Origin of the sequence: Streptomyces sp. SCPE 10 (genome assembly GCF_051980735.1) — a bacterium.
GTDB classification, from domain to species: domain Bacteria; phylum Actinomycetota; class Actinomycetes; order Streptomycetales; family Streptomycetaceae; genus Streptomyces; species Streptomyces misionensis.
This window is the reverse complement of the sequence record NZ_CP197069.1, coordinates 7,506,900-7,621,679: the sequence shown is the minus strand read 5'-3', so window position 1 is coordinate 7,621,679 and position 114,780 is coordinate 7,506,900. Positions and strand designations below refer to the sequence as shown.

The following is a 114,780-nucleotide window of genomic DNA, read 5'->3' as shown; positions in this document are numbered from 1 at the left end:
GCGGGGCGTCACGGTGGACGCGGGCCCGCCCCCCGAGGCCGTCGTCGAGGCGGTGCTGGCACACATGGCCGAGGCGGACGTCGACGGCTGACCGGCGGGTCCGGGTGCGCCCTGACCCGCCGTCGGGGTACGGGTCAGCAGCCGCCGCAGTTGTAGTAGAGGGCGTCCCAGTGGTTTCCCTCGTCGGCGTAGACGTTGCCGGAGGCCGAGGTCCACATCGGGTAGCCGTCGCCTCTCAGGCCCGAGTAACTGAAGTTGTTCTTGATGTAGTTGGTGACGCAGGTGTTCTTGCCGTAGTCGAGCTTGTAGCCGTTCCAGTGGGAGTACGTGCCGGAGGCGTGGCCGGTCTCGGTGCCGCCGGTGATGTTCAGGGCGCAGCCGCTGGCCCGCTTGAGGGTCTGGGCGCCCTGGGCGGTGGCCAGGTTGAGCTGGTCGAACGACGTACAGGTCGAGTTGTTGCGGTCGGAGCAGTTGCCGGACGAGGACCAGGTGATGCCGACGTCGCGGAACATCTGGGTCGCCGTGGCTTGGCTGATCTTGGTGACGGCGAAGGCGTCGGTGGCGGTGCCGACGACGGCGATGCCGGGGGCGACGACGAGGGCGAGTGCGGTCACTGCGGAGCGGACCTTCATGGGGAGCCTCCTGCGGATGGCCAGGCTTCTTGTGTGTCGGCTGTGCAGGTGGTGCCACGAGATGATGGCAGACAGCCGCGCGGATCGGCCAGCCCCGTCACCGTCATCACTTGTGCTTCATCCGTGAACGCCCCGGTCGGCGAGGACGGTTGCCGCCGCGGTCCGGGGCCCGCACCCCTCGCGGCATGAGCAACGTCAGCGTCGGCGCGGTCGTCGTCGCCCACGCGCTGCCGGACCAACCGCACGCCCTGCCGGTACCGGGCGTCCGGCGACCGCGGCCGGGATGAGCCCCGGGTGAGCAGGCCGGAGGGGGTTGGGGGCGGCCCGTAAGGGTCGACGTCAGGCGTTGGCGGTGCGGACCTTGCCTCTCGGGCAAATACCCGCCCGGGTATTTGACCCTCCCCCTCGCGTCGCTCTAACTTCGGCCTCACCCAAACCCCCCGGGGTATTTGAGCAGGCAACCAAACGGGCCTCAGGGCCGGAAGGGAAGGACCTCCACCATGGTCGCCAGTCCCCTCTCCAGCGACGAGACGATCGCCGGCCGGCACCGCGTCGTCGTCATCGGCGGCGGCAGCGCCGGCATCAGCGTCGCCGCCCGTCTGCGCCGCGCCGGCGTCCGGGACGTCACACTCGTCGAACCCTCCGACAGCCACTGGTACCAACCCCTGTGGACCCTGGTCGGCGGCGGCCAGGCGACCCTGCGCAGCACCCGCCGCGCCGAGGCCGCGGTCATACCGGACGGCGTGCGCTGGATACGCCGGCACGCCCTCGCCGTCGACCCCGACGCGCGCACGGTCACCCTCTCCGGGGGCGCGGAACTCGCCTACGAGTACCTGGTCATGACCCCCGGGCTGCAACTGGACTGGGACGCCGTGCCCGGTCTCGCGGAGGCGGTGGGCCACGACCGGGTGTGCAGCAACTACGCGCCGGAGTACGCCCCGCGCACCTGGGACCTGATCAGGAACATGCGCTCCGGCACGGCCGTCTTCACCCACCCGGCCACCCCGCTGAAGTGCGGCGGGGCGCCACAGAAGATCGCCTACCTGGCGGCCGACCACTGGCGCAGGCGCAAGGTCCTGGGCCGCATCCGGGTCATCCTCGTGATACCGGACGCCACCCTGTTCAAGGTGCCCGAGTGGGGCCGCGTCCTGGAGCAGGTGGCCGACCGGTACGGCATCGAGGTGCGGCTGCGGTCCGAGATGACCGCCGTGCACGGCGACCGGCGCGAGGTCGTGATCACCGACCACGGGAGCGGCCGCGAGGAGATCGTCTCCTACGACCTGCTGCACGCCGTGCCGCCGCAGAGCGCGCCCGACTGGGTCAAGAGCGGCCCGCTCGCCGACCCCGCGAGCCCCCAGGGTTTCGTCGCCGCGGACCGGCACACCCTGCGGCACCCGCGCCATCCCGAGGTGTTCACGCTCGGCGACGTGGCCGATCTGCCGACCTCGAAGACCGGCGCGGCCGTGCGCAAGCAGGCCCCGGTGGTGGCCGCCAACCTGCTCGACGCCATGCGCGGCAGGCGGCCGGAGCACCGGTACGACGGCCACACCTCCTGCCCGCTGGTGACCGCCCGCGACCGGATGCTCCTCGCCGAGTTCGACTACGACCTCGAGCCCTGCCCCACCTTCCCGCTGATCGACACCTTCAAGGAGCGGCGCGACATGTGGGTCTTCAAGCGGTACCTGCTCCCGCAGATCTACTGGCACGGGATGCTGACCGGCCGCCTGTGACCGGCCGCCTGCGACCGCCCGGCCCGATCCGCCGTCGGCCGGGCACGACACGAGGCCGGAATACCCCCCGGGGTACTCGTGTTACATTGGATATACCCCGGGGGGTAATTCGGCAAAGGGAGTGACTCCGTGTTCTTCATCGACACCATCGAGCTGGAGGGCCTCGGCAACCGCAGCTATCTGGCCGGCGGGCGGGAGGCGGCCGTGGCGGTGGACCCGCCGCGCGACGTCGACCAGGTACTCGCCGCGGCGGCGCGGCGCGGGGTCCGGGTCACACACGTGGTGGAGACCCATGTCCACAACGACTACGTCTCCGGCGGTCTGGAGCTGGCCCGGCTGACGGGCGCCGCCTACCTGGTGCCAGCCGGGGCGCGGGTCTCGTTCGTCCGGGTGCCGGTGTCCGACGGCGACACCGTCACCGTCGAGGGCGATCTGGAGTTGAGCGCGGTCGCCACTCCCGGCCACACCCCGCACCACACCTCCTATGTGCTGCGCGAGCAGGGGCGCCCGGTGGCGGCGTTCACGGGCGGCTCCCTGCTGATCGGCACGGTGGGCCGGCCCGATCTGGTCGAGCCCCGGCTGACCGAGCGGCTGGCCCGGGCCCAGCACGCCTCCGCGCACCGGCTCGCCGCGGAGCTGCCGGACGAGACGTCGGTGCTGCCGACGCACGGTTTCGGCAGCTTCTGCTCCTCAGCGCAGGCCGAGGGCGACGCCACCACCATCGGCAAGGAGAAGTCGGTCAACGCGGCGCTCACCACCGACGTGGACTCGTTCGTGGCCCGGCTGCTCGCCGAGCTCGACGACATCCCCGCCTACTACACGCACATGGGTCCGGCCAACGCCGCCGGTCCGGCGCCCGTGGACCTCACCTCGCCGGCGGTCGCCGACGCCCGGGAGATCGCCGCCCGGCTCGCGGCCGGCGAGTGGGTCGTGGACCTGCGCAACCGGGTGGCGTTCGCCGAGGGCCATGTCGCCGGATCCTTCAACTTCGAGGCCGACGGCAAGATCGCCACGTATCTCGCCTGGCTGATCCCGTGGGGCAAGCCGGTGACCCTGCTCGCCGAGTCCCCTGCGCAACTTGCTTCCGTCCAGCGCGAGTTGGTCCGGGTGGGCATCGACCGGCCCGCGGCCGCGGCGACCGGCGCGCCACAGGAGTGGGTGGCCGAGGGGGAAGCCCTCGTCTCCTTCCCGCGCAGCACCTTCGCGGGCCTGGCCGAGCGCGGCACGGACGGCGTCGTCGTCCTGGACGTACGCCGCGACTCGGAGCGGACCACCGGGCACATAGCGGGCTCCGTGCACATCCCGATCCACCAGCTGCACCAGCGGCTGGACGAGGTACCGGCGGGCACCGTGTGGGTGCACTGCGCCGGCGGGATGCGGGCCGCCATCGCCGCCTCCGTGCTGCACGCCGCCGGGCGGGACGTGGTGGCCGTGGACGACGGCTTCGGCTCGGCCGCCGAGGCGGGTCTGACCGTGGTGACCGGCTGAGCCGCTCCCCCGCCGCCGGCAGGTGGCGCCTGCCTTGGCCGGCACGACTGGCCCCGCCCGGCAGACCTGGACGGCTTGCCGGGCGGGGTGTTCTCTGGCGGCTGTTCCCGGTCTACGGCTCGACGCCGCCCGCGAGGGTGCCGCTCACGTACACCGTCACCTTGCTCGCGTCGGCGTACGCGGTGTTGGTCGCGTAGCTGTAGTCGTCACTCTCGTTGAAGTTGGACCAGTCCGTCTTGTTGATCCGGCTCTGGATGTCACCGGTCGACGCACCCGCCGCGAGACTGCCCGCGCCGGAGGTGAACCCGACCTCCAGGTAGTGGTCCGCACCCGACTTCGGCGACGACAGGGCCACCACCTTCTGCGTGACGTTCGAGCAGCCGACCGCGGCGTAGTCACACCACGCGCTGAAGGCGGAGGCACCGCCGTCACCGGTGAAGTAGTAGCGGATCGTCACCTTCGACAGATCCACCGCACTGCTGCCGGTGTTGACGACCTTCAGGCCCGGCTTGATCTGGTTGTCACCCGGCGCCGAGTCGTTGTTCTTGTACTGCACCTTCACCGCACCCGTGCCCGGCGTGCCACCACCGCCGGCCGCCGTCGTCGCCGTCACCGCGCTCGACGCCGCCGAGACATTGCCCGCCGCGTCCCTCGCCTTCACCGTGTACGAGTACGACGTCGACGCCGACAACCCCGAGTCCGTATACGACGTCGACGTGGTGCTCCCCACCTTCGTCGACCCCCGGTACACGTCGTAACCCGTGACCCCCACATTGTCCGTGGCCGCCGTCCACTTCAACGACACACTCGAACTCGTCGTCCCCGACACCGCCAGACCCGTCGGCGCGGACGGCGCCGTCGTGTCCGAACCGCCACCGGGCGGGTTGCCGCCGAGGGCGGTCTGGACGGCGGCGTACGCGGGCTTCTGCTGCAGGTTCTCGTCGTAGAGGCAGGCAGCGCCCTCTCCCTGGAAGGTGCTCGGCACCCAGGAGTACTTGTCGTCGAAGTCCCACACGGTGATGCCGACACACCGGGAAACGGCGAGACAGGCGTTGGTCACCTGACGGTAGTAGTCGGCCTGGGTCGCCAGTTTGGTGCTGTCGGCGGGCATCTGCATACGCACGTCCAGCTCGGTGAACGCGACGTCGAGCCCGAGGTCGGCAAAGCGCTGGAGGTTCTGCCGCATGTTCGACGGGAACGAGTACTGGATCGCGAGGTGCCCCTGGAAGCCGATGCCGTCCAGCGGCACGCCCTGCTTCTTCAGATCGCTGGCCAGTTGGTACATGGCGTCGGCCTTGGCGCCGCTGCCCTCGATGTTGTAGTCGTTGATGTACAGCTTGGCGCCAGGGTCGGCGGCGTGCGCGGTCCGCAGCGCGTCCGCGATGTAGTCCTTGCCCATGGCGTTGTAGAACGGGTCGGTCCGGTAGGTGCCGTCCTCGTTGAACGGCTCGTTGACCACGTCCCAGGCGTAGACCTTGCCCTTGTAGTGGGAGGCTTCCTTGGTGATGTGGTTCTCCATGGCCGCCTGCACCTGGCCGGCCGGAAGGTTGCTCACCCAGCCGGGCAACTGGCTGTGCCAGACCAGGTTGTGGCCGCGCACCTGCTGGTTGTGGGCCTGCGCGAAGGAGACGATCGCGTCGCCGCCGCTGAAGTTGAACTGGCCCTGCGACGGCTCCGTGGTGTCCCACTTCATCGAGTTGCCGGGCGTGATCGAGCCGAACTCGCTGCCCAGGACGGCGGTATAGGACGAGTCGTTGAGTTCCGAGTTGTCGGTGGCGGAGCCGAAGTAGCGGCCCTGCGCCTGCGCCAGCTGGTCCAGGGTGGCGCCCTGGGCGACGGCGGCCGGAGCGGCTCCGACGGCGAGCAGGCCGAGTCCGGCGGTGGCCAGAGTGGCCAGCGCGACCGCCAGCCCCCCGCCACGCACGGGATGCAGAAGGGATCTCACCGCTGTCTCCTCGTCAGTTCGGTTCGGTGCCGCCCGCGAGGGTGCCGCTCACGTACACGGTCACCTTGCTCGCGTCGGCGTACGCGGTGTTGGTGGCGTAGCTGTAGTCGTCGGACTCGCTGAAGTTCGACCAGTCGCTCTTGTTGACCCGGCTCTGGATGTCACCCGTCGACGCACCCGCCGCGAGACTCCCGGCGCCGGAGGTGAACCCGACCTCCAGGTAGTGGTCCGCACCCGACTTCGGCGAGGAGAGGGCCACCACCTTCTGCGTCAGGTTCGAACAGCCGACGGCCGCGTAGTCACACGACGCGGTGAACGAGGACGACCCACTGTCACCGGTGAAGTAGTAGCGGATCGTCACCTTCGACAGATCCACCGCACTGCTGCCGGTGTTGACCACCCGCAGACCCGGCTTGATCTGGTTGTCACCCGGCGCCGAGTCGTTGTTCTTGTACTGCACCTTCACCGCACCCGTACCCGGCGTGCCACCACCGCCGGACGCCGTCGTCGCCGTCACCGCGCTCGACGCCGCCGAGACATTGCCCGCCGCGTCCCTCGCCTTCACCGTGTACGAGTACGACGTCGACGCCGTGAGCCCCGAGTCCGTATACGACGTCGACGTGGTGCTGCCCACCTTCGTCGACCCCCGGTACACGTCATACCCGGTGACCCCCACGTTGTCCGTGGCCGCGGTCCACTTCAACGACACGCTGGAACTGGTCGTCCCCGACACCGCCAGACCCGTCGGCGCGGACGGCGCCGTCGTATCCGCACCGCCACCGGAGCCCTTCTGGCTCGCGGAGAACGAGAAGCTGTTGCTGGCCAGGCCCTGGCCGCCCTGCCAGATCTCGAAGCCGGCCTCGGCGTCGATCAGGTAGTGCGCGGGGTTGATGGAGCCGCGCGCCACCGCGTCGTCGATCAGGGCCTTGACGTCGAGGTTGCTGAACGAGGTCCCGCCGCCCTGGAGGACATAGGAGATGATCTTCCAGGAGGTCTGCTGGCCGGTCCACACGTCCCAGCCGTGGCCCGCGACGTTCGCGGTGGCGGTCTTGCTGCCGAAGGGCTGGACGCCGCCGCGGCTGTTGAGCCAGATCATCACCTCGGTGCCGTCCGGCTGGTCGTCCGTGGTCGGCGTCGAGTTGAACCAGAGGTCGTACGCGACGTCGTAGGCGCCCGACGCCGGCTGCGTGGTCGACCAGGAGGTGGTCGAGCTGCCCAGCTGACTGACCTGGATGGGCAGTCCACTGCCGGTGGTGCAGGCTCCCCAGTGGCAGCCCTTGTAGATCGACGGGTAGGTGGCCGGGGCGCCGTTGGTGGGCACGCTGAGGTTCGCCTGGGTGACGGTCCACGCGCCCGTGGCGTCGTCGACGCTCACGCACTGCGTGTCCGACGAGTTCCATTCGTTCTGCTGGTAGATGTACTCCCCGCCCTTCACGGACGTGGTCCCCCACTGCGTACAGTCCGTCGTCGTACTGGCCGACGCCGGCTGGCCGACGGCCATGAGCGCGCCGAGCAGCAGGACGGCCATGGCGCCCGCCCAGGCGGCCGCGCGCAGCCGTCTCCACGATGACAGCATGTGTGGTCTCCTTCTTTCTCGGCGGATCAGGGCTCGGTGCCCCACGCGAGGGTGCCGTTGACGTACGCGGTCACCTTGGTGGCGTCCGTGTAGGCGGTGTTCGTCCCGTAGCTGTAGTCGTCGCTCTCGCTGAAGTTCGACCAGTCGCTCTTGTTGATCCGGCACTGGATGTCACCGCTCGACGCGCCCGCGGCGAGGCTCCCGGCGCCTGAGGTGAACCCGATCTCCAGGTAGTGGTCCGCACCCGACTTCGGCGAGGAGACGGCCACCACCTTCTGGGTGACGTTGGAGGCGCCGACCGCCGCGTAGTCGCACCAGGTGCTGTAGCCGCTCGCGCCGCTCTCGCCGGTGAACCAGTAGCGCAGGGTGACGGCGGACAGGGACAGCGGGCTCGTGCCGGTGTTGACCACCTTCAGGCCCGGCTTGATCTGGTTGTCGCCCGGCGCGGAGTCGTTGTTCTTGTACTGCACCTTGACCGACCCGGTGGGGTTGCCGCCGGATCCGGCCTTGGTGGTGGCGGTGACCGCGCCGGAGGCCGCCGACACGTTGCCCGCGGCGCCCTTCGCCCGGACCGTGTAGGAGTACGCCGTCGAGGCCTTGAGCCCCGAGTCGGTGAACGAGGTGGTGACCGCGCTGCCGGCCAGGGTCGTGCCCCGGTAGATGTCGTAGCCGGCCACGCCCACGTCGTCCGTGGACGCCGTCCAGGTCAGTGAGACGCTGGTGTCCGTGGTCGCCGCCACCGCGAGGTTCGTCGGAACGGTCGGCGGGGTGGTGTCACCGGTGCCGCCGCCTCCCCCGGTGCCGACGATCAGCTCGGCGTACACGGCGTAGGCCATGGCGATGTCGGCCTGCGCCCAGAAGCGGTGGTAGACGAAGGTGGGCGCCGCCCCGCCGTCCAGGTACGCCTGGACCTTGGACCAGTCCGGGTCCTTCTTGTACCAGGAACGGATGGAGAGGAACGTGGAGTTGGTGTTGATCGGGTCGCCGTTGGGCATCTTGCCCGACCAGCCGGACGGCACGTAGACAGGGTCGCTGAACCGGCTGTAGTCGGTGCGGGTCTCCGGTGTGGTGATGCCCTTGGCGTCGGCGAGGGTCGCCATCGCGTCCAGCAGCTTCTTGGCGAGGGCGGCGGAGGCGGTGTCGCCGGACTTGGCCGCGTAGTACGTGAGCGTCTTGACGTAGGCGGCGGCCACCCCGGTGTCGTTGCCGTGGTCCACGACCGTCACGTGCAGGCTCTTGTTGCCAGACGGGCTGCTCGGGTTCCAGGTGTCCGGCTGCCCGGTCCAGTTCAGGGTGCCCGGGATCTTGAAGTCGGTGGCCGTGACCGTGGTCTCGGAGATGGCCCAGGCCACCCACTTGTCCAGGACGGCCTTCGCGGTGGCGTTGCCGGTCACGTAGTAGTACTCGGCGACACGCTCCAGCGACCAGCACTGGAAGCCGAACCAGTTGTTGCTCGGCGGGTCGTGGTAGACCGGCTGCCAGTCGTAGGCCATGCCGTAGAACGTCGGGGTGCCGGCCGGTGGGGTGCCGTACTGCCCGTTCCAGCTGTTGGTCGCGCCGCCCGCGATGGCGCCCTCGGCGGATTGCAGCCACTGGTAGAACTCCAGTTGGCGCTGGAGGCTGGTGGACCAGTCGCTCTTCGCGGTGGGCGACTTCGGAGTGAGGCTCGGCACGTTGGCCAGCGCCCAGGCGGCAAGCGGGTTCTGGTAGCCCTGGTGGGCGCTGCTGTCGCCGATCCGCCAGGCCCAGCCGCCGCCCGGTTCCGCACCGCCCCAGGCGTAGTACCAGGCCAGCAGGTAGTGCTCGGAGTCCCGCCCCGTGCCGGCGGCGCAGCTCTTCGGGTCGGTGCAGTTGCCGACCTTCTTGAAGTACTTGTCGAACAGGGCGTACCGCAGGTAGTCGCCCATCTTGGCCGCCTTGGCGACGGAGGCGGAGATCGCCGACTGGTTGCTCTGGGCGGTGGCCCACCGGTAGGCCCAGTACGCCGCCTGCACCGCGCGTGCGTCGGCGTCGGGGGCGTTGGTGTACTTCCACTGCTTGGAGTAGGAGCTGTCCTTGACGAACAGGTCGAGGTAGCCGTTCGTCCCGCCGTACTTGAACAGGTCGGTCGTCGGCTGCGGGACGGTCTCCCACACCGACTCCTGGGCGCCGCGCTGATAGCTGTTGATGTACGACGGTCCGGACGCGGTCGGCCCGTTCTCCGCCCCGGTGCCGGGGGTGTTGCCGTAGCCGTAGACGTTGTCGACGTCCAGCAGCCAGTGCATCCCGTAGATGTCCGGGGTGCCGTAGGCGGAGTTCAGCTCGCTCGCGATCGGGTCCTGGCCCGAGGTGACCGAACTGTCCAGCGCGGAGGGGTACTTGTTGACGTCCGGCCACTCGGGGATGTAGGTCGCGGGGCTGGCGGCGTTGTAGGAGCCGTTGCTCGGCTGGTCGTTGTGGGTGGGGATGATGTACTTCTCGGCCGTGGCCCAGGCGTTGTTGAACGGCGTCCAGTCGGCGGTCACCCGGCCGTAGGTGGCCTCCAGCCAGAACCAGTAGCTGAACGCCTCCGAGGTGGTCTGGTGGCCGTGGTCGGGGGCCTCGACGATCAGTGTCTCCACGCAGTGGTAGGGGATGCCGTCGGGGCTGAAGTAGCCGTTCGCCGGGTCCTTGATCTTCTTGTACTGGGTCAGGAAGGCCGTGGTGTACGGGTCGTCGGCGACGGCCGTCGGGGACGTGGCGGCCTTCGCCGAGGGCGTCGCGCTGGCCAGCGTGGGCGAGACGGCCGCCCCGAGCAGGGCTCCGCCGACCGCGGCGGCGAATCGCCTGCGGGATATGCCGGAGGCGGACATGGCTTCTCCTCAAGGGAATGGAGGGGGATCCGCCGGACGCGGGAGTTCGGGGAGCCGGTCCGGCGGGAGCGGAGGGGGCCGGAGCATGGCGCCACCCTGATGGGCGCCATGCTCCGGGACCCGGCCGCGGCCCGGAGCGGGGCGGGCGGGGCGGGGCGGCCGGGTTGCTTCGCGGTCGCCTCGGTTTACGGCTCGACGCCGCCCGCGAGGGTGCCGCTCACGTACACCGTCACCTTGCCGGCGTCGGCGTACGCGGTGTTGGTGGCGTAGCTGTAGTCGTCGGACTCGCTGAAGTTCGACCAGTCGCTCTTGTTGATCCGGCTCTGGATGTCACCGGTCGACGCACCCGCCGCGAGGCTGCCCGCGCCGGAGGTGAACCCGATCTCCACGTAGTGGTCCGCGCCCGACTTCGGCGAGGAGAGGGCGACGACCTTCTGCGTGACGTTCGAGCAGCCGACCGCGGCGTAGTCGCACGACGCGGTGAAGGTGGAGGCGCCGCCGTCACTGGTGAAGTAGTAGCGGATGGTCACCTTGGACAGGTCCACCGCGCTGCTGCCGGTGTTGACGACCTTCAGGCCCGGCTTGATCTGGTTGTCGCCGGGGGCGCTGTCGTTGTTCTTGTACTGCACCTTGACCGCGCCCGTGCCCGGCGTGCCACCACCGCCGGACGCCGTCGTCGCCGTCACCGCGCTCGACGCCGCCGAGACATTGCCCGCCGCGTCCTTCGCCTTCACCGTGTACGAGTACGACGTCGACGCCGTGAGCCCGGAGTCCGTGTACGAGGTGGACGTGGTGCTGCCCACCTTCGTGGAGCCCCGGTACACGTCGTACCCGGTGACCCCCACGTTGTCCGTGGCCGCGGTCCACTTCAGCGAGACGCTGGAACTGGTCGTCGCCGACACCGTCAGACCCGTCGGCGCGGACGGCGCCGTCGTGTCCGAACCGCCACCAGGCGGGGTGCCGCCGCCGGAGATGGGCGGGTAGGCGTTCTGCAGCAGCTGCTGGAACTGGGCGGAGAACCAGTGTCCGGCCAGCGGCGCGTTCGGCAGGGCGCCGGTCGGGTTGTTGCCGTTGCGGGCGTTGCCCCCGTAGGTGGGGTCACACATCTGGTCGAAGCCCTTGCCCTCGCTGTTGTCGACGGGCTGGCTCGAACCGTCGGACTCCCCCGGCGGCTTGACCCACACGTAGGCGTCGATCCCGGCGGCGGGCGCCGCGGTCGGCCGTTCGCCGAGTCCCGCACCGCTCTGGTTGCACCAGTTGCCGGTGTGGATACGGCGGTCGATCCGGCTTCCGTTGACGTAGTTGTCCACGGATGTCGTCGGGCCGGGGCCGGTCGGCCGAGCGGAGCCGCCCCAGCCGTTGCGGGAGGTGTCGATCAGCATTCCGATACCGGAGTCGAAGCCCTTCGCCACCAGGGCGGTGCGCAGCGCCTGGGCGTACGACTGCTCGTCGACGTACTGGTTCCAGTCCACCCACTTGGACTGGCGCACCGTCGTACCGTTGACGTTGTCGCTCACCTTGAAGTACGGCTCGACCGTCGCCGAGTAGTTGGCCGTGTTGGTGATGAAACCCTGCACGTCGTTGACGGTGGCGCCGGCGGTGTTCGCCGCCTTGTAGAACTCGTCCACGGCGGGGCCGAGGTTGGTGTCCCAGCCCAGCCAGCCGTGGTGGCCCGCGTCGATGTAGTTGTACACGTTCGGGATCGCGCCCAGGTGGTTGAGCGCGTAGCCCACGCCGGTCTCGTAGTTGCCGTTCGCCTTCATGGTCTCGCACTGGGTCGTCGACCCGGCGCTGCCACCCGCGTTGGTGACGATGTTCGGCAGCGAGTCGGGCTCGATGACGTTGACGATCCGCAGGTTGGCGTAGGCCGGGTCGGCGAGGATCTTGGCGATCGGGTCGATGTACTCGGTCTCGTACCGGCCGATGTCGGTCGGGCCCAGCTCGCCGTTGGAGGCGAGGGCGGAGCAGTCCCGGCCGGGCAGGTCGTAGATGACCAGCGTGATCAGGTTGGCGCCCTGCGACACCGCCTTGTCCAGGTGGTCGCGCAGACCCATCTTGCCGCTGGTGCCCGCGATGGTCGAGATGCTGTCCAGCCACACCGCGGTCGGCGTGTTGGCGACCGCGCTGCCACCGGGCTCCGCCGCGGCCTCACTGGACCACTCCGGGTTCACGTAACCCTTCGCGCCCACATAGGGGTTGTCCACCCGGGTGGCCGCCGAAGCGGTGGGCGCGTTGAGCGTCATGGCCAGCGCGGAACTCAGCGCGAGCGCCGAGACCACCGCGAGACCGCGGGTGAGCCGCGACCTGGGGGGATGCTTCTTCACCGGTGTTTCCTTCCGTGGGGTGTTCCGGCGCACGGCTGCCCACCGACGCGCCGCCTGCAGGGGGAAGATCAGGGTTCGATGCCGCCCGCGAGGGTGCCGCTCACGTACACGGTCACCTTGCTCGCGTCGGCGTACGCGGTGTTGGTCGCGTAGCTGTAGTCGTCGGACTCGCTGAAGTTCGACCAGTCGCTCTTGTTGACCCGGCTCTGGATGTCACCGGTCGACGCACCCGCCGCGAGACTCCCGGCGCCGGAGGTGAACCCGACCTCCAGGTAGTGGTCCGCACCCGACTTCGGCGAGGAGAGGGCCACCACCTTCTGCGTCAGGTTCGAACAGCCGACGGCCGCGTAGTCACACGACACGGTGAACGAGGACGACCCACTGTCACCGGTGAAGTAGTAGCGGATCGTCACCTTCGACAGATCCACCGCACTGCTGCCGGTGTTGACCACCCGCAGACCCGGCTTGATCTGGTTGTCACCCGGCGCCGAGTCGTTGTTCTTGTACTGCACCTTCACCGCACCCGTACCCGGCGTGCCACCACCGCCGGACGCCGTCGTCGCCGTCACCGCGCTCGACGCCGCCGAGACATTGCCCACCGCGTCCCTCGCCTTCACCGTGTACGAGTACGACGTCGACGCCGACAGCCCCGAGTCCGTATACGACGTCGACGTGGTGCTCCCCACCTTCGTGGAGCCCCGGTACACGTCGTAACCCGTGACCCCCACGTTGTCCGTGGCCGCCGTCCACTTCAGCGAGACGCTGGAACTGGTCGTCGCCAACACCGTCAGACCCGTCGGCGCGGACGGCGCCGTCGTATCGGTGCCGCCACCGGGCGGGTTGCCACCGCCGGAGCCGAAGCCGGGGGCCTTGATGGACGTCAGATAGCCGTCCTTGACGGTGTCCACCGTCGACCAGTCGTCCTTGAGGATGCCGCCGGTGTCACCGGAGTCGGGGTTCAGGCACCAGAACGTCCACTGGAAGCTGTCGGCGCCGTACTGCGAGGTCGGGCGGAGGTAGTCGACCAGCGCCTTCAGCCAGGTCTGGTCGACGGCCGACTGGAGCGTCGTGCCGAACTCGCCCACCCAGACGGGGGCGATGTTGTTCTTGAACAGGTAGCCCCAGTGCTTGTCCCAGATCCCCGGCATGTTGTTCGGGAAGGACGGGTCGCTGAACCAGGGCTGGTTGGCGACGCTGGTGGCGTAGTCGTGGGCCGAGTAGACGACGCGGTTGGCGACGTCGAGCCGGACCGGGTAGGTGCCGGCGCCCTCCAGGTTGCCGCCCCACCAGGTGGAGTCGCCGTTGTAGGTCTGGATGCCCTCGACGAAGATCAGCATGTTGGGATTGGCCGACAGCACGGCGTTGCCGCCGCGTTCGGCCGCCAGCCGCCAGTCGGTGCCGGTGTCACCACAGCCCCAACAGGCCGGGTCGTGCGGCTCGTTGTGCAGGTCGATGCCGACGACCGTGGAATTGCCGGCGTACCGGCTCGCCAGCGTCTTCAGGTCCGCGAGCCAGGTCGACTCCGGGACACTGCTGGTGTACCAGAGGGCGCTCTGGCCGCTGGAGTCCGGCCGGTGCCGGTCGAGGATGACCTTCAGACCGATCCGGCCCGAATAGTCGACGATCTTGTCCAGGACGCCCAGCGAGTCCAGGCCCTGCAGGTCGGCGTTCTTCCCACCGGAGAAGTCGATGCTTTCCGGCATGGTGCCCGACTTGAAGATGTCGTCGGAGTACGGAATGCGCAGCGTGTTGTATCCGAGCGAGGCGATCTGGTCGAGCATGTTCTTGTAGTCCCGTGACCACAGGCCGTGGACCACATGGTTCGATGTCTCGAACCCGAACCAGTTGATCCCGGCGATGCGCACCGGGTTCCCGCTCGCGTCCACGATCTGCCGGCCGCTCGTGTGCCAGTAGCCCGCTCCGGCCGTACCGGCTGCCCGGGCGGGCGCCGTGCTCGTCACCGCGGCCAGCAGGGCGAGCAGGACGGAGGCCACGGCGGCAAGCACCGTGAGCCGCCTCGGTGGGCCCAAGTCCGCAGGTCTCATAGCAGCCAACTCCCCTTCGTGTGGCGTGGCCCCGTGCTGACGGACAGCTCTTCCTCACCGGTCGCCCGAGCGGGCTCCGGTGTGGTGCGTGTGCGGTGGTGCTCGCCGGGACTCGTCGCACCCTCGGAAGGGACCGGAGGCTTCCGCCACTCGATGCCGCGGTGGTCAACTCCGGCGTGATTCCAGGATGTTGAACGTGGGAGCGCTCCCAGCAAGTGAGGAAAGTAACAACTCGAAACACCGCTGTGAAGGGGCCGCGCGAAACGGGAGCGCAATGGCGTGTTCATGTCGCCCTAACCGCCGAAGGGGCGCCGTGCGCCTACTCGAAGGTCATCAGCGCCCGGGAGGCCGGTGAACTCGCCGCATCCGGCGACGATGCACCCGGGGACGGTGCGCCGCGGCCGGGTCCGCGCGCCGGACCGTCAGGGGCTCGACCGGTGTGCGACGGCGACAGGAGGGCGGAAAAACCGCCATCCGGCACTTGCACGCGGCCCCTGCCACCGGTTGCCGGGCGTGCCGGAGGGCGAGGACAGCCCGTCGTCGCCCGCGGGGGACGCCACGCGAGGCCGGGGACGGGGGTGCCGGCGTCCGCCTGGACGTCTCCACCGCGTGAGGGCCAACATGGCCGGTTCCACGCTTGTGTTCATCCCGCCGCACCGAGGCCGTAGCCGGTCGCGGCGGCATGGAAGATCTCCGGCCCAGGCGTCGTGCGGCCCACCGGTCGCCGGTCGACACCCGCGCCGGGGCTCCGAAGCACCGCACCGCGGCGCGCGCCCGAGTCCGCCAGGCCTGGCGCGCGACAGTGGAGCCTCCCGGCCCGCGGTCTCACGCGGACGCGCGGCGCACCAGTTCCGTCGACAGCACCACATGGCGCCGGGGGCCGGTGCGGGACTCGATCTGCTCCAGCAGCACCCGGGCCATGGTGCGGCCCATCTCCTCGGTCGGCTGGCGCACGCTGGTGAGCGGCGGGTCCGCGTGCCGGGCCACCGCCGAGTCGTCGAAGCCGACCAGCGCCACATCCTCGGGCACGCGCCGCCCCGACTGGCGCAGCACGTGCAGGGCGCCACTGGCCATCACGTCGGAGGCGGCGAACACGGCGTCGATGCCGGGTTGCCGCTCCAGCAGGGCGCGCATGGCCGCGCGGCCGCCCTCCTCCGTGAAGTCGCCGTGCGCGACCAGCGAGGGGCCCCGGCCGAGACCGGCGGCCTGCACGGCCTGGGTGTACCCGTCGAGCCGGCACCGGGCGACATACATGTCCAGGGGCCCGGTGATGGTGGCGACGGTCCGCCGGCCGAGGGCCAGCAGGTGTTCCGCCGCCGACCGCGCGCCGCCAACGTTGTCGGCGTCGACGTACGACATCCATTCACGCTCCGAGCGGCGGCCGTTGAGCACAGTGGGCACCTGGAGCTTTTCCAGCAGGCTGGGCAGCGGGTCGTCCTCGTGCACCGACACCAGCAGCACGCCGTCGACCCGGCGGGCCTCCAAGTGCTGGGCCAGGCGTTGCCGTTCGCGGGGCGTGCGGATGAGGGTGAGCAGCAACTGCATGTCCGTGTCCGCCAGTTCGGTGCTCACACCGCGCACGATGTCCAGGAAGTACGGCTCGGCGCCGAGCCGGGTCTCCGACTCGGGGATGACGAGGGCCACCGCGTCCGTGCGGTCGGCGGCCAGCGCCCGGGCCGCGCGGTTGGGCACGTAGCCCAGCTCCGCGATCGCCGCCTCCACCGCCGCCCGCGCCTGGGCGCTCACATGCGGGGAGCCGTTGACCACCCGGGACACCGTGCCCCGTCCGACACCGGCCCGCGCGGCGACCATCTCCAGCGTCGGCCGGCCGCCGCGCCCCCCGCCCGCAGCCATCACGCTTCTGCCCGTCACCATGGATGACAACCCGTCAGTCGCACCAACTCGGAGTGTTCGTTCCCTTGACGCGCCCGCGGGAACAGTGGACCCTCATTATGCCTACCTGGGAGCGCTCCCACGGGAGCGCTCCCAGATTTCCGCCGCCAGGATCGCGCCGAAACAGCGATCTCCTGTGCGGACGGCCCGTTCCGGAGGACCGATGTCCGACGGGGTCCACGGGCGCCGCGGGCGCCCGGCCGAGGCCGGGCGCCGGAGTCAGGATGTCGACGCGAACCTGGACGCGCCGGCCGGTGTCCCACCGAGGCGGCTGTGTGTCGAGCCGGTCACGGCCGCGGCCGGCTGTTCGACGACGACCCCACCCCGCTCGCCCCGCGCCTTGCCGGGGAAGGCCCGGTCAGAACTTCGGGTCGGGCGACTGGGCCCGGACCAGCTCCGCGGCCTCGGCCTCCGATTCCACCGAGGGCGGGGAGCCGGCGAGCGGCTTGTTGGCGGTCTCCCTCATGCACAGGACGGCGATGACGCCCACCGCGGCGGCGACCACCGCGTAGTAGGCCGGCACCAGGTTGGTGTGGAAGACGCCGATCAGCGCGGTGATCACCAGCGGGGTCGTACCGCCGAAGAGCGAGGTGGAGAAGTTGTAGGCGACCGAGAGGGAGCCGTAGCGCACATGCGTGGGGAAGATCGCCGGGAGCGCCGCCGACATGGTGCCCAGCATGGCCACCAGGGACAGGCCCATCAGCAGCAGGCCCAGGGCGATCAGGGCGACGTCACCCTGCCGGACGAGCAGGAAGGACGGCACCGACAGGAAGAGGAAACCGAGCATTCCCGCCATCAGCAGCGGCTTGCGGCCGAAGCGGTCCGAGAGGCGCCCGACCTGGTTGATGACGCACATCTGGAGGACCATCACGATCAGCAGGATCAGCAGGCCGTGGTTGGTGTCGTAGCCGAGTTCGTCGGACAGGTACGTCGGCATGTACGACAGCAGCATGTAGTCGGTGATGTTGTACGCCGCGACGAGCGCGATGCACAGCAGCAGCGGCCGCCAGTAGCGGGTGAAGATCTTTCCGAGGTCTCCCGCGGCCGACGTCTCCACGGCGTCGGCCGCCTCGGTCGCCTTGGCCTGGCCGCCCTCCAGCTTCTGGAAGGCGGGCGTCTCGTCCAGCTTGAGCCGCAGGTAGAGGCCGATGAAGCCGAGCGGCGCCGCGACCAGGAAGGGGACGCGCCAGCCCCAGTGCAGCATCTGGTCGTCGCTGAGGAAGCTGCTGAGGGCGACGACGAGGCCGGAGGCGCCGACGTATCCGGCGAGCGTGCCGAACTCCAGGAAGCTGCCGAAGTAACCGCGCCGCTTGTCCGGCGCGTACTCCGCGATGAACGTGGAGGCGCCGCCGTACTCACCGCCGGTCGAGAAGCCCTGCACCAGGCGGAAGAAGATCAGCAGGGCCGGGGCCCACAGGCCGATGGCGGCGTGCGAGGGGATCAGGCCGATCGCGAAGGTGCCCACCGCCATCATGATCATCGTGAGGGCGAGGATGGACTTGCGGCCGATCTTGTCGCCGAGCGGCCCGAGGACCATGCCGCCGATGGGCCGCACCAGAAAGGCGACGGCGAACGTGGCGAAGGTGCCGAGCAGCTGGGCCGTGTGACTGCCCGAGGGGAAGAAGACCTGCCCGAGGGTGGCGGCCAGATAGCTGTAGATGCCGAAGTCGTACCACTCCATCGCGTTGCCGAGGGCGGCGGCCTTCGTGGCGCGTTTGACCGCCGCCTCGTCGGTCACGGTGATGTCGCTGCGGCGCAGCCTGGGGTGCCGCCGCTTCTCGATCGCCCGGAAGAGCATGCGGTGACGTCTGACCGCGGCGGGGTCCACCGTGCTGTCGTGGTCAGTCGCCTCCATGACGGTTTTCCTTTCGCCGATCACATTGCACACGCCAACGCCTGCACAGATCTCGCGTGCTCAAACTCACCGCTTCGTAGCGCCATCGGAGCGACACGGTAGGTGACGGGGTCGAGGGTTCAGGGGGTGTCGCCGGTCCAGTCGAAGCGGGTGGGGTCGCCCGGGCGCGGGGTGTACACGGCCCGGCCGCCGGTGCCGAACCGGCCCAGTTCGGTGCGCAGCGGGACGCCGGTGGCGGGCGCCTCGCCGGCCTGGTCGGTGATGTCCAGAAGCAGGCCGTCCAGGGGACCGCCGACCAGTTCCGCGTACCTGCGGTCCGGGCGGGGGCCCGGGTCGTCGTGGTCGTGGCCGTAGACCCGGCCGCGCAGCAGCTGCTCGTCGTCGCCGTTCATGTGACCAGCCTGGCAGCCACCACTGACAGTGGGCATCCGCCCGGACACCCCCGTCCAGGGCGCTCGGCCGGATTTTCTCGCCGGTGTTTGCGGTTGCAGGTGATGGGGCCATCTCGGATGGGGGTGTGTCCGTGCCCCGGCAGGGAACCTGGTTCCTTCGAGTGCGGGGGTCCTGACGGAAAGGAGCCCAGGTGACAGCGTCGACGCCGACCACAGGCGGTCGTGGTCAGGCGACTCGGGAAGCCGGTTACGAGCCCGATCCGCGCCGGTGGCGCGCCTTGTGGGTCACGCTCGTGGCCGGCTTCATGAGCCTGCTGGACGTGACGATCGTGGCGGTCGCCCTGCCCACCATGCAGCGCGATCTGCACGCCTCCCCCGCCCAGGTGCAGTGGGTGGTGTCCGGATACGCGCTCACCTTCGCCCTCGCGCTCGTCACCGCCGGACGGCTCGGCGACGCGCTGGACAGGCGCCGCATCTTCCTGCTGGCGCTGAGCGGGTTCGTGCTGTTCAGCGCCGTCTGCGGGGCGGCCCCCGACATCACGCTGCTGGTGGTGGCGCGGCTCGCGCAAGGTCTCGCGGCCGGGTTCATGGCGCCGCAGAACTCGGCGCTGATCCAGCAGATGTTCCGCGGTGCGGAGCGCGGGCGCGCCTTCGGGTTCTTCGGGGCGACCGTCGGCATCTCCTCCGCCGCCGGGCCCATCACGGGCGGCGCCATCCTGGCGCTGGCCTCCGGCGCCGACGGCTGGCGCTGGGTGTTCTACGTCAATGTGCCCATCGGCATCCTGGCGGTGCTGCTCGGCCGCCGGCTGCTGCCCCGGGTACAGGGGTCGGGGCGGGGGCACGTGGACGCGTTCGGTGTGCTGCTCCTCGGGCTCGGTGTGCTGGCGCTGATGTATCCGCTGGTCCAGGCGGACTCCGGCGGGATCGGCCGGGTGTGGTGGCTGTTCCCGATCGGGGCCGCGGTCCTCGCCGGTTTCGTCCAGTGGCAGCGGCGGGTGGTGGCCAAGGGGGCGCAGCCGCTGCTCGACCCGCGGCTGTTCAGCACCGTGCGCGGCTATGCGATCGGCGCGGGTGTCGGCACGCTCTACTTCATCGGGTTCAGCGGGGTGTGGCTGGTGTTCGCCCTGTTCTACCAGCATGGTCTCGGCTTCTCGCCGTTGCGTTCCGGGCTCGCGGTGACCCCCTTCGCGCTGGGCTCGGCGTGCGCGGCCGTGATCGCCGGCCGGCTGGTGGACCGGCTGGGCAGGCTGCTGACCGTGTGCGGGCTCGCGGGTGTGATCGCCGGGCTGGGCGGCACCGCGCTGCTGCTGCACTACGTGGATCTCGGCATCGCGCCCTGGGTCGCCGCCCCGGTGCTGTTCCTCGGCGGTATCGGCGGCGGGTTCGTGGTCTCCCCCAACATCACGATGACGCTGCGGGACGTGCCGGTGAGCATGGCGGGTGCGGCGGGCGGCGCCCTGCAGACCGGGCAGCGGCTCGGGGCGGCGGTGGGCACGGCCGCGCTGCCGGGCCTCTACTACCTGGAGCTCGGCCGGCACAACGACTATCGCGGCGCCGTGGTCGTGGCCCTGGCGGCCGCGCTCATCGGCATGGTGGCGTCCCTGGCCCTCGCGGCGTTCGACTGGCAGCGGGACCGGCTGATCCGGCCGCGGCACCGCAAGTGCCCGCAGGAGGTGGCCAACAGCCCGGTGCACTCGCGTCAGTCGTGAACGCCCCGGTTCAGAAGAAGCCGCCGTCCACGGGCAGGGTACGGCCGGTCATGTACGCGGCGTCGTCGCAGGCGAGGAACGCGTAGCCCGCGGCGATCTCGTCCGGGCGGGCCAGGCGGCCGAGCGCGCCGTGCGCCGACAGCCACTGCCGCGGTGGGACCGTGCCGCGCAGCAGGGGGTGCTGGTAGCCGGCCGAGTTCTCCGCGGCCATGTCGGTGTCGGTGCCGCCGGGGGCGATGGCGTTGATCGTGATGCCGCGCTGCCCCAGCTCTGCGGAGAGGTTCAGGACCATGGCCTCCACGGCGGCCTTGGAGGCGGCGTACAGGGTGTGCTCGAAGACGGCGCGGGAGGCGCTGACCGAGGAGGTGAGCACGATCCTGCCGCCGGCGTCCATCCGGGCGGCGGCGGACTGTGCCGCGAACAGCTGGCCGCGGGTGTTCACGGCGAAGACGCGGTCGAAGTCGGCGGGGGTCAGGCTCTCCAGTGCGCCGAAGTGCTCGATGCCCGCGCAGGAGGCGAGCACGTCCAGTCGGCCGAACTCGGCGACCGCCCGCTCGACCAGCGCCTCGATCTGCCCGGGATCGGTCACGTCGGCGGCGTGCGCCAGTGCCCTGCCGCCGTGCGCCTCGATGGCGGCGACCACGCTGTCGGCCGCCGCGCGGTTGCCGCGGTAACCGACGACGACGTCGGCCCCCTCGGCCGCCAGACGGGTGGCGACCGCCGCCCCGATTCCCCTGCTGCCGCCGGTCACCACCGCGGTCCTGCCCACGAAACGCCGGCTGTCCGTTGCCGTCATGAACGGTCCTTCCCCGTCTTCGATAGGAGGGTCGCCACCATTGTCCAACGTCGCCCGGTCACAGGGGAGTTGCCCTACGAGCCGATAACACGTGCGCATCGGGCCATTACGTGTCCGGCTCCTCGCGGAAGTTGCGAGCCGGGTGGGTCCATATGATCAAATCTGCCGATGCGTACCCCCCACACACCGACGCATCACACCGCTCACTCCGACGGACCCGCACCCGGCGGGGTTCCCCCCGCCCAAAGTCCGTACGACGAGCTGGCCGCCCTCGCGGACGATCCGGCGGAGGAACCGCTGGACGACTTCCTCGCCGAGGACGACCGCGTTCAGCGACGGCCAGGCGACGGCGAGGACCCCTGGGAGCCACCCAATCACAGGCGCCGGGGCCGCCGCCGCAACCGGGCCACCGGCCTGCCCACCCTGTTCAGGCTGGTGGTGTGGCTGCTCACCGTCGCCTGTCTCGTCGCCCTCGCCGACCGCTGGGCGCTGCTGTACGCCGAGCGCCAGGCCGCCGACCGGCTCAAGGACCGGCTGCATCTGACCGCGGCCCCCGAGGTGCGGATCGGTGGCTTCCCGTTCCTGACCCAACTGGCCGCCCGGCGGCTGGACTCGGTCGAGGTCACCGTCCCCGACGTGCCGGCCGAGCGGGTCACCCTGACCCAGGTCACCGCCACCGCCCGCGACATACGCGTCGACGGCGACGGGCCGACCGCCGTACGCGGGGCGCTCGTCCGGCGGGTGCACGGCCAGGTGCTGCTGTCGTTCGCGGACATGAACCGCGAACTGGGCGCCTCCCAGGTGTCGTTCAGCGCCCACGGGCCGGGGCGGATCCGCGCGGTCGGCGCCCTGCGCGTCGCCGGGAACGACGTGCGGGTGCGCGCCGACGCCCGCGTCCGGCGCGAGGGCGAGCGCGGCATCACCACCTCCGTGGACGGGATGCGGCTGGACATCGGCGACCTCGCGACGTACCGGCCCGGCACCGGCCGCGCCGAGGGCCTGCATCTCACCCGGTCCGCGGCGCGCCGGATCTCCCGGGAGGCGGACAAGGTCAGGGCCATGCTGGGCGTGCCGGAGATCGTGCACCGGATGGGCGTACCGCAGCGCACGGTGAACGCCGCTCTGGACGACGAGGACCGGCTCCACCGGCTGACGGGCGCGCCGCGCTTCCTGCACCGGCTGACCCGGGTGAACCTGGTGGACGTGGCGCTCGCCCACCCGGAGGTCCTCAAGCGGCTCGGTCTCGACCCGTCCCTGCTCACGTCCCTGAGCAAGCTGACCCGCCCGCAGATCGCCGACCGCTTCCGCTTCTCCTTCAAGATCCCGAACCCGCCCTCCGGCGAGCTGCGTCTCGATCGCGTGGCGGTGGGCAAGGACGGCATCCACGTCTACGTCGGCGGGACCGGGCTGCTCCTGGGCGAGTGAGCGGCTTCTCGGCCTACTCGGGCTTCCCGGTCGGGAGGCGCACCGGGTAGGGCTCGCCGAAGTCGGCCGAGCGGCTCACCTCCTCCCAGGCGGTCGCCTCGGCGAGCTGCCGCCGGGAATAGTCCAGTGCCATGGTCACGGCGTTCACCCCGAGGAGGAGATGGCCCGGGACGTCGCCGCTGTGCACGGTCCGTACGACGATCTCGGCGGCGCGGTCCGGGTCCCCGGCCGCGCCCGCCGTGTTCTGCCGCATCAGCCGGTTCATCGCGCCCACGGTCGCCTCGTAGGCGTCGGGCACGGCGTGCACGGTCATGGAGGCGCCCGCCCAGTCGGTGGCGAAGCCGCTCGGCTCGACCACCATGACCCGCACGCCAAAGGGCGCGGTCTCCGCCGCCAGTACCCGGCTGAAGCCGTCGACGGCGAACTTGGCCGCCTGGTAGGAGGCGATGCCCGGCGAGCCGCCGACCCGTCCGCCGACCGAGGAGAACTGCACCACGGTGCCCGCCCCCTGGCGGCGCAGGGTGGGCAGCGCGGCCTTGGTGACGTGGTAGACGCCCCAGAAGTTCGTCTCGAACTGGGCGCGGAAGTCGTCGTCGTCCGTTGTCTCGATGGGTGACACGTTCGCGTATCCGGCGTTGTTGACCAGCACGTCGATGCACCCGAAGTGGGCGACGGCGGACTCCACGGCCGCGCGCGCCGCATCCGCGCTGGTGACGTCGAGAGCGAGGGGAAGGACGCGGTCGCCGTACGCGGCGAAGTCCTCCGCGAGGGACTCGGGGCGCCGGGCGGTGGCCACGACGCGGTCTCCGGCCGCGAGGGCGGCGTTGACGAGGGCGCGGCCGAGACCGCGCGAGGAACCGGTGATGAACCAGACCTGGGAATCCTGTTGACTCATGCCGTTAGTACAACACCGTTCTCTTATTAATGCAACGCCGTTGTGTTAACTGGTTCCTATGATGTCCCCCATGAGTGAGCCCGCCTTTCGACGTGCGCGCAGCGCCGAGGCCAAGCAGGCGCGGGAAGCCGCCATCCTGGAAGCGGCCCGGGAACTCGGCCGGGCGCGCGGTGTAAGGGAGGTCACCCTCACCGACATCGCCGCGGCCGTGGGCATGCACAAGTCCGCGCTGCTGCGCTATTTCGAGACGCGGGAGCAGATCTTCCTCGCGCTGACAGCCGAGGGGTGGCGGGAGTGGTCCGCCGAACTGCGCGGCGACCTCGCCCGGCGGGCGCAGGCCACGCCCGCCGAGGTGGCGGCCGTGTTCGCGGGCACGCTGGCGCGGCGTCCCATGTTCTGCGACCTGCTCGCCCAGGCGCCGCTGAACCTGGAGCGGAACGTGTCGATCGAGTCGGTGCGCTCCTTCAAGCTGGTCACGCTGGAAGAGGTCGAGCTGATCGGCGGCGAACTGGGCCGGCTGCTGGGGCTGGACGAGTTGCAGAGCGTCGACACGATCGCCACGGCGACCGGGCTGGCGGGCGCGCTGTGGCAGATGGCCGCGCCCGGCCCGCGCCTGCGCGAGCTGTACACGAGCGACCCCCGGCTCGGCCACGCCATCGTGGAGGTGGAACCGCGGCTGACCCGGGTGCTGACCGCCTGTCTGACGGGGCTCGGCGTACGGTCGGCCGCGGCCGAGTGAGCCGGGCGGTCCTGGCATCGGCCGCTTCGGGCGGCCTGCTTCCCGTGCGGTCGACGCGCACCACCCGGCCCTCCGCCCAGGCCGGGACGGCGGGCAGGCCGGCCGGGCAGCGGCCTCTCAGTCGAGCCAGCGGGCCTCGTCCCCCACGTGGACACGGCCGGGTGTCTCGACCGCCGCGTACACGCCGAAGGTGTTGCCCAGCTCGCGGGCGACCCAGCGCAGCACGGCGCGGTCGTGGGGCACGCTCGGCGTCTCCTTGGTGATCACCACACAGCGGTCGCACCCCTCGGTGAAGCGCAGTACCAGCTCGCCGATGGCCATCCGGCGGCCGATCCAGCCGTGTTCCGGGTACCCGGTCGACCCGTCGTCGGGGAGGTCGTCGAGCACCATGCCGGGCCGGAACCGGCTGACGTCCAGCGCGCTGTCCGGCAGTGCCGAGGCGAGGCTGCGCAGCGCCGTCGAGGTCAGTACGTGGAGCGCGGCGTGCGGCTGGTGCGCGCGGTGTTCGACCAGGGTGACGTCGGCCTGGACAGCGGCACCGAGCCGGGCGGCGGCGTCGGGCGCGTCGGAGCGGAACCGCCGGCCGTCCGGCAGCACCAGCTCGGCCACGCCCGGCCCGACGCGGACCGCCCGCACCCGCATCAGCCCGGGAACGGCACCGGCCCAGGTGACCTCTCCCCGCGCGTCGTGCACCGCGATGCCCCGGTCGCCCTCGATCCCGAGTACCCCGACCTGGGCAGCGGCCAGCCGCTCACCGCCCACGGACTTCACCGGATAGCGCCACAGCTGATCGACCCGCATGCGTCCCCCTCGCTCCGAGCGGTCCCGACTGGCCGGCGACCGCGGCCGACGGGTACCGCGATCAAGCACGGCAGGGCTGATCGTACCGAGACGGAGAAAGCCGCGCCGACGCATCGGATCGGCCACCTGGCGCGAGCCCGTGACCCTAGGATCGCGCCTCGGCCGCCCCCTCGGCCGGCAGCCCGGGGAGCAACCGGTCGAGTGCCGCGAGGACGTGGGCGCAGACGTCGTCCGGGGCGGCGCTCGCCAGCGGCTCCTGACCCACGACGACGCGCATCAGACCGATGCCGAGCAGCCAGGCCATGGCGAGCTGGGCGCGCAGTGTGCCGTCGTCGGCCGGGGAGAGGGCGGCGAGCGCGCGGGCGTACTCCTCACCCAGCACGCGCACGGTCTCCGGGGCGGCGTCGGCGCTGCCGATGGAACGCAGATACACGGCCAGCAGCCGGTCGGCGCCGGCTCCCCCGCCCTCCGCGAGGACCCCGCGCAACGCGGTCTCGAACAGCCGCTCGGGCGGCGTGGTGCTCACCTGCTCCCTGCCGTCCTGCGCCATCACCTCGGCGAGCAGGGCCTTCTTCGAGCCGAAGTAGCGGAATATGAGCGCTTGGTTCACCCCGGCACGTGCGGCGATGTCCCGAACGGTGGCCGCCTCGTACCCCCGCTCGGCGAACACCGCACCGGCCGCGTGGAGAATACGCAGGCGGGTGCCCCGGGCGTCGCGAGTCCGGTGCCCGCGGGCTTCCCCGCTCGAACGGGTCTCCCGAACCTCCGGCGCACCCGCCTCCCGGGCCCGGCGCGGGGCGGTCTCCCGGTCTCCCCGGAGGCGCTGGGGCCGTTGTGTCCCGGGGTCGCCCCCGGCGGATCGGCCCTGGCTCCGTGTGTGCTCGCCGCTGTCCACCCGCTGCTCCTTCTGCCGCCTGCGCCCGTTCGGCCCGCTCGCGTCTGCCGAGGACCCGCCAGGGTAACGGCCGATTAGCGTCGTTGACCGCCCGGCGGGCACCTCCTAGCGTTGTAAGCGTGTGCTTACACAAGGGAGACAGCTGTGACGGCAACGGACCAGGCACCCCTCGCCTACCCCTTCAACTCCGGTCAGGGTCTCGCCCTGTCCGAGGCCTACGAACGAGCCCGTGACACCCCCGGGCTGCTCCGCGTCCAGATGCCCTACGGGGAGCCGGCCTGGCTCGCCACCCGTTACGCGGACGCCCGGCTGGTCCTCGGCGACCAGCGGTTCAGCCGTGCGCTGGGCCTCGAACACGACGAACCGCGCGCCTCGGAGGGCCGCCGGGACAGCGGGATCCTCAGCATGGACCCGCCCGACCACACCCGGCTGCGGTCCCTGGTCGCCAAGGCGTTCACCGTGCGCCAGGTGGAGAAACTCCGGCCGCAGGTACGGGAGTTGACGGCGGATCTGCTGGACGCGATGGAGGCGGCGGGACCGCCCGTCGACCTGGTCGACCACTACGCGCTGCCCATTCCGGTCGCGGTGATCTGCCGGCTGCTCGGGGTGCCGGAGGAGGACCGCCCGCGGTTCCGGGCCTGGAGCGACGCGGCGCTGTCCACCAGCTCCCTCACTGCCGAGGAGTTCGACCGCAACCGCGAGGAACTGCGCGCCTACATGGCCCAGTTGATCGCCGCGCACCGCAAGGAGCCCCGGGACGACCTGATGACGGCGCTGATCGAGGCCCGCGACCACGGCGACCGGCTCTCGGAGCTGGAGCTGGTCGACCTGTGCGTCGGCATCCTCGTCGCCGGGCACGAGACCACCGCCACCCAGATCCCCAACTTCGTGCTCACCCTGCTGGACCACCCCGACGTGCTGGCCCGGCTGCGCGCGGAGCCCGAGCTGATCACGAACGCGATCGAGGAGCTGCTGCGGTTCGTGCCCCTGGGCAGCGGCGCGGGCCAGCCCCGCTACGCCACCGAGGACATCGAGGTCGGCGGCACCCTGGTGCGGGCAGGCGAGCCGGTACTGGTGGCCATCGGCGCGGCCAACCGGGACGCGCTGCGCTTCACCGAGGCGGGGACGCTCGACATCACCCGCGGCGGCAACGCGCACCTGGGCTTCGGTCACGGTGTGCACCACTGCCTGGGCGCTCCGCTCGCCCGTCTCGAACTCCAGGAGGCCATCGGGGCGTTGGTGGCCCGCTTCCCCGGTCTGCATGTGGCCGGCGACATCACCTGGAAGACCGAGATGCTGGTGCGCGGCCCGCGGGTCATGCCGGTGGGCTGGTGAGGCGGCGATGAGCTGGCAGCTGCACGTGGACTCCGGCCGCTGCATCGGCTCCGGCATGTGCGCCGGAACCGCGCCGGACCTGTTCGTCCTGGACGACGACCGCTCGCATCCGGTCAGCGAGCACATCCCGGAGGGCGAGGAACGCGCCCTGGACGCGGCCGACATCTGCCCGATGCTGGCCATCACCGTCCAGGATGCCGACGGGAAGGAGATCGGCCCCCGCGCCTGACCGGGGGCGCCGATCCGGCTGTTACAAGACAGGGACAAACCATCAGTGAACGCCCGTCCTTGAGCTGTCGTCGTTCCAAGTGACCACGCCAACCGGCATGTTCCTCTCCTTTGGCGTGAACAGTTGAACTCACCACAGAAAAGGACGGATCCATGATGGTCACGAAGCGGCGTTCCCTGCGTGCGGCCGTCGTCGGCGCCCTCGGCGCGGCCTCCCTCGCCCTCGCGGGCACCGCCATGGCGGCCACCCCGGCCGCCCACACCACGGCTCCCGCCGCGGCCCGCACGGCCCAGACCGTGAAGGCGAGCATCACGGCGACGCCGTCGGTGTCCTCCGTGCGCGCCTGGACGCTGTTCCGGGTCACCGGCAAGACCACCGGCCTCCCGGCGGGCAGCAAGGTGACCCTCCAGCAGAAGCAGGGCACCAAGTGGGTCACCCTGCCCGCGTCCACACCCGTCGCCCGCAGCGGCTCCTACGCGCTCCGGGTCGAGCTGGGCCTGAAGGGCAAGAACGACCTGCGCATGGTCAGCGGCAGCACGACGTCCCCGGTCTTCAACGTCACGGTCCGCTGAGCGGCCGTACCCCACCGCGGGCCGGTGCCGGGACGGATCCGTCCGTCCCGGCACCGGCCCGCACGCATTGCGCCGAACGAGCGGCGCACCGGTATCCGGCCCTCGGCGCCGGGTAGGTCCGGCCGGTGGCCGCTCCGGGCGGCCCGGCCCCGGAATCCCCGTCGCCCGGCACCCGAAACCCTTACGAAGTTTTTCATAGGGTGCCTATATAAGAGGGTGATACTTAAAGAGTGTGGATCACTCTCACAGAGATGCGGACGTGCAGCGGACCGCACAGTTACTGGCCGATACGACCGCTGCCGTGATCAGGGTCGTGACCGACCACCGTGACCTCAGCCTCACCGCCGCCTCCACCCTGGCCCGACTGGAGCGCGAGGGGCCGCTACGGCTCACCCTCCTGGCGGCGGCGGAGGGCGTGGCCCAGCCCTCGATGTCCCAGTTGGTGCAACGGCTGGAACGCCAGGGACTGATCATGCGGGTCGGTGACGCGGTGGACGGCCGGGTGACGCTGATCGGCATCAGCGACGCCGGCCGGGACGTCCTGGCCGCACGCCGGCGGTCACGCGACGCGCGCCTGGCCGATCTGATGGCCACCCTGCCCGACGACGACCAGCGGGCCCTCGCGGAGGCGATGCGCGTGGTCGCCCCCCTCGTCCAGCGCATGCTCACGGACGACGCGCGATCCGCCCCCCAGCCCCAACGGCGAGACACCGGGAGCAATCGATGACGACCAAGGAGACCGGCCGCATACCCGGCGCCGCCGCGCCCGGGCAGCACCGCAGGCGCGGCTGGATCGGCGCGGACGACCCCGGTTACAAGTGGGTGGCGCTGACCAACACCACGCTGGGCATGCTGATCGCCACGATCAACAGCTCCATCGTGCTGATCTCGCTGCCCGGCATCTTCACCGGCATCCGCCTCGATCCGCTCGAACCCGCCAACGTCAGCTATCTGCTGTGGATGCTGATGGGCTACATGCTGGTCACCGCGGTGCTGGTGGTCGCGCTCGGCAGGCTCGGCGACATGATGGGCCGGGTCCGCATCTACAACGCGGGCTTCCTGATCTTCACGCTCACCTCGGTGATCCTCTCGCTCGACCCCTTCCACGGCGGCGGCGGGGCGCTGTGGCTGATCGGCTGGCGCATCGTGCAGGCCGTCGGCGGTTCGATGCTGATGGCCAACTCGGCGGCGATCCTCACCGACGCGTTCCCGGCCCGGCAGCGCGGCATGGCGCTGGGCGTCAACATGGTGGCGGGCATCGCCGGTTCCTTCCTCGGCCTGGTGCTCGGCGGTGTGCTCGTCACCTGGAACTGGCGCTCCATCTTCTGGGTCAACGTGCCCATCGGCCTGATCGGCACGGTGTGGGCGTACAAGTCGCTGCACGAGACCGGCATCCGCCGGCCGGGGCGGATGGACTGGTGGGGCAACATCACCTTCGCCCTCGGCCTGACCGCGCTGCTCGCCGGGATCACCTACGGCATCCAGCCGTACGGCGGTCACACCATGGGCTGGACCAACCCCTGGGTGCTGGCGGGGCTGATCGGCGGCGCGGCGATGCTCGCGGTCTTCTGCGTGGTGGAGAGCCGGGTCGCCGAACCGATGTTCCCCCTGCGCCTGTTCCGCAACGCGGCCTTCGCCGGCGGCAACGCCGCGACGCTGCTCGGCGCCATCGCCCGCGGCGGGCTCCAGTTCATGCTGATCATCTGGTTGCAGGGCATCTGGCTGCCGCTGCACGGCTACGACTACGCGGACACGCCCCTGTGGGCGGGCATCTACATGCTCCCGCTGACCATCGGCTTCCTGCTCGCCGGGCCGCTGTCGGGCGCGCTGTCCGACAAGTTCGGGGCGCGGCTCTTCGCGGCCTGCGGCTTCCTGGTGATGGCGGTGTCGTTCGCCGGGCTGCTGGTGCTGCCGAGCGACTTCTCGTACTGGGTGTTCGCCGCCCTGATCTTCCTGAACGGGCTGGGCGGCGGTCTGTTCGCCGCCCCCAACACGGCGATCATCATGTCGAGCGTGCCGGCCGACGCCCGCGGCGCGGCCTCCGGGATGCGCGCGACGTTCCAGAACGCGGGCATGGTGCTGTCCATGGGCGTGTTCTTCTCGCTCATGGTCGCGGGGCTCGCCGGGACCCTGCCCGACACCCTCACCACCGGTCTGACGGCCCAGGGCGTCCCGGCGGGCGCCGCGCACACGGTCGCCGCGCTGCCGCCGGTCGGCGTCCTGTTCGCCGCCTTCCTCGGCTACAACCCGATCCAGCATCTGCTCGGCCCGGACATCCTCGGCCATCTGTCGCCGTCCGCCGCGGCGCACCTCACCGGCCGAGAGTTCTTCCCGCACCTGATCTCGCAGCCGTTCCACGACGGCCTGGTCGTGGTGTTCTCCCTGGCCATCGCCATGTCCCTGGCCGCGGCAGGTGCGTCGCTGATCCGCGGCCGGCGGACGGAGGCCGGGGCGGCGGTCGCCGGGTCACCGGCGTCCGGACCCGCGCCCGAACCGCCCGCGACCACACCCGCGTCCGCACCGGCGGTGGCGGCCGCGACGGCGGCGGGCCCGGGTCCGGCGGCCGAGGCGGTCGCCCGGAAGGTCGACCGAGCGCCCGTCGAGGAGAGGTCCGGGGAGTCCCCCGCAGGCCAAGGCGCGGTGGCCCCCAGGGGTGTCCTGCGCGGCCGGGTGTACGACAGCGCGGGGCGGCCCCTCGCCCGGGCGAGCCTCACCCTGGTCGACCAGGCAGGCCGGCAGCGGGCGCGTGCCACCACCGACGAGCACGGCGCCTATGAACTGACGACGACGGCGGAGGCCTCGTCGTACACCCTGGTCGTCTCGGCCACCGGGCACCACCCGCGGGCCGTCCAACTCGGCGCCGACGCCGGACCGGTCGTGCCGGACGTCGGACTGGCGGGCCTGGGCGACGTGCACGGGACGGTACGTCACCAGCACACCGGCCGGCCCGTCCCGGACGCGCGCATCACCCTGATCAGTGCCTCGGGCGAGGTGGTGGCCTCGGCCACCACCGCCGCCGACGGCACATACACCCTCCAGAACCTGGTCCCCGGCTCGTACACCGTGGTCACCTCCGGCTACGCCCCCGTCATGGCGGAGGTGACGCTGGGCGAGGGCACGTCCTGCGAGATGGACCTCGACGTGGGGCACGACGACGTCGGCTGACGAACTCGGCACGGCGGGGGCGCGGTTCGAACGAGCCGCGCCCCCGCCGTGTCCATCCCGGGCCTCAGGAAAAACCCCGCCGCCGGCCGGTGGAGTGGGGTCGCTCGTACGGGTGTAGCCGGGGGGATGTCCGTGGCGCGTAGGGGGTTGCCTCGTTCCGCATCTGTGTGATGTTTGCCATGTGACGTGATGGAACGGGGATGAACGGGCAACGTTCCCCTTCATGCCCTACGCCAACCCTCTGCGGCAGGTGATTCGATGACCACGGCGACGACCCGGGCGCTCCGGACGCCGCCCGCCCTGACCGGCACGACGAACGCCCGGCTTCCACCCGCCGCCAATCCGTCCCTGCCGTCCCTCACGGGGCTGCGGTGGATGGCGGCACTCCTGGTGTTCGGACTGCACGTCAACAACTTCGGTTATTTCGGCGGTACCGGTGCCCATGTCGTCTTCTGGGGATTCGGTGCCGGTGCCACCGGAGTGTCGTTCTTCTTCGTCCTCTCCGGATTCGTCCTGACCTGGTCGGCACGGCCAGGTGACAGAGCGCTCGCGTTCTGGCGGCGCCGTATCGCCCGTGTCTATCCGGTGCACCTGGTCACCCTCGGGGTGGCCGTCCTCATGACACTGACCCTGGCGCACCAGACCAAGCCGGTGCCCAAGCAGGCGCTGGCCACCGTGCTGCTGCTGCATTCCTGGTGGCACCCCTGGTGGCAGACGCTCAACCCGGTCAGCTGGTCCCTGGCGTGCGAAGCCTTCTTCTACGCCACCTTCCCGCTGCTGATCCTGGTGCTGCGCCGGCTCGGCGTGCGCGGATCGGTCGTGCTCGGTGCGCTGTCGGTGGCCGCGGTGGTGGTGCTGGCCTGGTCGGACCTCCACCACTGGTGGACGTACACGCTCTACTCGTTCCCGGCCGCCCGGCTACCCGAGTTCGTGCTCGGCGCGGTCACCGCGCGGCTGGTGCTGCTCGGCCGGTGGCGCGGTCCGGGGCTGGAGGCCTCGCTCGCGCTGGCGATCCTCGGCTACTTCTTCGTGCCCCAGTTCCGGCCCGGCTACCCCGCCACGCTGTGCACCCTCGTCGGGTTCGCGCTGCTCATCCCGGCGGCGGCCGTCGCCGACCTGAACGGGCACCCGTCCCTGTGGCGGCACCGGCGGCTGGTGCGGCTCGGGGAGCTGTCGTTCGCCTTCTACATGATCCATCTGCTGGTGCTGCGCGCCGGCACCAGCCTGTTGGGAACGAAGCCGCACTTCGGCGCCCTCGCGGGACTGGCCGTCACCGCGACCGCGTTCGCGATCTCGCTCGGGCTGTCCTGGGTGCTGTACGAGGCGGTCGAGTGCCCGGCCAGACGGCTGCTGCTGCGTCGCCGCAAGTCTTCGGCGAAGCCCCAGCCCCCCTCCCAGCCGGAAGCGGTACCGGCCCGCCGCGAGGCTCCGGCCGGCACGGCGGACTGAGGAAACCGCCCCAGAACACAAGTGTCCTGCGGTCAGCCGTCAGGCCCCCCTGGGAGGGCCTCGGCGGGACCGTGGGGCGCGGGCGGTGAAACGCCCGCCCCGGCCCACCGTCCGGATTTCCGGCCCTGTGCGGCATCCGCCCGGGGCATTCCGTCTCAGCGTCCACCCCGCCCGGGACCGCCGTCGCGCTCAGCGTCCGCCCGAGAGTGCGCCGGTCCGCTGGGCATCCGCCCCGGGGCCGATCCGCTCGGCCATCCGGTGAGCCGACACGAGCCTCCGCCCGGCCGCCCGACAGCCGCCCGGCGAGCCTCCGCCGCCGAGCCGTACCCGGCGCGCAGCCCCCTGGGCATCCCCTCCCCCGGCCGAGCTCGGCCGGCCCCGCGTACGCCCGTCCGAGTGACATCCGCAACAGTCGGGAGACTCTTGCGCGATCCGGGGTAGACGGCCCACCGGCAGTCGTACCGGGGCCACGCTCCAGCAAGCGCGTCCCGGGTCGGCCGTCGCCGTGAACTGACCGTAGGACAGTGGGAGTTGGCACGTCAGAGCCCTCCTCGGGTTTGGTCGCGCCGAGTGGCGGGGCTAATGTTGCCGGACGGTAAAGATCGGCTCGCCGCCGGCCGGACCGGCGGCGATGCCCGGCTGTGCGAGAGGAGAGTGTGACAGTGCCGGAGCAGGACGCGGCCGCATCGGCACCGCAATGGGTGGGTTCCTTCCTGGAGCGGCGCCAGGAGCAGATCGCCCAACGCTGGGCGGACGCCCCCCTGTTCCGCTCGGTGTTCACCGTCTCCCGGGACGAGGCGGTGGAGGCCTGCAAGGCGGTGGTGGACGCCCTGTCCGACGTGGCCGTCAGCGGATGCCTGGAGGACACCGGCGCGCCCGGGTACGAACCGGTGCGCGACCAGTTGGGGCGGATGACCCAGAACCGTGCGCGGACCGGGGCCACGCCGTCCCAGATCGCCGACGAGGTGGCCGCCCTGCGCGCGCCCGCCGTCGACCTGCTGCGCGAGGAGTTCGCGGACCCGGCCGCCCCGCAGGCCCAGGAGAGCGTGCTGGCGCTGACCCTGCTGCTGGGCACGCTGCGCCTGGTGGTGCTGGAGACGGCCCTGGACGCGGGCGCGGAACTGATCGAGCGGCAGCGTCAGCAACTGCTCGAAGTGGCCACACCGGTCATCAAGCTGTGGGAGGGCACGGTCGCCGTCCCACTGATCGGGACCCTGGACAGCGCGCGCAGCCAGGTGGTGATGGAGTCGCTGCTGGAGGCCATCGTCGACCAGCGCGCCCGGTACGCCATCCTGGACATCACCGGAGTACCCACCGTGGACTCCCTGGTGGCGCAGCATCTGATGAAGACGGTGGCCGCGGCGCGGCTGATGGGGGCCGAGTGCATCGTCTCCGGTATCCGCCCGGCGATCGCGCAGACGATCGTGCAGCTCGGCATCGACCTGGGCTCGGTGCTCACCCGCGCCTCGCTCGCCGACGCACTGGCTTACGCGCTGGGCCGGCAGGGCATCGAGGTCTCCCGCGCGCAGACGGGTACGAGCGCCCGGTGAACGAACCCATGGCGCCCGTCCCGGTGCTCGCCCTGGGCGACGTCCTGCTCGTCTCCCTCCAGGGCGAACTGCACGACGGCATGGCCGAACAACTCCAGCAGGACCTCAGCGAACGCATCGCCACGGCCGGGGTGACCGGTGTGGTGATCGACATCTCCGGAGTGGAGATCGTCGACTCCTTCCTGGGCCGGGTGCTCGCGGAGATCGCCTCCACCGCCCGGCTGCTGGCGGCCCGTACGGTGCTGGCCGGGATGCGTCCCGCGGTGGCGATCACCCTGGTGGAGCTGGGGCTGACGCTGCCCGGTCTGACCACCGCGCTGGACGTGGACCGGGCACTGGAACTGCTGTCCCAGAGGGGGAGATGATGCAGTCGTCCGGCCAGGCGTCCGCGACGAGAGTGCCCATCCGTTCGGACGCGGATCTGGCCTGGGTCCGGCAGCAGGTGCGGCAGTGCGCGGCACGCCTCGGGTTCGGTCTGGTCCAGCAGACGAAGCTGGTCACGGCGGCGAGCGAGCTGGCCCGCAACACCCTGGTGCACGGCGGTGGCGGACGCGCCGAGATCACCCCGCTGGACAACGGGCGGGCCCGGGGACTGAAGATGTCGTTCATCGACGAGGGCCCCGGCATCCGCGACCTGGAGCTGGCCATGACCGACGGTTACACCAGCGGCGGCGGCCTCGGCTTGGGGCTCAGCGGTGCCAGGCGGCTGGTGCAGGAGTTCAGTGTGGACACCGAGCCGGGCCGGGGTACGACCGTCACGGCCGTGGCCTGGGTGACGCAGGTGCCCTCGGCGCGCCCGGGGCTGGGATGACCCGGGTGTGGGAGGTCCCGGTGCACGACTCCACACGGGTCCGGGACGCCCGTACGGCGGTACGGGAGGCGTGCGCGCGGGCGGGGCTGGATCCCGAGCGCACGGCGGCCGGGGAGCTGGTGGCCACGGAGCTGGCGACCAATCTGCTCCGGCACGCGGGCGGCGGCAGCATGGTGGTCAACCTCGTGACACCGCCGTCCGGTGACGGGGCCTCGGTGCAGCTGTGGACGCTGGACCGCGGGCCGGGGATCGCCGATGTCGCGGCGGCGTTGCGCGACGGCTGCACCACCGCCGCCGAGACGTCCCTCGGCGCGGGCCTCGGCAGCTGTCTGCGCAACGCGGACGCCTTCCACCTCTACGGCGCGCCGGGCCGGGGCACGGTGGCGACGGCACGCATCGACCCCGAGCGGGCGGGCGGCGGTCACGCGCCGCCGCCCCCGCCCGGCGGTGCCCTCGCGGGTGGCATCGCCGTGTCCCTCGGGCAGGCCGAGATGTGCGGCGACGCCTGGGGCTGGGCGCGCCACGGCGCCCTGGTGACGCTGCTGCTCGCCGACGGCCTGGGGCACGGTCCGAAGGCCGCGCACGCGTCCACCGCGGCGGTCGCGGAGCTGGCCCGCTGCGGGCATCTGCCGCCGCCGGAGCTGCTGCGGCGGCTGCACCGGGCCCTGCGCCCCACCCGGGGCGCCGCGATCGCCGTCGCCCAGGTGGACACGGACCGTGCGGAACTGGGCTTCGCCGGGGTCGGCAACATAGGCGCCCGGCTGCGCACCGCGGACAGGTGGACGTCCCTGCTGTCGCATCCGGGGATCGTGGGGGCGTACTTCCCCTCCCACGTCCCCTTGCGGCGGGTGCCGTGGCACCGGGACAGTCTGCTCGTGCTCCACAGCGACGGGCTGCCCAGCCGCTGGAGTCCGCCCGAGGACCCCCAGCTGCTCGCCCAGGACCCGTCCGTCCTGGCCGCGGCGATCCTCCGGGACGCGGGCAGCGCAGCCCGCCCCCCGCGTGACGACACCAGCGTGGCCGTACTGGCCCCCGACCGCCGGACCCGCACAGATGACCGCCATCTCTGACACCTGGCCCCTCGCCGGCACCGCCGACGCGGCCCGTGCCCGTGCCCTGCTGACGCGGCTCATGACGGACGCGGGGGTGCCCGCGACGGCACGCGCCCGTCTCCTCGCCGAGGTCACCGCCCGGCTGCGCCCCTGCCTGGACGGGCAGCGGCAGCGGCTGGACGTGACCGCCGACGGGAGCGAGCTCCACATCGACCTGTCCGGGCCGGAGCCCTGGCGGCACACGCTGACCTGCCCCTCTCCCCTGCCGCAGCCCCTGCCCCGGCCGGACGAGATGGACGAGGCGGCACTCGCCGAGGCGCTGCTCGGCGCGGGCGAGGAGACCGCCGCCGTGCTCGCGGGCCTGGACGAGGCCGAGGAACTGGTGCGCTTCCACCGGGAGGAGCTGCACCAGACCAACCAGGGCGTGCTCGCGCTGCACGGCGAGCTGGAGGCCGCCGCGCTGGCGCAGCGCGACCTCCTCGACGCCGAGCGCACGGCACGCGCGGAGGCGGAGAAGGCCCGGCGGCTGCTGACCTTCCTCGCCGACGCCAGCGCCGCCATCAACGCCTCGTTGGAGCACGAGGACATCCTGCGTCGGCTGCCCAAGCTGCTCGTCCCGGAGTACGCCCGGCACGTCGACGTCTGGCTGGTGGACGACGAGCGCACCCAGTCGGCCGGGCGGGCGGCGGCCGCGGTGCTGGCGGCCCGCACCGGGCGCCCGCAGCACGCGGGCCCGAACCCCGGCGGGCTCCCGGGCGTGGACGACCTGCCGGCCTCCGCGCTCTGCCCGGACCGGCCGCTGCTGTGCCTGCCGCTCGGGGCACGCACGGTGCAGGGCGTGCTGACCCTGTCCGCGCCCGGCGAACGGTTCGACCCGGACACCACCGTGATGCTGGTGGAGCTGGCCCGGCGGGCGGGCATCGCGCTGGACAACGCGCGCCAGTACGAGCAGCACCGCGACGTCGCCGAGGCGCTCCAGCGCGCGCAGCTCACCGATCTGCCGGCCACCCGGGGCCTGGATCTCGCGGCGCGCTATCTGCCGGCCACGCACGGGCTGAACATCGGCGGCGACTGGTACGACGCGTTCCCGCAGCCCGACGGGAGCGTGCTGGCGGTGATCGGGGACGTCACCGGGCACGGGCTGCGGGCCGCGGTGATCATGGGCCAGCTGCGTACCGCGCTGCGCGCCTACGCCGTCGAGGGCAACGGGCCCGCCCGGATCCTCACCCTGCTGCACCGGATGCTGTGCCACCAGCAGCCGGAGCTGTACGCGACGTGCGCCATCGCCCGGATCACGCCCGGCGAGCCCGGTGTGGTGTGGGCGGCGGCCGGGCATCCGCCCGCGCTGGTGCGCGACCCCGGGGGCGAGGTGCGGGTGCTGGACGCGAAGCCGGGGGTCATGCTCGGGGTGCCGGTGCCCCACGAATACCGGGAGTACTACGAGGAGTTGCCCGCGGGCGCCACGCTCGCGCTCTACACGGACGGCCTGGTGGAGCGTCGCTCCGCCGGGATCGACGCGGGCATCGAGCGGCTGGGGCGGGCGCTGGCCGGACTCGGCGCGGCGGAGCTGGAGGAGCTGGACTCGGCGGCGGACGCGTTGCTGAGGCCGATGCTGTGCGACTCCGAACACGACGACGACATCTGTCTGTTGCTGTGCCGCACCACCGTGTCCTGACCGGCCCGTGCGCCGGCCCCCGGGGCGGGGAGCCGGCGCACGGGCGCATCGTCACTGGTTGACGCAGGTGTTGCCGAAGGCCGGGTTGAGCAGCCCGATGATGTCGACGGTGTCGCCGCACGCGTTGACGGGGATGTCGATCGGGAGCTGGACGACGTCGCCGGACGCGACCCCCGGGCTGCCGACGGCGGTGCCGGTCGTCGGGTCGGGGTCGGCGGCGAAGGCGGTGGCGGTGCCGCCCAGGGCAAAGACGCCCGCGAGAGCGGCCGTTGCGGCGATGCTGCGGATGCGCATGGTTCTGCCTCACTGGTTGACGTAGGGGACAGCACCATCACATCCGGCCCCGGGACAGTTCGCCTCTCCGGGTACGCCGACGGGGTGGCCCCCTTCGGAGGGAACCACCCCGCGTCGGTGCCTGCCGTCGGCCGCCCGGTTCAGGCGGCGGACGGGAAGCGCTCCCAGACCCGGTGCGCGCCGAGCAGTTGGACCAGTTCCTGGAGGACGGTGGTGGCGCCGTCGCCGGCGATCACCCCGGGGGCGTCGAGCGGGATGCCCGCCGCCTCCAGCGTACTCTCGCCGCCCTTGGCGGCGCCGATGGCCTTGCCGTGCCGGAAGGCCTCCCCCAGCAGCAGCCCGACCCGGGGGTCGGGGGTGGACTGGGGGTGCGGCAGGCCGGCCTTGGCGTCGCGGGCGCCGTAGGCGTCGGCGCCGACACCGGGGGTGCCGGCCACCAGCAGGGCGTCGAACTCCACGGAGCGCGCGGTGGCGTAGGTCCGCTGCACGGTCAGGGCGTCGCCGCCCGAGCCGAGCTTGCCGGCCTTGGGGGCGATGACCAGCGGCACCATACCGCCGTCCAGCACCTCCTGGCGGACCGCGGCCACGCCGTCGAGGTCGCCGTCCTCGCCGGTGATGATGCCGATGACCCGGCCGTCGACGGGCCAGGTGTGCCCGACCTGGGACAGGGCGGGGCTGGGCGCGACGTCGGCGAGCGGCTCGGTGGGCTCGGGGGCGGGCAGGCCGAGGCCGGCGGCGACGCCCGCGCACAGCTCCGGGTCCACGTTGGCCAGCACCTGCAACGCCCGCTCACGGATGGTCTGTTCGTAGCACTTGGCGAGTTCGAAGGTGTAGGCGCCGATGATGTGCTCGCGCTCCACCGGGCTCATGCTGAGCCAGAACCGGCGCGGCTGGCTGAAGTGGTCGGCGAACGACTCCGGGGCCTCGCGGACCTTGGTGGCCTCCGGCACCCGCACGGGGGCCTCGACGTAGGCGCCCATGTCGGCGCCGGCGGTGAACGGGCAGCCGCCGTCGAGGGAGTTGGGGCGGTAGGGGGCCACTCCGCGGTGCACGGCCGTCTGGTGGAAGCTGTCGCGCTGCATGTCGTTGACGGGGGCGTGCGGCCGGTTGATCGGGATCTGCGGGAAGTTGGGGCCGCCGAGCCGGGTGATCTGGGTGTCCAGGTAGGAGAAGAGCCGCCCGGCCAGCAGCGGGTCGTCGGTGATGTCGATGCCGGGGACGAGGTGGCCGACGTGGAAGGCGACCTGCTCGGTCTCGGCGAAGAAGTTGGTGGGGTTGCGGTTGAGGGTGAGCAGTCCGATCGGCTGCACCGGGGCCAGTTCCTCGGGGACGATGTTCGTCGGGTCGAGCAGGTCGATGCCCTCGAAGGTCTGGTCGGGGGTGTCGGGGAAGGTCTGGATGCCGAACTCCCACTCGGGGTAGGCGCCCGCCTCGATCGCGTCGGCGAGGTCCCGGCGGTGGAAGTCGGGGTCGACACCGCCGATGATCTGCGCCTCCTCCCACACCAGGGAGTGCACGCCGAGCTTCGGCTTCCAGTGGAACTTCACCAGGGTGGTCTCGCCGGCCGCGTTGACCAGGCGGAAGGTGTGGACGCCGAAGCCCTCCATGGTGCGGAAGGAGCGCGGGATGCCCCGGTCCGACATGTTCCACATGGTGTGGTGGGTGGCCTCGGTGTGCAGGGTGACGAAGTCCCAGAAGGTGTCGTGGGCGCTCTGCGCCTGCGGGATCTCGCGGTCGGGGTGCGGCTTGCCGGCGTGGATGACGTCCGGGAACTTGATCGCGTCCTGGATGAAGAAGACCGGCATGTTGTTGCCGACCAGGTCGAAGACGCCCTCGCTGGTGTAGAACTTCGTGGCGAAGCCGCGGGTGTCGCGGACGGTGTCGGCGGAGCCGCGGGAACCGAGGACCGTGGAGAAGCGCACGAACACGGGGGTCTCGACGTCCTCGGCGAGGAAGGCGGCCTTGGTGACGTTGGCCGCGGTGCCGTAGCTGCGGAAGACACCGTGGGCGCCGGCGCCACGGGCGTGCACCACGCGCTCGGGGATGCGCTCGTGGTCGAAGTGCATCACCTTCTCGCGCAGATGGTGGTCCTGGAGGAGGACCGGGCCCCGGGGGCCGGCCTTCAGGGAGTGGTCCGTGTCATGGAGCCGGGTGCCCTGGGCCGTGGTGAGGTAGCTGCCGCTCTGGGCCATCCGGGCCTGGTCGGCGCCGGTGGGCTGGCCGGTGGGCGAGACGGTGTCCGGGCCGGTCTGGTCGGGCTTGGGCGGCAGCGGCTCGCGGGCCTCGGTCGGCTCGGCGACCGGCGGCGACTCGACGCCCGGCTTGCCGGGGATGCCCTCTTCCGGCCCCTCGCCTCCGCCCTTGAGGGCGTCCGCCGCTCGCTTCAGGGGGTTCTTCTCGCTCATCACTACCTTTTCCTTCGCTGGTCACGGGGGCGGACCCGGCGCGGCGAGGCGGTCGGCGGCGCGTGGGGCCACGCCCAGGCACACGGCCGGCCCGGTGCGCCGGGTCCGGGTGACGTTCAGGGGACAGCCGGATCGAGGAGGTCGTCCGAGTTCCGTACCGAGGTCCCCGGGCCGGGGCGTCCGAAACCGGGAATCCGGGGATTTCCGGCCGGGGTGAAGTCGGGCCGTCTCCCAATCGAGTTGCCGGGACAGCTGGCCCGCCGGACGCGCTGGTCCGGTCCCGGAGACCGTTCGGGCAGGGCCAAGTCCCCCCTGCCGAGGGCGTGTTCGTCAGGGGCCGGTTTCTTGACCCGAGGAGGCGGCCGGCGCCTGGCCGCCCGCATACGACACCCTAGGGGCTGCCCCGCGTCGGCGCAGTTCGGGACGGCCGGTCAGGCACGGCCGCGGGCCGCCCCGCCGCAGGGTCCGGTGCGGCCGGTCAGGTGCGGGCCACGACCCGCAGGGAGTTCAGCGAGGGGTCCGCCGCGTCCGAGATCAGGAAGCCGTGGGCGACTCCGCTGCGCAGGTAGTCCACCACCGCGTCCGTGATGACCTCGCCGGGGGCCACGACCGGCACGCCCGGCGGATAGGGGCTGATCGTCTCGGCGGCGATCCGCCCGGCGGCGTGTTCGGCGGGCACGTGTTCGACGGGGGCGAAGAAGGCCGCGCGGGGCAGCATCGCCTGTTCCAGTTCGAGCACATGGGGCTCGGGCAGGTGTACCGGGGGCCGCCGTTCGATGGAGTCGGCGCGCTCCACCACGGAGCGCACCGCGTCCACCAGGATCTTCTCGGTGTCGTCGTCGTCCGCGTGGGTGATGGAGGCGGTGATCCGGCACGTGTCGGAGCCGCCCATGTCGACGTGGCGGTGCACGCGCAGCCATTCGGTGGCCTGCATGCCGCTGATGCCGAGGTCGCGCACGTCCACGACGATCTTCAGTGGGTCGAACTCGGCGGCCAGCCCCTCCTCGATGATCTCGTGGCCCATCACCCGCAGTCCCGGCAGCTCGCGCAGCACGGCCCGTACCCGTTCGGCTCGGTGCAGCGCCGCGTCCATCAGCTCATGGCCCCGTTCGGCCATCTGACGGCGCCAGCCGTCCAGCGCGCCGTAGATCAGGGAGGAGGCGCTGGTGGTGCCGAGCAGGTCCTCGCGCTGTTTGAGCACCTCGGGGGCCACCCGGTCGTGCTGGAGGTGGAAGACGGAGCTCTGTTCGATGGCGCCGCCCATCTTGTGCACGCTGGTGACCACCAGGTCGGCGTCCGCGTCCATGCCCCAGGACGGCAGCCCCGGGTGGAAGGGCAGATGGGCGCCCCATGCCTCGTCCACGATGAGCGGCACGTCCGCCGCGTGGCAGACGTCGGCCACGCCGCGGATGTCGGCGCAGGTGCCCCAGTCGGTCGGCGTGATCAGCAGCATGCCCTTGGCGTCGGGGTGCTCGCGCAACCGCCGTCGTACGTCCTCCGGCTCGGGCGGATGGGCCAGATGGCGTTCGGTGTCGAACTTGGGATGGACCCAGACCGGCTCCACCCCGTTGATGATCACCGCCGCGATGACCGCCTTGTGCGCGTTGCGGGACAGCAGCAGCTTCTCCCCCGGGCCCGCGACCGACAGCATGGCGGTCTTCACCGACAGGGAGCTGCCGCAGGTGGAGAAGAAGGCGTGTTCGGCGCCGACGGCGTCCGCCATCAGCTCCTGGGCCTGCTCCAGCACCCCCCGGGACTGGCGCCGGTCGTCGAGACCGTTGAGGCTGAGCACGTCGGAGCGGAAGACGTCGAGGCCGAGGACGTCGGTGACCCGGGGGTCGGCGCCGCGTCCCTGTTTGTGCCCCGGTGGCCCGAACACGACGTCTCCCCGGCGCCGGAACTCCTCAAGGGCTTCCAGTACGGGTGCGCGTGAGTGGTCCATGCAGTCCTCCTGAGCCGTCGGTGCCGCAACCACCGTGTTGCACCGGCCGCGCGCTCCAAACGCCCCGGGTGGTGTCGGGACCCGTACGGGTGGAACCCGGGCGGCGCGGAGGAGTCCACGAGCCCGTTGGAGGAACCCTGTGTCGGGTCGATACGTTGCCGGTCCGCAGGTGGGGCGTGCCGCCCCGGAGGAGGAGGCGCGGCTCGTCCGGGAGGAGGTGGCGCGGCGGGCGGACGCCTTGTGGGCCGTCGCCCGGGCGCTGCACGCCGATCCGGAGACCGCGTTCGCCGAGCACCGGTCGGCGGCGCTGCTCGCGGACGAGCTGGAGCGCGCGGGGTTCGAGGTGCGGCGGGAGGTCGCCGATCTGCCGACCGCGTTCACGGCCCGCTCCGGACGGGGGCGGCCGGTGGTGGCGTTCCTCCTGGAGTACGACGCCCTGCCCGGCCTCGGCCACGCCTGCGGGCACAATCTGATCGCCGCCGCGGGGCTCGGGGCCGCGCTGGTCGCGGACGCGGTGTCGGCGGGCGGGGAGGGGACGGTGCTGGCCGTGGGCACGCCGGGCGAGGAGGGCCGCGGCGGCAAGGCGATCGAGGTGGCGGCCGGGCTCTTCGAGGACGTGGACGCGGCCCTGATGTTCCATCCGGGGGTGTACGACTGGGTGCGTGCGCCGCTGACCGCGCAGGAGCAGTACCGGGTCGCCTTCCGGGGCCGGGCCGCGCATCCGACGGGCAACCCCACCGAGGGGATCGACGCGCTCGCGGCGCTGATCGAGCTGTTCAACGTGATGTCGGCGCTCGGCCGGCGCCTGCCGGAGGGTTCGCACGCGCAGGGCATCGTCACCCACGGCGGTACGGCCACGAACATCGTGCCCGAGTACGCCGAGGGCCGTTTCGGGCTGCGCGCGCTCACCACCGGCGCCCTCGACGACCTCGCGGCACTGCTGCGCACCGCGGCCGAGGGGGTGGCGGCGGCGACCGGTACCACCGTGACGGTGGACCGGGCGAGCGTGCGCTACGAGCACTTCCGGGACAGCGGGGCGCTCTCCGAGCGGTTCGCCGGGCATCTGGAGCACGCGGGGATCACCCTGACCCCGCCGGTTCCGGGGGTCTATCTGGGCTCGTCCGACATCGGGAACGTCAGCGGGCGGGTGCCCGCCATCCATCCCTTCGTCGCGATCATGGACTCGGACGGCTCCGACCACACCCCGGAGTTCGCCGAGGCGGCGGCCTCCGAGCGGGCCCGCCGGGTGCTCCTGGCCGTCGTGGAGGCGCTGGCCCTGACCGGGCTGGACGTGCTGCGGGACGCGGGGCTGCGCGACCGGGCGTGGGAGGACCTGCGCCGCGCCGAGGGGTGAGGGCGGCCCAGGGCCCGTTGCGGCGAACCGCCGCCCGGGACGGAGGAGTTCCGGCCCGGGCGGCGGGGGGAGGTCACGGGAAGGAGGTCACCTTGGACGGGACGGTGCTGGTTCCCGAGGTGGGTGCGCCGGTGTTGTTGACGACGTGGGCGTACTGGCCCATGCCGCCGAGGGAGATCACGAGCAGGTCGTGCATCTTGATGCCGGAGGTGGTGGGCACCTGGAAGCCGTGGGCCTGCACGATCGACGGATCGGACGTGTAGTTGCAGTAGCTGCCCAGGCCCCAGGCCTCATGGCTGGTGACGGAGTCGGCGACCTTGTAGGCCGCGTAGCCGACGATGCCGTCGTGGGTGATGGCGGCGGCGTTCGGGGCGTCGTAGGCCTTCTCGTTCTGGAAGAAGATCGTGCGTCCGCGCTCGCCGTTCCAGTAGACGTCGTACTTGTTGAAGTGTTCGACGAACAGGCCGGTGGCGAGGACGTCGTTGCCGTTCACGCGCAGTCCGTAGTCGGCGCGGTTGGTGTCCCAGCCGACGCCGCTGCCGTGGTCGGCCCGCCACAGCCAGGTGTGGTCGATGATCACGTTGTTGCTGTTGACGACCACGGAGTTGGTGGCCAGGCCGGGTCCGGCGCCGCCGATGCGGACGAACACGTCCTGCATGGTGGTGGGGTTGGCGGAGTGGTCGGCGCCGGCGCCGGGCGGACCGATGCGCAGCAGGGTGTCGGAGTTGACCGGTCCCGCGTCGATGAGGAAGCCGGCCAGCCTGACCCCGTCGACGTCGGCCACGTGCATGGCGTCGATGCCGTTGTCCGGGACCAGGGTGGCGAGGCCCAGACCGAGGACGACGGTGTTGGCCCGGTCGACCTCGATGGTCTGGTCGAGGTGGTAGACGCCGGGCGTGAACAGGAGGTTGAGGCCCTGAGCGAGGGCCGCGTTGATGGTGGCCGCGGTCGCGCCGGGCTTGACGACGTAGAACTGGTCGAGCGGGATGGAGGTGCCCGCGTTCGCCGGCCAGGACACGCCGCGGGCGTTGGTGCGCTTGCCCGGCACGAACACCTTGTAGGCGGAGCCGTCCAGGTAGAGGAAGGGCTTCTCGCGGGAGACGGGCGTGTTGTCCAGGGTGGTGTAGGGGCCGGTGTCGAAGTTGGTGGCGGGGGCGCCCTGGACGCCGGAGAAGGTCATGTTCCACACGCCGTTGGTCCAGCCGCCGATCGAGCTGTCGCGGGTGTACCACTGCTGCTGGGAGTAGGGGCCGACGGTGCCGTCGATCTTCGAGTCGGCGATGTAGCCGCCGGATGCCCAGCCGTAGCCGTTGGGGGCGAGGTTGAGCCCGCCCTTGACGTGGATGCGGCGGAACGGCGCGGCCTGGGCGACGGCCCAGCGGTCGTCGCCGTGGGACGGTGTGATGGCGAGGTTCTCCGCCGAACGCCAGAAGTTCTGGGTGGCGTTGCCGTTGAACCAGCCGGCGTCGACGGTGACGTCACCGTTGATCTGGGTGTCGTCGGGGTTCAGGCCGAGTCCGGAGATCGACGTGTAGAAGCCGATCTGGGCGTTGATGCCGTTGTAGGTGCCGGGCTTGAGCAGGAACTGGTAGCGGCCGGTGCCGAACTGGTTCGACTCCTGCTGCGCGAAGACCTGGTCGAACTTCTGCTGGAGGTTGGGGGTGGAGGGGTCCACGACGATGACGTTCGGGCCGAGGTCGCCGCCGCCCACGACCGGCGGGGTGCCGGTGCTCGTGGTGTGCACGGCGACCTCCCACAGGGAGTAGCCGTAGGCGGTGCCGCGCGCGGTGCCGTAGATCCGCAGGTAGCGGCCGGAGCCGCTGACGTCGTACGACGCGGTGCCGCCGGTGGCGCCGGTGACGCTCTTCAGGGTGCTCCAGCTCTGCCCGTCGGTCGACGCCTGGATCTGGAAGTCCTTGCCGTACGCGGCCTCCCAGTTGAGCGCGACCTGGCAGATGCTCTTCACCGAGCCGAGGTCGACCTGCACCCACTGCGGGTCACTGGCCTGGCTGGACCAGCGGGTGCCGGTGTCGCCGTCGAAGGCGGCGGAGGCGGGGGTGCCGGCGTTCTCGGTGGAGGAGGCCGAAGCGGGCCTGCCCTGGGCGTCGTTGCCGCTGCCGCAGCCGGCCTGGGTGCCGGACGCCGAGCCGAACACCTGGAACTCCCAGAGGGAGTAGCCCCATTGGGTCGCCCGGTGCACGCCCTGGAGGCGTACGTAGCGGCCCTGTCCGGACACGTCGAGGGTGTCGGTGCCGCCGTCGGAACCGGTGACGGACTTCAGATCGGTCCAGGTTCCGGCGTCCTGCGATATCTGGATCTTGTAGTCCTTGCCGTAGGCGGCCTCCCAGTTCAGGACCACCCGGGTGACGGACGTGGTGGCGCCGAGGTCCACCTGGAGCCACTGGTCGTCGGTGGCGGCCGAGGACCAGCGGGTGCCGGTGTCGCCGTCCACGGCGGCGGAGGCGGGGGTGCCGGCGTTCTCGGTGGAGGAGGCGGTGGCCGTCTTCCCCTGGGACAACGGGGTCTCGGCGGCGGCGGCCGGGGTGTGGGTGAGGGGTAGGGCGACGAGCGCGGCCATGGCGGCCATCGCGACCCCCAGGGCTCTCCAGCGGGTGGGGCGTGTTCTCATGGGGCGGCTCCAAGCGGCTGCGGGGTCGACGGCTCGACCCCTCTCCTTAGTTCAAGTTTTGATTTAAGTGGTGAGTCAAGCCGCCGACAAGTCTTCGGGAGCCAAATAATTCGACGAGGTGTCAGTCCCGCTGCCCGCCGCACCAGTTCGAGCGGCGCGGCATGCCTCCGCGGGTCGGCCGCCGCCACCGGCCCGCCCGCGCCGGTGTGCAGGGGCTCGCCGTACAGACCGGTCACCGTGCAGCCGGCCGCCCGGCACAGGGCGACGCCGGCCGCGAGGTGCACGCTGTCGGCGAGGTGGCCGGGCGGGCGGTGCGCAGCACGTCCAGGATGGCCTTCTCGGCGGCCGGTTCGGCGCCGGTCGCGAAGTCGCCCGCGGATCGGCATGGCGACAACTTATGCAGACTCGGCGCGCCGCTGCCCCGTTGTCCCCTACTTCTCGACTGTCTCCTACTTCTCGACCGGGGCGAGCGTGAGGGTCTGCTCGGCGGCGGTGCGGCCCCGGCCGACGGCGCTGCCGCTGGTGTCGGTCCAGGTGCGCGCCGGGGTGGTCTCGGCGAGCCGGCCGGAGTCGGCGGACAGGCCGAGGACCAGGCCGCTGTAGCGGTTGACGAGGCGGTAGGTGCCGGCCGGGGAGGTGTCCGGGAGGAGGAACCACTGCTGTCCGACGGCCGGTTCGCCCCCGTGCCGGGCGGTGACCACCGGCTTGGTGCCCCAGGCGCGGGAGGCGGTGGTGCGGGAGTCGACGCCGAGCAGCCCGCCGGTCGCCGCGTTGGCCACCGTGTAGGCGCCGTCACCGGTCGGCTCGAAGGTCCAGGACGCGCGGGCGGTCGGGGTGGGCGGGGCGGCGGTGGTGGCGGAACCGCCGGGGCGCTGCACCAGGATCCGGCCGGCGCCGGAGGCGATGCGGTAGCGGCGGCCGGCGTCCACCGGCGGCGTGGCGGGCGCGGTGGAGTCGAGGGTGAGGTCGACGTACTCGCCGTCCGCGTCGTGCGAGCAGCCGTAGGCGCAGTACGAGCGGACGGTCCTGCCGACGATCGAGGAACCGGTGCGGTTCACGCCGTCGAGGAACCAGCGGTACCAGGAGGCGTTCGTGTAGCCGCCCGTGTCACCGAGCAGGTGCCACTTCTGGGTGGCGAGGTCGTCGGTGGCGTAGAGGTACTGCGGTGACGTGCCGCTCTGGTCGACGGCCTGCGGTTCGCCGATGTACAGCCCGAGGTAGGCGTCGTAGGCGATGTTCATGACGAACAGCGGTGAGGTCGGGGGCGTCTTGCCGGCCGCGATCTGCTCGCTGGTGGTGCCGGTGGTGGCGGGGTCGTACTCGGCGGCGGCGGGGGTGTAGCCGGTGGGGTGGCCGGTGTCGACCGGGACGATGTTGCTCTCCTTGCCGCCGGCGCCGGGCTGGGACCAGGCGCCGTCGTACCACTTGCGCCAGGAGCCGGGGGCCATCTTCGCGGAGATCGGGGCGCGGGCCACGTGCTCGTGGAAGGCCTTCCAGCCGCCCTTCTTGTCGACGATCCGCGAGCCGTAATAGACGTAGAAGTAGCCGGAGGCGGTGTCCACGAAGAGCCGCTGGTCGCCGTCGCCGTAGTCGTACGTCTCGTGGGGGAAGGCGGCCGTGTCCCCGCGCACGGTGCTGTACGGGGACGTGATGGCGTGGTCCTCGATGGTCCAGGTGTGACCCTGGTCGGTGGAGACGGCGTAGTCGATGGCGTCGAAGTGCAGTCCGTCCCCGAAGGGCTGCGGGGTGAACTCGTTGTGCACCAGGCCGTACCAGTCGCCGGTGTCCGGGTCGACCCACACCCCGACGAGGTCGCAGTAGTTCTTCTGGGCGTAGCCCGAGCCGGCCGGGGCGTAGTCGGCCTCGCGGCCGGTGGGGCTGTTGTTGCACCGCCAGGTGGTGTCGTCGTTGCGGTCGTTCGGGTTGGCCGGGTTCACCGCGTCGCTCAGCGAGTGGTCGAAGGTGGCGGTGTCGAAGTCGGTGCCGGTGTAGAAGTCCCAGCTGCGCGGGTCGGCGGCCCCGTAGAGCGCGGCGGCCTGCTGGTAGTGGAAGGTGCCGTCCTTGTCGAGGAAGGGGCTCGCGGGGGTGTCCGTGGGGTTGGCGAACGGCACCGGGCTGCCGACGGTCACGCGGTAGGCGGCGGGGGCGGCGGGCGCCGGGGTGGCGGTGGCGCCGCCCAGGACGAGGGCGGCGGCCGCGGCCACGGCGCCGCCCGTTCTGCTCAGCAGTCGCACGGGGACTCCTGGTGAGGTGGTTGAGGAGGACCGGTCCCACGGAACGATCACCCCCCGGCGGTTTCCCGGCAATGGACTCCCGTGCGCCGCCTCTTGCACTTTCGCGTGGCCGGCGATCAGTTCCGCTCGGTCAGCGGTGTGTCCCAGGCGAGTTGGCGGGCCAGTTCCTCGTCCTGGTGGTCGGGCCGGTGGTTCGGGTCGGCGGGGCGGGCCGGGGCGTGGGTGCCGCGCGAGATGCCGCCGCTCACGGTGATGTTGTGTTCGACGCGCGGGCGCCGCAGCCGCTCGTACGCGGCGAACGCCCGCGGCAGGTCAGGCAGATCGCGCAGCGCCTTGGCGAGGACGACCGCGTCCTCCAGCCCCGTCGAGGCGCCCTGCCCGGTGGCCGGGGAGGCCGCGTGGGCCGCGTCGCCGATCAGCAGGACGCGGCCGGTGTGCCAGGTGGCGCCGAGCGGCATCTCGGTGGCGTTGGTGACCATGAGGGGGCCCGGGGCGGCGGCGACGAGCGCGGCGGCGGGCGTGGCGTCCTCGCCCAGCACGGACAGCAGGTGCTCGCGCGGTACGGCGGTCCGGGCGGCCGGGGTGCGGCCGGGCAGCGGGTCCTCGCCGACGCGGGCGAACCAGTACGCCTCCCCCGCCGGCGAGACGGCGTATCCGAAGGCGCTCGCGCTGCCGCGCACCATGGTGATCACGCCGCTGCCCGTGGTGTTGGGGGCGCCGGGCGTGTAGCCGTAGTAGACGCGCTGGCCGGCATAGCCGGGGCGGACGCCGGGGGTGAGGACGCGGCGGACGGCCGAATGCAGGCCGTCGGCGCCGATCAGCAGGTCGCCGGTCGCGGTGGTGCCGTCGGCGAAGCGTGCGGTGACGCCGTACGGGCCGTCCGTCACGGACGTCAGCCGGGCGCCGTGGGTGAGTTGGATGCCGCGCCGGGCCGCCTCGCCCTGGAGGGCGGCGTTCAGCTCGCCGCGCCGCAGACAGCGGTAGCGCAGATCGGGTTCGGCGACCTCGCCGAGCGGTACATGGGCCAGTTCGGCGCCCTCCGCGTCGATCAGGCGCAGCGAAGTCAGCGGAAAACCGACGGCGGTCACGGCGCTCGTGGCGTCGAGCTGGGCCAGTGCGCGCATGCCGGTGCTGGCCAGGGTGAGGAACGCGCCGATGTCCTCGGCCGAGCCGGGGTGCGCCTCGTACACGCGGACGTGGCAGCCCGCCTTGTGCAGGCCCAGCGCTGCGGCGGTGCCCGCGATGCCGCCGCCGATCACCAGTGCCCTGATCGCTGCCGTACCGGTCATGTGCCGCTCCCCGTGCCGACGGTGGTGGTCGACCATCCAAGTACAGCGGCGCCCCTGGGGTGCCGGGCGGGGCCCGGATCCGGACAGGGGCGGGCGGTTCGGCGGCGCGCGCCGGTATGTGTCGTATGTGCCCCCGGTAGCCATCCGTGCGGGCGGGCCGTGCCCGAGTCCGCCCCTCGTGTGCGGGCGTTCCGGCCGGTGGATTGGGTACGCACCCGGCCATGCGGCTGAGCTTGGTGGATGCGGGGTCGAACACGGTGCGACTGGTGATCGCGGATGTGGAGGGGGGTGTTCCGCTGCCGGTGCACACCGTCAAGTGGAAGCTGCGTCTGTCCGAACAGGTGAGTGCGGACGGCACCATCGCCGAGGAGGCGGTGGAGCGGCTGGTCGAGGCGGTGGCCGAGGCGGGTGACACGGCACTGCGGTGGCGGGCCTCGGGCCCCCTGGCGTTCGCGACCGCGGTGGTGCGGGAGGCGCCGAACCACCACGAGGTCCTGGAGCGGGTGGCGTACGGGACCGGGATCCGGATGTGCACGCTGCCGGGCGAGACGGAGGCCGAGCTGACGTTCCTGGCGGCCCGCCGCTGGCTCGGCTGGAAGGCGGGCCCGCTCGCGCTGCTCGACATCGGCGGCGGTTCGCTGGACGTGGCCTTCGGGCGGGGCCGGCTGCCGGACTTCGCCGCGTCGCTGCCGCTGGGCGCGACCCGGCTGACCCGTGAGTACCTCGCCGTCCAGGACCCGCCCGGGGCGGCCGAGTTGAAGGAGCTGCGCCGCCGGATCCGGCATGAGCTGCGGGACGTGGCGGCGCGGATACGGTGGGAGAGTCCGCGCACGGCGGCCGTCAGCTCCCGTACGTTCCAGCAGCTGGCCCGGCTGTGCGGGGCCGCGCCCGGGCGGTTCGGCCCGTTCGAGCCGCGCCGGCTGCTGCGCCGGGACCTGCGGGAGGCCGTGCGCACCCTGTCCGCCCTGCCCGCCGCCGAACGCGCCCAGCTGCCGGGCGTCTCCGCGCCGCGTGCCGCGCAGAGCCTGGCCGGTGCCGTCGTCGGGCACACGGCGCTGAAGCTGATGGGGCTGCGCCGGGCCGTGGTCAGCCCCTGGGCGATCCGCGAGGGCGTGCTGCTGCGCTATGTCGAGGACGGGGCCGACTGGTGGGCCGAGGCCGGCGGGGCCCGGGTCACGGTGGCCCCGGCCTCGGCGGTGTCGCTGCGGAGCATCCCGGGGCCGCCCGCGTGACACGGAAGAGGGGCGGCCGCACGGCCGCCCCTCCCCTCCCCCGTTCCTACGACCGGTCAGTGCAGCTTGCGCACCTCGATGGTGTAGATGCCCCGGCCGTGGGTGGCGGCGTAGAGCGTGCCGCCGTCGGGGCTGGTCTTGAGCTGGAGGACGGCGACGGCGGGCAGGTTGCCGACGCGCTTCCAGGTGGTGCTGCCGGGCGCCCGGTGGACGACGCCGAGGTCGGTGGCGACGGCGAGGCCGCCGTCCGCCGTCACCAGCGCGGAGTTGGCGGGCACGTCGGGCAGGTTGCCGGAGATGTCCTTCCAGGTGGTGCCGCCGTCGGTGGATTCGAAGACGTGGCCGTCACCGGCGCCGGGGCCCTCGGTCCAGTGCCGGGAGAAGCCGTTGACCGTGAGGTAGACGTGGTCGGCGTCGTGCGGGTCGATGGCGAAGCCGCTGAGGTAGCGGTTGGGCACCGTGCCGTCCACGGGCAGGTTGATGTCGTGCCAGCCGGTGCCGTCCGCGTTGCCGACGGCGATGCCGCGGGCGAAGCCCACGCTGTCGCACGGTCCGCACCAGGCGGCGTAGACCTTGCCGCCGGAGGCGGCGACGGCGGTGGCGGTGCGGCCCTTGCCGAGGTCGTGGGCGCTGGTCCACTCGGAGCCGCTGCGGATGGCGTACCCGTGGTGCTGCACCCAGATGTGCCGACCGCCCGCGACCCAGGTGCCGCTGTCCGACAGGTCGGCGGAGAGCGGGGCGATGAAGCGGGCCTCGCCGGTGGCGTTGTCGGGCGGGGCGACGGAGTACGACGTCACCTTGCTCGGGTCGGTCTCCCAGCTGCCGTCGTTCACGGCGCAGTTCTGGGTGACCTGGACGGCGAGGTAGACGTACTCCTGGGCGATGTTGCAGCCGTTGGCGGGGTCGGTGAGGGTGTCGCCGCCGTCGCCACCGAAGTTGGAGCCCATCACCTTGTCGTTGCCGCGCAGGATGGACTGCCCGTTGTCCTGGAGACCGCCGGTGACGGAGACGCCCCCGTTGTCGAGGTCCTTGCCGATGCCGACGGAGTAGTACTCCAGGGTGTCGATGGTGCCGTCGTTCAGGGACGTCCAGTCGGTGGCGTGGCCGGAGGCGTCCTGGGAGCCGTTGAGCGGGCGCTTGTAGATGCCGCCGTCGTTGCCGACGTACACGAACGACTTGCCGTGGTAGCTGCCGATGGCGACGCCGTGCTGGTCGGAGTGGGTGGTCTGGTTGCAGTCGCCGGTCTGCTTGGCCGGGTCGATGCTCCAGCAGGGGAAGGTGAAGTTCCAGTAGGGGCCCACCGTGGACCAGTTGCCGCCGCCGTCCTTGGTCTCGTAGACCTCTTCGAGACCGGCGTACACGTGCTGCGGGTCGCCGGGGTCGACGGCGAGGAACTGGTTGTACCAGGCCTGTACGCCCGGCATGTAGCCCTCGGAGTCGAGCGCCGAGTTGTCGGCGGCCAGCCCCTTGTAGTCGGCGATCTTCGTCCAGGGTCCGGTCGGCGAGCCGGACTTGGAGACGAAGATGCCCTCCAGGCCGCTGTCCGGGTTGGTGTTGAGCTGCTCCGGGGACTGGTCGATGGCGTAGTAGCGGGAGCCGTCGGCGGACCGGGCGAAGGTCACATTGCCGACGTCGTCCGGATCGGCCGGGAGGTCGCCGAGGCCGCTGGTGATCCGCGTCCAGACGCCGTCGACCTTGGTGTAGAAGCCGTTGTAGTCGTCGCCGCTGCGCCAGCCGACCGCGAGGACCACCTTGCCCGGGTCCTTGGGGTCGATGGCGATGTCGTTGGCGATGTTCTTGTACGCCGCCGACGGGTCGCCGGCCTTCGGACCGTTCGGCAGGTAGTCCGGGTTGGGCGCGAACTCCAGCTTCCAGGGGCCGTCGAGGTTCCTGGTGGAGTGGCTCCACACGCCCTCGCTGGTGGCCGCCCACACCTTGCCGCCGCCGAAGCGCAGCTCGTGGATGGTGGTGCTCTCCAGCTCGTCGCCGCCGACGCGGGTACGCCGGGAGAAGCTCTGGTGGTGCGGGTGGGCGAGCACGTAGACACCGCTGCCGAGGTAGGCGTCGGAGTTGGTGGTGGCCTCGCCGGTGCCCAGCCAGAGCCGGCCGCCGTCGTCGACGGCGAGGGCGCCGGTGGACTGGGAGGGCAGGTCGTCGCTGATGGGCTGCCAGTTGCCGCCCCCGGTGTGCGAGCGCCACACGCCGCCGCCCGCGCTGCCGGCGTAGACATAGCCGTCGTCGTCGGCGGCGACGGCGGCCATGCGCCCGGTGACGTTGCCGGAGCCGCCGCTGGAGTTGGAGTCGTAGTCGCGGTAGCGCGGGTCGTCCGAGTTGTACGGCAGGTCGGTGATGTTGCGCCAGTTGCCGCCGGTGCTCTTCAGCTTGGCGAGGTCACCCCAGGCGGCACCGTACGCGCCCGGTGCGACGATGCCGGGCGAAGTACGGGCCTCGGCGTACTGGTCCGCGCCCTCGGCGATCTCGTCCGCCTCGTTGCCGCCGTCGTCGTCCCCGGACAGGTGCGGCGACATGGCGCCCACCGACTGCGTCCGCTCCTTGGCGAGTTGGTCGAGGGCGCGGACGCCGAAGGGACTCGCCGAGCGGCCGGCGGCGGACGAGGGTATCGCCACCAGCGCGGCCGACGCGGTGATCGCGCAGACGGTGAACCACCGTCTTCTGCGGGGTGTTTGGGACACCAGGCCTCCCTGAACAGGCATGCGGTTCTGCCGACGCAGGAGACCTGATCACAGGAGCGGGCGATATTCCACCACCCTGGTGAACTTTTGACACGTACGCGCCAGTAATAGACTCGTCGCTCGTCACCGCGCCCGCCGGGGCGGTGAGTTGCCCGGCCGGATGTCCGCCCTTCGGTCGGGCCGACGGGCGCGAGCCCGCACGGTCCGCGGCCTGGCGACGACCCTTTCGCGCCCGTGCCTTCAGCACGGGTTCCCTCAGGTCAGGCCCTCCAGGAACCGGTCGAGGCGGCCGTCGAGGTCCAGCGCGTCGGCCTTGCGCGGGGCCGGCACCAGTTTGTAGGTGCGCCAGAGCCAGTGCGCCAGAGCCGGCAGCGGGGCGACGAGGTGGGCGGAACCGTCCGGCGGGGCCGGCAGGATGTGCAGGAGGGCGCGCGGGCCGGTTCCGGTCGGCCACACCCGTATGTCGCCCTCTCCGCTGGGCGCCGGCATCCCCCGGGCGAGCAGTTCGCGGGAGACGACCCAGGGGATCGGGCCGTACACGGGGTCATGGAAGAGGAGTTCCACCAGGAGCGGGTCCTGCGCCCGGTAGAGCAGGTGGGTCGGCACCGGGACCCGTCCGCCCAGGGGCGACAGGAGTTCCATGCCGAGCATGTGGTCCACGCAAGTGATCATGACTGTGTCCACGTTCGGCGGCGGGTTCACGGAGGTGGGCGCGGGGGCGGCGGCCGGTGTGACGGCCGCTGCTGTCCCTTGGAGCGGCCGGGACGCCGCCCCCGCTGTCCGCGACTCCCGCCGCACGGGTGCGGCGGGTCCCTCAGCGGCCCGAAGGGCCCTGGGGCACGGGGGCGGGGTGGAGGTGACCGTGCTCGTCGGCCCAGCGGAGCTGGTCCAGGACCCACTGGCGGCGGATGTCGGTGTGGTCGTCGGCCGCCCGGGCGGCGGAGACGGCCGCGAACCGAGGCGCGCCGGCGGCTTGCGTCGCCGCCGAGGCGGGACCTCCGGCGGCGAGGAGGCCGGCCACCGCGGCGGCCGAGGCGATCGCGACGGCGAGCGGGCGCACAGTCCTGTTGCCCATGATTTCTTCTCCTTGTTCACCCCGTGACGCTGCCGGGCAACGTCACGGACCACGCCTTTTGTCAGGCACTTGAGACCCTAACCCCACTTTGTTGAATGCTGAACCATTCCGATGGTGAGGTCCGCCACGCCGCCACCACACAGGTGGTGGCATCGAGCCTCGGCAGCCTGGCCGACACGGATCGCCTGGGAGATCCTGAGACCGGTGAGGGTGCCAGGGAAGGCTCCGAAGGGCAGATGATCGATCATGGTTGGACGGGCGACCAGTGACCGTGCCGAACCCGGGGACCCCTTCGCCGCCGACGACGCCGTGGCCGTGGCGGCCCCGGACGGCGCGCTGTCCGCCTGGAGCCCCGGGGCGCAGCGGTTGCTGGGCCACTCCGCCGCCGAGGCCGTGGGCCGGCCCGCGACGGAACTGCTCGCGTCCGCCCTGCCCGACTCGGCCCGGGAGAGTCTCGCCGCACGGCGGCCCTGGACCGGTCCGGCGGTGCTCCGCGACCGCGACGGCGTCCCGGTGGAGTGCCGGCTCCGCATCCGGCCGCTGACCAACGCCGAAGGGGGCGCCGGCTGGTTCCTGGAGGCCGGCCGGCCACAGGTGCCCGCGACGGCGCCCGAGCCCGCCTCCGCCGCGGGACCCACCGCGCCGCGGCGGCAGGAGGAGGCGGTCCGGACCGAGGACCAGCTCCTTCGCTGGGCCTTCTACCAGTCCCCGTTCGCCCTGGCCATCCACGACACCGAAGGCCGGTTCCTGCGGCTCAACGCTCCGATGGAGCAGCAGATGAAGGCGACGGAATCGGATCTCCGGGGACGCCTGATCGCCGACCATCTGACCGACCCGGCGTTCGAGCCGTCGGGGCGCGCCGTGGAGCGGGTGGCGGCCACCGGAGTGCCGGAGCGGTTCGAGACCCATGCGCGCGTGCCGGGGGAGCAGTACGCGCACGCCTGGATCGTCCATGTGTTCCCGCTCAAGGACCCGGACGGCGCCGTGCGCGGTGTCTACCTCTCCGCGCTCGACTTCTCGGAGCAGTCCGTGTCCCGCGAACGGCTGGCCCTGCTCAACGAGGCCAGCAGGCGGATCGGCAGCAGCCTGGACGTCATCCGCACCGCGCAGGAGATGACCGAGGTGTCGGTGCCCGGCGCCGCGGACTTCGTCTCGGTCGAACTCCTCGACGCCGTACTGCAGGGCGACGAGCCCGCCCCGCTCCCCCTCGACGGCCCCATGGAGCTGCGGCGCACGGCGGTCCGCTCCGCCACACCGACCGTCGTCACGGTGGGCGACCTGGTCCGGTACCCGGAGATCTCGCCGCTCGCACGGTGCCTGGCCACCGGCCGTGGCTGCGCCTACCGGGTCACCGATCCGGAGGTCGCCCACTGGCTGGCACAGGACCCCGGCCGGGCCACGTGGGTACGGCGCAACCACCCTCATTCGATGATCGCGGTGCCGTTGCGGGCCCGGGGGGTGAACCTCGGTGCCGCCCTGTTCACCCGCAACGACCCGGCCCTGCCGCCGTACGGGGAGGGCGATCTGAGGGTCGCGGAGGAGCTGGCGGCACGCGCGGCCGTCGCCATCGACAACGCCCGCCGCTACACCCGTGAGCGCACCACCACGCTGGCCCTCCAGCACAGCCTGCTGCCCCAGGGCATCCCCGATCAGGCCGCCGTGACCGTCGCCGGGCGCTATCTGCCCGCCGTGTCACGGGCGGGCGTCGGCGGCGACTGGTACGACGTGATCCCGCTGTCCGGCGCCCGCGTCGCCCTCGTTGTGGGCGACGTCGTCGGCCACGGGCTGCACGCCTCCGCTGCGATGGGCCGGCTGCGCACGGCGGTGCGCACGCTCGCCGACGTCGATCTGCCCCCGGACGAACTCCTCGCGCAACTGGACGACTTGGTCATCCGCCTGAGCACCGGGCTGGAGACCGGGGGCGAGCCGCCGACCGCGGACCTCGGGGCGACCTGCCTCTACACGGTCTACGACCCGGTCTCCCGTGTCTGGTCGCTGGCCAGTGCCGGGCACCCCTGGCCCGCCCTGCTGACCCCGGGCGGCACGGCGGAGTTCGTCGAGCTGCCCACCGGACCACCGCTGGGCCTGGGCGGGCACCCCTTCGAGTCCGTCGAGGTGCCGCTTCCCGAGGGCAGCCTGCTCGCGCTCTACACCAACGGCCTGGTCGAGGGGCACGACCGGGACGTCGACACCGGCCTGCGGGGCCTGCGCACGGCGCTGGGCGCCACGTTGCCGTCCCTGGAGACCACCTGCGACCACATCCTCAAGGAGCTGCTCTTCGACCGGCGGCCCGCCGACGACGTGGCACTGCTCCTCGCCCGCACCCGCGCCCTGGACGACCAGGCCGTCGCCCAGTGGGACATCGCCGCCGATCCGGCCGCCGTCGCCGAGACCCGGGCGCTGGCGACCGCCCGGCTCCGCGCCTGGGGGCTCGACGAACTGATCTTCGTCGCCGAACTGGTCATCAGCGAACTGGTGACCAACGCCATTCGGTACGCCGCCCCGCCCGTCCAGCTGCGGCTGATCATGGACAGGACGCTGATCTGCGAGGTCGCCGACGGCAGCAGCACCGCCCCGCACCTGCGCCGGGCCCGCATCCTCGACGAAGGCGGCCGCGGACTGATGCTGGTGGCCCAGCTCACCGAAGGCTGGGGCACCCGCTACACCGGCACAGGCAAGATCATCTGGGCGGAGATGCCCCTTCCGGGCGAACGGGCCGGCATCGCGCCGGGCCGGACGTGACGGGCCGGACGTGACGGGCCGGACGTGACGGGCCGGACGGGCGACTCGCGGCGCGGCGGCAGGGCGGTGCGGGAGCCGTGGGCGCCGCTGCCCGTGACGGCGGGGGTGACGGCCCGGCCGGCGCACCGGCCGAGTCAGAACCGCTCCCCCAACTCCCCTTCCACACACGGTGGATGCGGACGACTGGCAGACTTCCCGATCATCTGGCCCCGATGAAAGGCGGTACGTCATGACGTCCCTCCCCGCGCCGGCCGAACTGCTCTCCGCCATGCCGTTCGCGGCCGGTCTCGGCATCGAATTGCGTGAGGCCACCGCGGAGCGCACCGTCGGCTCGCTCGCCTGGTCGCCCGAGGTGTGCACGGCCGGTGGCGCACTGCACGGCGGGGCGCTGATGGCGCTGGCCGACAGCGTGGGCGCGGTGTGCGCCTACCTCAACCTGCCCGGGGGCGCCGCCGGCACCTCCACCGTGGAGTCCAAGACCAACTTCCTGCGGGCGGTCACCTCGGGCCAGGTGCACGCCACGGCCCGCCCGCTGCACCTCGGCGGCACGCTCATCGTGGTGCAGACCGAGCTGCGCGACGACCGGGACCGGCTGGTCGGGCAGACCACGCAGACACAGATCGTGCTGCGCGAGCAGGCCGGCTGAGACAGGACCGAGGAGGGCCGGACCGCGCCGGGAGGCGGGGCCCGGCCCTTCGCCGTGGCCGCGGGAGCGCCTTCGTCCGCGCCCGCGGTATTGACATGAACCTGTGTCCCCTCCGAGGCTTCGTGCGTGAAGTTGCTTGATTGCCCGTGGTTTCGAGCGCTTCCGTGCACGCTCAGCAGTCCGCAATGACGCGAGGGGAGCTGTTCCGCCGTGCGAAGACTCCGACACCGTGTGCCGTGGCCGGCCTGGGTGCCGCTGGGGCTGGCGACCGCCTTGGCGGGCACCGCGCTGGCGGTCCCGGCGCCCGCCGCGGCCGCCGCCACCGGCGCCGTACTGGATCCCGCCCACAGCAGTGTCAGCTGGCAGAGCCCGGTCTACGCCAAGGGCACCGGCGGCGGACCCGGGGACTGCCCGGCACCCGGCGCCGACCCCGGCAACAAGGTCTGCGACCGCTTCGACCTGACCGTCTCGGTGCCGGACGGCTACTGGGACGACAACCCCGAGGGCGGCATCCCGCTCTCCATCACGTGGGAGCACCCCACCGACGACTTCGACCTGTACGTGTACGACGACCACGACACCCAGGTGGCCTCCAGCGCGGGCACCGCCGACCCCGAGGCCACGGTGATCCCGCGGGCGTCGGGGACGTACCACGTGGTGGTCGTGCCCTACGACGTGCACGACAACTCCTTCACCGGCACGGCCTACCTGCCCTCGACCACGGACGCCGGCGACCTCACCTCCTTCTCCGGCCGCGACGGCAGTTACACGATCCGCGCCGGACGGCTCATGGCGCGCGCCGACTTCCTGTCCGGTGGTCAACTGCGGCTCCAGGCCGATCCGTCGGGCTCGCTGAGCGATCCGGCCGGCACCGGGATCGTGCGTGAGCAACCGGCGGTGGACCGGCACACCTCGTCCTTCGACGCGGGCGCCTACTACGGCATCCGCTCCTCCGCCGCCGTGCTGCGGGTGTACAAGAAGCCGCTCAGGTTCGGGCTGTACAAGGCGGACAACCGCACCCGGATCTGGCAGGAGGACAAGCCGTTGCGCTGGTCCACCGGCGGAATGCGGCAGAGCCTCGACCGGGGTGCCGACGAGCAGTTCTTCGGCGGCGGTGAGCAGAACGGCAGCTTCTCGCACCGCGGGCGGACGATGTACGTGGCCAACAGCTTCGACTGGGACGAGGGCGGCTACAACAACTCCCAGCCGTTCTACCTCTCCAGTGCGGGCTACGGCGTCCTCCGCAACACCTTCGCGCCGGGCGTGTACAGCTTCGGCTCACCGGTGACCACCGGTCAGCAGGAACGGCGGCTCGACGCCTACTACTTCCTCGGCGACGCCAAGCAGGTCATCGGCGCGTACACCAAGCTGGTGGGCAGGCCGTTCATGCCGCCGGTCTACGGCCTCGAACCCGGCGACTCCGACTGCTACCTGCACAACGCCAACCGGGGTGAGCGGCACACGCTGGACGCGCTGAAGACCGCCGACGGGTACGTCGACCACCAGATGCCGCTGGGCTGGATGCTGGTCAACGACGGCTACGGCTGCGGCTACGAGAACCTCCCGCAGACCGCGCAGGGCCTGAAGGACCGGCACGCCCAGCTCGGCCTGTGGACGCAGGACGGCATCGACAAGCTCGCCGACCAGGTCAAGGCGGGCCAGCGGGTCGCCAAACTGGACGTGGCCTGGGTCGGCAACGGCTACCGGTTCGCCCTGGACGCCTGCGACGCGGCGAAGAAGGGCATCGAGGACAACAGTGACGCGCGCGGCTTCGTCTGGCTGCCCGTCTCCTGGGCGGGCGCCCAGCGCTGCGGGGTGCTGTGGAGCGGCGACCAGCAGCTGTCCTGGGACTACATCCGCTGGCAGATCCCGACCTACGCCGGGGCCACCATGTCCGGCATCGCCTACAACACGGGCGACGTGGGCAGCATCTACCGCCACGACGCCAAGATGTACGCCCGCGACCTCCAGTGGAAGGCGTTCCTGCCGGCCATCATGACCATGGACGGCTGGGCCACCGACCTGACCACCAAGAAGCCCGCCGACCAGCAGCCGTGGCTGGACGGGGAGCCGTACACCTCGATCAACCGCAAGTACCTGCAACTGAAGGAGCGACTGCTGCCGTACATGTACACACTGTCGCGGCAGGCGGCCGACACCGGGGTGGGCGCGGTACGTCCGCTGTGGCTGGAGTACCCGGACGACCCGGGCAGCCTGGGCGCCGACGCCACGTACGAGTTCCTGTCGGGCCCCGACTTCCTGGTGGCTCCGGTCTACCAGGACACCGACACCCGCGACGGCATCCATCTGCCGAAGGGCACCTGGACCGACTACTGGACCGGCCGCACGTACCAGGGGCCGACCACGGTGAACGGCTATCACGCCCCGCTGGACACCCTCCCGCTGTTCGTGCGCGAGGGCGCGATCGTGCCCATGTGGCCCAAGGGCACGACGAGTTGGCAGACCCGCGACCGGCACGAGCTGGACTGGGACCTGTACCCGTCGACGCACGCCACCAGCCACTACACCCTGTACGAGGACGACGGCGTGACCCGTGACTTCGCCAAGGGCGCGGCCGCCACCCAGCGGGTCTCCGTGCGGCGGGACGCGGGCGGGACGACCGTGTCGGTCGGCGCGAGCAAGGGCACGTACGCGGGCAAGGTGGCCGCGCGGACGTACCGGTTCACCGTGCACGGCTCCGCCGCGCCCGCGCACGTACTGGTGAACGGGCACCAACTCCCTTCCTCTGCTTGGTCGTTCGACGCCGCGAACCGGGTCACGACGGTCACCACGGCGAGCCTGCCGATGGACCGGGGCTTCAGTGTGCGCCTGGTCGACGGAAAGTAAAGGTTCGGTATGGTCTAGTCCAAAGAGACATTTGGTCTAGTCCAACTTATTGACGTGGCCGCAACAGCTCCCGGAGGGTGGGGCTCCTCCCCACCCGGGCACACCCCCACCCTCTGGAGGCACGCAGTGAGACGTCTTCACGCATGTCTGAGCGCGGCGGCCGCGGTCACGCTCGCCGCCGCGGGCACCACCGCGCTGGTCGCGACCAACGCCTCGGGCGCGACCGCGAACACCGCGCTGAGCAACCGCTGGTACGCCGCGGCCCCCTATCTGATGCCGCTGGACAACGACCCGCCGGACCCGGCCGCCATCATGGACGCCACCGGTCTGAAGGCCTTCCAGCTGGCGTTCGTCCTCGCCCCCAACGGCGGTGGCTGCTCCCCCACTTGGGGCGGCACGGCGTCCGTCTCCTCGGACACCGCGGTGAAGTCGATGATCGACACCATCCGCGCCAAGGGCGGCGACGTGTCCGTCTCCATCGGGGGCTACGGCGGCACCAAGCTCGGCCAGGCCTGCTCGGACGCGGCCTCCACCGCGGCCGCCTACCAGCAGGTCATCACCAAGTACGGCCTGCACGCCATCGACTTCGACCTGGAGGAGCCGGAGTACGAGAACACCGCGGCCGTCAAGAACGAGATCGGCGCCGCGAAGATCCTCCAGCAGAACAACCCGGGCCTGTACGTCTCCGTGACCACGGCCGGCACGGCGGACGGCACCGGCTGGTTCGGCAAGCAGATGCTGCTGGAGGCGAAGTCGCAGGGCTTCACCCCGAACAACTTCTCCATCATGCCGTTCGACGGCGGCTTCAACGGGGCGGCCAGCCAGACCAGCGCCCTGACCAACTTCAACTCGATCCTCCAGTCCACCTTCGGCTGGGACGCGGCCACGGCCTACGCCCACGAGGGCTTCTCCGGCATGAACGGCCGCAGCGACACCGGTGAGATGTTCACCCAGGCCGACTTCCAGACGGTGCTGGACTACGCGACGAGCCACAACATGGACCGCTTCACCTTCTGGTCGCTCAACCGCGACCGGCAGTGCAGCCCGCCGGACAACGGGGGCCGCACCTCCGGGACGTGTTCGAGCGTCGCCCAGAGCAACTGGGACTTCGCGAAGTACTCGGTGAAGTTCGCGGGCGCCACCCCGCCGAGCGGCACCCCGACCCCGACCCCCACGCCCACCCCCACCCCGACGCCCACCCCGACCTCCTGCAAGACCGCGTGGAGCGCGACGACCGCGTACACGGGCGGAGCCGAGGTGTCGTACGGCGGCCACAACTGGAAGGCCAAGTGGTGGACCCAGAACGAGACGCCCGGCGCCTCGACCTGGGGTCCCTGGCAGGACGAAGGCGCCTGCTGAGCCCACTGAGCGGCCGAGGACGCGCGCGGTGTTCGCCGACCCGCACGCCTCCTCGGCCGCCATGCGTTCCGGAATCCCCCGGACACGCGGCGTGACCTGCGCGACTGGTGCAAACGGCCGCACCGCCGTAGCGTCGATGGCACCTGCTCGGACACGGCACGAACGGTGGGAGCGGCCATGCGCGGATCAGTGGTGGCAACGGCGGTGACGCTTGCGGCGGGCGCCCTGCTCGCGGCCGGGACGACGGCCTCGGCCAGTCCCCCGACCCCCTCCCCGGCCACCACACCGGCCGGCACCGCGACCGCGCAGGCCCCCGGCGGGGAGCGGGTGCTGGTGGACTGCTTCGCCCACCGCAACGTCCGCCCGACCGACTTCATCCTGGCCTGCGGCGACGGCAACAGCCGGCTCAAGAACCTGCACTGGACGTCCTGGGGCCCCGGCGGCGCCAGGGGCACCGGCACGAACTGGGTGAACGACTGCAAGCCGTACTGCGCGGCCGGCACCTTCCGCCCCTACCCGGTGGAGATCCGGCTCAGCGGCGGAACGCGGTGGAAGAAGCACCCGTCCTTCGAGCGCTACGCACAGCTGAGCCTGACCTACACGGGCGCGCGCCCCCAGGGCTTCACACAGGTCATGTCGTACCCGCTCTGGGACGGGCCCACCTCGCCGCGCGCCTGAGGCCGCACGGCCCCAGGCGCTCCGGCGCCGACTCACCCGATCTCGACCAGCAGATCGCCGCCTTCCACCTGCTGGATCCGGTTGATGGCCAGCCGGGCCACCCGGCCGGCCTTCGGGGCGGTGATGGTGGCCTCCATCTTCATCGCCTCGATGGTGGCGACGGTGGCGCCGGCCGCCACCTCGTCGCCCTCGGCCACGGCGAGGGTCACCACTCCGGCGAACGGGGCCGGGACATGGCCCGGGTTCGAGCGGTCGGCCTTCTCCGTCACCGGCACGTCCGAGGCCGCCGCCCGGTCCCGCACCTGGATCGGACGCAGCTGGCCGTTGAGCGTGGACATCACTGTGCGCATACCGCGCTCGTCGGCCTCGCCGATCGCCTGCAACTCGATCAGCAGCCGCACGCCGGGCTCCAGGTCGACGGCGTACTCCTTGCCCGGGCGCAGCCCGTAGAAGAAGGCCTTGCTGTCCAGCACGCTGGTGTCGCCGTACGACTGCCGGTGCGCCTCGAACTCCCTGGTGGGCGCCGGGAACAGCAGCCGGTTGAGGGTGGTGCGGCGCTCCTTGGCCAGCCCCTCGCGGTCCTCCGCGGACAGCTCGGGGACCGGCTTGGCGGCCGACCGGCCCCGCAGTGCCTTGGTGCGGAACGGCTCGGGCCAGCCGCCGGGCGGGGTGCCCAGTTCGCCCCGCAGGAAGCCGATCACCGAGTCCGGGATGTCGAACCGGTCGGGGGTCTGCTCGAAGTCCTCCGGGGAGACCCCGGCGCCGACCAGGTGCAGGGCGAGGTCGCCGACCACCTTGGAGGACGGGGTGACCTTGACCAGGCGGCCCAGGATCCGGTCGGCGGCGGCGTACATGGCCTCGATGTCCTCGAAGCGGTCGCCGAGACCGAGGGCGACGGCCTGGGTGCGCAGGTTGGACAACTGGCCGCCGGGGATCTCGTGGTGGTAGACGCGGCCGGTCGGGGAGGCGAGGCCCGCCTCGAACGGCGCGTAGATCCGGCGCACGCCCTCCCAGTACGGCTCCAGGTCGCCGACCGCCTGGAGGTCGAGGCCGGTGGGCCGCTCGGAGTGGTCGGTGGCGGCGACGATGGCCGACAGCGAGGGCTGCGAGGTGGTGCCGGCCATGGAGGCGACCGCGCCGTCCACCGCGTCCGCGCCGGCCTGGATCGCGGCGAGATAGGTGGCGAGCTGACCGCCCGCGGTGTCGTGGGTGTGCAGGTGCACCGGCAGGTCGAACTCGCGGCGCAGCGCGGAGACCAGCTTGGCGGCGGCCGGGGCACGCAGCAGGCCCGCCATGTCCTTGATCGCGAGGACATGGGCGCCCGCCTCGACGATCTGCTCGGCGAGCCGCAGGTAGTAGTCGAGGGTGTAGAGGCGTTCGGCGGGATCGCCCAGGTCGCCGGTGTAGCAGAGGGCGACCTCGGCGATCGCGGTGCCGGTCTCGCGTACCGCGTCGATGGCGGGCCGCATCTGGCCGACGTCGTTGAGGGCGTCGAAGATGCGGAAGATGTCGATGCCGGTCGCGGCGGCCTCCTGCACGAAGGCGTCGGTGACCTCGGTCGGGTAGGGCGTGTAGCCGACGGTGTTGCGGCCGCGCAGCAGCATCTGGAGGCAGATGTTGGGCACGGCCTCGCGCAGCGCGGCCAGCCGCTCCCAGGGGTCCTCGGCGAGGAAGCGCAGGGCGACGTCGTAGGTGGCGCCGCCCCAGCACTCCAGGGACAGCAGCTCGGGCAGGGTACGGGCGACCACCGGGGCGACGGCCAGCAGGTCCTTGGTGCGCACCCGGGTGGCGAGCAGCGACTGGTGGGCGTCGCGGAAGGTGGTGTCGGTGACCCCGATCGTGGGCGACTCGCGCAGGTGCCGGGCGAAGCCCTCGGGACCGTGTTCGACCAGGAGTTGGCGCGAGCCGGCGGGCGGCTCACCGGCGGGCAGCGCGGGCAGCTTGGTCAACGGGTCGAACACGTTGGGTCGTTCGCCGTGCGGCTTGTTCACCGTGACATCGGCGAGGAAGGTGAGGAGCTTGGTGCCGCGGTCGGCGGAGGAGCGGGCGGTGAGCAGATGCGGGCGCTCCTCGATGAACGAGGTGGTGACCCGACCGGCCTGGAAGTCCGGGTCGTCCAGCACGGCCTGGAGGAACGGGATGTTGGTGGCCACGCCGCGGATGCGGAACTCGGCGACGGCACGCCGGGCGCGGCCGATGGCGGCCTTGAAGTCCCTGCCGCGGCAGGTGAGTTTGACCAGCATCGAGTCGAAGTGGGCGCTGATCTCCGTTCCCGCGTGGGTGGTTCCGCCGTCCAGCCGGATGCCGGAGCCGCCCGGTGAGCGGTAGGCGCTGATCCGGCCGGTGTCCGGGCGGAAGCCGTTGGCGGGGTCCTCGGTGGTGATGCGGCACTGGAGGGCGGCGCCGCGCAGGGTGACGGTGTCCTGGGCGAGGCCGAGGTCGTCGAGGGTCTCGCCGGCCGCGATCCGCATCTGCGCCTGGACCAGGTCGACGTCGGTGACCTCCTCGGTCACGGTGTGTTCGACCTGGATGCGCGGGTTCATCTCGATGAAGACGTGGTTGCCGTCCCGGTCGAGGAGGAACTCCACGGTGCCGGCGTTGCGGTAGCCGATCTCGCGGGCGAAGCGGACGGCGTCGGCGCAGATCCGCTCGCGCAGCGCGGGGTCGAGGTTGGGGGCGGGCGCCAGCTCGATGACCTTCTGGTGGCGGCGCTGCACCGAGCAGTCGCGCTCGAAGAGGTGGATGACGTTGCCCGCGCCGTCGGCGAGGATCTGCACCTCGATGTGGCGGGGGTCGACCACGGCCTTCTCCAGGAAGACGGTGGGGTCCCCGAACGCGGAGGCGGCCTCGCGGGAGGCGGCCTCGATGGACTCGCGCAGCTGGGCGGGGTCCTCGACCCGGCGCATGCCGCGTCCGCCGCCGCCCGCCACCGCCTTGACGAAGACGGGGAAGCCGATGCCCTCGGCGGCGCGCACCAGTTCGTCCACGTCGGTGGAAGGCTGGGAGGAGCCGAGCACCGGCACGCCGGCCGCGCGGGCGGCGGCGACCGCGCGGGCCTTGTTGCCGGTCAGCTCCAGCGTGGCGGTGTCCGGGCCGACGAAGGTGATGCCCGCCTCCTCGCAGGCGCGGGCCAGCTCCGGGTTCTCGGAGAGGAAGCCGTAGCCGGGGTAGACGGCGTCGGCGCCGGCCCGGCGGGCGGCGTTCACGATCTCCTCGACGGAGAGGTACGCGCGCACCGGGTGCCCCGGCTCCCCGATCTCGTAGGCCTCGTCTGCCTTGAGCCGGTGCAGCGAGTTGCGGTCCTCGTGCGGGAACACGGCGACGGTGCGTGCGCCGAGTTCGTAGCCCGCCCGGAACGCGCGGATCGCGATCTCTCCACGGTTGGCGACCAGCACCTTACGGAACATCCTGGATCCCCTTCAGCTGCCTGCCGGCGACGAACGTCATGGTGTGAGCCACGCCCTGCCCTGCGTTTCCCGCGGCAACCCTAGGGGCTGCCCGTCAGGGCCTGTATGCGAAAACCATCACACCGGGGACGTGTGCGGCGCCACAGGCGCGCGCGGGCCGGTCAGCGTTCGGGGGACGTCATCGCACGGGCACCGTAGGGGCCGTAGGGGCCGTAGGGGCCGTAGGGGCCGTAGGGGCCGTAGGGGCCGTAGGGGCCGTAGGGGCCGTAGGGGCCGTAGGGATGGTCGGGTCCTCGGTCGTCTCGGGGAGCGCCGGTCGGGGGGTGCGGGTGGGAAGCAGGGAGCGCGCGAGGGCCCGTAGCCGTTCCCGGCGGCCGTGCAGGAGGCCGAGGACGACGGCGGAACCCACCGCGATCAGGTGTTCGCGTCCGGCGAGGTTGGGGACGGCGATCGACTCCCACACCATCGAGCCGCCGGTCAGGACGAACACCACGGGGGCACGCCGGACGACCGAGAGGTAGGTGAACAGGCCGACGACCGCCGCCGAGGGCCCGGTGTCCAGGACGTGCCCGCACTCGGCCGGGAGGCCGAAGCCCCACCAGCCGGGTCCCGCCGCGATCATCGCCCGGGCCACGAGGGTGCCGGCCAGCGTGGTCGCGTAGGAGATCGCGAGGGTGCGGGAGCGGCCGAGGGTGAGTTCGGCGAGGGCGAAGGCCAGGAACAGCTGGGTGATCCCGGCCCAGACCGGCAGGTCGAGCGCCGGGACGTACAGCGACACCGGGGTGCGCAGCAGGGACAGCCACAGCGGCAGGTCGGCCTTGACGCCGCCGAGCCGGGTGACCCAGACCGCTCCGGTGGGGTGCTGGGCGATGCCGTGGAAGAAGATGACGCCGAACGCGGCGACGAACGCCAGCAGCAGCCCGGACAGTCCGCGCCGGGCGAGCTGCCGTACCGGGTCGACGACGATGGCGTGCCACTCGCCGCGCAGCGTGCGCCCCGTGAACCGGGCGAGGCGGGCCGCCGCCGGGCGGAGCCGGCCAAGGTGCCCTTCAGCGGTCATGAGACGGGACAGCCCGTCACCTTCGACGCACCACTCATCCGCACATCGCCCCCCTTCGCCCCGTGTCCGGCGGTCGGCCGTACGAAGCTCTTCCCGTGGTCCGCCCGTTTCAGGCATCGCCGAACGGATGCCCGTGTACCCCCGGCCGCATGGTCGTGCGGCCGGGAGACAGTTCAGCGAGCCGGAGGGCCACCGTCAAGATCTTTAACGGGTGGGAAGCCCCACAGGCGGACGGAACGGCGCGAAAGCAACCCTTCCCCCCTTCCCGGCGTCATCCGATACGGCCGCTCTCGCCCGCCGTCCGCCCGCCCGCCGTCCGGCCGCCCGCCCGCGGTCGCCGGGCGCCGAGCAGCACGGCGCAGGCCACGGCGGTCAGCAGCCCGCCGACGAGGAACGTGCCCCGCACGTCCAGCAACGGCAGGACCAGTGCGCCGAGCGCGGCGCCCGCGGCGATGCCGGCGTTGTAGGCGCCGGAGTTGGCCGCGAGGGCGATGTCCGTGCGGCCGGGCGCGCACCGCAGCATCTCGTTCTGGGTGGTCATGAACACCGGACCGAGGGCGCCGCCGGTCAGCGCGAGGAACACCACCGCGGCCACCGGCCGGGCGCCGAGCGCGTACAGCCCGAGCATGCCCACCGCCTGGGTGACCACGGCGGTGGTGAGCGCGGCGCGCGGGAAGCGGTCCAGCAGCGCCCCGGTGATGGTCACCCCGGCCAGGCACGCGGTGCCGAACACCACCAGCAGGACGTTGACGGCGCCGGGCGAGAACCCGCCGACGCCGCCCAGGAACCGCACGAGGTACGTGTATCCGGTGAACGCCCCGGTCGCGGACAGAGCGCCGGCCGCCAGCACGGTGGCGAACCGGCGGGCGTCGGGTCCGCTCGCGTAGGCGGCGGGCTCCTCCTCCGGTGGCGAGGTCGGCAGCAGTGCCGCGATCGTCACCAGCGAGACGGCGCCCAGCGCGGCCGGCGCCCCCATGGGCACCCGCCAGCCGGTCCACCGGCCCAGCCAGGTGCCGGCGGGGACGCCCAGTACAAGGGCGAGGGAACCGGCGACGGACAGCGCCCCGATCACCCGGCCGCGGGCCCGCGGCGGGAACAGGCCGACGGCGACCGGTCCCATCACGGCCCAGAACAGCGCCTGCGCGAGGGCGGTGAGCAGCCGGGCGAACAGCAGCAGCCCGTAGGAGTGCGCCAGCGCGGCGAGGATGCTGGAGGCGACGAGGGCGGCCAGCAGCCCGGTGAGCACATGGCGCCGGGGCACGGCCCGGGTGCCGTGGGCGAGCGGCACGGAGGCGACCGCGACCGTCATGCCGTACCCGGTGACCAGGAGTCCCACCGCGGACAGCGGGACGTTCAGGCTGCCGGAGATCAGCTCCAGCAGCCCGACCGGCAGGTTCTCGGCCGTGTTGAAGGTGAAGGCGGCCAGCATCAGCGCGCCGAGCACCGCCGGTCCGCGCCGGCCTGCCGGCCGTCCCTCGGCGGCGTGGTCCGTCCCGTGCGCCGATGCGGTGACGCCTTCCGCTGAGTCCATGCGTCCAGCTCACCGAGCGCACCGGCCGCGTCGCAACACAATTCCCGGGGCCGCGGTGCCTCGCGGCTGCGGAGCGTGAGAAAAGAGCCCCGCCGTGTGCGGGGAGGCTTCCGGACCTCGGGGCACGGCGGGGCGGTACGGGACTCACCCTGCACCCGGAATCCGGGATTCAGAAGCGTGCGTTTGGCATATTCACGGCCTGCTCCCGGCCAATCGCGGGCAAAGGCGGACTCTCCCCGGCGGGGCCGGGGGCGGCCCGGTCGGGCCATCGCGCGGGTGCGGGCGCCGTGCGGGAGGGTGCCCGACGACACGGGCGACCAGGGCGACCGGGCCGCGTCGGCTCTCCGGGGCTGGGTCGCGGCCTCGTGTCGACGGGCGTGTTCATCGGCCCCCACGGCCGGTCGGGACGGGCTGGTCCGGATCAGCGGTCCGGGGCGCGCTCGCGGCGCCTGCGGGCCGTCACCCGGACCAGGTCGAGTGCCGCGGCCAGCGCGAGGACCCCGCAGATCACCGCGAGGGCGGTCAGCGGGCCTTCGCCGGGGCTGTCGCCGGGGCGCTGGTGGGCGGCCCAGACGGCGAAACCCGCGGTGGCGGCGGCGAAGACGGGGAGGAAGAGGGCGGACAGGGTCAGCCGCAGGCCGAGGGCGCTGCGCGCGGTGGCCGGCTCGCTGCCGCTGCGGGTGCGACGGGCCGTGCCGCCGGCGGTGCCGGGGCGTGCGCGCGGCTGCTGCGGGGCCGGCCGTCCGTGCCGGTCGTCAGCCATGAGGGCCTCCTTCGGGTGACCACGCGGTGCGCCCTCCACGTAGCCCGTGCCGACGTCCGCGAAACCGGCACCGGACAGGGCTTGTGAGCAACCCCACGCGGGGGGCCAACCGCCCTGCGGCAGGGAGGTGTTGGGAGTCGTACGACTCCGGCGGGCCCGGTGTTCGCGACGGTGGTCGCCCGCCGTCTGCCACGATGGTCGACGCCCTGACCGAATGGTCCCGCCGTGCAGCGCAGCCGGCCCGATGACCACCGTCGGTCGCTTTTCCCGACCCCCTGGTTGTCGAGTACCCCCGCTGTGCCCTCTTCCTCCGTCTCGGCCACGCCCGCCCCCCGTACCGCCCCCGCCTCGCGCGCTCCGTGGCGGTCCCTGCGCCACCGCGGCATGCGCTGGTGGTCGGCCGCCAACTTCGTCTCCAACGCCGGCACCTGGATGCAGCTCACGGTGCAGAACCTGCTCGTGCTGCACATCACGGGCTCCGCGGCGGCCACCGGTCTGTCGATGTCCGTGCAGGCCGCGCCCGCCCTGTTCGTGAGCCTGCTGGGCGGCGCCGCCGTGGACCGCTGGCCCCGCAAGCTGACGGTCGCCGTCAGCCAGGCCCTGCTGGGCGCGGTCGCCTTCACCACCGCGCTGCTCGTGGCGCTGGACCGGATCGACATGACGTCGCTGCTGGTGCTGGCCGCCGTGACCGGTGTCATCGCCACCGTCGACGGCCCGGCGTGCGCGCTGCTCGGCAACGACCTCGTACCGGTGGAGGACGTGCCCTCCGCGATCGGCGTCGGCGCCCTGGTGCACAGCGCGGGACGGCTCGCGGGCACCGCGCTGGCCGGGGTCACCGTCGCACTCCTCGGCACGGGCGCCGCCTACGCGGCCAACGGGCTGTCCTTCCTGTTCGTGGCGGCCGTGGTGCCGTTCCTGCGGCCCGTGCGCGGCGCCGCCGAGCGGTCGGCGGCCGAGCCGCGGGCGGTGCCGGAACGGGCGGCGATGAGCGTGCGCGAGGGGCTGGAGTACTTCGTGCGGCGGCCCCGGCTGATGGCACTGGCCGGGATCACCGGCATCAGCTCGGTCTTCGGCCGCAACTACGGCCTCACCCTCGCCGTCCTCGTCACCGGGCCGCTCGCGGGCGGTGCCGGCTCGTTCGGCACCGTCTCCACGGTGCTGGCCGTCGGCGGCATCCTCGGCGCGGTGCTCGGCGCCCGGTTGCGCCGCCCGTCGGTGCGCACGGTGGGGCTGCTCGCGGCGGCGGGCGGTCTGCTCCAGGCGGTGGCCGGGGTGTCGCCGTCGCTCGCGGTGCTGCTGGTCCTGGTGCTGCCGATGGCCGTGGTGGAGTCGGTGTCCGACACCGCGGGCACGGCCGTGCTCCAGACCGATCCGCCCGCGCACCTGCGTGGCCGGGTGCTCGGCGTGTGGAGCAGCGTCGGCACGGTGTGGAGCCTCGGCGGGCCGCCCCTGCTGGGCCTGCTGATGCAGGGTGCCGGGGCGCGCGGCGCCCTCGTGGCGGGCGGCCTGCTGATCGCCGCGTCGGTCGGCGCGGGCCTGCTGCTGCGCCGCCGGGGCGGTGCGCTGCCGGTGGCGGCGCTGCCCGCGACGGACGGCGAGATCACCGGGCGGGCCGCCCTGGGCACGGCGGCCTGACGCCACCGTCAGCCCGGCCGGCCCGGCAGGTTGTACACGTGGAAGGCCTGTCCGATCACCGGCTGGGCGACATTGCGCACGCGCACGCCGCCGCTGGTCATGCCGTGTTCGGTGCCCGCGTGGGCATGTCCGTGGACGGCCAGGTCGGCGCCCGCGGTGTCGATGGCCTCCGCGAGGAGGTAGCTGCCCAGGAACGGATAGATCTCCGGCGGCTCCCCGGCCAGGGTGTCCGGCACCGGCGAGAAGTGGGTGAGGGCGATCCGGACGTCGCAGCCCCACTGGTCCAGGTCCTTCAGGGCGCCGTGCAGACCGTCGGCGCAGCGGCGGGTGTAGCGGACGAACTCCTTCATCAGGGGTTCGCCGAACTCGCCCGCGCAGCGGCCCACGAAGCCGCCGCCGAAGCCCTTGGTGCCGGCCACCCCGATCCTCGCCTCCCCGGCGGTGACCACGACGGCCTGTCCCTCCAGCACGTGCGCGCCGGCCTCGCGGAGGATCGCCGTGACCTCCTCGGGGCGTTCGTCGTGGTGGTCGTGGTTGCCGAGGACGGCGACCACGGGCACCCCGAGGTCCTCGATCTCGCGGGCGACGACCGCGGCCTCCTCGGGGGTGCCGTGCCGGGTCAGGTCGCCGGCCAGCAGCAGGACGTCGGCGCAGTCGGGCAGCGTTTCGAAGGAGGGGCGCAGCGTGCCCTGGCTCTCGGGTCCCATGTGGATGTCCCCGACGGCCGCGACGCGGATCATGTCAGGTCCTCTCCGTGGTCGGGCGAGGAGGTGCCGGCGACGAGCAGGTCGCTGTGGACCGGGTGGTGCGCCAGTTCCTCGCGGGCCAGGCGCAGGATCTCGTCGCGGCACTCGGTGGACGGGACGGTGCCGGTGAGCAGGACGGCGTCGCCGCGGGTCTCCAGGCGTACGCCGAGTTCGCCGAGCCGACCGGCGGCCAGGCGCTCGGCGAGGTGGGCGACGCGGTAGTCCAGCCCGCTCTGCGGTGGTGGTGCGGCTGCGTCGGTCATGTCCGCTGCTCCCGGGGTGCGATCACGTCGAGGCGTTCGAGGAGGAAGAGGAAGGCGGCCGGCATGGGCTGGTCGCCGCAGGTGTCGCGGATCACGTCCCAGTCGACCTTCTCGCGCACGGCGCGCGCCACCGGCAGCACGGCCCCGAAGTCGCAGTAGTGCTCGGAGAAGGCGCTGATCAGGCTGCGGATCAGATCGGTGGGACAGAGCACCGGCATCAGCACCGAGTCCACCGGCAGCACGTGCGCGCGCTCCAGCATGTCCCTGGTGACGGGCTCGTGGGCGAGCGCGAAGATGATGTCCACGTTCTGCCCCTGGCAGGTGGTCTTCAGCAGCCAGTCCTCCGGCGGGGTGCGGACGGGGAGCCCGGCCTCGCGCAGGGTCGCGGCCACCGCGTCGGCGTCGCCGGGCAGCACGCAGAAGTCGGCGTCGTGCTGGAGGTAACGGCTGCCGCCGTGGGCGTAGACCGCGACGCTGCCGGCCAGGGCGAAGGGGTGGCCCGCGCGTTTGAGGAGGGCGCCGATCTGCTTGGCGGCCTCCAGGATGGCCTGGCTGCGGTCGTGCGGCAGGTCCGGCGCGTCGGCGCCCGGCGGGGTGCCGACGTCCTGCGGCAGGCCCGGCGCGGTGGTGCTGCCGTGCGGACCATCCGGTGCGTGCTCGCCCGGCGGGGTGCTCCGGTCCCCTCGGTGGGCCTGGGGCCGCGGCCCGTCCGGCGGCAGCCGCAGCTCGGTCACCTCCTGGATCTGCGGCCTGCGCGCGGCCGCGGTCTCCTCCCCGTTGTGCGTCATGGGCCCTCCCTTGGCGGCGTACCTCCCCGGCGCCCGTCGGCCCGGGGGTCGTACGGGTACCCGGCGGTCCCGGGGCGACACGGCCCGAAGCGGCTCCCCCGGCGACCGGCCCGGCCGTGGTGACCTGCGAGCATGAGTGGCCGCTCGCGACGCCGGGCCGCACGCTGGTAGGCATGAGATTCCGGCCCGGGACGGCTGTCACCCGGCGGTCCTGGCAGCGCACGCACACCTTGCTGCTGCTGCCGATCACCCTCGTGGTGGCCCTCGCGGTGGTGGACCTGGTGACGCCGAGCATCCCCCTCAGCCCCGCCCTGGTGATCGCGCCGGCACTCACCGCGTCCTTCGCCGGGCCCCGCACGACGGCCGGCGTCTCGGCGCTGGCCGTGATCGCGCAGACGCTCGTCGCCGTCGGCCAGCCCACCATCTCCACCTCGGTGCACGTCGTGCTCTTCGTCACCCTCGCGGTGCTCTCGGTGCTGCTGGTGATCTACAGCGCGCTGCGCGAGCGGCACCAGGCGCAGCTGGCCCAGGTGCGTACGGTCGCGGAGGCCGCGCAGCGGGTGCTGATGCGGCCGCTGCCCGAGCGGATCGGCCCGCTGCGGATCGCCTCCCTGTACCTGGCGGCGGAGGACGAGGCGCAGATCGGCGGCGACCTGTACGCGGTGACCCGGAGCGAGGAGGGGGTGCGGGTGCTGATCGGGGACGTGCGCGGCAAGGGGCTGCCCGCGATCGGCGAGGCCGCGCTGCTGCTGAGCGCGTTCCGGGAGAGCGCCCACCGGCACCTGCCGCTGGACGACATGGTGGATGCGATGGAGCAGAGCGTCAGCCGGAACACGGCCGACATGGATTCGGAGGAGGAGGACACGGGTGAGCGGTTCGCCACCGCGCTGCTGCTGGAGGTCCCGGAGCGGGAACCGGTCATCCGCGTGACCAGCTGCGGGCATCCGCCGCCGCTGCTGCTGCGCCCGGGACACGCGGTGACCGTGCCGAGCCTGCGTCCGTCGCCACCGCTCGGGGTGCTGGTGAACGGCGAGCACCCGCTGGACGTCCTCCCCTTCGCGCCCGGCGACACGCTGCTGCTCTACACCGACGGGGTGATCGAGGCACGGGACGCGGACAGGCGGTTCTATCCGCTGGCGGAGCGGGTGGCGCGGTGGACCGAGGACGGTCCCGAGGCGCTGATGCACCACCTCCGGCGCGATCTGCTCGCCCACGCGGGCGGCCGGCTGGGCGACGACGCGGCACTCATCGCACTGCACCGCACCCCCGCCGACCGGCGCCACCACCACGGACACGCACATGTGCGTTCCACCGCACGGCAGGACACGGCGCGCGCCGAGCGTCCCTAGGGCCTCGGCCGGGAGCCGTCACGGCTTGCGGGCGACGGCTCCGTACATGGCGATGTCCTCGTCCCGGATGCCCTGTTCGCCCGTGCCGTCGGGGTGCCACTTGTGGACCTGCACGATGCCGGGCTCGATCAGGTCCAGGCCCTCGAAGAACTCCTCGGCCTCGGGCATCGTGCGCAGGCGCATCGGCATGTCGCGGGCCGCGTACTCGCGGGCGACGCGGCCCACCTCCTCGGGGGCGAACTCGGCGGTGCCGATGGACATCGCCAGGTGGCTGCCCGCGGGGAGGGGCTCCAGGAGACGGCGCACGACCCCGACCGCGTCGTCCTCGTCCAGCATGAAGTGGACGATGGCGATGACCGTGAGGGCGACCGGGCGGTCCAGGTCCAGGGTCTCGCGCAGTTCGGGGGCGTTCAGGATGGCCGCCGGGTCGCGGAAGTCGGCCTCCAGGTACGCGGTGCGGCCCTCGGGGGTGCTGGAGAGCAGGCCCTGGGAGAGGGTGAGGACGATCGGGTCGTTGTCGACGTACACGACGCGGGACTCGGGGGCCACGGCCTGGGCGATCTCGTGCAGGTTGGGCGAGGTCGGGATGCCGGTGCCGATGTCGAGGAACTGGCGCATGCCCGCCTCCTCGGCGAGCCAGCGCACGGCGCGGTTCATGAAGTCGCGGTTGGCGCGCATGTGGACGGGCAGCGCGGGCCACTCGCGGGCCATGGCGTCGCCCGCCTCCTGGTCCGCGGGGTAGTAGTCCTTGCCGCCGAGGATGTAGTCGTAGATGCGGGCCGAGTGAGCGTGCCGGGTGTCGATGCGGTCGGCCGGCCATCCGTTGTCGGGCAACGCCGTGTCTCCCATCCGGATCGGGGGTGCGGACGGTGGCGGTTTCCACCGTTCGTGCCAACTGTGCGGGCGTCAAAGGGAGTTCAGTTCTTTGCGGATCCTACCGAGCAGGGCCTCGGTCTTCGCGGCGGACGCCGCCTGCGCGCTCAGGCGGTCCAGGGCCTCGCGGTAGGCCAGGACCTCTTCGGGCTTGTCGACGCGGACGGCGCCGAGCAGGCCTTCCACGTGGACGATGTCGGGCAACTCCCGGGCCCGGAACCGGAAGAGGTGGTACGCGCACGCACGCATCGCGGGGTGCGGGCCGTGGTCGAACGGCATGAGCTGGACGGTCACATGGGGCAGCCGGCCGATCTCGACGAGGTGGTCGATCTGCGCGCGCATCGCCTCCGGGCCGCCGACCGGGCGGCGCAGCGCGGTCTCGTCCATCACCACCCAAAGCCGCGGGGGCGCGTCACCGGCCAGGAGTTCCTGTCGGCGCATGCGCAGGGCGACCCGGCGCTCGGTGTCCTCGGCGGACGCGTGCGGATGGCTCGCGCGCAGCAGGGCGCGGGCGTAGTCCTCGGTCTGTAACAGCCCGTGCACACACTGGTTCTCGTAGGCGCGGATCTGCGTCGCGGCCTGCTCCAGGCCGAGGTGGACGGCGCACCAGCCGGGCATGACGTCGCGGTAGGCGTGCCACCAGCCGCGCTTGTTGGCCTCGCGCACGGACCGCAGGAAGGTCTCGATCTCCCGCCGGTCGGTGACGCCGTAGACCTGGAGCAGCTTCTCGGCGTCGGTGAGCCGCAGCCGGGCCACCTTGGCGGCCTCCATGCGGCGGATCGTGGAGTGGCTGACCCCGATGGCGGCGCCCGCCTCGGCATACCCGAGTCCGGCCCGCACCCGCAGCTGCTCCAGCTGCCGGCCGAGGATCATGCGCAGCACGGACGGGACGCCGCCCCAGTCGGTCTCCGCGCTCATCCCATCCCCTGGAACAGACATCAGGGTCCACCTTCACACACCGTCGCGCCGGGCGTGCCATGCGCACGCGTCCCCGGAGCGGGCAGCATGCACGGGACTCCGTGCAATTTTCAACTCGATGGTTGCGAGGCGTTGTTGGCAGATGGGAAAGTGGGGCGACTGCTCCGGCCGACCGAGGAGCAGGCGGTGTGGCCCGTCGGGGGAGACCGGGCCGCGGCACGGCTTCGTCCGAGGCGGTGCGTCGTCTGCTGCGCACGGCCGCCAGTCCGCCCCCCCACCACGCACGGCCGTACGCATCCCACGCGAGGCCGGACGAAAGGCGCACGGCAATATGGCTCCGCCCTCCGTCCCCCGACCAATCCGCCGCCCCCTTCGCGACGTCGGCACGGACCGCTCCTCTGTCGAGGACGCGGGCCCCCGCTCGCCGATGGCGGCGCGCCAGCCGCGGGTGGCCGAGGATCCGCACCGGGCCGTGTCCACGGCCCGGCTGCCGCACCGCGTGCCACCCGAACCGGCCGGCGCCCCGGCGGCACGCGACATCCCGGACTCCCCCGGCACCCCGGACTCCGCCGGCACCCGGGCGCCGGGCGACGTCCGCGCGCCGGTCACGGACCGGAGCCGCCCGCGGCTCCCCGGCCGGGCCGCCGCCGGGTCCGGACTCGTCGGTTCCGCGGCCTCGTTCGACCTGCCGGCCCGGCCCACGGCCGTCGGCTCCGCCCGGCGGGTGGTACGGGAGCTGCTGACCGCCTGGGGGGTACCGCAGGACGTGCGGGACGATGCCCTGCTGGTCACCTCCGAGCTGGTCACCAACGCGCTCGTGCACGCGGGCGGCAACCGGATCGCCTGCCGGCTGGACGGCACGGCGGACCGGATACGCATCGAGGTCGAGGACGAGGCCGGGGACGAGGACGTCGCGCTCCCGGTGGCCTGCCGTCCCGGACCCGACGACCAGCACGGGCGTGGGCTGTTCCTGGTCGAGGCGCTGAGCCGTGGCTGGGGTGTCGCCTTCCCGCCCGGCCGTCCCGCCCGCGTCGTCTGGGCCGAACTCGCATCCGTCTGACGTCTGCCGGCCGTGCGTCGCAGACCATCCCCCCACCAGTCCGGAGGACTTCGTGCACCACATCGCCCCCGTTCCCGTTCCCGTTCCGGCCGTCGATCCCTCCTGGACCGGCGCCCGCCCGAAGCCCGGCTCCGACGAGCAGCCCGGCTGACGGGTCAGGGCACCGGAGCAGGTCCGTCGCCGCGCGCGTGGGTGAGCAACGCCTCGGCGGCGAACCGCAGTCGGTCCGCCGCCGACGTGCAGACGGCGGCCTGCCGGGCCAGCGCGGCCCCACTCCCCCCGGGCGCCGCCGGGCAGGTGCCGAGCGTGGCGGCGATGGCGCGCAGACGCCGGGCGTAGCCGTCCATGAGGTCGGCGTCGGCCCGCAACCGGCCGACGTGGTCGAGGAGTTCGCGGGTACGGGCCGTGCCCGCCCGGGGGGACTCGGTCGCCATGGATACTCCCGGTCTGCTGGGGGACTTCAGCGCGCGAGGACGGCGCCGCCGCCGCGATGGGCCATGAACTGCGGGCAGGCCAGCACGAACAGCGGCCGGGCCGCGTGGATGCCGAGCCGGCGCAGCTGTCCGGCGAGGGGTTCGGCCGCCGCGGTGCCCAGCCGTACCCGCACGCCCGCGCCCGGGTGCAGCCGGAGTCCGCCGTGCGCCCGGACCAGGGTGCGCACCGTGCTGGTGGCGCGGCGGCCGTAGAGGGCCCGGTCGGCGTCGGGGCAGCGCACGCCCGGACCGAGCCGGCCCTCGACCACCAGGCCGAGGTCCTGGGAGCGGGCGCGGATCTGCCGGCTCGTCAGGTCGGCCTCGACGCGCATCCGCAGCGCGGGCTGCCCCCAGATCTCCTGGGCGACCACGCGGGCGGCCTCGGTGGTGACGGCGAGGGAGAGGACGTAGCGGCCGGTGCGGCGCAGGTCGACACGGCGCAGCAGGTCGGTGACGGCGTCGTACGGGCGCGGCCGCCACAGGTCGTCCACCAGGACGGACAGGGCGATCTCGGTGTACGGGCCGATGGTGGTGCAGCGGTGCTCGTGCACGGACAGCACGGCGAGGGCCCGGTGGCCGAGCCGGCTCGGGGACAGCCAGGCGGCGTCGGGCAGCAGACTCCGGGCGGCGTCCGGATCGACGGGGAAGCAGAGGTGGGCGGCGGCGGAGTCGTAGTAGCGCACCGGCACGTCGACGGGGCCGACCGTGGTGCGCACGGGCGCCGTGGCCAGGGTGAGGAAGGGGTGGCCGGCGGGCGGGTGGGCGTGGTCCTTGAGCCGGTAGGCCTGGGTGCGGACGACGGGCCCCCGGTAGGGCGTCAGCGCCTCGTCGATGTCCGCGCGGGCCGCGGGTACCAGGGTCCTGAGGTGCTCGATGTACTCGCGCAGCCGGTGGCACAGCGGGAACTCCCGGCTGGGGCCGGCGTACTCGACGTCGTAGCGGCCGGGCCGCGAGGGCGGGGGCGCGGGATGAGTGGGGTCCGCGGGAGGGGTGGAGGCCGTGCGGGCTGTGTGATCCGCCGGAGTCTTCGCGGAGCCCGGGCCGGTGTGATCCGCGGGGAACGCGGGAGCGGCGGGGGTGGTCGGGTCCGTGAGGGCGGCGGGAGTCGCGGGCGCCGCCGGGGCCGGGCGGCTGCCGTCGGGGGCGGCCACCAGGTCGAACTGGTTGGTGACGGTGGCCACCCAGGTGCGCGGGTCGGCGGGTTTGCGGTCGCCGGCCGGCGAGCCCACGGCGATGACATGGGTGACCCGGTAGGTGCGGCAGAACTCCTCGTCCTGGGCGAGGTTCAGCACCGCGTTGCCGCCCTCGCCGTGCCCGATCAGCGCGAGTTCCGCGCCACGCGGAATGCCGTGGCCGGCCACGGCCCGCATCAGCGAGCGGGTGTACGGCGAGTCCGTGCCGCACAGATCGCGCCAGGCACCGACGAGGTCCTGCGGGGCGTCGCTGCGCGGGCGCCCGGGAGCCGTCCAGGGGGCCTGGAGCACATAGCGGACGACTCCGTCCGGGCCGCGCACGTTCTGCACGAGGATCCGCCCGTCGGTGGAGAGCACCTCGATGTTGCGCAGGAAGCCGAGGAAGGAGCCCTCGGTGGCGAGGGCCCGCCGGCGCTGGTCGGCGAGGTCGACGGCCTCGGCCCCGCCCTCGGCGCCGGCCGCCCCGCCGGTCTCGGACCGCCCGTCCAGCACGTCGCGGACCGCGAGGAGTTCGGATATCAGCGGTGCGAGCCCGGACAGGGCGCGCTGGGCCGTACGGTCGTGCAGCAGGGCGCGCAGGGCCCGTACGGCGTCCCGGTCGCGGTCGGCGGCGAGGGCCCGGGTCAGCAGGCGCATCCCGGGCACGTACGCCAGTTCGGGGTGGTCGGCGAGCACGGCGGCCACGCGCAGCCGCAGCGAGGTGAGCGCCACCACGGCGGCCAGGCTGTCGCCGCCGAGCGCCCGGCCGGCGGCGCCGAGCACACGGGCGACACCGCGGTGGGGGCCGTCCGCCGTCGTGCCCGCCGGGTCGCCGAGTCCCCGGCCGCCGCCGGCGAGGGCCCGCAGCAGCGCCCAGCGTGCCGCGAGGCCGGTGCGGCGGGTGGCGGTCAGGCCGGGGGCGCGCAGGGTGGTGGCGGTGCGCTCGGCCACCGCGCGGATGCCCTCGGCGACCTCCAGCACCTCCCGCGCACAGCCGCGCAGCACTTCCCCCGGGTCAGGACCGTCCGGCGCGGGCCGTCCGGGTGCGGTGCCGTCCGCTCGCATCCGACGCTCCCTCGGCTCGACGACGTACGACGGCTGCGGCCGCGTCGAGCGGGATGCGGCCCGCGTCCATCGTGGGCCAGCGCCACCGGCGCCGCACCTTCGTCCGGGCCCGCGGCGGGGGTCGTCGCGGCGGTGCGGTGCGCCGGGTGGCCTACGACCGCCGGGCGAGCGCCTCGGACGATCCCGTGCGGCGCCCCGTCACCCGTCCGGCCCAGTCGGCCCCGGGGTGGGCGGGGAACGCGGCGCTCGGCGAGGGGTCAGCGGGCGCCCGGCCGGGCGAGTCCGTGGTCGTAGGCGAAGATCACCGCCTGGACGCGGTCGCGGGCGCCGGTCTTGGCCAGGACCCGGCCGACGTGCGTCTTCACCGTGGACTCGGACAGCACGAGGCGGGCGGCGATCTCGCCGTTGGTCCAGCCCTTGCCGATGGCGATGAGGATCTCGCGTTCCCGCTCGGTCAGCCGGCCGAGGCGGGGGTCGTCGGCGCCCGTGCGGGCGGCGCCGTAGCGGGCGAACTCGTCCAGCAGGCGGCGGGTGAGGGCGGGGGCGATCACCGCGTCGCCGGCCGAGACGGCGCGGATGCCGGCCAGCAGTTCGTCGGGGCGGGCGTCCTTCAGCAGGAAGCCGCTGGCACCGGCGCGCAGGGCCGCGTGCACGTACTCGTCCAGGTCGAAGGTGGTCAGCACGAGGACGCGCGAGCGCTGTCCGGCGGCGACGATGCGGCGGGTGGCCTCGATGCCGTCCATCCCGGGCATGCGGATGTCCATCAGCACGACGTCCGGGCGCAGTTCGGCGGCCCGGCGCACGGCCTCGGCGCCGTGCTCGGCCTCGCCGACCACCTCGGTGCCCGGCACGGAGCCGAGCAACATACGGAAGCCGTACCGTTGCAGCGGCTGGTCGTCCACGATGAGCACGGTGGTCACGCGGTGCCCTCCCGCGGAGTGAGGTCCAAGGTGGCCGCCACCGCCCAGCCGCCATCCGGGGCGGGGCCCGCGCTGACGTGTCCGCCGTAGAGCGCGGCCCGTTCGCGCATGCCCAGCAGGCCCTGCCCCTCTTCCGTTCGCCGTCCCGCAGGGGTTCGGCCGGTGTCGCGGACGCGGATGCCGAGCCGGGTGTCCTCGACGTCGATCGCGAGGTCCACCCGGGTGCCGGTGCCCGCGTGCTTCAAGGTGTTGGTCATGGCTTCCTGCACGATCCGGTAGACGGTCAACTGCACGCCACCGTCGAGGGATTCGGTGTTCCCTACGGTCCGGTAGACGACGTCGAGACCGGCGGCGCGCACGCCCTGGCACAGCGCGCCGATGTCCGCGAGGCCGGGCTGCGGGCTGAGGTCGGACGGCCCGAGGCTTGACCGGCCGGGCGCGGGGCCCGCGGTCGGGCCGTCGGCGTCGCGCAACACGCCCAGCACGCGCCGGAGTTCGCCGAGCGCCTGGCGCCCGGTGTCGCCGATCAGCCCGAGTGCCTCCGCGCCGCGTGCGGGGTCGGCGGCGCAGGCGTGGGCACCCGCGTCGGCGAGGGTGATGACGACGGACAGGTGGTGCCCGACGATGTCGTGCATCTCCCTTGAGATCCGGGCCCGTTCGGAGGCGGCGGCCAGTCTGCTGCGCTGGTCGCGCTCCGTCTCCAGGCGCGCCGCCCGGTCGCGCAGCGCGGCGAGCTGGGCGCGGCGGATCCGGATCACCAGGCCGAGCGCGAGGGCCGCGGTCGCCGTGCTCAGCAGGAAGAACAGCGCGTCCACCGTGGCCACCACCACCGACACCCGCGCCGCGACCAGGGCGAGGGCCGCCGCCATCACCGCGCAGGCCCAGGGCAGTCGGCGCGGCCGACCGTGCAGGGCCAGGCTGTACAGGGCGAGGAAGAGGGCGACGTCCGCGTGCAGGGCCGCGCCCAGCGCCCACTGGAGGACGAACACGGTGGCGATCGCGCCGAAGGCGGCCGCGGGACGACGTCGGCGCCACAGCAGCGGCAGCACCAGACCCGCCTGGAGGGCGAGCATGGCGGCGAGCGGCAGCCGGGTGAAGGCGAGCCGGAACCGGCGCGGTCCGTCGGCGTCCACGACACCGCCGTGCAGCAGGTCCGGCAGGCAGAACAGCAGGAAGACGACCGCCACCAGCGCGGTGTCCAGCGCCCAGGGGCGGGCACGGTCGGCGCGCCGCAGCCGCCGCCCGGCCCGGCCGAGCCGGGCGGCGAGCGGCCCCATCGCGCCGAGGTCCGCCGTGGTCGTGGCGGGTCCCGCGCCGTGCGGGCGGTCAGACGTCACCGCGGCGCAGCCGGTACGCGGCGCCGGCGAGCGCGAGCGCGGTCCAGCCGAGGAAGACGAGCAGTCCGGTGCCGGGCGCCAGGGTGGTGGCGTCGTGGGTGAGGGCGTACATCGCCTGGCCCGCGTTGCTCGGCAGGTAGGGGGTGAGGTCGGCCTGCCAGGAGCTCGGCAGCAGCGAGGCGAGGCCGGGGACGAGCATGAAGACGGCGACCAGGACCGAGATGCCGCCGGCCACCGAGCGCAGCAGGGCGCCCAGGGCGGCGCCGATCACCCCGACCAGGCCGAGGTAGAGCCCGGCGCCCAGCAGGCCCCGGACGACGCCCGGGTGACCGAGGGTCAGGGCGGCGGGGGTGCCGGCGACGATCCGGCTGCCGACCAGGAAGGCGATCCAGGCGCCGACGGTGCCGACGACGAGCGCGACCAGCCCGTACACCGCCGCCTTGCACCACAGCACGGGCAGCCGGCGCGGTACCGCGGCCATGGTGGAGCGGATCATGCCGGTGGAGTACTCCCCCGCCGTGACCAGCACGCCGAGCACCCCGAGGGCGAGTTGGGCGAAGTTGGCGCCGAACAGGGACAGGCTCAAGGCCGTGGAGCGGGCGAAGTCCCGGTCCATCCGGGGCGATCCGGTCATGGACGTGTATCGGCTCGCGGCGATGACGCCGAAGACGACCAGGAACAGCAGTCCCAGGGCGAGGGTGATCCAGGTGGAGCGCAGGGACCAGAGCTTGGCCCATTCGGAGGCGAGGACCCGCCGTCCGGTGACGCGGTAGGCGGGGCGGCCGGGCGCGGCCTCGGCGCTCCCGGTGGGGTTGCCGGTCTCGGTGAGGGTGCTCATGCGGCGCTCCCGGTGCGGTCGGTGCCGGTGGTGGTGCCGTGGTACTCGACGGCGTCCCTGGTCAGTTCCATGAAGGCGGATTCGAGCGACACGACCTTGGTGGTCAGCTCGAACAGGGGGATTCCGTGCTCGGCCGCCGTCAGCCCGATCTGGCGGGCGCTCACCCCGGTGACCTGGAGTTCCTCCGAGCCGACCCGGCCGGTGATCTCCACGCCGGGTCCGGCGAGCACCTCCCGCAGCCGCGCCGGGTCCTGGGTGGCGACCGTCACGGTGTCGCCGCCCGCCTCGCGCACCAGGTCCCGGACCGTCGTGTCGGCGAGCAGCCGGCCGCGGCCCACCACGATCAGGTGGTCCGCGACCAGGGCGACCTCGCTCATCAGGTGGGAGGAGACGAACACGGTCCGGCCCTCGGCCGCGAGCGAGGTCAGCAGGTTGCGGATCCACAGGACGCCCTCGGGGTCGAGGCCGTTGACGGGCTCGTCCAGCATGACGGTGCGGGGGTCGCCGAGCAGGGCCGCGGCGATGCCGAGCCGCTGGCCCATGCCGAGCGAGAAGGAGCCGGCCCGTTTCCCGGCGACGCTGCCGAGGCCGGCGAGTTCGATGACCTCCTCGACCCGGCGGCGCGGGATGCCATGGGTCAGCGCGAGGGCGCGCAGGTGCTGGTAGGCGGTGCGTCCGGGGTGCACGGACTTCGCCTCCAGCAGCGCGCCGACCTCCTGGAGCGGGGCGCGGTGACCGGCGTAGCGGCGGCCGTTCACGGTGACGGAGCCGCTCGTCGGGGCGTCGAGGCCGACGATCATGCGCATGGTGGTGGACTTCCCGGCGCCGTTGGGGCCGAGGAAGCCGGTGACGGAGCCGGGTCTGACCACGAAGTCCAGTCCGTCGACCGCCGTCTTCTCGCCGTACCTCTTGGTCAGTCGTCGCGCGTCGATCATTCGCACTCCCTCTGTCGCGGGCCGTGGCGTCCGTCACGCCTGACGCCTCACTGGCCACGCTAGGCGCCGCGACCCCGCGAACCCGTGGTACCGGGGGCTGAACGGGGCAGAGGGGGTGGTACCGGGGTACTACAGCGGCCTGGTGTGCCGGTGCGCGTGGCAGTGCGGATGCCGGTGCGAGGCGCCGTCCGGGCCGGTGGCGACCGGGGCCGGGCGGGCGGTGGCGCACTGCGCCGAGCGTGCCGTCACGACCATGCGCTCGCTGTCGGACGCGGCCTCGGCGAGGCTCGCGCAGCACAGCGCGAGCAGTACCGCGCCGGCCACGAACGGCAGGGCGCGCGGCGCGGGCGGGGGAGCCAGCAGCGCCCGCACCCGCTGTGGCACGGCGCCGCCGGTCGCGGCGAGTTGGTGGCGGCGGTGGGCGGCGGCGGAGGCCAGGGCGGCGCGGCCGACGGCGCGGGCGACCACCGTACGGCTGCCCACGTGTGTGGCGGCGTCCTCGTCGGCCCAGCGTTCCAGCACGTAGCCGCCCGCGTCGGCGAGGGGGCGCAGCAGCGGGGTGACGGCGGCCGTGAGCCGCCACAGCGCGAGGTAGAGGTGGTGCCGGCCGCGCAGGTGGGCCCGTTCGTGGGCGAGCAGGGCGGCGCGTTCGTCGTCGCCGAGGCAGCGCAGCATGCCGCGGGAGACCACGATCCGGCCGGGCGCGCCGGGCAGCGCGAAGGCCTGGGGCACCTCGTCGTCGAGGACGGTGAGTTCGGTGTCGCCGGGCACCGCGGCGGCTTCCCGTCGGGCCCACAGCAGTTGCCGGGTCTGCCGTACGGCGGCCACGGCGAGCGAGCCGAGCGCGGCGATCAGGCCGAGTGCGCCCAGTGCCGCGACGGCGAGGGAGACCGGGTCCTCGGCGCGCAGCGCGGCCACCGACCAGTGGCCCTGCTCGGCGACCTCGGGTATCTGCGCGAGCCCGGTGAAGGCGAGCAGGGCGAGGGAGCCGAGCCAGCCGGTGGCCGTCACCAGCGCGGCGCAGGCCAGGGAGCGGGCGGCGGCGCGGGGCGGCAGCCGGCGGGCGGCGGGGGCGAGCACCGCGAGGACGACGGTCACCACCAGTGGTACGTAGACGGTGAAGGTCACCCGCTCACGTCCTCTCGCCGGGGCGGCCCGGGTCGGACCCGCCGAGCAGCCGCTGGAGCAACTGCTCGTCGGCGGCGGAGAGTTCGGAGACGAACCGGGCGAGCACCGCCTCCCGGTCCGAGCCGCGGTCCAGCAGGGTGCGCATCCGGGCGGCGGTGTCGGAGGCCTCGTCGCGGGCGGGGGCGTAGGCGTAGCCGCGGCCCTCGGGCCGTCGGACCAGCATGCCCTTGTCGTACAGGCGGGACAGGATGGTCAGCACGGTGGTGTACGCCAGGTCGCCGGGGAGTCCGTCGCGGACCTGCCGTGCGGTCAGCGGCCGGTCCGCGGCCCAGAGCACGGCCAGCACGCCGCTCTCCAGTTCGCCGCGTGCCCTCCGGCCGGGCGTCTCCCCGGGCGCGTCGCTCGCACGGTCGCGCATTTTTCTTCCCTCCTCGCGCCCCCGTCGGGCTTTTGCCCGGCCTTGACGGTCCGGCGGAACAGCCTACCCGCCTGCTACTACATCTCGTACGAGACCATCTACTACATGTTGTAGAGTTCGGTCGCTCCGCCCGGCTCCCGCGCGGAACTCCCCTCCTGCTGCTCCGCGCGGAAGGCACACCCATGCCCCACCTCGGAAGTACGGCCCATCTGCGTGCCCTGGCGGCCGCCACCCTGCGCACCGCGCCGCCCGCCGGACCCACGGCGCCGCCCGCCGGACCCACGGCGCCGGCCGAGCGGGTCACCCTGCTGTCCGCCGGTATCGGCGCCGGGCACGACGGCGCCGCCGCCGAACTGGACCGCCGGCTCACGGCGGACGGCTTCACCGTGGACCGGCTCGACCTGCTGGACCTGCTGCCGGCCCGCACCGGCCGGCTCATCCGGGACGGCTACCACCGGATGCTGCTCACCGCGCCCTGGGCCTACCAGCGCATCTACCGCAGCACCGAACGCGCGGGCGGCGGCGGCCCGCTCGCCGCGGCACTGCTGCGCCGCACCGAGGAGCGGGTGCTGCGGGCCCTGCCCGCGGGCACCCTGGCGGTCGTCTCCACCTACCCGGGCGCCAGCCGGGTCCTGGGCGGGCTGCGCCGCTCCGGCCGGCTGACCGTGCCGGCGCTCACCTATCTCACCGACTTCTCGGTGCACCCGCTGTGGGTGGCCGACGGCATCGACGTCCATCTCGCGGCGCACGCCGTGCCCGCCGGGCAGGCCCGGGGCGCCGGGGCGCGGGACGTGCGGGTGACCGGGCCGGTCACCGACCCCCGCTTCCGCCCGGCCGGCGAGGACGCGCGGGCCGCCGCCCGCGCCCGCTTCGGCCTGCCCGCGCACGCGCCGCTGGCCCTGCTGGTCGCCGGTTCGTGGGGCGTGGGCCCGGTCCGCCAGGTGGCCCTGGAACTGCGGGCGTCCAAGGTCGCGGTGCCGGTGGTGGTGTGCGGCCGCAACGCGGCGCTGGCCGCACGGCTGCGCGCCGACGGTGTGGAGCACGCCTTCGGCTGGGTGGACGACATGCCAGGGCTGATGCACGCCGCCGACGTGCTGGTGCAGAACGCGGGCGGGCTGACCTCTCTGGAGGCCTTCGCCGCGGGCCTGCCGGTGGCGAGTTACCGCTGCATACCCGGCCACGGGCAGACCAACGCCGCCGCGTTGGAGGAGGCGGGCGTCGCCGCGTGGATCCGAGACCCCGGCCAACTGGCGCCGGTCGTGGCCGAGTTGGCCCAGGGAGCGCGGGGGCTGCGGCAGCGCGCGGCCGCACTGGCGCTGTTCGCCGACGCCGGATGCGGCCCGGCCGCCGAGATCGCCCGGATCGCCCGGAGGTCCGCCGCGGGCCTGCCGGTACCGGCTCCGGTGCGGCGGCGCGCCGGGCGATCGCGCCGGTTCGTCGCCGTCACCTCGGCCGCCTGCGTGCTGTGGGCGACCGCCATCGGCACGGCGGTCGCCACCACCGACGACGGCCCCCGTCTGATCCGCGCCCTCGGCCACGAGCTGCGTTTCGAGGGCGCGGACCACACCCCGGACACCGGCGCCCCCGGCGCCCCGCACCGCAGGAGCCACCGCCCATGACCGTCGTACCCGCCCTGCGCGGCGCCGCCCTGGCCGCGCTGCCCGTTCTCGCCGCCGCGCACGCCGCGCCGGTGGTCACCACGTTCGGCCCGCTGCGCAATCGCGCCATGCCCCGGCTGGCCGGGCGGGGCCGGGCCGGCCATGTCGCCCTGACCTTCGACGACGGTCCGGATCCGCGCTCCACCCCGCTGTTCCTGGGCGCGCTGGCCGCGCGCGGGGTGCGCGCGACGTTCTTCCTGCTCGGCGGCGAGGCCCGGCGCAGCCCCGGGCTGGTCCGGGAGATCGCGGCCGAGGGCCACGAGATCGGCGTCCACGGCTGGCTGCACCGTCCGCTGCTGCTGCGCGGACCACGGGCGACGTACGACGACCTCGCCAGCGCCCGGGACCTGGTCGGCGATCTCACCGGCCGGCGTCCCACCCTGTTCCGGCCGCCCTACGGCGTGATGTCGTCCGCCGCCCATCTGGCCGCGCGCCGGCTGGGACTGACGCCGGTGCTGTGGACCTGCTGGGGCGAGGACTGGACCGCCCGCGCCACCCCCGCGTCCGTGCACCGCACGGTCGTGCGCGATCTGCGCGGCGGCGGCACCGTCCTGCTCCACGACTCCGACCGCACCTCCGCCCCCGGCTCCTGGCGCGCCACCCTCGGCGCCCTGCCGCGCATCCTGGACACCTGTGACCGGCGGGGCCTGGAGGTCGGTCCGCTGTGCGAGCACGGGTGGCCGGCGAGCCGACGCACGGCGTGAGCGACCGGGTCAGCCGGCCAGGCCCGCCGCGAGGGTGGCGCCCAGCTCCCAGCACGCCTCCGTGTCGGCCTTGCCCGGCGCCCCCGTCACGGTGACCGGTTCGGCCGCGCGGCGCCAGCCGAGGCCGGTGGTGATGGCGTCGAGGGCGCGCGCGGCGCCGGTAACGTCGCTGCCCCCGTGGATGTAGGAGCCGAAGGGGCGGCCCCGGGTCTCGTCCAGGCAGGGGTAGTAGATCTGGTCGAAGAAGTGCTTGAGGGCGCCGGAGAGGTAGCCGAGGTTCGCGGGCGTGCCGAGGAGGTAGCCGTCGGCTTCCAGGACGTCGGTGGCGGTGGCCGCGAGGGCCGCGCGGCGGACCACCCGAACGCCCTCGATCTCGGGCGCCGTGGCACCCGAGACAACGGCCTCGAACAGGGCCTGGCAGTTGGGCGACGGGGTGTGGTGGACGATCAGCAAGGTGGGCACGGCAGCACCCTGCCGGGTCCGGCGCCCGGTGCGCAAACGGGCCGCCCCCGCGGTCGTTGTGGGCGGCCGCACGGGGTGCGAGGATGCGCGGCATCGATGCCGTGCGACGGGAGGAGCCGTGGTGGCCGAGGAGGAACGCCGGGCGCCGGCGGCCGAGGTGTTCGACGCGCTGGGACTCGACTACGAGAAGGCGTTCGCCTCCTCCGCGACCCACCGGGCGTCCCTGCGGTGGCTGCTGGAGCGGCTGGCACCGGGCAGCCGGGTGCTGGACGTCGGCAGCGGGACCGGGCGGCCGACCGCCGAGACCCTCGCCGGGGCCGGCCACCGGGTGCTCGGCGTCGACGTGTCCCCGGTGATGGTGGAGCTGGCCGCCCGGCAGGTGCCCGGCGCCGAGTTCCGCCGGGCCGACATCCGTGAACTGCCGCTGGAAGACGGGTCGTTCGACGCGGCCTGCGTCTACTTCTCCCTGCTCCAGATGGACCGGTCCGAGCAGGAGGCCGTGGTGCGCCGGCTGGTGCGGGCGGTACGGCCGGGCGGGCTGGTGGTGCTGGCCACCGTGCCCTTCGACGTGGAGGGCGCCCAGGGGCTGTTCATGGGGCGGCCGGTGCAGGTGACGAGCTTCGCCGCCGAGGACTTCGAGGACATGGCGGTCCGCGCCGGGCTGACCGTACTGGCCGAGGAACGCGTCGAGTTCGAGCCGGCCCACCCCGACGCCGCGCCCGAGCCGCATCTGTTCCTGCACTGCCGGCGCCCGGCGGAGTGAGCACCGGCCGGCCTCTGGTCTTCCTCAAGCCGCTTGGCCCCGCCCGGCCTTGACGGCCAGGATGGTGGGCATGGCAGGACTCACGGGACTGAACAGGAAACACAACAGCGTGCTGGTCATCCGGGACGCGGACGTGGTGGCGGCGGCGCTGCGCGAGGCGCTGGCCGGGGCCTCGCCCGAGGAACGGCCGGGCCTGGAACGGGCCGTAGCGCTGGTCGAGTCCACCGCCGAGGCCACCGCGACACAGCTGCGCGCCGACTGGACCCGCTCCCGGCTGGCGGCCGTCGGCTTCACCGGCGACCTCTCCTCGGTCGCCGCGACGAAGGCGCTGCGGCAGGCGGAGCCGAGCCTGAGCCTGCTGGCGGCGGTGCAGTTGCAGAAGGAGGCGCTGACCCACCCCGCCTGATCCGGACCGGAACCGCCGTCACCCTCGGCTACAGTGACCGCGCCGAACCGGAGGGGAGACGGACATGCGGGTCGACGTGGGGGTCCGGGCGGTCGTGGCGGTGGCGCTCGCGGCGGTGCTGGGCGGCTGCGCGGGGAATGACGACGCCGGCACACCGCGGGCAGGCGGAAGTACGACGGCGGCCGGGGCGAAGGACCCGGCGGCGGTGAGCGGCGGCACGATCGGCGCCGCCGGTTCGCCCTGCGCACTGCCCGTCCGGTTCGACATCGCCGAGGACTGGAAGGCCGAGTCGATCGACGCGCACGGCGCGCAGGACGACGGACTCGAGGCGCTGCTGCGGCAGGGCCCGGTGACGGCCGCCTGCGAGATCGACGCCAAGCCGGCCGGCCACATCGGCTTCCTGCGCGTGTGGACCGGCCGGGCGGGTGACGCCGACGCGCCCGGCACGCTGCGCGGGTTCGTGGCCGCGCAGGGGCACGTCGGCAAGGAGCGGTACCGGACGTTCACGACGGGCGGCGGCCTGCGCGGCGCGGAGGTGGAGTACTCGTCCACCAGCGAACTGCTGGACGAGACCAAGAAGGAGTGCGCCTTCGCCGTGGACACTCCCGCCGGCCCGGTGGTCGTCCATCTCGGCGGGATGGACTCGGCGGAGCACGACGCGATGCTCCCGGCCTACGAGCTGGCCAAGCGAACGCTGAAGGTCGCCGGGTAAGCGGCCCCGGTGAGGCGATGAGGTAAGGCGCCGGAGGCCCCATAAGACGCCCCTGGGGATGTCATAAGATGCCCTTATGAGGTCATAGACCGGACCCGCGTACCTGGTTAGGTCTGCCTTAGCTTAGGCTTCCCGATCGAGTCGACTGTTTCACGCTCGAAGGGAAACTGATCATGCCGCGCCCCCTGCGGGTAGCCATCGTCGGAGCCGGTCCCGCCGGGATCTACGCCGCCGACGCCCTGCTCAAGTCCGAGGCGGCCACCGACCCCGGTGTCTCCATCGACCTCTTCGAGCGCATGCCCGCCCCGTTCGGCCTGATCCGCTACGGCGTCGCGCCCGACCACCCGCGCATCAAGGGCATCGTCACCGCCCTGCACCAGGTGCTGGACAAGCCGCAGATCCGGCTGTTCGGCAACGTCGCCTACCCGACGGACATCAGCCTGGACGACCTGCGCGCCTTCTACGACGCGGTGATCTTCTCCACCGGTGCGATGGCCGACCGCGCGCTGTCCATACCCGGCATCGACCTCGACGGCTCCTACGGCGCCGCCGACTTCGTCTCCTGGTACGACGGCCACCCGGACGTGCCGCGCACCTGGCCGCTGGAGGCCGAGAAGGTCGCCGTGCTCGGCGTCGGCAACGTGGCCCTGGACGTCGCCCGGATCCTCGCCAAGACCGCCGACGAACTGCTGCCCACCGAGATCCCGCCGAACGTCTACGACGGGCTCAAGGCCAACAAGGCCCTGGAGATCCACGTCTTCGGCCGCCGGGGCCCGGCGCAGGCGAAGTTCAGCCCGATGGAGCTGCGCGAGCTGGACCACTCCCCCAACATCGAGGTCATCGTCGACCCCGAGGACATCGACTACGACGCGGGCTCCATCGAGACCCGGCGCGGCAACAAGCAGGCCGACATGGTCGCCAAGACGCTGGAGAACTGGGCGATCCGGGACGTCGGCGACCGTCCGCACAAGCTCTTCCTGCACTTCTTCGAGTCGCCCGCGGAGATCCTCGGCGAGAACGGCAAGGTCGTCGGCCTGCGCACCGAGCGCACCGCCCTCGACGGCACCGGCAACGTCAAGGGCACCGGCGAGTTCAAGGACTGGGACGTCACCGCCGTCTACCGCGCGGTCGGCTACCTCTCGGAGAAGCTGCCCAAGCTGCCCTGGGACATCGACTCGGGCACCGTCCCCGACGAGGGCGGCCGGGTCATCCAGGAAGGCGGCACGCACCTGCAGTCCACCTACGTCACCGGGTGGATCCGCCGCGGCCCGGTCGGCCTCATCGGCCACACCAAGGGCGACGCCAACGAGACGGTCGCCAACCTGCTGGACGACCACGCCAACGGCCGGCTGCACACGCCCTCCTCGCCCGCCCCGGAGGCCGTGGACGCCTTCCTCGCCGAGCGCAACGTCCGCTTCACCACCTGGGAGGGCTGGTACCGCCTGGACGCCGCCGAACGCGCCCTGGGCGAGCCCCAGGGCCGCGAGCGCGTGAAGCTCGTCGAGCGCGAGGACATGCTGCGCGAGAGCGGCGCCTGAGCCGCACCGGCTCCGTCCGCTCCGTTCCGAAGGCACCCGCCCCCGGAACGGAGCGGACGCGACGACGGCGGTCCCGGTGACCGGAGCCGGTGCAAACGCGACGAAGGCGGTCCCGGTGACCGGAGCCGGTGCAAACGCGACGAAGGCGGTCCCGGTGACCGGAGCCGGCGCAAACGCCTACTTCGACAGGGACTCGCGACCGCCCGACGACCACGCCCGCCTGGAATTCGTCCCGCTCGTCCAGGTCCCCGCCCGCCGAGCAGGCGTCCGCCCGCGACGGGAAGCCGCCGGGCGGGCCGCGCGGCACGCGGCGCGCGGGGCCGTCTACGTTTCGGCGGGCCGAGCGGTGATACTGGGAGGCGCACCCGCACCCACCAGCAGATTGGCCCATGTCGAACTCCGCCACCGACCGCGCCGCCATCCCCCAGACCGTATGGGCGGCCCGCGGCCGTCACACCGGTCCCGATCCCGAGGACGTCGTCCGCCGAACCCTGCGCCGGCACAAGGAGAGCGGGGACCTCGACGACTTCGCCGAACCGCCCGCGCCCGAGGACTCTCCCGGCACGGTCTTCGAGGCGCGCTGGCGGGCCGGCGGCACGGTGACCGTGCGGGCCCGGCTCACCCTCGTCCCACGGCACGCCAAGCCACAGGGGCACGAGTGGCGGCTGGTCGCGGAGGCGGAGCAGCCGTGGGACGAGGGCTGGCCCTCGCCCGCGACCCTGTTCTGGCCCGAGGGCGGCTCCGGCGACGACGGCTCCTGGGACCACCACCCCACGGTCGCCGGGCTGCGCTTCCGCCAGGTCAACGCGCTGCCCGCGGACGACAAGGAGATGCGCCGCCGGCTGCGCGAGGCCGCCCGCGAGGCCTGGTGCGTCAACGTCGTCGTGCACGAGGCGATGACCCCCGACGAGCAGGGCAAGCTGCCGCTGGCCCGGCTGCTGCCGCCGGGCCTGCGGCACCGCGTCGTGGAGCACCGCGCCGCACCGCACCAACTGCGCGGCGTCAACTGGGCGCTGAAGGACCTCGACGTCGAGGTGCCGCGCGGCGGCGCCGTGCTGCTGCCCCCGGACCCGGCCCCGCAGGACTACGACGGCACACCGCACCGGGTGCGCAGCGTCTTCCTCGACGGCTCCGAGCCGGCCGAACTCGTCGCGGCGCTGCGGCACTTCGTCGCCCTGACCCGACCCGCCCCGCAGGACGCCGCCGAGGCGCTGGCGGACCTCAGGGACAACTGGACCCTGATGACCCACCAGGAGGAACTGGACCGGGAGCGGCGGCTGGTCGCCATGTACGCCGAGGCGCTGGAGGCCATGACCAAGTCCCGCGACCTGTACAAGCAGGCCGCCGAGCAGGCCCTGGAGGCACTGGCGGCCTACCGCGACGTCCCCGCGCCCGCGTTGCCCACGCAGCGGCCCGCGGCCCGGACCCCGGCCGCGCTCCAGCAGCTCACCCAGACCTTCGGACGGCTGAAACTGCCGGGGTTGCCCGGCAGGGCGAAGACGGTACCCGAGGACACCGGGGACGGCGCGGACCTGCCGTCCCCGGACCGGCCCTCGTAGGCCCCGTACCGCACGAAGAGCCGCCTGGAGCGCCCAAGGAGCCCCGATGGATTCCACCACCACCCTGCTGCTGATCGCCGGTGTCCTCGCGGCCGGTCTGCTCGCCGGTGCCGTCGCCCTGCTCGTCCGGCTGGTGCGCACCCGGCGCGCGCTGCTGCGGGCCGGGCTGCCGACGGGCCCGCGGTGGGTGTTCTGGGGCGCGGTGGCCTATCTGGTGCTCCCCACCGACCTGCTGCCGGACCCCGTCTACCTGGACGACATCGGCGTGCTGCTGCTCGCCCTGCGCAGCCTGCGGTCCGCCCTGCCCGCCTCCTCGGAGCCCACCCGGCTGCCCTGAGCCGCCGGGCGGGCCACCATGGGGCGATGGGGCCCGTGTTCACCGGTGTGTCCGATGCCCCGGCCGGCTCCCCCGCCCGGCTGCGCGCGCTGGACGAGCCCGGCCGGACGATCGTGCGGCGGACGACCGCCGCCGGTACGGCCGGGACGCTCGCCGTGGCGGACGCGGGGCTGTCGCTGTGCGCGGGATGCGGGGGTGTACGGCGCGGCCGGGGACGTGGAGCCGTGCCCGGCGGCGGACGGCGACCCGTTCGCGATGGCCGCCGCCCGCCCGGACGGGCATCCGGTGCTGCGGCCGGTCAGCCGAGTCGGCTCCGGTCGTGCCCGCGGCCGCCGGAGCCGAGCAGCACGGTCAGCGCCACCCCCAGCGCGGCGAACGCGGCCGCGGCCGCCACCGTACCGGCCAGCCAGGGCGGGGCCAGGGTCGCCGCCCACAGCCGGGCCGCATCCGGCAGCCCGAACCGGCCGCCGAGCACCTGGCCCGCGCCGAGCACCATGGTGACCGCGAGAGCGGCCGTCGCCGCGGCGAGCCGGGCCTGCGCCGCCCGCGCGGGCAGGGCGAGGCCCAGCAGCATGCACAGCGCGGAGGCGACGAGCGTGGCCCCGAGCAGGCCGTGGGAGAGACCGGCCCAGTAGCGCGGGGCGTGGGCCGCGCCGCACAGGAACACCAGCGCCGCGGCCGCCCGGGTACCGGTACCGGTGAGGGCAGGCGAGCCGGTCCGGGACGGATCGGCCGGTTCCGGGGCGGGCGGTGCGACGAGGGCGGCGGGCTCCGGGTCCGCGACGTCGTGGCCGGCCGGTTCCGGCGGCCGCTCCGGGTCCTCGGCGGCCAGGTGGCCGAGCAGTTCGGCCACCTCCTCGACGGGCCGGCCGGCCGCGGCCCGTACGGCGAGCCGCCCGCAGCGCGGGGCCAGGGGCGGCCGGTGCAGCATCCGCAGCAGCCGGCCGACGTCCCGCGGGGAGCGGAGTCCGGCGGCCGCGCGCACCACCGCGTCGGCGCTGTCCGGCTCCCTGGGCGGCCGGCCGAGCAGCGCGACCAGCCGGACGACGTCCGCCACGGACCGGACGACACCGGCCGAGCGCAGCGCCTCCGCCTTGGTCAGGGCGTGCTCCGGCGAGCTTTCCAGCAGGGTGACGAGCCGGACGACGTCCTCCAGCGGCCGGTCGGCGACGGCCGTACGGACCAGGTCCAGCAGCGGATCGCCGTACCGGTCGTCGTCGTTGCCGACGCCGTCCCCGGGCGGTCCGCCGACCCGCGACCCGGGCGGCGGCGCGAACCGCGTCAGGATCCGCACGGACGGGACGCGCACCCCGGCCGGGGCGGGGCGTATGAGGGAGTCGTCGGAACAGGCGGACGAAGAGCGGGTGGTCATCTCGGCTCCAGTGGAGGAGTGCGGCCGCGTCTGACACCACCGTCCGCGGCGCGCGCGGTACGCAGTCCATTACTAGGAGCGCCCGCCGCGCGCCGCCACCCGGGCGCGGCACTGGTGTGAGCCCCCGTCACCCCGGACCGCGGCCGAAGTGCGGCCCCCGCCGCACCTGGCGCATTCTTGCTTGTGTGATCCATCCGGAGGCGCAGGGGACGAGGTAGGACCGATGGCGGGGAGCGGGGAGCAGGCGGTCCGCAGGCGGGCCCGGCTGGCCGCGCTGCTCGCGGACACCGCGACCGCGGCGCTCCGTGCGACGGACGGCCGGGTGGCGGGCGTGTATCTGCGCGGGGGCGGCCCGGGACACGGCGAGGTCCCCGAGCTGGTCGGCCCCGCCGACTCCCCCACCGTCCTGCGCCTGGCCGTCCTCGCCGGTCTGCCGGGTCCCCTCTTCCGCCCGTGGTGGCGGCTGCACGCCGCCCGGCCCTTCCCGGTCTCCGACGCCTACCGGCTGGGCACGCCGGTGGTGCTGCCGAACGCGACGGAGACGGTGCGCCGGTATCCGCAGTTCGCGGCGGGCCTGCCGTTCCCGTTCGGGTCGGTGCACATGCCGGTGCCGGGCGGGCGCGCGTCCCTGGGGGTGCTCAGCGTGCTGCGCCCGTCGGAGGCCGGCGCGGACGAGTCGCTCGACCGGGAGCTGCTGGCGCGGCTGGCCGAGGGCCTGGGCGTGGAGTTGCTGGCGCTCGCCGACGGGGACGCGAACGCGGTGGTCTGGGACGGGGAGCCGCAGTGTGTGCGGCCGCCCGTGCGCCGGCCCCCGCAGGCCGCGATGGGACGGTTCACCTGGGACCCGGTGACCCGCGCGGTACGGGCCGACGACCGGCTGCACGCCCTGCTCGGACTGGTGCCCGAGGGGTTCGAGGGGACGGACACGGCGCTCGCCGAGGCCCTGGCCCCGGCCGAGGCGTACCGGGTGCTGGCCGCGCTCGCCGACACCGCGGCCGGGAAGCCGCCGCCCGCCCCGCTGAGCCTGCGGGCCGACGACGGCGCGCCGCGGCTGCTGGACCTGTGGCCGGCCGACGAAGGCCGCCCGGTGCCGGCGGTCGGCGGGGTGGTACTCGATCCCGGCCCCGTCTCCCTCGCGGACGGCGCGGCCGACCTGCTGCCGCAGGGCGTGTTCTGCCTGGACCGGCTCGGGGTGATCGTGTACGCCAACGACGCCGCGGTCCGGCTGGCGGGGGCCCCGGACGGGCTGCGCGGGCGGACGCTGTGGGAGGCGATGCCGTGGCTGACCGGTGCGCCCTACGAGGACCATCTGCGGGCCGCCCTGCTGTCCCCGGAGCCGGTGCACTTCCATGTGCGGCGCAAGGGCGGGGAGACGGGCGGGTGCGACGGGCTCGCGGTGTCCGTGCATCCCGGTGACGACCTGCTGACCTGCACGCTCGTTCCGGCCAGCCGGATGGAGACGCCGGCCGGTCCGAGGCCGCCCGCGGAGCCGGTGGCGGACGATCCCGCGACGGCGGCGGTGTACCGGCCGGTCGCGCTGGCCATCGCGCTGACCGACGCGGTGACGGCCCAGCAGGTGTCGGCGGTGGTCATGCGGGAGCTGCTGCCCGCGTTCGGGGGGCGCAGGCTCGCCATCTATCTGGTCCAGGACCGGCACATGTACCTGGCGTGGGAGACCGGCTTCCCGCCGGGTTTCCTGGAGCGGTTCGACGGCGTGGGGCTCGATGTGCGGATCCCGGGCGTGGAGACCCTGTCGACGGGCCGGCCGCTTTTCTTCGAGTCGATGCAGCAGCTCGCGGCGACCTATCCGGGGATGCCGCTGGACGCCGAGGAGGGATCCCGGGCCTTCCTGCCGCTGATCGCCTCCGGCCGGATGGTCGGCTCCTGCATCCTCGGCTTCGACCGGCCGCGCCGCTTCAGCCCGGAGGAGCGCACCGTGCTGACCGCGCTCGCCGGGCTGATCGCGCACGCCATGGAGCGGGCGCGGCGCTACGACAGCGAGGCGGCCCTCGCCCGCGGCCTCCAGCAGGCGCTGCTGCCGAGCCGGCTGTCGGCGCATCCGCGGGTGGAGACCGCGGGCCGCTATCTGCCGGGCACCGAGGGCCTGGAGGTGGGCGGCGACTGGTACGACGTGGTGGAGGCCGGGGAGGGGCTGGCGCTGGTCATCGGGGACGTGCAGGGGCACGGGGTGCAGGCGGCGGCGACCATGGGCCAGCTGCGCAGTGCGGTACGGGCGTTCGCGCTGGGCGACCGGCCGCCGGACGAGGTGCTCAGCGGGACCAACCGGCTGCTGATCGGCCTGGACCCGGGCCAGTTCGCCAGCTGCTGCTACCTGCGGCTGGACCCGGACACCGGGCGGGTCCGGATCGCCCGGGCGGGCCATCCCCCGCCGCTGCTGCTCTCCCCCGGCGGCCGGGCACGAGCGCTGGACGTCCCCGGCGGAGTGGTCCTCGGGGTCGATCCGGAGGCCCGCTACCCGGTGACCGAGCTGGAACTGGAGCCGGACGCGATCCTCGCGCTGTACACGGACGGCCTGGTGGAACGGGTGGGCGCCGACATCGACGAGGGGATCGCGGAGCTGTGCGCGGCCCTGACCCGGGCGGGCGCGGCGGCCGGCCGGCGCGACGGGCTGTCCCTGGACGGGGTCGCCGACCGCCTCACCGCCGCGGTCCGGCACGCCGGTGCCCGCCCCGACGACGTGGCCCTGCTGCTCGCGGCACGGAGCCTGCGCCGTGCGTGACGGGGACCGCGCGGCGTCCCCACGCGGTGCGGGCCCGGCGCCCGTCACCTCTCCCGGGCCCCTGTCACCTGCCGCGACGGCGGCGGCCGGGGTGACGGCCTCGCCTGATGGCGTCGGGCAGTGTAGACATGGGCACATGGTGCGACTGCCCGGCCGGCCCGTGACCCGGCCGCCCCGACCTTTCGGGCAACCGCGCGCACCACTGGCCCCGCCGCCGGACGGCCCCGGCGCGAACGGCGACCGGCCGGGGGTGCTGTGGGCGGCGGTGACCGGACGCAGCGTGGCCGGTCAGGTGTTCGTGCTGCAAGTCGTGATCGTGCTGCTGCTGGTGGTCTCCGCCGTGGTGGCGCAGGTGCTCCAGGTACGGCACGACAGCGAGACCGAGGCCCGCAACCGCTCCCTGGCCGTGGCGCAGACGTTCGCCAACGCGCCCGGCACGGCCGCCGCGCTGCGCACCCCCGACCCGACGGCGATGCTGCAGCCGGAGGCCGAGGCCACCCGCAAGGCGACCGGCGTAGACTTCGTCGTCGTGATGAACACGCAGGGCGTGCGCTACACACATCCCCTGCCCGACCGGATCGGGAAGAAGTTCGTCGGCACCATCGGCCCCGCCGTGGCCGGGGGCACGGTCGTGGAGCAGGTCAACGGCACACTCGGCCCGCTGGTGCAGAGCGTGGTGCCGGTCAGGGACGCCAGTGGCACGGTGGTGGGACTGGTCTCCGCGGGCATCACCACCGCGCACACCGGCGGGGCCGCCGACCAGCAGCTGCCGCTGCTGCTCGCGGCGGCCGCCGCCGCGCTCGCGCTGGCCACCGCGGGCACGGCGCTGGTCAGCAGACGGCTGCTGCGCCAGACCCACGGTCTCGGGCCGTACGAGATGACGCGGATGTACGAGCACCACGACGCGGTGCTGCACGCGGTCCGCGAGGGGGTGCTGATCGTGGGCCGCGACGGCCGGCTGCTGCTCGCCAACGACGAGGCGCAGCGCCTGCTGGACCTCCCCGAGGACGCCGAGCGGCGGCACGTGCTCGATTTGGGCCTGGACGACGAGACGGCGCGGCTGCTGGCGTCCGGGCGGACGGCGACCGACGAGGTGCGGCTGGTCAAGGACCGGCTGCTGGCGATCAACCAGCGGCCCACCGAACTGCGCGGCGGCCCGGCGGGCAGCGTCACCACGCTGCGCGACTCCACCGAGCTGCGGGCGGTGTCCGGGCGGGCGGAGGTGGCCCGCGAGCGGCTGAACATGCTGTACGAGGCCGGGGTGGGCATCGGTACCAGCCTGGACGTGACCCGCACCGCCGAGGAGCTGGCCGAGCTGGCGGTGCCCCGGTTCGCGGACTTCGCCACCGTGGACCTGTACGAGCAGGTGCTCAACGGGGAGGAGCCGCGGCCGGGCGGCGCGCTGCGCCGGGTGGCCTGTGTCGGCATCCGCAAGGACTCCCCGCTGTACCCGCTGGACGAGCGGATCCGGTTCGTGCCGGCGTCGCCGCAGGCGCGCAGCCTGACGAGCGGGCAGTCGGTGGTGGAGCCGAGGCTGCGCGACGCGCCGGGCTGGCGGGCGCAGCAGCCGGAGCGCACCGACCGGGTGCTGGAGTACGGCATCCACTCGCTGATCACCGTGCCGCTGCGGGCGGGCAGCCTGGTACTGGGGCTCGCCACCTTCTGGCGGTCGGAGAAACCGCAGCCGTTCGACGCCGAGGAGCTGGCGCTCGCCGAGGAGCTGGTGGCGCGGGCGGCGGTGTCCATCGACAACGCCCGCCGGTACACGCGTGAGCACAGCATGGCGGTGACGTTGCAGCGCAGCCTGCTGCCGCGGACGCTGCCCGAGCAGGGCGCACTGGAGATCGCGTACCGGTATCTGCCGGCGCAGTCCGGGGTGGGCGGCGACTGGTTCGACGTGCTGCCGCTGTCCGGGGCGCGGGTGGCCCTGGTGGTGGGCGATGTGGTGGGGCACGGGCTGCACGCGGCGGCGACCATGGGCCGGCTGCGCACGGCCGTGCACAACTTCTCCGCGCTGGATCTGCCGCCGGACGAACTCCTCGGTCTGCTGGACGAGCTGGTGAGCCGGATCGACCAGGACGAGAGCCCGGACGAGGGTGCCGCGGTGACCGGCGCGACCTGTCTGTACGCGGTGTACGACCCGGTGGCGCGGCGGTGCACCATGGCCCGGGCGGGCCATCCGCCGCCCGCTTTGGTGCATCCCGACGGGCGGGTGGAGTTCCTTGAGCTGCCGGCCGGGCCGCCGCTGGGCCTGGGCGGGCTGCCGTTCGAGACGGCCGATCTGGAACTGGCCGAGGGCAGCCGTCTGGTGCTGTACACGGACGGTCTGGTGGAGGACCGAGAGCGGGACATCGACGTCGGCCTGGAGCTGCTGGGGGACGCCCTGCGCCGGGCGCCGGACGCCTCCCCGGAGGCCACCTGCCGTACCGTGCTGGAGCAGCTGCCGGCCCGGCCGAGCGACGACGTCGCGCTGATCGTGGCCCGGACCCGGGTGCTGGGTGCGGACCGGGTGGCGCAGTGGCAGGTGCCGTCCGATCCGGCGGCGGTCGCCGACGTGCGCGCCGCGGTGACCCGCACCCTGGAGGAGTGGGGGCTCGACGAGCTGGCGTTCTCGACGGAGCTGATCCTCAGCGAGCTGGTCACCAACGCCATCCGCTACGGGCGGCCCCCGATCGAGGTACGGCTGCTGCGCGACCGCACGCTGATCTGCGAGGTCGCCGACCGCAGCACGACCTCGCCACATCTGCGGTACGCGGCGAGCACCGACGAGGGCGGCCGGGGCCTGTTCCTGGTGGCGCAGGTGGCCGAGCGCTGGGGCACCCGCTACACACCGAACGGCAAGATCATCTGGGCGGAGCAGCCGCTGCCGTAGACCTCGCCGTCCGGCCCGCCGTCAGGCGGCGGTGGGGGCTCCGGCGACGCGGCGCTCGCCGCCGTTGCGGCGCTGCCACAGCCGGTGGACCTCGACCGCGTCCGCGCGCGTCTCGTGCCGCATCGGCAGCCGGCGCGCGCGCCTTCACCCGGCTCACCCGGGAGCTGGTGCGGGCTCGCGGATACGCCGGGGCGTCCTGAACGCACGACGGGGCGGGCCCCGGGGCCCGCCCCGAAGGTCCGGTCGCGCGCCCCGGCGGTGCGGCCCGGTCAGGCGCTGAGCCGCGAGCGCAGCAGCTGCTTGCCGAGTTCCGCGCCCTTGCGGCTGTCGGCCTGGGCCTTGCGGAACAGCTCCACGACCTCGTTGTCCTTGTCCCGCTCGGCGTCCTGGATGTACGTCTCCAGGCGCAGGGCGTTGTTCAGGCACGACTCGACGTACCAGATGAGGTTGTAGTCCTTGTCCCGGGTGCCGGTGACCTGGCCGGTCTCACTCGTGCTGGTCATACCGGGTCTCCTCCTTCTGTCGACCCTGTCGGTCGCCTTTCGCAGCCCCGGGTACCCCTGCGACCTGCGCACACACGGTCGCGGCCGGGTCAGCCCAGGGCACGGTCGAGGTTGAAGGCGGCACTGATCAGCGACAGATGGGTGAACGCCTGCGGGAAGTTCCCCTGTTGCTCCCCGGTACGGCCGATCTCCTCGGCGTACAGGCCGAGATGGTTGGCGTAGGTGAGCATCTTCTCGAAGGCCAGCCGGGCCTCGTCCAGGCGGCCGGCCCGCACCAGCGCCTCCACGAACCAGAAGGAGCAGATGGAGAAGGTGCCCTCGTCGCCGCGGAGCCCGTCCGGGCTGACCAGCGGGTCGTAGCGGTAGACCAGCGAGTCGGAGACCAGCTCCGCCGTGAGGGCGTCCAGGGTGGACAGCCACTTGGGGTCGGTGGGGGCGATGAACTTGGCGAGCGGCATCATCAGCACGGAGGCGTCCAGGACGTCGCCGTCCTCGTGCTGCACGAAGGCCTGCCGGCGCGCCGACCAGCCGCGGTCCATGATCCGCCGGTAGATGGTGTCCCGGGTCGCCCGCCAGCGGGGCAGCTCGGCGGGCAGGCCCCGCCGGTTGGCGAGCCGGATGGCGCGCTCGACGGCCACCCAGCACATCAGCCGCGAGTACAGGAAGTTCTTGCGCCCGCCACGGGTCTCCCAGACGCCCTCGTCGGGCTGGTCCCAGTTCTCGCAGACCCACTCGACCAGCTGGCACACGTCGTCCCACTGATCGCTGGAGATGGGCTGGGCCCACTTGTCGAAGAGGTAGACGGAGTCGATCAGCGCGCCGTAGATGTCGAGCTGGAGCTGGTCGGCGGCGGCGTTGCCGACCCGGACCGGGGCCGAGCCCTGGTGGCCCTCCAGATGGGGCAGCTCGCGCTCGGGCAGCTCGGTGCGGCCGTCGATGCCGTACATGATCTGCAGCGGGCCGGAGGCGGCGCCGTCGCCGGGGCTGATGTTGGTGGTCAGGAACCGCATGAAGGCCTCGGCCTCGCCGCTGAAGCCGAGCCGCAGCAGCGCGTAGACGGCGAAGGCCGCGTCGCGCACCCACACATAGCGGTAGTCCCAGTTGCGCTCGCCGCCGAGCTGCTCGGGCAGGCTGGTGGTGGGGGCGGCGACGATGGCACCGGTGGGGGCGTACGTGAGCAGTTTCAGGGTGAGCGCGGAGCGGTGCACCATCTCGCGCCAGCGGCCCCGGTAGCGGGACTGGGCCAGCCAGCGCCGCCAGTAGACGACGGTCGCATTGAACTCGTGCTCGGCCTCGGCGTGGGCGCAGCCGCGCGGGGCGATCTCCGCGCCGGCCTGGTCCAGGGCGAACACCGCCGTCTCACCCTCGCCGAGCTTGAAATCGGCGCGCGCGTCGCGGCCGTCGCACTCCACCGCCACGGTCGCGGTGAGCGTGAGCCCCTGCTCCGGGGACTCGAACAGCAGGACCCCGTCGACGTCGCGGACGGTGTGCGGGGCGGCGCCGTAGTCGAAGCGGGGGGCGATGAGCGCGCGGAAGGGCACCCGGCCGCGCACGCACACCACGCGTCGGATCAGCCGGTGCCGCACCGCCTCGCAGGGCTGCCCCTGCTGCACGGCGACCGGCATGAAGTCCTGCACCTCGCCGACGCCCTCCTCGGTGAAGAACCGGGTGATCAGCACGTTGGTGTCGGGGAAGTAGAACTGCTTGGTGCGGGCCGGGACGGCCGCGGCCAGCTCGAAGCAGCCGCCGCGCTCCGCGTCGAGGATGGCCGCGAAGACGCTGGGCGAGTCGAAGGACGGCGAGCAGTACCAGTCGATCGTGCCGTTGCTGCCGACCAGGGCCACACTGCGCAGGTCACCGATGAGGCCGTGTTCGGCGATCGGCAGATAGCGGGGGCCCGCGGAGCTGTCCGCGGGGAACGACGTCTGAGTCATCGGCGGCCTCCCGGTGCGGGTGCGCGATGTCTCCAGCTTAGGGGCGAGTGGGGCGCGATGGCGTGGGCACACGCATCTCACCCGTCGCCGGGGCGCCTTTCCGGATGCAGGGTGCGCCGCGGCGGGCAATGGTGAGAGTGTGCCCCATTCGGCGGCACCGGCACGGATGCGGTCATCCGGACCGAGGAGGAGGCAACATGTCGACATCCGCACCTGGAGGGTCCCGGTCGTCCGACGACCACTGCACCCCGGACTCCCTGCTCCACTCGGCTCCCCAGCAGGACGTCACCCCGGAGGACCTGGTGATGGCGGCCGGCAGGGACATCACTCCGAAGACGCTCGACTGGGCGCGCCGCAAGCTGGAGACGGAGGGTCCTGCGGCGATCGAGAAGCTGCTGCCTTAGGGGGGAACGGGGAACCAGGGCGGGCGGCGCCGTACGGCGCCGCCCGCCCTGGTTCACGGGGGGTCGGCACGTCGTCCCGCACCCCACGGGCCGGACATCGGCCTACTCCGGCAACTCCGTGTCGTCGGGTACGACATGCACGGCGGCCTCTTCGGCACCCGCCGCTCCGCCGTCGATGCCGACGTCCTCGGCGACCTCTTCCTTGGTGGTGTCGGAGTGGGCACCCTCGTCGGGTGCGAGCAGCCGGCCGGCCCGGGCGTCGCCCGCCTCGGGGTCGACCGGTTCGCCCTCGCCGCCGGGCACGTCGCCGATGCCGTCGCCGGCCGGCTGGTCCGTGTCGGGCACCTCCTGGCGGAGCCGCTCGTCCAGGGTCTCGCCCTCACGCTGCTCGGCGGCGGTGGTGCCGCGCTTGGTGACGCCCAGCGGGCGTTCGGGCGGGGAGTAGCCCTCGTCGAGCATGTCGTCGTACGAGCGTCCGCCGATCGCGTCCTGCGGGTCCAGTGGCGCCGCGTCCTCCTGCTCCTCGTTGGTCCCGGTGGGCTGGTAGGCGTCGTCCCCCATCGGGGTCTGGTCGCTCATCGCCGCCTCCTTCCGTGCGCGTACGGCGGTCCCGGTCCGCGTTTCCCGCAGCCGGGAGATCAACCCCGCCGGGCCGGAATCAGTCGGCGGACCCTTCGGCGAGGCCCGCGCTCCACCTCTCCTCGATCCGGCCCGCCTTCCACACCAGCAGCGCCAGCGCCCAGGTGACGAAGAACAGGCCGACGATGACGAAGCCGACCGTGTTGAGGTCGAGGCCGGCGATCCAGTCCCAGAAGAAGCCGTGCAGGTCCAGCTTGTCGGCGAGCAGCCCGAGCAGTTCGACGGAGCCGATGATGAGGGCGACGGCGACGGACAGGCCGGTGATGGTGAGGTTGTAGTAGACCTTGCGGACCGGCTTGGAGAACGCCCAGCCGTAGGCGAAGTTCATGAACGAGCCGTCGATGGTGTCCAGCAGCGCCATGCCGGCCGCGAACAGCACCGGCAGGGTGAGGATGGCGTACCAGGGCAGGCCCGAGGCCGCGCCGGAGCCGGCGAGGACGAGCAGCGCGATCTCCGTCGCCGTGTCGAAGCCGAGCCCGAACAGCAGCCCCAGCGGGTACATCTGCCACGGCTTGCTGATCGAGCCGGTGACCCGGCCCAGCAGGCGGTTCATGAAGCCCCGGTTGTCGAGCTGGGCCTCCAGGGCGGCCTCGTCGTAGTGGCCGGTGCGCATCCGGCGGAACACCTTCCAGATGCCGGCCAGGATGACGAGGTTGATCACGGCGATCAGGTAGAGGAAGGCGCCGGAGACGGTCGTGCCGATGAGGCTGGTGACCTGGTGCAGATGCGAGTTGTCGTCGCGCACCGGTCCGGCCAGGGCCTTCATGCCGAGCGACAGCAGCAGGGCGAGGCCGAAGACGATGCTGGAGTGGCCGAGGGAGAACCAGAAGCCGACCGAGAGCGGGCGCTGCCCGGAGCCCATCAGCTTGCGGGTGGTGTTGTCGATCGCCGCGATGTGGTCGGCGTCGAAGGCGTGCCGCATGCCCAGCGTGTAGGCGGTCACCCCGATGCCGATGCCGAAGGCCGCCGGTTTTCCGGCAGCGGTGGTGCCGGCGCTGAAGTGCTGCGGCGCGATGATGCCGACCAGCGTGCCCCAGCCGATGACGTGCAGTGCGAGCACGAAGGCGGCCATGGAGCCGACCCTGATCCACTCCTGGCGCGTCATCGAACCGCGGACGCGTTGCCAGGCCGACGGCTTGGCGTCGGCCTGTGCGGGGAGGGGCGGAGCGGAACCAGGGGCGGCCGGCATCGGGAAGGTCGTTCCTCACGTCGTAGGGATGAAGGGGCCGCACATCGCAGCCTTGTGCCATCCTCGCGTACTTGCAACTGATGTGCAGTAAAGGGGGCGGCAGGCCTTTCCCATGGACAGCAAAAAGCCAAGGGCAGGAATGCGCCAAGAACAGGGAAAAACCGCTCCCCCGGACAAGGGGAGCGGTACGAGGCGGCCGGGTCGGTGCGGAGCGGTAGGAGGCGGCGGGATGGTGGCGGGTCAGGCGGAGAACATGCCCCGGCCCAGCCAGTCCTCCTTGTCGCGCACTCCCGGCAGGGCGAAGAAGTAGCCGCCGCCGGTCGGCGAGATGTAGTCCACCAGGGGCTCGTCGATCAGCCGGGTCTGCACGGCCTCGAACTGGCGCTTGACGTCCTGCTGGTAGCAGCAGAAGACCAGGCCCATGTCGAGGTTGCCGACGTTGTCCACGCCCCGGTCGTAGTTGTAGCCGCGGCGCAGGATGCGCGAGCCGTCCGTCGCCGCGGTGCGCGGGTTGGCCAGGCGGATGTGGGCGTCCAGCGGGATGGCGTTGCCGTGCGGGTCCTTGGCGTAGTTGGGGACGTCGGTCTCCTGGGCGCCGTCGAGCGGGGCACCGGTGTCCTTGCGCCGGCCGAACATCTTCTCCTGCTCGGTGAGCGAGACCCGGTCCCAGAACTCGACCAGCATCCGGATGATCCGGATGACCTGGTAGCTGCCGCCGGTGGCCCAGGCGGGCTCGCCCTGGCCGTCGCCGACCCAGATCAGCTTGTTCGTCTCCCGGGCGGAGTTGACGTCCGGGTTGGCGATGCCGTCCTTGAAGCCGAGCAGGTTGCGCTGGGCGCCGGTGGGGCGCGGGGCGTTCTGGAAGCCGTCGATGCGCCACTTGATCTGCATCGCGCCGCGGGTGTGCCGGGCGATGTCGCGCAGGGCGTGCAGCACGGTGTCCTGGCTCTGCGCGCAGATCTGCAGGGAGAGGTCGCCGTGGCACTCGGCCGGGTTCAGGTTGTCGTTCGGGAAGGTCCGCATCGGCACCAGCCGGGCGGGCTTCGCCTTGGCGAGGCCGTAGCGGTCGTCGAAGAGCGAGGGGCCGACGCCGAGGGTGAGGGTGAGGGCGTCCGCGGGGACCTCGGGGCCGAGGATGCCGTTGTCGGAGGGCGGCGCGCCCACGCCGAGGTCGGCCGGGGCGCCGCCGGAGGTGAGGAAGCGGGCCCGCTCGGTGATGGTCCTCAGCAGGTCGGTGAGGCCCTTGCGGTCGTCGGCTATGACGTCGAAGGAGACGAACGCGGCGGCGGCCGGCTGGGGGGTGACGATTCCGGCCTGGTGGGCGCCGTGGAAGGGGACCTTCGCCCGGCCGTCCGGGCCCGCGGGCGCGGCCTGGGCGGTGCCGCCGCTCTCGCCGAGCGCGAAGCCGCCGCCCGCCAGGACCGCCCCGGCGGCGCCGGCGCCCAGCGCGGTGCGCACGAAGGAGCGGCGGGCGGGACCGACGGGGCAGGACGGCGTGTCGGCGGTGGGCATGGGCGGGTTCCCTTCGGGGTGCGGGTGCGCGGTGGTCATCAGGCGGACTTCCGGATCTCCAGCAGGTCCGGGACGGGGGCCAGGTCCTCGAGCAGTTGGCCGGTGGCCCCGTCCAGGCGCTGCCGGTCGGCCGCGGGGAGCTTCTCGACGGGGGTCCAGTGGTCGCCGTCGTGGGCCGCGTCCAGCAGCTTGCGCACCCGGTCGATGTCGGTGTCGACGGTGGGCAGCAGCCGGGGCGAGCGGCTGGTGAGCAGCGGCTCCAGGACGGTGAGCAGCTCGCGGGTGCCGGTGAGGTTGGCGTCGGCGGTGGCGAGGTTCGTGCCGCTGCCCTCGTCGGTGTCGCCGGTCAGCTCGAACTGGAGGGTGTTCTCCAGGATCTCGTGGGCGCGCAGCGGCAGGTCGCCGGGGTCGAAGTCCTGGCTCGGGAAGGCCTTGCGCAGCCCGGCGGCGTCCGTGTCCAGCTGCCGGGCGGGGCCGGTCAGCTCCTTGGCCGACTGGCCGTGCCACAGGCCGTACTCCAGGCGGAGGAAGCCGGTGAAGTCCTTGTCGTGCTCGCCGCCGGGCAGGCCGTCGGCGCGGCCGTCGATCTTCTTGTCGAAGTCCTCGAAGGTGCCGTAGGCGGCGCCGAGCGAGGCGTAGGTGCGGTGGGCGGTGAGCCAGTCGGTGCGGGCCTTGTCCAGGTGGCCGCCCTCGATGTCGCGCCGGAGGGTGCCGGTCTGGCCGACGAGGGTGTCCAGGCCGTGGCCGACGTACGCCTTGTACGCCTTCAGGGGGCCGGCGAGGTCCTGCTCGGAGACGGGGGTGACCGGCTTGGCCGCGCCGCCGCCGCGCACGGTGACCGGCTTGGAGGTGACCGCCCTGCCGCTGGCCGGGACGCAGCGCCAGGCATAGGTGCCGCCCGCGACGGTGGCGACCAGGTCGCGGGTGGTGCCGGGGGCGAGGCCCTCGATCTCGCCGTAGACCGCGTTGGTGGACGGGTCGACCAGGTAGACCTCGGAGGCCTGCCGGCCGGTGTTGTGCATCCGGAAGGTCTGCCGGCCGGGCGCGGGCGCGGTGAAGCCCTTGCCGCAGTCGGTCTCGGAGACGGCGACGGTCTGGTCCCCGGCGGGCTTGGGCCGGCCGAGGGCGACGGCCAGTCCCGCGATCACGGCGGGCACGGCGACCACGGCGGTCGGGATCACCCAGGCCGGGCGGCGCCCGGTGCGGGGCCGGGGGCCGGCGGGTGCCTCGGTGGCGGGCCGCTCGGCGGGCTCGGGCTTCGGCTTTGACTTCGGAGCGGTGGCGCGCACGCCGCGCACGAACAGGGTCATCACCACGACGAGGTAGCCGACGTAGGCGACGACCTGGAGCCAGGTCATGGTGGGCATCAGGTTGAAGACGCCCTGGACGAGGGTGCTGTACCAGGAGCCGGCGTCGATGCTGCCGGCGAGGTCGATGGCGTAGGCCGTCCTGCCGGGCAGCACGCCGCCCTCCTGGAGGTCGCGCAGGCCGTAGCCGAGCACACCGGCGGCGATCACGATGAGGACCACGCCGGTGGCGGTGAAGAATTTCGTCAGGTTGATCTTGAGGACCCTGCGGTACAGGCCCCAGCACAGGCCGGCCGCGAGCACCAGCCCGATGGCGGCGCCGGTCAGCGGGCCCGCCGACTCACCGGCCGCCTGGGCGGTGGTCCACAGGAACAGGGCGGTCTCCAGGCCCTCGCGGCCGACGGCGAGGAAGGAGGTGAGGACCAGCATCCCGGAGCCCATGGCGAGGGCGCCGGTGACCTTCTGCTTCAGCTCGCTGGAGAGGTTGCGGGCCGAGCGGCGCATCCAGAACACCATGGCGGTGACGAACGCGACGGCGATCACGCTGAGGGTGCCGCCGAAGGCCTCCTGCGCGGTCTGCGGCATGGAGGCGGCGGTGAAGGTGAGGACGGCACCGAAGCTCATCGCCACGGCGATCGCGGCCAGGACGCCGGTCCACACCTGCGGCAGCCGGGAGCGCGCCTCGGCGCGCACCAGGGTCGCGACCAGGATGGAGACGATGAGTCCGGCTTCGAGTCCCTCCCTCAAGCCGATCAGGAAACTCGGAAACGCGTCGTCCCACATGCCTGGCGGCCCTCCCGGTAACTTAGCGAAGGCATGCCTTACCTTCGCGACCATGATGACCACCCGTTCGTAGGTATCCGGTCATCAACCGGCAATCGCCGGGCAAAGCCCGGGCAGGAATCCCTGTTCGTGTTCGTCGGCACGACGGGCTACCGTCTACAAATGTGTAGTCACATGTTGTCGAGGCAAGTCGAAGGAAAGGGCGTGCGGCGATGGCCACTCCCCCACATCTGGCATCGCAGCTCGCGGTCAACGTGCTCGACGCCCACTCGCTGCTGGCCGCCTTCGGCGTGTTCGGCGTCGGTGTGGTGCTCTTCGCGGAGACGGGTCTGCTGATCGGGTTCTTCCTGCCCGGGGACTCGCTGCTGTTCACGGCGGGCCTGCTGTGCACGGGCTCGGCCGAGCGCGGGCTGCACCTCTCGCTCGGACCGCTGCTGGTCGCGGCGGCGCTGGGCTCGCTGGTGGGCGCCCAGTGCGGGTTCCTGATCGGCCGGAAGGCGGGCGGCGCGCTGCTGGCCCGCACCCGCTCGGCGAAACTGCGCGAGGGCGCCCGTCGCGCGGAGGAACTGCTGGACCGTTACGGCCACGCGAAGGCGATCGTGCTGGCCCGGTTCGTGCCGGTGGTGCGCACGGTGCTCAACCCGATGGCGGGCGCGCTCGGCGTGCCGACCCGCACGTTCACCGTGTGGCAGGTGGCCGGCGGGCTGGTCTGGAGCCTCGGTCTCACGCTGGGCGGGTACGCGCTGGGCTCCTCGATCCCGAACGTCGACAAGTACCTGCTGCCGCTGATCGCCCTGATCGTCGTGATCTCCCTCGTCCCGCTCGCCGCGGAGGTGCTGCGCTCGCGCAGGGCGGCGAAGGAGACGCCGTGAGGCCCACCGCGTGCCGAGGGGTGTCCCGGGCGTGATCGGTTCGGTGAGCCGCAAGGGCCTCGTGGGGCTGGTCGCCTGGGCGGCCTTCGCCGCGCTGACCGTGCTGGTGGTCCTGGGCCACGGCGCCCCGCCGGCCCCCGACCGGGGCCTGCACGCCTGGTCCCTCGCGCACCGGCCACCGGTGGCGGCGGCCGTGGCGCGGGGGCTGACCGACACCGGCACCGGGCTCGTGCCGTACGCCCTTGCGGCGCTGGCGGGCGTGATCGCGGTCCGTACGCGACGGCAGCGGGGCACCGCCGTGCTGCTGGCGCTGGGCTGCCTCGTCCTGGGGCAGGTCGCCCGGTACGGAGTGATGGCCCTGGTCGGCCGGCCCCGGCCACCGCACGCGGACTGGCAGGCGCTCGCCTCCGGCTGGTCGTACCCCTCCGGGCACACCACCACGTCGGCCATGACCGCCGGACTGCTGATCGCCGCGCTGTACCTGCGCTCCCCGCGCGGCCGGGGCGCGCTGATGGCACTGGCCGCCTGCTGGGCGGTGGCGGTCGGGCTGACCCGGATCTACCTGGGCGTGCACTGGTTCACCGACGTGGTGGGCGGCTGGCTGTTCGCGGTGGGCTGGCTCTGGGCGTGCGGTGCCGTGGCGGCCCGGTACCTGCCCGGCCGGCTCGGCCCCGGCGCCCCGGTACCGGGTCCGGCCGATCCGTCCGACGGAGCCGAGGGGCCGCTGGAGACAGACGCGACCGAGGACCCTCACCGCCGAGGCGGAGCACGCCCGGCGTGAGGTGCCGCGCCGGGGCCTGGCGGGCGAGGGCGCCGAAGGACAGATGTCCCCCCTCTTCGTTCACTCCTCATCTCGTCCGGTACGACCAGGTCACCACCGGGATGGTGCCCCCCTGACACGTACCGCGCCGACCCGGCCGCCGGCCGGTGCGCGACTGTGCGCGGGGTATGACACCTCCCCTCGCGGCCGGCGCCGTGGTCGACTTCCCACCTACCGGCCGGCGCACGGGCCGACCGGTGCCGCGGACGAGCGCAGGAGGCGGAGTTGATCCTCGAACGAGCGCTGGCGCCCAGCGAGGCGGCGATGGCCCTGGCCGGCAACCCCGTCGCCGCCGGCTGGACGGTGCACGGGAGCCTGGACGTGGAGCTGCTGCGGGCCGCCGTCCGCGAACTGTCGCGCCGGACGCCCGTACTCGCGGCTCGTGTCGTCGAAGGACCCGGCGGTCCGGTGCTGCGGCGCGACCTCGCCGACGCGCCCGTCGGCCTGGACCTCGCGCCCGTCGGCTGGGCGCCGCAGGACGCGGCCTCCCTGCGGCCCGGCGATCAGGTGCTGCGCGTCCTGCTCCACCGCGAGGCCCGGGACCGGCACACCCTCACCCTGCTCGCCTGGCATGCCGTCAGCGACGGCGCCTGTCTGATGGCACTGCACAGGCGGCTGTGGTCGATCTGCCGGGAACTGGCCGAGGGGGCGGGTGCGAGGGCCTCCGCACCCGCTGAGCTGCCGCGGCCCGTGGAGGAGCGGCTCCACGAGCGGTACGGCGCCGCGGACATCGCCGCCTACGCCACCCAGTGGTCGGCACGGCTGGACGCGCGGTCGGCCGCCCTGGTGCCGCGCGCCGCCCGCGACGGCGGGCCGGGCCCGGCCCATGGAGCCCACCGCCACCGGTTCGCCCTGTCCGCCGAGCAGACCCGGTCACTGATCCAGCAGGCACGCCGTTCGCGGGCGACCGTCAACAGCCTCGTCTGCGCCTTGGCGATGACGGCCGTCCGCGGCCTGCTCTCCCCCGAGGACGGCCCGCTGCGGCAGAGTTGTCTGATCCCCGTCGACCTCCGGTCGCGGCTGCGACCCCCGCTGCCGGCCGACGAGTTCGCCTTCGCCGCCGCCACGACCTCCGCCACCGCCCTGGTCGGGCCCGGAACGCCGGCCGGCGTCCTCGCCGGGCAGATCAGCCGTCAGGTGCGGGACTCCCTCGGTGCCGCGCACGCCGAACTGGAGTACCTGGCCACCGCGCGGATGCTCGGCCGGCTGGCCTCCGCCGCCCTCACCGTGGCCGTCAGCAACGTGACCCACCACTGCACTCCCCCGGCGCTGCCCGGCGGACTGACCGCCACGCGCCCGTTCGTCCTCACCATCCCTCCCGGCCCGCTCCCCACCCTCTTCGTCACCCGCCACCGCGAAGCCGTCTGCCTGGACCTCGTCCAGCCCCGCGCCTGGTACACCCGGGAACAGGCCGGCCAACTGGCCGACGCCCTGCGAAGCGCCGTCGCCACCGTCACCGGGACACCCGACGTGGAAGACCTCACCCGCCCCGGAAGCTGACCCCTCGTCGCCGTCAACTCCGGGATGCCGGGCGGCAGATGGTGCCTGGCGTCCCGACGGCTCCCGGACGGCGACCGGGGGCCGGGCGGTGCGGCCGACGCCCCCTCGGGCGGGGTCAGCCGGTCATGGTCAGTCCGTCGCGGCGGCCAGCGACTCCCCGGTGGGGTCCGCGGGGCCCCTCGGCGCCCGAACGGCGTCGGTGCCGCTCACCGCGGTGGTGATCTCGTCCGCGACCGTGGACGGCTGCGGGAAGACCAGGCCGACGACCAGGTACAGGGCGAGGGAGGTCACCAGGGGCGTGGCGATGGTGAGGGTCTGGTCGGTGCTGTCCATGACGTACTTGACCACGACGAAGCTCGCCAGGCCGCACGCCCAGGAGATCAGCGCGGCCAGGGAGCCCCAGCGGCGGAACGCCGGCAGCAGACCGAGCAGCATCGGGATGGAGATCGGCCCCATCACCGCGGCGACGAGAGCGGTGATGATGCCCAGCGGCCCGCCGAAGTGGCGCGCCTCCATGGCGACCACCATGCTCACCGCGATGAAGCAGACCGTGCAGACACGCGCGGCGAGCAGTCCGGTCCTGGCGCCGAGCGCCCGGCCCTTGCGGGCGACGGCCGGGATGATGTCCCGGACGACCACGGAGGCGATGGCGTTGGCGTCCGACGAGGCCATCGCCATGGTGTGCGAGAACATGCCGGCCAGGGTCAGACCGACCAGGCCGGCCGGCAGCAGGTTCTCGGCCATCAGCGCGTACACCTGCTGCGGGTCCGCGATGTGCGGCATCAGCACCGGAGCGACGACGGACGGGAACAGCAGTACGGCGGGCCAGATCAGGTAGAGCACCGCGGACAGGACGGCCGAGCGCTTGGCGGCGGGGGCGGAGTCCGTGGCCATGTAGCGCTGGGCCAGGTTCCACATGCCGCCGTTGTACTCGAAGAGCTTGACGACCACGTACGCCGTCAGGAAGCCGGCCGTGTACGGGCCCACCAGCGGGTGGGTGTGGCCGGCGGGCAGCCGGTCCCAGAGGGAGCCGAGCCCGGAGGGGCCGCCGACGTGGTCCAGGGTGACGATCACCATGGACAGCGCGGCGACGCCCTGGATGACGAACTGGCCGAAGTCGGTGAGCGCGTCCGCCCACAGGCCGCCGACCGTGCAGTAGACGAGGGTGACGACACCGGTGATCAGGATGCCGATGTTGAGCGAGACCCCGGTGAACACGTTCAGCAGGATGGCGACCGAGGCCCACTTGGCGGCGACGTCGAAGACCTTGAGCAGCGCACCGCTCCACGCCAGCGCCTGCTGGGTGGCGACGTTGTACCGCCGGGACAGGTACTCGAGCGGCGAGGCCACGTGGTACCGACGGCGCAGCCGGTTCCAGCGCGGGGCGAACAGCCAGGCTCCGACACCGGTCGCGACGGCGAGCGGCAGGAACGCCCAGACGTAGATGGTGATGCCGTAGCTGTAGGCGACCGCCGCGTAGGCGACGAAGACGGCGGCGCTGTACCCCGACATGTGGTGCGAGATGCCGGACAGCCACCAGGGCATCCGGCCGCCGCCGGTGAAGTAGTCGCTCACGTCGCTGACGCGCCTGTGCGACCAGAGACCTATGAGCAGCATCACCACGAAGTAGCCACCGAGGGCCACCCAGTCCGGCCAAGCCATGCGAACTCCTCGATACCGACGGCGCGTCGGCAGTAGCGAGCGGTGGGAAGCGGAGGCGGGGCGTCGGCGGTGCCGGGACCTCCCTGCATGGACGAAAGCTCGACTTGACCACGCCGTCTACATATGTAGACTCAGTTCTCATCCATGCTTTTCAGCGCGCACGTTAGCCTGGCGTACAGGGGCGGTCAATGTTTCGGGATGTTTTCGTTGACGCGACGGGCGCACAGCCCCGTCTCCGGTATGGCGAGGGGCGCCGGCCGCGGTCGGGGACGGCGCGGCGGCCGGGCAGAGACAGGTGAATGGGGTGGCACCAATGGCGGAGACGGGCGACGGCGCCCGCGGGCCGGTGAAGTCGGCGGAACGCACCGTCCAGATCATGGAAGTGCTGTCGGCCTCTCCGGAGCGGCTCACGCTGGGCCAGCTCCAGGAGCGCACCGGATACCCGCGTTCGAGCCTGTACGCGCTGCTGCGCACCCTGGTGGGGCTCAAGTGGATCGAGGTCGAGGAGGGCGGCGAGGCGGCCGGCTTCGGCATCGGCCCGCGCGCCCTGCTGTGCGGGACGGCGTACCTGGACCGGGACCCGGCGCTGCCGTACGCGGTGCGGCAGATCGAGCAACTGCGCGCG

General features: G+C 73.0%; 90 protein-coding genes and 3 pseudogenes (2 of these 93 running past the window's edge). 43 read left to right on the top strand and 50 right to left on the bottom strand.

Annotation, left to right across the window (positions count from 1 at the left end; translation table 11 throughout):
* Window positions 1-91, top strand: the end of a protein-coding gene (locus tag ACSP97_RS34560) for a gluconokinase (RefSeq protein ID WP_440555832.1). 446 nt of this gene lie to the left of the window's left edge; only the last 91 of its 537 coding nucleotides appear in the window; its start codon lies beyond the left edge, outside the window; it ends in the stop codon at window positions 89-91.
* 43 nt (window positions 92-134) lie between these two features.
* On the opposite strand, the gene ACSP97_RS34555 is transcribed toward ACSP97_RS34560, so the two are convergent.
* The gene (locus ACSP97_RS34555; protein ID WP_355151145.1) at window positions 135-632 is read right to left on the bottom strand and encodes a hypothetical protein; all 498 of its coding nucleotides are present in this window, start codon (window positions 630-632) and stop codon (window positions 135-137) included.
* Window positions 633-1,132: 500 nt separating this feature from the next.
* Here ACSP97_RS34555 and ACSP97_RS34550 point away from each other — a divergent pair, with 500 nt between their 5' ends.
* Together ACSP97_RS34550 and ACSP97_RS34545 are read left to right on the top strand one after the other, a co-directional pair.
* Window positions 1,133-2,362: an FAD-dependent oxidoreductase gene (locus ACSP97_RS34550; protein WP_440555831.1), complete on the top strand. Its 1,230-nt coding sequence runs from the start codon at window positions 1,133-1,135 to the stop codon at window positions 2,360-2,362.
* Between the two features lie 129 nt (window positions 2,363-2,491).
* Window positions 2,492-3,850 (top strand): MBL fold metallo-hydrolase, encoded by a 1,359-nt coding sequence (locus ACSP97_RS34545; RefSeq protein ID WP_440555830.1) that lies wholly within the window; start codon window positions 2,492-2,494, stop codon window positions 3,848-3,850.
* A gap of 112 nt (window positions 3,851-3,962) precedes the next feature.
* On the opposite strand, the gene ACSP97_RS34540 is transcribed toward ACSP97_RS34545, so the two are convergent.
* The 9 genes and pseudogenes from ACSP97_RS34540 to ACSP97_RS34500 form a co-directional block, all read right to left on the bottom strand.
* Entirely contained in the window at window positions 3,963-5,795 is a 1,833-nt protein-coding gene (locus ACSP97_RS34540; protein ID WP_440555829.1) for an endo-1,4-beta-xylanase, read from the bottom strand.
* A 13-nt stretch (window positions 5,796-5,808) separates the two neighbouring features.
* Window positions 5,809-6,585, bottom strand: a pseudogene (locus ACSP97_RS34535) (cellulose binding domain-containing protein); the annotation flags it as partial.
* Window positions 6,586-6,654: 69 nt separating this feature from the next.
* Window positions 6,655-7,296: pseudogene (locus ACSP97_RS34530) on the bottom strand (GH12 family glycosyl hydrolase domain-containing protein); the annotation flags it as partial.
* Window positions 7,297-7,397: 101 nt separating this feature from the next.
* A complete protein-coding gene (locus ACSP97_RS34525; RefSeq protein ID WP_440555828.1) occupies window positions 7,398-10,202 on the bottom strand; it encodes a glycoside hydrolase family 48 protein in 2,805 nt (934 codons plus the stop codon).
* A gap of 185 nt (window positions 10,203-10,387) precedes the next feature.
* Entirely contained in the window at window positions 10,388-12,445 is a 2,058-nt protein-coding gene (locus ACSP97_RS34520; protein WP_358682559.1) for a glycoside hydrolase family 6 protein, read from the bottom strand.
* Between the two features lie 149 nt (window positions 12,446-12,594).
* The gene (locus tag ACSP97_RS34515) at window positions 12,595-14,571 is read right to left on the bottom strand and encodes a cellulase family glycosylhydrolase (RefSeq protein WP_440555827.1); all 1,977 of its coding nucleotides are present in this window, start codon (window positions 14,569-14,571) and stop codon (window positions 12,595-12,597) included.
* A gap of 825 nt (window positions 14,572-15,396) precedes the next feature.
* Window positions 15,397-16,425: a LacI family DNA-binding transcriptional regulator gene (locus ACSP97_RS34510; protein WP_355325961.1), complete on the bottom strand. Its 1,029-nt coding sequence runs from the start codon at window positions 16,423-16,425 to the stop codon at window positions 15,397-15,399.
* Window positions 16,426-16,822: 397 nt separating this feature from the next.
* Window positions 16,823-18,319, bottom strand: coding sequence for a glycine betaine/L-proline transporter ProP (gene proP / locus ACSP97_RS34505; RefSeq protein ID WP_355524541.1), 1,497 nt, complete (start codon window positions 18,317-18,319; stop codon window positions 16,823-16,825).
* Between the two features lie 119 nt (window positions 18,320-18,438).
* Complete coding sequence (locus tag ACSP97_RS34500; protein WP_440555826.1) at window positions 18,439-18,711, bottom strand: hypothetical protein; 273 nt, start codon at window positions 18,709-18,711, stop codon at window positions 18,439-18,441.
* A gap of 305 nt (window positions 18,712-19,016) precedes the next feature.
* On the opposite strand from ACSP97_RS34500, the gene ACSP97_RS34495 reads away from it, so the two are divergent.
* On the top strand, window positions 19,017-20,420 hold the full coding sequence (locus ACSP97_RS34495; RefSeq protein ID WP_440555825.1) for an MFS transporter: 1,404 nt from the start codon (window positions 19,017-19,019) through the stop codon (window positions 20,418-20,420).
* Window positions 20,421-20,430: 10 nt separating this feature from the next.
* On the opposite strand, the gene ACSP97_RS34490 is transcribed toward ACSP97_RS34495, so the two are convergent.
* Complete coding sequence (locus tag ACSP97_RS34490; RefSeq protein ID WP_440555824.1) at window positions 20,431-21,216, bottom strand: SDR family NAD(P)-dependent oxidoreductase; 786 nt, start codon at window positions 21,214-21,216, stop codon at window positions 20,431-20,433.
* Between the two features lie 168 nt (window positions 21,217-21,384).
* Between ACSP97_RS34490 and ACSP97_RS34485 the strand changes: the two genes are divergently transcribed.
* Complete coding sequence (locus tag ACSP97_RS34485) at window positions 21,385-22,641, top strand: LmeA family phospholipid-binding protein (protein ID WP_440555823.1); 1,257 nt, start codon at window positions 21,385-21,387, stop codon at window positions 22,639-22,641.
* Between the two features lie 13 nt (window positions 22,642-22,654).
* On the opposite strand, the gene ACSP97_RS34480 is transcribed toward ACSP97_RS34485, so the two are convergent.
* On the bottom strand, window positions 22,655-23,536 hold the full coding sequence (locus tag ACSP97_RS34480; protein ID WP_440555822.1) for an SDR family NAD(P)-dependent oxidoreductase: 882 nt from the start codon (window positions 23,534-23,536) through the stop codon (window positions 22,655-22,657).
* 70 nt (window positions 23,537-23,606) lie between these two features.
* On the opposite strand from ACSP97_RS34480, the gene ACSP97_RS34475 reads away from it, so the two are divergent.
* A complete protein-coding gene (locus ACSP97_RS34475) occupies window positions 23,607-24,275 on the top strand; it encodes a TetR family transcriptional regulator (RefSeq protein WP_440555821.1) in 669 nt (222 codons plus the stop codon).
* A gap of 117 nt (window positions 24,276-24,392) precedes the next feature.
* Here the strand turns inward: ACSP97_RS34475 and ACSP97_RS34470 are convergent, their stop codons facing one another.
* From ACSP97_RS34470 to ACSP97_RS34460, 3 genes and pseudogenes are all read right to left on the bottom strand, one after another.
* Window positions 24,393-25,076, bottom strand: a complete 684-nt coding sequence (locus tag ACSP97_RS34470; RefSeq protein WP_440555820.1) for an MOSC domain-containing protein — start codon at window positions 25,074-25,076, stop codon at window positions 24,393-24,395.
* A gap of 145 nt (window positions 25,077-25,221) precedes the next feature.
* The gene (locus ACSP97_RS34465) at window positions 25,222-25,686 is read right to left on the bottom strand and encodes a TetR/AcrR family transcriptional regulator (RefSeq protein WP_440558519.1); all 465 of its coding nucleotides are present in this window, start codon (window positions 25,684-25,686) and stop codon (window positions 25,222-25,224) included.
* Window positions 25,687-25,746, bottom strand: a pseudogene (locus ACSP97_RS34460) (TetR family transcriptional regulator); the annotation flags it as partial. It abuts the gene before it with no gap.
* 369 nt (window positions 25,747-26,115) lie between these two features.
* Here ACSP97_RS34460 and ACSP97_RS34455 point away from each other — a divergent pair.
* The 11 genes from ACSP97_RS34455 to ACSP97_RS34405 all read left to right on the top strand — a co-directional run bounded on the left by ACSP97_RS34455 (window position 26,116) and on the right by ACSP97_RS34405 (window position 37,809).
* Window positions 26,116-27,306 carry a cytochrome P450 gene (locus ACSP97_RS34455; RefSeq protein ID WP_358305112.1) on the top strand — a complete coding sequence of 397 codons (1,191 nt, stop codon included), beginning with the start codon at window positions 26,116-26,118 and terminating at the stop codon, window positions 27,304-27,306.
* Between the two features lie 7 nt (window positions 27,307-27,313).
* Window positions 27,314-27,535, top strand: a complete 222-nt coding sequence (locus ACSP97_RS34450) for a ferredoxin (protein WP_355154100.1) — start codon at window positions 27,314-27,316, stop codon at window positions 27,533-27,535.
* A 152-nt stretch (window positions 27,536-27,687) separates the two neighbouring features.
* Window positions 27,688-28,107 carry a hypothetical protein gene (locus ACSP97_RS34445; RefSeq protein WP_382069664.1) on the top strand — a complete coding sequence of 140 codons (420 nt, stop codon included), beginning with the start codon at window positions 27,688-27,690 and terminating at the stop codon, window positions 28,105-28,107.
* Window positions 28,108-28,408: 301 nt separating this feature from the next.
* Complete coding sequence (locus tag ACSP97_RS34440; protein WP_355154104.1) at window positions 28,409-28,834, top strand: MarR family winged helix-turn-helix transcriptional regulator; 426 nt, start codon at window positions 28,409-28,411, stop codon at window positions 28,832-28,834.
* Window positions 28,831-31,272 (top strand): MFS transporter, encoded by a 2,442-nt coding sequence (locus ACSP97_RS34435; protein WP_440555819.1) that lies wholly within the window; start codon window positions 28,831-28,833, stop codon window positions 31,270-31,272. Before ACSP97_RS34440 ends, ACSP97_RS34435 begins: the two co-directional genes overlap by 4 nt.
* Window positions 31,273-31,530: 258 nt before the next feature.
* Complete coding sequence (locus ACSP97_RS34430; RefSeq protein ID WP_355524569.1) at window positions 31,531-32,721, top strand: acyltransferase family protein; 1,191 nt, start codon at window positions 31,531-31,533, stop codon at window positions 32,719-32,721.
* A gap of 656 nt (window positions 32,722-33,377) precedes the next feature.
* The gene (locus tag ACSP97_RS34425; protein ID WP_382014857.1) at window positions 33,378-34,271 is read left to right on the top strand and encodes an STAS domain-containing protein; all 894 of its coding nucleotides are present in this window, start codon (window positions 33,378-33,380) and stop codon (window positions 34,269-34,271) included.
* A gap of 8 nt (window positions 34,272-34,279) precedes the next feature.
* Window positions 34,280-34,636, top strand: a complete 357-nt coding sequence (locus ACSP97_RS34420; RefSeq protein WP_070029930.1) for an STAS domain-containing protein — start codon at window positions 34,280-34,282, stop codon at window positions 34,634-34,636.
* Window positions 34,636-35,082, top strand: a complete 447-nt coding sequence (locus tag ACSP97_RS34415) for an anti-sigma regulatory factor (protein WP_364725951.1) — start codon at window positions 34,636-34,638, stop codon at window positions 35,080-35,082. Before ACSP97_RS34420 ends, ACSP97_RS34415 begins: the two co-directional genes overlap by 1 nt.
* Window positions 35,079-36,152, top strand: a complete 1,074-nt coding sequence (locus ACSP97_RS34410) for an anti-sigma regulatory factor (RefSeq protein WP_358271638.1) — start codon at window positions 35,079-35,081, stop codon at window positions 36,150-36,152. The genes ACSP97_RS34415 and ACSP97_RS34410 overlap by 4 nt, the downstream gene beginning before the upstream one ends.
* Window positions 36,136-37,809, top strand: a complete 1,674-nt coding sequence (locus tag ACSP97_RS34405) for a PP2C family protein-serine/threonine phosphatase (protein WP_440555818.1) — start codon at window positions 36,136-36,138, stop codon at window positions 37,807-37,809. Before ACSP97_RS34410 ends, ACSP97_RS34405 begins: the two co-directional genes overlap by 17 nt.
* Window positions 37,810-37,860: 51 nt before the next feature.
* Here ACSP97_RS34405 and ACSP97_RS34400 read toward each other — a convergent pair whose 3' ends face one another.
* The 3 genes from ACSP97_RS34400 to ACSP97_RS34390 form a co-directional block, all read right to left on the bottom strand.
* A complete protein-coding gene (locus ACSP97_RS34400; protein ID WP_355154115.1) occupies window positions 37,861-38,103 on the bottom strand; it encodes a chaplin in 243 nt (80 codons plus the stop codon).
* 140 nt (window positions 38,104-38,243) lie between these two features.
* The gene (locus tag ACSP97_RS34395) at window positions 38,244-40,508 is read right to left on the bottom strand and encodes a catalase (protein ID WP_391869241.1); all 2,265 of its coding nucleotides are present in this window, start codon (window positions 40,506-40,508) and stop codon (window positions 38,244-38,246) included.
* A 478-nt stretch (window positions 40,509-40,986) separates the two neighbouring features.
* Window positions 40,987-42,450 (bottom strand): aminotransferase class I/II-fold pyridoxal phosphate-dependent enzyme, encoded by a 1,464-nt coding sequence (locus ACSP97_RS34390; RefSeq protein WP_440555817.1) that lies wholly within the window; start codon window positions 42,448-42,450, stop codon window positions 40,987-40,989.
* A gap of 169 nt (window positions 42,451-42,619) precedes the next feature.
* Between ACSP97_RS34390 and ACSP97_RS34385 the strand changes: the two genes are divergently transcribed.
* Entirely contained in the window at window positions 42,620-43,804 is a 1,185-nt protein-coding gene (locus ACSP97_RS34385) for an amidohydrolase (RefSeq protein ID WP_440555816.1), read from the top strand.
* Window positions 43,805-43,877: 73 nt separating this feature from the next.
* Here the strand turns inward: ACSP97_RS34385 and ACSP97_RS34380 are convergent, their stop codons facing one another.
* The 3 genes from ACSP97_RS34380 to ACSP97_RS34370 form a co-directional block, all read right to left on the bottom strand.
* Window positions 43,878-46,433, bottom strand: coding sequence for a discoidin domain-containing protein (locus ACSP97_RS34380; RefSeq protein ID WP_440555815.1), 2,556 nt, complete (start codon window positions 46,431-46,433; stop codon window positions 43,878-43,880).
* A 449-nt stretch (window positions 46,434-46,882) separates the two neighbouring features.
* Window positions 46,883-48,667 carry an RICIN domain-containing protein gene (locus ACSP97_RS34375; RefSeq protein ID WP_440555814.1) on the bottom strand — a complete coding sequence of 595 codons (1,785 nt, stop codon included), beginning with the start codon at window positions 48,665-48,667 and terminating at the stop codon, window positions 46,883-46,885.
* A 116-nt stretch (window positions 48,668-48,783) separates the two neighbouring features.
* Window positions 48,784-49,956 (bottom strand): FAD-dependent oxidoreductase, encoded by a 1,173-nt coding sequence (locus tag ACSP97_RS34370; protein WP_355154127.1) that lies wholly within the window; start codon window positions 49,954-49,956, stop codon window positions 48,784-48,786.
* 221 nt (window positions 49,957-50,177) lie between these two features.
* Here ACSP97_RS34370 and ACSP97_RS34365 point away from each other — a divergent pair, with 221 nt between their 5' ends.
* Window positions 50,178-51,188, top strand: a complete 1,011-nt coding sequence (locus tag ACSP97_RS34365) for a Ppx/GppA phosphatase family protein (protein WP_440555813.1) — start codon at window positions 50,178-50,180, stop codon at window positions 51,186-51,188.
* Window positions 51,189-51,244: 56 nt separating this feature from the next.
* On the opposite strand, the gene ACSP97_RS34360 is transcribed toward ACSP97_RS34365, so the two are convergent.
* From ACSP97_RS34360 to ACSP97_RS34350, 3 genes are all read right to left on the bottom strand, one after another.
* Window positions 51,245-53,881, bottom strand: coding sequence for a WD40/YVTN/BNR-like repeat-containing protein (locus ACSP97_RS34360; protein WP_440555812.1), 2,637 nt, complete (start codon window positions 53,879-53,881; stop codon window positions 51,245-51,247).
* Between the two features lie 255 nt (window positions 53,882-54,136).
* Entirely contained in the window at window positions 54,137-54,553 is a 417-nt protein-coding gene (locus ACSP97_RS34355) for an SsgA family sporulation/cell division regulator (RefSeq protein WP_440555811.1), read from the bottom strand.
* A 142-nt stretch (window positions 54,554-54,695) separates the two neighbouring features.
* Entirely contained in the window at window positions 54,696-54,956 is a 261-nt protein-coding gene (locus ACSP97_RS34350; protein ID WP_355325906.1) for a hypothetical protein, read from the bottom strand.
* A gap of 95 nt (window positions 54,957-55,051) precedes the next feature.
* On the opposite strand from ACSP97_RS34350, the gene ACSP97_RS34345 reads away from it, so the two are divergent.
* The 6 genes from ACSP97_RS34345 to ACSP97_RS34320 all read left to right on the top strand — a co-directional run bounded on the left by ACSP97_RS34345 (window position 55,052) and on the right by ACSP97_RS34320 (window position 63,228).
* Window positions 55,052-55,225 carry a hypothetical protein gene (locus tag ACSP97_RS34345; protein WP_355154137.1) on the top strand — a complete coding sequence of 58 codons (174 nt, stop codon included), beginning with the start codon at window positions 55,052-55,054 and terminating at the stop codon, window positions 55,223-55,225.
* Window positions 55,203-57,698 (top strand): SpoIIE family protein phosphatase, encoded by a 2,496-nt coding sequence (locus ACSP97_RS34340; RefSeq protein ID WP_440555810.1) that lies wholly within the window; start codon window positions 55,203-55,205, stop codon window positions 57,696-57,698. Before ACSP97_RS34345 ends, ACSP97_RS34340 begins: the two co-directional genes overlap by 23 nt.
* A gap of 229 nt (window positions 57,699-57,927) precedes the next feature.
* Window positions 57,928-58,344, top strand: coding sequence for a PaaI family thioesterase (locus ACSP97_RS34335; protein ID WP_355154141.1), 417 nt, complete (start codon window positions 57,928-57,930; stop codon window positions 58,342-58,344).
* 675 nt (window positions 58,345-59,019) lie between these two features.
* Entirely contained in the window at window positions 59,020-61,191 is a 2,172-nt protein-coding gene (locus ACSP97_RS34330; protein ID WP_440558518.1) for a TIM-barrel domain-containing protein, read from the top strand.
* Between the two features lie 126 nt (window positions 61,192-61,317).
* Window positions 61,318-62,550 (top strand): chitinase, encoded by a 1,233-nt coding sequence (locus ACSP97_RS34325; RefSeq protein ID WP_355154143.1) that lies wholly within the window; start codon window positions 61,318-61,320, stop codon window positions 62,548-62,550.
* 177 nt (window positions 62,551-62,727) lie between these two features.
* Complete coding sequence (locus ACSP97_RS34320) at window positions 62,728-63,228, top strand: hypothetical protein (RefSeq protein ID WP_382069695.1); 501 nt, start codon at window positions 62,728-62,730, stop codon at window positions 63,226-63,228.
* 32 nt (window positions 63,229-63,260) lie between these two features.
* Here ACSP97_RS34320 and ACSP97_RS34315 read toward each other — a convergent pair whose 3' ends face one another.
* From ACSP97_RS34315 to ACSP97_RS34300, 4 genes are all read right to left on the bottom strand, one after another.
* Window positions 63,261-66,635 carry a pyruvate carboxylase gene (locus ACSP97_RS34315; RefSeq protein WP_435644422.1) on the bottom strand — a complete coding sequence of 1,125 codons (3,375 nt, stop codon included), beginning with the start codon at window positions 66,633-66,635 and terminating at the stop codon, window positions 63,261-63,263.
* 178 nt (window positions 66,636-66,813) lie between these two features.
* Window positions 66,814-67,695, bottom strand: a complete 882-nt coding sequence (locus ACSP97_RS34310; RefSeq protein WP_440555809.1) for a hypothetical protein — start codon at window positions 67,693-67,695, stop codon at window positions 66,814-66,816.
* Between the two features lie 271 nt (window positions 67,696-67,966).
* Window positions 67,967-69,124 (bottom strand): MFS transporter, encoded by a 1,158-nt coding sequence (locus ACSP97_RS34305; RefSeq protein ID WP_440558517.1) that lies wholly within the window; start codon window positions 69,122-69,124, stop codon window positions 67,967-67,969.
* A 523-nt stretch (window positions 69,125-69,647) separates the two neighbouring features.
* Window positions 69,648-69,989, bottom strand: coding sequence for a DUF6343 family protein (locus ACSP97_RS34300; protein ID WP_355154151.1), 342 nt, complete (start codon window positions 69,987-69,989; stop codon window positions 69,648-69,650).
* A 384-nt stretch (window positions 69,990-70,373) separates the two neighbouring features.
* On the opposite strand from ACSP97_RS34300, the gene ACSP97_RS34295 reads away from it, so the two are divergent.
* On the top strand, window positions 70,374-71,624 hold the full coding sequence (locus tag ACSP97_RS34295; protein WP_440558516.1) for an MFS transporter: 1,251 nt from the start codon (window positions 70,374-70,376) through the stop codon (window positions 71,622-71,624).
* A gap of 8 nt (window positions 71,625-71,632) precedes the next feature.
* Here the strand turns inward: ACSP97_RS34295 and ACSP97_RS34290 are convergent, their stop codons facing one another.
* Genes ACSP97_RS34290 through ACSP97_RS34280 form a run of 3 tightly spaced genes read right to left on the bottom strand, consistent with a single transcriptional unit; the run spans window position 71,633 to window position 73,421 of the window.
* Window positions 71,633-72,364 (bottom strand): metallophosphoesterase family protein, encoded by a 732-nt coding sequence (locus tag ACSP97_RS34290; protein ID WP_355154153.1) that lies wholly within the window; start codon window positions 72,362-72,364, stop codon window positions 71,633-71,635.
* Window positions 72,361-72,633: a BON domain-containing protein gene (locus ACSP97_RS34285; RefSeq protein ID WP_388312290.1), complete on the bottom strand. Its 273-nt coding sequence runs from the start codon at window positions 72,631-72,633 to the stop codon at window positions 72,361-72,363. Before ACSP97_RS34285 ends, ACSP97_RS34290 begins: the two co-directional genes overlap by 4 nt.
* On the bottom strand, window positions 72,630-73,421 hold the full coding sequence (locus ACSP97_RS34280; protein ID WP_355154155.1) for a hypothetical protein: 792 nt from the start codon (window positions 73,419-73,421) through the stop codon (window positions 72,630-72,632). Before ACSP97_RS34280 ends, ACSP97_RS34285 begins: the two co-directional genes overlap by 4 nt.
* Window positions 73,422-73,594: 173 nt before the next feature.
* On the opposite strand from ACSP97_RS34280, the gene ACSP97_RS34275 reads away from it, so the two are divergent.
* Window positions 73,595-74,770 (top strand): PP2C family protein-serine/threonine phosphatase, encoded by a 1,176-nt coding sequence (locus tag ACSP97_RS34275; RefSeq protein ID WP_388289623.1) that lies wholly within the window; start codon window positions 73,595-73,597, stop codon window positions 74,768-74,770.
* A gap of 18 nt (window positions 74,771-74,788) precedes the next feature.
* Here ACSP97_RS34275 and ACSP97_RS34270 read toward each other — a convergent pair whose 3' ends face one another.
* Both ACSP97_RS34270 and ACSP97_RS34265 read right to left on the bottom strand, forming a co-directional pair.
* Complete coding sequence (locus ACSP97_RS34270) at window positions 74,789-75,604, bottom strand: SAM-dependent methyltransferase (RefSeq protein ID WP_355154159.1); 816 nt, start codon at window positions 75,602-75,604, stop codon at window positions 74,789-74,791.
* A 72-nt stretch (window positions 75,605-75,676) separates the two neighbouring features.
* A complete protein-coding gene (locus ACSP97_RS34265) occupies window positions 75,677-76,561 on the bottom strand; it encodes a helix-turn-helix domain-containing protein (RefSeq protein WP_355154161.1) in 885 nt (294 codons plus the stop codon).
* 472 nt (window positions 76,562-77,033) lie between these two features.
* Here ACSP97_RS34265 and ACSP97_RS34260 point away from each other — a divergent pair, with 472 nt between their 5' ends.
* Window positions 77,034-77,621: an ATP-binding protein gene (locus ACSP97_RS34260; protein WP_440555806.1), complete on the top strand. Its 588-nt coding sequence runs from the start codon at window positions 77,034-77,036 to the stop codon at window positions 77,619-77,621.
* Between the two features lie 155 nt (window positions 77,622-77,776).
* On the opposite strand, the gene ACSP97_RS34255 is transcribed toward ACSP97_RS34260, so the two are convergent.
* From ACSP97_RS34255 to ACSP97_RS34220, 8 genes are all read right to left on the bottom strand, one after another.
* Window positions 77,777-78,055, bottom strand: coding sequence for a hypothetical protein (locus tag ACSP97_RS34255; protein WP_355325920.1), 279 nt, complete (start codon window positions 78,053-78,055; stop codon window positions 77,777-77,779).
* Window positions 78,056-78,081: 26 nt separating this feature from the next.
* Entirely contained in the window at window positions 78,082-80,331 is a 2,250-nt protein-coding gene (locus tag ACSP97_RS34250) for an acetoacetate decarboxylase family protein (RefSeq protein WP_440555804.1), read from the bottom strand.
* 257 nt (window positions 80,332-80,588) lie between these two features.
* Entirely contained in the window at window positions 80,589-81,251 is a 663-nt protein-coding gene (locus tag ACSP97_RS34245; protein ID WP_355154168.1) for a response regulator transcription factor, read from the bottom strand.
* On the bottom strand, window positions 81,248-82,528 hold the full coding sequence (locus ACSP97_RS34240) for a sensor histidine kinase (RefSeq protein WP_440558515.1): 1,281 nt from the start codon (window positions 82,526-82,528) through the stop codon (window positions 81,248-81,250). The genes ACSP97_RS34245 and ACSP97_RS34240 overlap by 4 nt, the downstream gene beginning before the upstream one ends.
* 49 nt (window positions 82,529-82,577) lie before the next feature.
* Window positions 82,578-83,426, bottom strand: coding sequence for an ABC transporter permease (locus tag ACSP97_RS34235; RefSeq protein WP_364725212.1), 849 nt, complete (start codon window positions 83,424-83,426; stop codon window positions 82,578-82,580).
* Complete coding sequence (locus ACSP97_RS34230) at window positions 83,423-84,361, bottom strand: ATP-binding cassette domain-containing protein (protein ID WP_440555801.1); 939 nt, start codon at window positions 84,359-84,361, stop codon at window positions 83,423-83,425. Before ACSP97_RS34230 ends, ACSP97_RS34235 begins: the two co-directional genes overlap by 4 nt.
* Window positions 84,362-84,490: 129 nt before the next feature.
* Window positions 84,491-85,489: a M56 family metallopeptidase gene (locus tag ACSP97_RS34225; protein WP_355154175.1), complete on the bottom strand. Its 999-nt coding sequence runs from the start codon at window positions 85,487-85,489 to the stop codon at window positions 84,491-84,493.
* A 4-nt stretch (window positions 85,490-85,493) separates the two neighbouring features.
* Window positions 85,494-85,907, bottom strand: coding sequence for a BlaI/MecI/CopY family transcriptional regulator (locus ACSP97_RS34220; RefSeq protein ID WP_382015126.1), 414 nt, complete (start codon window positions 85,905-85,907; stop codon window positions 85,494-85,496).
* A gap of 182 nt (window positions 85,908-86,089) precedes the next feature.
* Here ACSP97_RS34220 and ACSP97_RS34215 point away from each other — a divergent pair, with 182 nt between their 5' ends.
* Together ACSP97_RS34215 and ACSP97_RS34210 are read left to right on the top strand one after the other, a co-directional pair.
* On the top strand, window positions 86,090-87,526 hold the full coding sequence (locus tag ACSP97_RS34215) for a glycosyltransferase (RefSeq protein WP_440555799.1): 1,437 nt from the start codon (window positions 86,090-86,092) through the stop codon (window positions 87,524-87,526).
* A complete protein-coding gene (locus ACSP97_RS34210; RefSeq protein ID WP_355154180.1) occupies window positions 87,523-88,269 on the top strand; it encodes a polysaccharide deacetylase family protein in 747 nt (248 codons plus the stop codon). The genes ACSP97_RS34215 and ACSP97_RS34210 overlap by 4 nt, the downstream gene beginning before the upstream one ends.
* A gap of 9 nt (window positions 88,270-88,278) precedes the next feature.
* On the opposite strand, the gene ACSP97_RS34205 is transcribed toward ACSP97_RS34210, so the two are convergent.
* On the bottom strand, window positions 88,279-88,731 hold the full coding sequence (locus ACSP97_RS34205) for a flavodoxin family protein (protein WP_355154182.1): 453 nt from the start codon (window positions 88,729-88,731) through the stop codon (window positions 88,279-88,281).
* Between the two features lie 121 nt (window positions 88,732-88,852).
* Here ACSP97_RS34205 and ACSP97_RS34200 point away from each other — a divergent pair, with 121 nt between their 5' ends.
* The 6 genes from ACSP97_RS34200 (at window position 88,853) to ACSP97_RS34175 (ending at window position 94,046) form a co-directional block, all read left to right on the top strand.
* Window positions 88,853-89,494 carry a class I SAM-dependent methyltransferase gene (locus tag ACSP97_RS34200; protein ID WP_440555797.1) on the top strand — a complete coding sequence of 214 codons (642 nt, stop codon included), beginning with the start codon at window positions 88,853-88,855 and terminating at the stop codon, window positions 89,492-89,494.
* Between the two features lie 70 nt (window positions 89,495-89,564).
* Window positions 89,565-89,900: a hypothetical protein gene (locus ACSP97_RS34195; RefSeq protein ID WP_070023392.1), complete on the top strand. Its 336-nt coding sequence runs from the start codon at window positions 89,565-89,567 to the stop codon at window positions 89,898-89,900.
* Window positions 89,901-89,964: 64 nt separating this feature from the next.
* Window positions 89,965-90,612 carry a lipoprotein gene (locus ACSP97_RS34190; RefSeq protein WP_440555795.1) on the top strand — a complete coding sequence of 216 codons (648 nt, stop codon included), beginning with the start codon at window positions 89,965-89,967 and terminating at the stop codon, window positions 90,610-90,612.
* A 173-nt stretch (window positions 90,613-90,785) separates the two neighbouring features.
* Complete coding sequence (locus ACSP97_RS34185) at window positions 90,786-92,150, top strand: FAD-dependent oxidoreductase (RefSeq protein ID WP_355154188.1); 1,365 nt, start codon at window positions 90,786-90,788, stop codon at window positions 92,148-92,150.
* Window positions 92,151-92,539: 389 nt separating this feature from the next.
* On the top strand, window positions 92,540-93,709 hold the full coding sequence (locus ACSP97_RS34180; RefSeq protein ID WP_355325938.1) for a hypothetical protein: 1,170 nt from the start codon (window positions 92,540-92,542) through the stop codon (window positions 93,707-93,709).
* Window positions 93,710-93,755: 46 nt separating this feature from the next.
* Window positions 93,756-94,046 carry a YkvA family protein gene (locus ACSP97_RS34175; RefSeq protein ID WP_355154192.1) on the top strand — a complete coding sequence of 97 codons (291 nt, stop codon included), beginning with the start codon at window positions 93,756-93,758 and terminating at the stop codon, window positions 94,044-94,046.
* Window positions 94,047-94,344: 298 nt separating this feature from the next.
* Here ACSP97_RS34175 and ACSP97_RS34170 read toward each other — a convergent pair whose 3' ends face one another.
* Complete coding sequence (locus ACSP97_RS34170) at window positions 94,345-95,418, bottom strand: hypothetical protein (protein ID WP_358271585.1); 1,074 nt, start codon at window positions 95,416-95,418, stop codon at window positions 94,345-94,347.
* Between the two features lie 223 nt (window positions 95,419-95,641).
* On the opposite strand from ACSP97_RS34170, the gene ACSP97_RS34165 reads away from it, so the two are divergent.
* Together ACSP97_RS34165 and ACSP97_RS34160 are read left to right on the top strand one after the other, a co-directional pair.
* The gene (locus ACSP97_RS34165; RefSeq protein ID WP_440555794.1) at window positions 95,642-98,158 is read left to right on the top strand and encodes a SpoIIE family protein phosphatase; all 2,517 of its coding nucleotides are present in this window, start codon (window positions 95,642-95,644) and stop codon (window positions 98,156-98,158) included.
* 136 nt (window positions 98,159-98,294) lie between these two features.
* Complete coding sequence (locus tag ACSP97_RS34160) at window positions 98,295-101,030, top strand: SpoIIE family protein phosphatase (RefSeq protein ID WP_440555793.1); 2,736 nt, start codon at window positions 98,295-98,297, stop codon at window positions 101,028-101,030.
* A gap of 269 nt (window positions 101,031-101,299) precedes the next feature.
* Here ACSP97_RS34160 and ACSP97_RS34155 read toward each other — a convergent pair whose 3' ends face one another.
* Both ACSP97_RS34155 and ACSP97_RS34150 read right to left on the bottom strand, forming a co-directional pair.
* Window positions 101,300-101,533, bottom strand: a complete 234-nt coding sequence (locus ACSP97_RS34155; protein ID WP_070023380.1) for a hypothetical protein — start codon at window positions 101,531-101,533, stop codon at window positions 101,300-101,302.
* A gap of 89 nt (window positions 101,534-101,622) precedes the next feature.
* Window positions 101,623-103,467 (bottom strand): glycoside hydrolase family 15 protein, encoded by a 1,845-nt coding sequence (locus ACSP97_RS34150; protein ID WP_355154200.1) that lies wholly within the window; start codon window positions 103,465-103,467, stop codon window positions 101,623-101,625.
* A gap of 197 nt (window positions 103,468-103,664) precedes the next feature.
* Here ACSP97_RS34150 and ACSP97_RS34145 point away from each other — a divergent pair, with 197 nt between their 5' ends.
* Window positions 103,665-103,871, top strand: a complete 207-nt coding sequence (locus ACSP97_RS34145; RefSeq protein WP_355325947.1) for a hypothetical protein — start codon at window positions 103,665-103,667, stop codon at window positions 103,869-103,871.
* A gap of 102 nt (window positions 103,872-103,973) precedes the next feature.
* Here the strand turns inward: ACSP97_RS34145 and ACSP97_RS34140 are convergent, their stop codons facing one another.
* The 4 genes from ACSP97_RS34140 to efeU all read right to left on the bottom strand — a co-directional run bounded on the left by ACSP97_RS34140 (window position 103,974) and on the right by efeU (window position 109,301).
* Entirely contained in the window at window positions 103,974-104,450 is a 477-nt protein-coding gene (locus ACSP97_RS34140) for a DUF5709 domain-containing protein (RefSeq protein ID WP_440555792.1), read from the bottom strand.
* A gap of 79 nt (window positions 104,451-104,529) precedes the next feature.
* The gene (locus ACSP97_RS34135) at window positions 104,530-105,699 is read right to left on the bottom strand and encodes a HoxN/HupN/NixA family nickel/cobalt transporter (RefSeq protein ID WP_440555791.1); all 1,170 of its coding nucleotides are present in this window, start codon (window positions 105,697-105,699) and stop codon (window positions 104,530-104,532) included.
* A 240-nt stretch (window positions 105,700-105,939) separates the two neighbouring features.
* Window positions 105,940-107,211, bottom strand: a complete 1,272-nt coding sequence (gene efeB / locus ACSP97_RS34130; protein ID WP_358682482.1) for an iron uptake transporter deferrochelatase/peroxidase subunit — start codon at window positions 107,209-107,211, stop codon at window positions 105,940-105,942.
* Window positions 107,212-107,249: 38 nt separating this feature from the next.
* On the bottom strand, window positions 107,250-109,301 hold the full coding sequence (gene efeU, locus ACSP97_RS34125; protein ID WP_440555790.1) for an iron uptake transporter permease EfeU: 2,052 nt from the start codon (window positions 109,299-109,301) through the stop codon (window positions 107,250-107,252).
* A 212-nt stretch (window positions 109,302-109,513) separates the two neighbouring features.
* Here efeU and ACSP97_RS34120 point away from each other — a divergent pair, with 212 nt between their 5' ends.
* The 3 genes from ACSP97_RS34120 to ACSP97_RS34110 all read left to right on the top strand — a co-directional run bounded on the left by ACSP97_RS34120 (window position 109,514) and on the right by ACSP97_RS34110 (window position 112,493).
* The gene (locus ACSP97_RS34120) at window positions 109,514-110,173 is read left to right on the top strand and encodes a DedA family protein (RefSeq protein ID WP_355155523.1); all 660 of its coding nucleotides are present in this window, start codon (window positions 109,514-109,516) and stop codon (window positions 110,171-110,173) included.
* A gap of 31 nt (window positions 110,174-110,204) precedes the next feature.
* Window positions 110,205-110,954 carry a phosphatase PAP2 family protein gene (locus ACSP97_RS34115; RefSeq protein ID WP_440555789.1) on the top strand — a complete coding sequence of 250 codons (750 nt, stop codon included), beginning with the start codon at window positions 110,205-110,207 and terminating at the stop codon, window positions 110,952-110,954.
* Window positions 110,955-111,218: 264 nt separating this feature from the next.
* Window positions 111,219-112,493, top strand: a complete 1,275-nt coding sequence (locus ACSP97_RS34110; protein ID WP_440555788.1) for a phthiocerol/phthiodiolone dimycocerosyl transferase family protein — start codon at window positions 111,219-111,221, stop codon at window positions 112,491-112,493.
* A 129-nt stretch (window positions 112,494-112,622) separates the two neighbouring features.
* Here ACSP97_RS34110 and ACSP97_RS34105 read toward each other — a convergent pair whose 3' ends face one another.
* Window positions 112,623-114,155 (bottom strand): sodium:solute symporter family protein, encoded by a 1,533-nt coding sequence (locus ACSP97_RS34105; RefSeq protein WP_440555787.1) that lies wholly within the window; start codon window positions 114,153-114,155, stop codon window positions 112,623-112,625.
* A gap of 313 nt (window positions 114,156-114,468) precedes the next feature.
* Here ACSP97_RS34105 and ACSP97_RS34100 point away from each other — a divergent pair, with 313 nt between their 5' ends.
* Window positions 114,469-114,780, top strand: partial view of an IclR family transcriptional regulator gene (locus tag ACSP97_RS34100; protein ID WP_440555786.1) — the 5' end (the start) only. 477 nt of this gene lie beyond the right edge of the window; 312 of the gene's 789 nt are visible here — the first part of the coding sequence; it begins with the start codon at window positions 114,469-114,471; the stop codon falls past the right edge of the window.

Excerpts from the sequence above, each read along its gene's own strand:
- ACSP97_RS34355 (WP_440555811.1), bottom strand. The coding sequence starts at position 54,553 with ATGATCACTTGCGTGGACCACATGCTCGGCATGGAACTCCTGTCGCCC.
- ACSP97_RS34490 (WP_440555824.1), bottom strand. The coding sequence starts at position 21,216 with ATGACGGCAACGGACAGCCGGCGTTTCGTGGGCAGGACCGCGGTGGTG.
- ACSP97_RS34500 (WP_440555826.1), bottom strand. The coding sequence starts at position 18,711 with ATGAACGGCGACGACGAGCAGCTGCTGCGCGGCCGGGTCTACGGCCAC.
- ACSP97_RS34525 (WP_440555828.1), bottom strand. The coding sequence starts at position 10,202 with ATGTCCGCCTCCGGCATATCCCGCAGGCGATTCGCCGCCGCGGTCGGC.
- ACSP97_RS34555 (WP_355151145.1), bottom strand. The coding sequence starts at position 632 with ATGAAGGTCCGCTCCGCAGTGACCGCACTCGCCCTCGTCGTCGCCCCC.
- ACSP97_RS34310 (WP_440555809.1), bottom strand. The coding sequence starts at position 67,695 with ATGACCGCTGAAGGGCACCTTGGCCGGCTCCGCCCGGCGGCGGCCCGC.
- ACSP97_RS34475 (WP_440555821.1), top strand. The coding sequence starts at position 23,607 with ATGAGTGAGCCCGCCTTTCGACGTGCGCGCAGCGCCGAGGCCAAGCAG.
- ACSP97_RS34180 (WP_355325938.1), top strand. The coding sequence starts at position 92,540 with ATGTCGAACTCCGCCACCGACCGCGCCGCCATCCCCCAGACCGTATGG.
- ACSP97_RS34170 (WP_358271585.1), bottom strand. The coding sequence starts at position 95,418 with ATGACCACCCGCTCTTCGTCCGCCTGTTCCGACGACTCCCTCATACGC.
- ACSP97_RS34285 (WP_388312290.1), bottom strand. The coding sequence starts at position 72,633 with ATGACCGACGCAGCCGCACCACCACCGCAGAGCGGGCTGGACTACCGC.
- ACSP97_RS34340 (WP_440555810.1), top strand. The coding sequence starts at position 55,203 with ATGGTTGGACGGGCGACCAGTGACCGTGCCGAACCCGGGGACCCCTTC.
- ACSP97_RS34235 (WP_364725212.1), bottom strand. The coding sequence starts at position 83,426 with ATGAGCACCCTCACCGAGACCGGCAACCCCACCGGGAGCGCCGAGGCC.
- ACSP97_RS34305 (WP_440558517.1), bottom strand. The coding sequence starts at position 69,124 with ATGCTGGCCGCCTTCACCTTCAACACGGCCGAGAACCTGCCGGTCGGG.
- ACSP97_RS34155 (WP_070023380.1), bottom strand. The coding sequence starts at position 101,533 with ATGACCAGCACGAGTGAGACCGGCCAGGTCACCGGCACCCGGGACAAG.
- ACSP97_RS34250 (WP_440555804.1), bottom strand. The coding sequence starts at position 80,331 with ATGCGAGCGGACGGCACCGCACCCGGACGGCCCGCGCCGGACGGTCCT.
- ACSP97_RS34120 (WP_355155523.1), top strand. The coding sequence starts at position 109,514 with ATGGCCACTCCCCCACATCTGGCATCGCAGCTCGCGGTCAACGTGCTC.
- ACSP97_RS34450 (WP_355154100.1), top strand. The coding sequence starts at position 27,314 with ATGAGCTGGCAGCTGCACGTGGACTCCGGCCGCTGCATCGGCTCCGGC.
- ACSP97_RS34135 (WP_440555791.1), bottom strand. The coding sequence starts at position 105,699 with ATGCCGGCCGCCCCTGGTTCCGCTCCGCCCCTCCCCGCACAGGCCGAC.
- ACSP97_RS34420 (WP_070029930.1), top strand. The coding sequence starts at position 34,280 with ATGGCGCCCGTCCCGGTGCTCGCCCTGGGCGACGTCCTGCTCGTCTCC.
- ACSP97_RS34215 (WP_440555799.1), top strand. The coding sequence starts at position 86,090 with ATGCCCCACCTCGGAAGTACGGCCCATCTGCGTGCCCTGGCGGCCGCC.
- ACSP97_RS34410 (WP_358271638.1), top strand. The coding sequence starts at position 35,079 with ATGACCCGGGTGTGGGAGGTCCCGGTGCACGACTCCACACGGGTCCGG.
- ACSP97_RS34390 (WP_440555817.1), bottom strand. The coding sequence starts at position 42,450 with ATGGACCACTCACGCGCACCCGTACTGGAAGCCCTTGAGGAGTTCCGG.
- ACSP97_RS34510 (WP_355325961.1), bottom strand. The coding sequence starts at position 16,425 with ATGGCTGCGGGCGGGGGGCGCGGCGGCCGGCCGACGCTGGAGATGGTC.
- ACSP97_RS34515 (WP_440555827.1), bottom strand. The coding sequence starts at position 14,571 with ATGAGACCTGCGGACTTGGGCCCACCGAGGCGGCTCACGGTGCTTGCC.
- ACSP97_RS34255 (WP_355325920.1), bottom strand. The coding sequence starts at position 78,055 with ATGGCGACCGAGTCCCCCCGGGCGGGCACGGCCCGTACCCGCGAACTC.
- ACSP97_RS34265 (WP_355154161.1), bottom strand. The coding sequence starts at position 76,561 with ATGAGCGCGGAGACCGACTGGGGCGGCGTCCCGTCCGTGCTGCGCATG.
- ACSP97_RS34495 (WP_440555825.1), top strand. The coding sequence starts at position 19,017 with ATGAGCCTGCTGGACGTGACGATCGTGGCGGTCGCCCTGCCCACCATG.
- ACSP97_RS34415 (WP_364725951.1), top strand. The coding sequence starts at position 34,636 with ATGCAGTCGTCCGGCCAGGCGTCCGCGACGAGAGTGCCCATCCGTTCG.
- ACSP97_RS34550 (WP_440555831.1), top strand. The coding sequence starts at position 1,133 with ATGGTCGCCAGTCCCCTCTCCAGCGACGAGACGATCGCCGGCCGGCAC.
- ACSP97_RS34190 (WP_440555795.1), top strand. The coding sequence starts at position 89,965 with ATGCGGGTCGACGTGGGGGTCCGGGCGGTCGTGGCGGTGGCGCTCGCG.
- ACSP97_RS34105 (WP_440555787.1), bottom strand. The coding sequence starts at position 114,155 with ATGGCTTGGCCGGACTGGGTGGCCCTCGGTGGCTACTTCGTGGTGATG.
- ACSP97_RS34295 (WP_440558516.1), top strand. The coding sequence starts at position 70,374 with ATGCGCTGGTGGTCGGCCGCCAACTTCGTCTCCAACGCCGGCACCTGG.
- ACSP97_RS34480 (WP_440555822.1), bottom strand. The coding sequence starts at position 23,536 with ATGAGTCAACAGGATTCCCAGGTCTGGTTCATCACCGGTTCCTCGCGC.
- ACSP97_RS34395 (WP_391869241.1), bottom strand. The coding sequence starts at position 40,508 with ATGAGCGAGAAGAACCCCCTGAAGCGAGCGGCGGACGCCCTCAAGGGC.
- ACSP97_RS34345 (WP_355154137.1), top strand. The coding sequence starts at position 55,052 with ATGCTGAACCATTCCGATGGTGAGGTCCGCCACGCCGCCACCACACAG.
- efeB (WP_358682482.1), bottom strand. The coding sequence starts at position 107,211 with ATGCCCACCGCCGACACGCCGTCCTGCCCCGTCGGTCCCGCCCGCCGC.
- ACSP97_RS34185 (WP_355154188.1), top strand. The coding sequence starts at position 90,786 with ATGCCGCGCCCCCTGCGGGTAGCCATCGTCGGAGCCGGTCCCGCCGGG.
- ACSP97_RS34370 (WP_355154127.1), bottom strand. The coding sequence starts at position 49,956 with ATGACCGGTACGGCAGCGATCAGGGCACTGGTGATCGGCGGCGGCATC.
- ACSP97_RS34275 (WP_388289623.1), top strand. The coding sequence starts at position 73,595 with ATGAGATTCCGGCCCGGGACGGCTGTCACCCGGCGGTCCTGGCAGCGC.
- ACSP97_RS34195 (WP_070023392.1), top strand. The coding sequence starts at position 89,565 with ATGGCAGGACTCACGGGACTGAACAGGAAACACAACAGCGTGCTGGTC.
- ACSP97_RS34520 (WP_358682559.1), bottom strand. The coding sequence starts at position 12,445 with ATGACGCTCAACGCGCCCACCGCTTCGGCGGCCACCCGGGTGGACAAC.
- ACSP97_RS34210 (WP_355154180.1), top strand. The coding sequence starts at position 87,523 with ATGACCGTCGTACCCGCCCTGCGCGGCGCCGCCCTGGCCGCGCTGCCC.
- ACSP97_RS34240 (WP_440558515.1), bottom strand. The coding sequence starts at position 82,528 with ATGGGGCCGCTCGCCGCCCGGCTCGGCCGGGCCGGGCGGCGGCTGCGG.
- proP (WP_355524541.1), bottom strand. The coding sequence starts at position 18,319 with ATGGAGGCGACTGACCACGACAGCACGGTGGACCCCGCCGCGGTCAGA.
- ACSP97_RS34280 (WP_355154155.1), bottom strand. The coding sequence starts at position 73,421 with ATGACGCACAACGGGGAGGAGACCGCGGCCGCGCGCAGGCCGCAGATC.
- ACSP97_RS34335 (WP_355154141.1), top strand. The coding sequence starts at position 57,928 with ATGACGTCCCTCCCCGCGCCGGCCGAACTGCTCTCCGCCATGCCGTTC.
- ACSP97_RS34165 (WP_440555794.1), top strand. The coding sequence starts at position 95,642 with ATGGCGGGGAGCGGGGAGCAGGCGGTCCGCAGGCGGGCCCGGCTGGCC.
- ACSP97_RS34400 (WP_355154115.1), bottom strand. The coding sequence starts at position 38,103 with ATGCGCATCCGCAGCATCGCCGCAACGGCCGCTCTCGCGGGCGTCTTT.
- ACSP97_RS34430 (WP_355524569.1), top strand. The coding sequence starts at position 31,531 with ATGACCACGGCGACGACCCGGGCGCTCCGGACGCCGCCCGCCCTGACC.
- ACSP97_RS34230 (WP_440555801.1), bottom strand. The coding sequence starts at position 84,361 with ATGATCGACGCGCGACGACTGACCAAGAGGTACGGCGAGAAGACGGCG.
- ACSP97_RS34140 (WP_440555792.1), bottom strand. The coding sequence starts at position 104,450 with ATGAGCGACCAGACCCCGATGGGGGACGACGCCTACCAGCCCACCGGG.
- ACSP97_RS34350 (WP_355325906.1), bottom strand. The coding sequence starts at position 54,956 with ATGGGCAACAGGACTGTGCGCCCGCTCGCCGTCGCGATCGCCTCGGCC.
- ACSP97_RS34150 (WP_355154200.1), bottom strand. The coding sequence starts at position 103,467 with ATGACTCAGACGTCGTTCCCCGCGGACAGCTCCGCGGGCCCCCGCTAT.
- ACSP97_RS34470 (WP_440555820.1), bottom strand. The coding sequence starts at position 25,076 with ATGCGGGTCGATCAGCTGTGGCGCTATCCGGTGAAGTCCGTGGGCGGT.
- ACSP97_RS34300 (WP_355154151.1), bottom strand. The coding sequence starts at position 69,989 with ATGGCTGACGACCGGCACGGACGGCCGGCCCCGCAGCAGCCGCGCGCA.
- ACSP97_RS34485 (WP_440555823.1), top strand. The coding sequence starts at position 21,385 with ATGCGTACCCCCCACACACCGACGCATCACACCGCTCACTCCGACGGA.
- ACSP97_RS34175 (WP_355154192.1), top strand. The coding sequence starts at position 93,756 with ATGGATTCCACCACCACCCTGCTGCTGATCGCCGGTGTCCTCGCGGCC.
- ACSP97_RS34315 (WP_435644422.1), bottom strand. The coding sequence starts at position 66,635 with ATGTTCCGTAAGGTGCTGGTCGCCAACCGTGGAGAGATCGCGATCCGC.
- ACSP97_RS34380 (WP_440555815.1), bottom strand. The coding sequence starts at position 46,433 with ATGAGAACACGCCCCACCCGCTGGAGAGCCCTGGGGGTCGCGATGGCC.
- ACSP97_RS34320 (WP_382069695.1), top strand. The coding sequence starts at position 62,728 with ATGCGCGGATCAGTGGTGGCAACGGCGGTGACGCTTGCGGCGGGCGCC.
- efeU (WP_440555790.1), bottom strand. The coding sequence starts at position 109,301 with ATGTGGGACGACGCGTTTCCGAGTTTCCTGATCGGCTTGAGGGAGGGA.
- ACSP97_RS34445 (WP_382069664.1), top strand. The coding sequence starts at position 27,688 with ATGATGGTCACGAAGCGGCGTTCCCTGCGTGCGGCCGTCGTCGGCGCC.
- ACSP97_RS34290 (WP_355154153.1), bottom strand. The coding sequence starts at position 72,364 with ATGATCCGCGTCGCGGCCGTCGGGGACATCCACATGGGACCCGAGAGC.
- ACSP97_RS34160 (WP_440555793.1), top strand. The coding sequence starts at position 98,295 with ATGGTGCGACTGCCCGGCCGGCCCGTGACCCGGCCGCCCCGACCTTTC.
- ACSP97_RS34365 (WP_440555813.1), top strand. The coding sequence starts at position 50,178 with ATGCGGCTGAGCTTGGTGGATGCGGGGTCGAACACGGTGCGACTGGTG.
- ACSP97_RS34220 (WP_382015126.1), bottom strand. The coding sequence starts at position 85,907 with ATGCGCGACCGTGCGAGCGACGCGCCCGGGGAGACGCCCGGCCGGAGG.
- ACSP97_RS34145 (WP_355325947.1), top strand. The coding sequence starts at position 103,665 with ATGTCGACATCCGCACCTGGAGGGTCCCGGTCGTCCGACGACCACTGC.
- ACSP97_RS34405 (WP_440555818.1), top strand. The coding sequence starts at position 36,136 with ATGACCGCCATCTCTGACACCTGGCCCCTCGCCGGCACCGCCGACGCG.
- ACSP97_RS34435 (WP_440555819.1), top strand. The coding sequence starts at position 28,831 with ATGACGACCAAGGAGACCGGCCGCATACCCGGCGCCGCCGCGCCCGGG.